This is a genomic window from Streptomyces sp. NPDC001904, assembly GCF_040297005.1.
GTDB lineage: Bacteria > Actinomycetota > Actinomycetes > Streptomycetales > Streptomycetaceae > Streptomyces.
This window is the reverse complement of sequence record NZ_JBEOYI010000014.1, coordinates 114,267-197,279: the sequence shown is the minus strand read 5'-3', so window position 1 is coordinate 197,279 and position 83,013 is coordinate 114,267. Positions and strand designations below refer to the sequence as shown.

General features: G+C 70.5%; 75 protein-coding genes, 2 tRNA genes and 1 pseudogene (1 of these 78 cut by a window edge). 40 read left to right on the top strand and 38 right to left on the bottom strand.

Features of this window, described 5'->3' with window-relative positions:
• Nucleotides 1-757 (bottom strand): hypothetical protein (locus ABT127_RS23210; RefSeq protein WP_351453176.1); only part of this gene is annotated, 757 nt, incomplete at its 3' end.
• Between the two features lie 527 nt (nucleotides 758-1,284).
• Here ABT127_RS23210 and ABT127_RS23205 point away from each other — a divergent pair.
• Both ABT127_RS23205 and ABT127_RS23200 read left to right on the top strand, forming a co-directional pair.
• Nucleotides 1,285-1,959, top strand: coding sequence for an HAD family hydrolase (locus ABT127_RS23205; protein ID WP_351453173.1), 675 nt, complete (start codon nucleotides 1,285-1,287; stop codon nucleotides 1,957-1,959).
• Nucleotides 1,956-2,813 carry an NAD(P)-dependent oxidoreductase gene (locus ABT127_RS23200; RefSeq protein ID WP_351453170.1) on the top strand — a complete coding sequence of 286 codons (858 nt, stop codon included), beginning with the start codon at nucleotides 1,956-1,958 and terminating at the stop codon, nucleotides 2,811-2,813. The genes ABT127_RS23205 and ABT127_RS23200 overlap by 4 nt, the downstream gene beginning before the upstream one ends.
• A 37-nt stretch (nucleotides 2,814-2,850) precedes the next feature.
• Here ABT127_RS23200 and ABT127_RS23195 read toward each other — a convergent pair whose 3' ends face one another.
• Both ABT127_RS23195 and ABT127_RS23190 read right to left on the bottom strand, forming a co-directional pair.
• Nucleotides 2,851-3,411 carry a phosphotransferase-like protein gene (locus ABT127_RS23195; RefSeq protein ID WP_351453168.1) on the bottom strand — a complete coding sequence of 187 codons (561 nt, stop codon included), beginning with the start codon at nucleotides 3,409-3,411 and terminating at the stop codon, nucleotides 2,851-2,853.
• Complete coding sequence (locus ABT127_RS23190) at nucleotides 3,408-4,448, bottom strand: AAA family ATPase (RefSeq protein ID WP_031037661.1); 1,041 nt, start codon at nucleotides 4,446-4,448, stop codon at nucleotides 3,408-3,410. The genes ABT127_RS23195 and ABT127_RS23190 overlap by 4 nt, the downstream gene beginning before the upstream one ends.
• A 212-nt stretch (nucleotides 4,449-4,660) precedes the next feature.
• Here ABT127_RS23190 and ABT127_RS23185 point away from each other — a divergent pair, with 212 nt between their 5' ends.
• The 10 genes from ABT127_RS23185 (at nucleotide 4,661) to tyrS (ending at nucleotide 14,267) form a co-directional block, all read left to right on the top strand.
• Nucleotides 4,661-4,858: a hypothetical protein gene (locus ABT127_RS23185; RefSeq protein ID WP_030588493.1), complete on the top strand. Its 198-nt coding sequence runs from the start codon at nucleotides 4,661-4,663 to the stop codon at nucleotides 4,856-4,858.
• A 174-nt stretch (nucleotides 4,859-5,032) separates the two neighbouring features.
• The gene (locus tag ABT127_RS23180) at nucleotides 5,033-5,842 is read left to right on the top strand and encodes an HAD family hydrolase (protein WP_351453165.1); all 810 of its coding nucleotides are present in this window, start codon (nucleotides 5,033-5,035) and stop codon (nucleotides 5,840-5,842) included.
• Entirely contained in the window at nucleotides 5,827-6,840 is a 1,014-nt protein-coding gene (locus ABT127_RS23175; protein WP_351453163.1) for a zinc-dependent alcohol dehydrogenase, read from the top strand. The genes ABT127_RS23180 and ABT127_RS23175 overlap by 16 nt, the downstream gene beginning before the upstream one ends.
• Nucleotides 6,841-6,857: 17 nt before the next feature.
• Entirely contained in the window at nucleotides 6,858-8,009 is a 1,152-nt protein-coding gene (locus tag ABT127_RS23170) for a hypothetical protein (protein ID WP_351453161.1), read from the top strand.
• Entirely contained in the window at nucleotides 8,003-8,899 is an 897-nt protein-coding gene (locus ABT127_RS23165) for a radical SAM protein (RefSeq protein ID WP_351453159.1), read from the top strand. The genes ABT127_RS23170 and ABT127_RS23165 overlap by 7 nt, the downstream gene beginning before the upstream one ends.
• Nucleotides 8,896-9,912: a hypothetical protein gene (locus ABT127_RS23160; protein ID WP_351453157.1), complete on the top strand. Its 1,017-nt coding sequence runs from the start codon at nucleotides 8,896-8,898 to the stop codon at nucleotides 9,910-9,912. The genes ABT127_RS23165 and ABT127_RS23160 overlap by 4 nt, the downstream gene beginning before the upstream one ends.
• A 93-nt stretch (nucleotides 9,913-10,005) precedes the next feature.
• Entirely contained in the window at nucleotides 10,006-10,770 is a 765-nt protein-coding gene (locus ABT127_RS23155) for a class I SAM-dependent methyltransferase (RefSeq protein ID WP_351453154.1), read from the top strand.
• Nucleotides 10,767-11,858, top strand: a complete 1,092-nt coding sequence (locus tag ABT127_RS23150; RefSeq protein WP_351453152.1) for a hypothetical protein — start codon at nucleotides 10,767-10,769, stop codon at nucleotides 11,856-11,858. Before ABT127_RS23155 ends, ABT127_RS23150 begins: the two co-directional genes overlap by 4 nt.
• A complete protein-coding gene (locus ABT127_RS23145) occupies nucleotides 11,855-12,766 on the top strand; it encodes a glycosyltransferase family 2 protein (protein ID WP_351453150.1) in 912 nt (303 codons plus the stop codon). Before ABT127_RS23150 ends, ABT127_RS23145 begins: the two co-directional genes overlap by 4 nt.
• 97 nt (nucleotides 12,767-12,863) lie before the next feature.
• Entirely contained in the window at nucleotides 12,864-14,267 is a 1,404-nt protein-coding gene (gene tyrS, locus ABT127_RS23140; RefSeq protein WP_351453147.1) for a tyrosine--tRNA ligase, read from the top strand.
• Between the two features lie 265 nt (nucleotides 14,268-14,532).
• On the opposite strand, the gene ABT127_RS23135 is transcribed toward tyrS, so the two are convergent.
• Nucleotides 14,533-14,874, bottom strand: a complete 342-nt coding sequence (locus ABT127_RS23135) for a hypothetical protein (RefSeq protein ID WP_351453144.1) — start codon at nucleotides 14,872-14,874, stop codon at nucleotides 14,533-14,535.
• A gap of 566 nt (nucleotides 14,875-15,440) precedes the next feature.
• Here ABT127_RS23135 and ABT127_RS23130 point away from each other — a divergent pair.
• From ABT127_RS23130 to ABT127_RS23120, 3 genes are all read left to right on the top strand, one after another.
• Nucleotides 15,441-16,127, top strand: coding sequence for an SPDY domain-containing protein (locus ABT127_RS23130; RefSeq protein ID WP_351453142.1), 687 nt, complete (start codon nucleotides 15,441-15,443; stop codon nucleotides 16,125-16,127).
• 116 nt (nucleotides 16,128-16,243) lie between these two features.
• Nucleotides 16,244-16,693, top strand: a complete 450-nt coding sequence (locus ABT127_RS23125) for a hypothetical protein (RefSeq protein ID WP_351453140.1) — start codon at nucleotides 16,244-16,246, stop codon at nucleotides 16,691-16,693.
• Nucleotides 16,694-16,794: 101 nt separating this feature from the next.
• The gene (locus ABT127_RS23120) at nucleotides 16,795-17,490 is read left to right on the top strand and encodes a hypothetical protein (RefSeq protein WP_351453138.1); all 696 of its coding nucleotides are present in this window, start codon (nucleotides 16,795-16,797) and stop codon (nucleotides 17,488-17,490) included.
• A gap of 254 nt (nucleotides 17,491-17,744) precedes the next feature.
• Here ABT127_RS23120 and ABT127_RS23115 read toward each other — a convergent pair whose 3' ends face one another.
• From ABT127_RS23115 to ABT127_RS23095, 5 genes are all read right to left on the bottom strand, one after another.
• Nucleotides 17,745-19,463, bottom strand: coding sequence for a relaxase/mobilization nuclease domain-containing protein (locus tag ABT127_RS23115; RefSeq protein ID WP_351453135.1), 1,719 nt, complete (start codon nucleotides 19,461-19,463; stop codon nucleotides 17,745-17,747).
• Entirely contained in the window at nucleotides 19,460-20,113 is a 654-nt protein-coding gene (locus ABT127_RS23110; RefSeq protein WP_351453199.1) for a MobC family plasmid mobilization relaxosome protein, read from the bottom strand. The genes ABT127_RS23115 and ABT127_RS23110 overlap by 4 nt, the downstream gene beginning before the upstream one ends.
• 187 nt (nucleotides 20,114-20,300) lie before the next feature.
• Entirely contained in the window at nucleotides 20,301-21,164 is an 864-nt protein-coding gene (locus ABT127_RS23105) for a DUF2637 domain-containing protein (protein WP_502971763.1), read from the bottom strand.
• A gap of 384 nt (nucleotides 21,165-21,548) precedes the next feature.
• Nucleotides 21,549-22,832: a DUF3631 domain-containing protein gene (locus tag ABT127_RS23100; protein WP_351453130.1), complete on the bottom strand. Its 1,284-nt coding sequence runs from the start codon at nucleotides 22,830-22,832 to the stop codon at nucleotides 21,549-21,551.
• Between the two features lie 227 nt (nucleotides 22,833-23,059).
• Nucleotides 23,060-23,290, bottom strand: coding sequence for a hypothetical protein (locus tag ABT127_RS23095; RefSeq protein ID WP_101399825.1), 231 nt, complete (start codon nucleotides 23,288-23,290; stop codon nucleotides 23,060-23,062).
• A gap of 94 nt (nucleotides 23,291-23,384) precedes the next feature.
• Between ABT127_RS23095 and ABT127_RS23090 the strand changes: the two genes are divergently transcribed.
• Both ABT127_RS23090 and ABT127_RS23085 read left to right on the top strand, forming a co-directional pair.
• Nucleotides 23,385-24,065 (top strand): helix-turn-helix domain-containing protein, encoded by a 681-nt coding sequence (locus ABT127_RS23090; RefSeq protein WP_351453127.1) that lies wholly within the window; start codon nucleotides 23,385-23,387, stop codon nucleotides 24,063-24,065.
• Nucleotides 24,062-25,671, top strand: a pseudogene (locus ABT127_RS23085) (tyrosine-type recombinase/integrase). Before ABT127_RS23090 ends, ABT127_RS23085 begins: the two are co-directional and overlap by 4 nt.
• 128 nt (nucleotides 25,672-25,799) lie before the next feature.
• On the opposite strand, the gene ABT127_RS23080 reads toward ABT127_RS23085, so the two are convergent.
• The 5 genes from ABT127_RS23080 to topA form a co-directional block, all read right to left on the bottom strand.
• Nucleotides 25,800-25,873: transfer RNA gene (locus tag ABT127_RS23080), tRNA-Thr, on the bottom strand.
• 105 nt (nucleotides 25,874-25,978) lie between these two features.
• Nucleotides 25,979-27,559 (bottom strand): alpha/beta hydrolase, encoded by a 1,581-nt coding sequence (locus tag ABT127_RS23075; protein ID WP_351453125.1) that lies wholly within the window; start codon nucleotides 27,557-27,559, stop codon nucleotides 25,979-25,981.
• A gap of 80 nt (nucleotides 27,560-27,639) precedes the next feature.
• The gene (locus ABT127_RS23070) at nucleotides 27,640-28,845 is read right to left on the bottom strand and encodes a DNA polymerase III subunit delta' (RefSeq protein WP_351453122.1); all 1,206 of its coding nucleotides are present in this window, start codon (nucleotides 28,843-28,845) and stop codon (nucleotides 27,640-27,642) included.
• Between the two features lie 85 nt (nucleotides 28,846-28,930).
• Nucleotides 28,931-32,104, bottom strand: coding sequence for a dTMP kinase (tmk, locus tag ABT127_RS23065; RefSeq protein ID WP_351453119.1), 3,174 nt, complete (start codon nucleotides 32,102-32,104; stop codon nucleotides 28,931-28,933).
• Between the two features lie 160 nt (nucleotides 32,105-32,264).
• Nucleotides 32,265-35,108: a type I DNA topoisomerase gene (gene topA / locus ABT127_RS23060; RefSeq protein ID WP_351453116.1), complete on the bottom strand. Its 2,844-nt coding sequence runs from the start codon at nucleotides 35,106-35,108 to the stop codon at nucleotides 32,265-32,267.
• A gap of 441 nt (nucleotides 35,109-35,549) precedes the next feature.
• Here topA and ABT127_RS23055 point away from each other — a divergent pair, with 441 nt between their 5' ends.
• From ABT127_RS23055 to ABT127_RS23045, 3 genes are all read left to right on the top strand, one after another.
• The gene (locus ABT127_RS23055; protein ID WP_351453114.1) at nucleotides 35,550-36,062 is read left to right on the top strand and encodes a TM2 domain-containing protein; all 513 of its coding nucleotides are present in this window, start codon (nucleotides 35,550-35,552) and stop codon (nucleotides 36,060-36,062) included.
• Entirely contained in the window at nucleotides 36,046-36,462 is a 417-nt protein-coding gene (locus tag ABT127_RS23050; protein WP_351453111.1) for a DUF2752 domain-containing protein, read from the top strand. The genes ABT127_RS23055 and ABT127_RS23050 overlap by 17 nt, the downstream gene beginning before the upstream one ends.
• Before the next feature lie 248 nt (nucleotides 36,463-36,710).
• On the top strand, nucleotides 36,711-37,001 hold the full coding sequence (locus ABT127_RS23045) for a TM2 domain-containing protein (RefSeq protein WP_351453108.1): 291 nt from the start codon (nucleotides 36,711-36,713) through the stop codon (nucleotides 36,999-37,001).
• 70 nt (nucleotides 37,002-37,071) lie between these two features.
• Here the strand turns inward: ABT127_RS23045 and ABT127_RS23040 are convergent, their stop codons facing one another.
• From ABT127_RS23040 to bldG, 6 genes are all read right to left on the bottom strand, one after another.
• Complete coding sequence (locus tag ABT127_RS23040; protein ID WP_351453105.1) at nucleotides 37,072-37,269, bottom strand: hypothetical protein; 198 nt, start codon at nucleotides 37,267-37,269, stop codon at nucleotides 37,072-37,074.
• 109 nt (nucleotides 37,270-37,378) lie between these two features.
• Nucleotides 37,379-38,935, bottom strand: a complete 1,557-nt coding sequence (locus tag ABT127_RS23035) for a DUF7059 domain-containing protein (RefSeq protein ID WP_351453102.1) — start codon at nucleotides 38,933-38,935, stop codon at nucleotides 37,379-37,381.
• 283 nt (nucleotides 38,936-39,218) lie between these two features.
• Nucleotides 39,219-39,800 carry a small secreted protein gene (locus ABT127_RS23030; RefSeq protein WP_351453099.1) on the bottom strand — a complete coding sequence of 194 codons (582 nt, stop codon included), beginning with the start codon at nucleotides 39,798-39,800 and terminating at the stop codon, nucleotides 39,219-39,221.
• A 216-nt stretch (nucleotides 39,801-40,016) separates the two neighbouring features.
• Nucleotides 40,017-42,422, bottom strand: a complete 2,406-nt coding sequence (locus tag ABT127_RS23025; RefSeq protein ID WP_351453096.1) for a sodium-translocating pyrophosphatase — start codon at nucleotides 42,420-42,422, stop codon at nucleotides 40,017-40,019.
• Between the two features lie 288 nt (nucleotides 42,423-42,710).
• Nucleotides 42,711-43,142 (bottom strand): ATP-binding protein, encoded by a 432-nt coding sequence (locus ABT127_RS23020; RefSeq protein WP_351453094.1) that lies wholly within the window; start codon nucleotides 43,140-43,142, stop codon nucleotides 42,711-42,713.
• Nucleotides 43,143-43,287: 145 nt separating this feature from the next.
• A complete protein-coding gene (bldG, locus tag ABT127_RS23015; RefSeq protein WP_003975386.1) occupies nucleotides 43,288-43,629 on the bottom strand; it encodes an anti-sigma factor antagonist BldG in 342 nt (113 codons plus the stop codon).
• Between the two features lie 109 nt (nucleotides 43,630-43,738).
• On the opposite strand from bldG, the gene ABT127_RS23010 reads away from it, so the two are divergent.
• Nucleotides 43,739-46,165 carry a DEAD/DEAH box helicase gene (locus ABT127_RS23010; RefSeq protein ID WP_351453091.1) on the top strand — a complete coding sequence of 809 codons (2,427 nt, stop codon included), beginning with the start codon at nucleotides 43,739-43,741 and terminating at the stop codon, nucleotides 46,163-46,165.
• Here ABT127_RS23010 and ABT127_RS23005 read toward each other — a convergent pair.
• The 7 genes from ABT127_RS23005 to ssd form a co-directional block, all read right to left on the bottom strand.
• Nucleotides 46,137-46,613, bottom strand: coding sequence for an Rv3654c family TadE-like protein (locus tag ABT127_RS23005; RefSeq protein ID WP_351453089.1), 477 nt, complete (start codon nucleotides 46,611-46,613; stop codon nucleotides 46,137-46,139). The genes ABT127_RS23010 and ABT127_RS23005 overlap by 29 nt on opposite strands.
• Nucleotides 46,610-47,011 (bottom strand): TadE family type IV pilus minor pilin, encoded by a 402-nt coding sequence (locus tag ABT127_RS23000; protein WP_351453087.1) that lies wholly within the window; start codon nucleotides 47,009-47,011, stop codon nucleotides 46,610-46,612. Before ABT127_RS23000 ends, ABT127_RS23005 begins: the two co-directional genes overlap by 4 nt.
• Complete coding sequence (locus ABT127_RS39360; RefSeq protein WP_502971762.1) at nucleotides 46,998-47,135, bottom strand: DUF4244 domain-containing protein; 138 nt, start codon at nucleotides 47,133-47,135, stop codon at nucleotides 46,998-47,000. The genes ABT127_RS23000 and ABT127_RS39360 overlap by 14 nt, the downstream gene beginning before the upstream one ends.
• A gap of 187 nt (nucleotides 47,136-47,322) precedes the next feature.
• Nucleotides 47,323-48,093, bottom strand: coding sequence for a type II secretion system F family protein (locus ABT127_RS22990; protein WP_351453084.1), 771 nt, complete (start codon nucleotides 48,091-48,093; stop codon nucleotides 47,323-47,325).
• 61 nt (nucleotides 48,094-48,154) lie between these two features.
• Entirely contained in the window at nucleotides 48,155-49,006 is an 852-nt protein-coding gene (locus tag ABT127_RS22985) for a type II secretion system F family protein (protein WP_351453082.1), read from the bottom strand.
• A 57-nt stretch (nucleotides 49,007-49,063) separates the two neighbouring features.
• Nucleotides 49,064-50,227, bottom strand: a complete 1,164-nt coding sequence (locus ABT127_RS22980) for a TadA family conjugal transfer-associated ATPase (protein ID WP_351453080.1) — start codon at nucleotides 50,225-50,227, stop codon at nucleotides 49,064-49,066.
• Nucleotides 50,224-51,324 carry a septum site-determining protein Ssd gene (gene ssd, locus ABT127_RS22975; protein WP_351453077.1) on the bottom strand — a complete coding sequence of 367 codons (1,101 nt, stop codon included), beginning with the start codon at nucleotides 51,322-51,324 and terminating at the stop codon, nucleotides 50,224-50,226. Before ssd ends, ABT127_RS22980 begins: the two co-directional genes overlap by 4 nt.
• Before the next feature lie 657 nt (nucleotides 51,325-51,981).
• On the opposite strand from ssd, the gene ABT127_RS22970 reads away from it, so the two are divergent.
• Nucleotides 51,982-52,830: an HAD family hydrolase gene (locus ABT127_RS22970; RefSeq protein WP_351453074.1), complete on the top strand. Its 849-nt coding sequence runs from the start codon at nucleotides 51,982-51,984 to the stop codon at nucleotides 52,828-52,830.
• A gap of 336 nt (nucleotides 52,831-53,166) precedes the next feature.
• On the opposite strand, the gene ABT127_RS22965 is transcribed toward ABT127_RS22970, so the two are convergent.
• The gene (locus tag ABT127_RS22965; protein ID WP_351453071.1) at nucleotides 53,167-53,991 is read right to left on the bottom strand and encodes a Fic family protein; all 825 of its coding nucleotides are present in this window, start codon (nucleotides 53,989-53,991) and stop codon (nucleotides 53,167-53,169) included.
• A 101-nt stretch (nucleotides 53,992-54,092) separates the two neighbouring features.
• Here ABT127_RS22965 and ABT127_RS22960 point away from each other — a divergent pair, with 101 nt between their 5' ends.
• The gene (locus tag ABT127_RS22960) at nucleotides 54,093-55,073 is read left to right on the top strand and encodes an ATP-binding protein (protein WP_351453069.1); all 981 of its coding nucleotides are present in this window, start codon (nucleotides 54,093-54,095) and stop codon (nucleotides 55,071-55,073) included.
• Between the two features lie 6 nt (nucleotides 55,074-55,079).
• Here the strand turns inward: ABT127_RS22960 and ABT127_RS22955 are convergent, their stop codons facing one another.
• Nucleotides 55,080-56,378 carry a polysaccharide deacetylase family protein gene (locus ABT127_RS22955; RefSeq protein ID WP_351453066.1) on the bottom strand — a complete coding sequence of 433 codons (1,299 nt, stop codon included), beginning with the start codon at nucleotides 56,376-56,378 and terminating at the stop codon, nucleotides 55,080-55,082.
• Nucleotides 56,379-56,724: 346 nt separating this feature from the next.
• Here ABT127_RS22955 and ABT127_RS22950 point away from each other — a divergent pair, with 346 nt between their 5' ends.
• The 6 genes from ABT127_RS22950 (at nucleotide 56,725) to ABT127_RS22925 (ending at nucleotide 64,713) form a co-directional block, all read left to right on the top strand.
• Nucleotides 56,725-59,085 (top strand): bifunctional SulP family inorganic anion transporter/carbonic anhydrase, encoded by a 2,361-nt coding sequence (locus ABT127_RS22950; RefSeq protein WP_351453063.1) that lies wholly within the window; start codon nucleotides 56,725-56,727, stop codon nucleotides 59,083-59,085.
• Between the two features lie 144 nt (nucleotides 59,086-59,229).
• Entirely contained in the window at nucleotides 59,230-61,227 is a 1,998-nt protein-coding gene (gene acs, locus ABT127_RS22945) for an acetate--CoA ligase (RefSeq protein ID WP_351453060.1), read from the top strand.
• 201 nt (nucleotides 61,228-61,428) lie between these two features.
• Entirely contained in the window at nucleotides 61,429-62,838 is a 1,410-nt protein-coding gene (gene nhaA / locus ABT127_RS22940; RefSeq protein ID WP_351453058.1) for a Na+/H+ antiporter NhaA, read from the top strand.
• 54 nt (nucleotides 62,839-62,892) lie between these two features.
• Nucleotides 62,893-63,402: a phage holin family protein gene (locus ABT127_RS22935; protein WP_351453055.1), complete on the top strand. Its 510-nt coding sequence runs from the start codon at nucleotides 62,893-62,895 to the stop codon at nucleotides 63,400-63,402.
• On the top strand, nucleotides 63,399-64,355 hold the full coding sequence (locus tag ABT127_RS22930) for an alpha/beta fold hydrolase (RefSeq protein ID WP_351453052.1): 957 nt from the start codon (nucleotides 63,399-63,401) through the stop codon (nucleotides 64,353-64,355). The genes ABT127_RS22935 and ABT127_RS22930 overlap by 4 nt, the downstream gene beginning before the upstream one ends.
• Nucleotides 64,356-64,527: 172 nt before the next feature.
• Entirely contained in the window at nucleotides 64,528-64,713 is a 186-nt protein-coding gene (locus tag ABT127_RS22925) for a hypothetical protein (RefSeq protein ID WP_111662807.1), read from the top strand.
• Between the two features lie 31 nt (nucleotides 64,714-64,744).
• Here the strand turns inward: ABT127_RS22925 and ABT127_RS22920 are convergent, their stop codons facing one another.
• The 3 genes from ABT127_RS22920 to nth all read right to left on the bottom strand — a co-directional run bounded on the left by ABT127_RS22920 (nucleotide 64,745) and on the right by nth (nucleotide 67,696).
• The gene (locus tag ABT127_RS22920) at nucleotides 64,745-65,944 is read right to left on the bottom strand and encodes a MarP family serine protease (RefSeq protein WP_351453048.1); all 1,200 of its coding nucleotides are present in this window, start codon (nucleotides 65,942-65,944) and stop codon (nucleotides 64,745-64,747) included.
• 91 nt (nucleotides 65,945-66,035) lie between these two features.
• Nucleotides 66,036-66,788, bottom strand: a complete 753-nt coding sequence (locus ABT127_RS22915) for an NUDIX hydrolase (RefSeq protein ID WP_351453044.1) — start codon at nucleotides 66,786-66,788, stop codon at nucleotides 66,036-66,038.
• A gap of 71 nt (nucleotides 66,789-66,859) precedes the next feature.
• Complete coding sequence (nth, locus tag ABT127_RS22910) at nucleotides 66,860-67,696, bottom strand: endonuclease III (RefSeq protein WP_351453041.1); 837 nt, start codon at nucleotides 67,694-67,696, stop codon at nucleotides 66,860-66,862.
• Between the two features lie 369 nt (nucleotides 67,697-68,065).
• Here nth and ABT127_RS22905 point away from each other — a divergent pair, with 369 nt between their 5' ends.
• The 3 genes from ABT127_RS22905 (at nucleotide 68,066) to ABT127_RS22895 (ending at nucleotide 70,632) form a co-directional block, all read left to right on the top strand.
• Nucleotides 68,066-68,740, top strand: coding sequence for a Crp/Fnr family transcriptional regulator (locus tag ABT127_RS22905; RefSeq protein ID WP_016642758.1), 675 nt, complete (start codon nucleotides 68,066-68,068; stop codon nucleotides 68,738-68,740).
• A gap of 121 nt (nucleotides 68,741-68,861) precedes the next feature.
• Complete coding sequence (locus ABT127_RS22900; RefSeq protein ID WP_351453039.1) at nucleotides 68,862-69,680, top strand: nucleotidyltransferase domain-containing protein; 819 nt, start codon at nucleotides 68,862-68,864, stop codon at nucleotides 69,678-69,680.
• A 64-nt stretch (nucleotides 69,681-69,744) separates the two neighbouring features.
• Nucleotides 69,745-70,632 (top strand): sigma-70 family RNA polymerase sigma factor, encoded by an 888-nt coding sequence (locus tag ABT127_RS22895; RefSeq protein WP_351453036.1) that lies wholly within the window; start codon nucleotides 69,745-69,747, stop codon nucleotides 70,630-70,632.
• A 13-nt stretch (nucleotides 70,633-70,645) separates the two neighbouring features.
• On the opposite strand, the gene ABT127_RS22890 is transcribed toward ABT127_RS22895, so the two are convergent.
• From ABT127_RS22890 to sp36, 4 genes are all read right to left on the bottom strand, one after another.
• Entirely contained in the window at nucleotides 70,646-71,476 is an 831-nt protein-coding gene (locus tag ABT127_RS22890) for an MBL fold metallo-hydrolase (RefSeq protein ID WP_351453033.1), read from the bottom strand.
• Nucleotides 71,477-71,479: 3 nt separating this feature from the next.
• Nucleotides 71,480-72,355, bottom strand: a complete 876-nt coding sequence (locus ABT127_RS22885; protein ID WP_351453030.1) for an NUDIX hydrolase — start codon at nucleotides 72,353-72,355, stop codon at nucleotides 71,480-71,482.
• 150 nt (nucleotides 72,356-72,505) lie between these two features.
• Entirely contained in the window at nucleotides 72,506-72,979 is a 474-nt protein-coding gene (locus tag ABT127_RS22880; RefSeq protein ID WP_351453028.1) for a RidA family protein, read from the bottom strand.
• A complete protein-coding gene (gene sp36, locus ABT127_RS22875) occupies nucleotides 72,976-73,140 on the bottom strand; it encodes a Sp36 family protein (RefSeq protein ID WP_111662815.1) in 165 nt (54 codons plus the stop codon). Before sp36 ends, ABT127_RS22880 begins: the two co-directional genes overlap by 4 nt.
• 274 nt (nucleotides 73,141-73,414) lie before the next feature.
• Between sp36 and bagA the strand changes: the two genes are divergently transcribed.
• Both bagA and bagB read left to right on the top strand, forming a co-directional pair.
• The gene (gene bagA, locus ABT127_RS22870) at nucleotides 73,415-74,374 is read left to right on the top strand and encodes an ATPase BagA (protein WP_351453025.1); all 960 of its coding nucleotides are present in this window, start codon (nucleotides 73,415-73,417) and stop codon (nucleotides 74,372-74,374) included.
• Between the two features lie 11 nt (nucleotides 74,375-74,385).
• Nucleotides 74,386-75,720, top strand: a complete 1,335-nt coding sequence (bagB, locus tag ABT127_RS22865; RefSeq protein WP_351453022.1) for an ATPase BagB — start codon at nucleotides 74,386-74,388, stop codon at nucleotides 75,718-75,720.
• A gap of 97 nt (nucleotides 75,721-75,817) precedes the next feature.
• Here bagB and ABT127_RS22860 read toward each other — a convergent pair whose 3' ends face one another.
• Nucleotides 75,818-76,162 (bottom strand): WhiB family transcriptional regulator, encoded by a 345-nt coding sequence (locus tag ABT127_RS22860; protein ID WP_181512524.1) that lies wholly within the window; start codon nucleotides 76,160-76,162, stop codon nucleotides 75,818-75,820.
• A gap of 461 nt (nucleotides 76,163-76,623) precedes the next feature.
• Between ABT127_RS22860 and ABT127_RS22855 the strand changes: the two genes are divergently transcribed.
• Nucleotides 76,624-78,879, top strand: coding sequence for a transglycosylase domain-containing protein (locus tag ABT127_RS22855; RefSeq protein ID WP_351453019.1), 2,256 nt, complete (start codon nucleotides 76,624-76,626; stop codon nucleotides 78,877-78,879).
• 127 nt (nucleotides 78,880-79,006) lie between these two features.
• On the opposite strand, the gene ABT127_RS22850 is transcribed toward ABT127_RS22855, so the two are convergent.
• The gene (locus ABT127_RS22850; protein WP_351453016.1) at nucleotides 79,007-79,471 is read right to left on the bottom strand and encodes a GatB/YqeY domain-containing protein; all 465 of its coding nucleotides are present in this window, start codon (nucleotides 79,469-79,471) and stop codon (nucleotides 79,007-79,009) included.
• 77 nt (nucleotides 79,472-79,548) lie between these two features.
• On the opposite strand from ABT127_RS22850, the gene ABT127_RS22845 reads away from it, so the two are divergent.
• From ABT127_RS22845 to ABT127_RS22825, 5 genes are all read left to right on the top strand, one after another.
• Nucleotides 79,549-80,496, top strand: coding sequence for a metallophosphoesterase (locus ABT127_RS22845; protein ID WP_351453013.1), 948 nt, complete (start codon nucleotides 79,549-79,551; stop codon nucleotides 80,494-80,496).
• A 30-nt stretch (nucleotides 80,497-80,526) separates the two neighbouring features.
• Nucleotides 80,527-81,270, top strand: coding sequence for a Pr6Pr family membrane protein (locus ABT127_RS22840; RefSeq protein WP_351453010.1), 744 nt, complete (start codon nucleotides 80,527-80,529; stop codon nucleotides 81,268-81,270).
• A gap of 48 nt (nucleotides 81,271-81,318) precedes the next feature.
• Nucleotides 81,319-81,392: transfer RNA gene (locus tag ABT127_RS22835), tRNA-Pro, on the top strand.
• Nucleotides 81,393-82,030: 638 nt separating this feature from the next.
• Nucleotides 82,031-82,234 carry a cold-shock protein gene (locus ABT127_RS22830; protein WP_055566644.1) on the top strand — a complete coding sequence of 68 codons (204 nt, stop codon included), beginning with the start codon at nucleotides 82,031-82,033 and terminating at the stop codon, nucleotides 82,232-82,234.
• Between the two features lie 311 nt (nucleotides 82,235-82,545).
• Nucleotides 82,546-83,013 carry the beginning of a DEAD/DEAH box helicase gene (locus ABT127_RS22825; protein ID WP_351453007.1) on the top strand. It continues 1,026 nt past the right edge of the window, so the window shows 468 of its 1,494 coding nt (coding positions 1-468); its start codon is at nucleotides 82,546-82,548; its stop codon lies beyond the right edge, outside the window.

Sequence of the window (83,013 nt, the reverse complement as noted above, 5' to 3'; positions counted from 1 at the left end):
GGAGCATGCGCGAGACCACTCCAAGCTCCCCGTCCGCCGTCTCCGCCTCACCAAGAACGTCACCGAGAGTAAGAATGCTCTCGTCGTTTTTATTTCCTAGCAGGAGGGCGGACAACACGTCGACGAGCTCGGACAGCCCGCCAGAGACGACAGTGGTCTCAGTCGGCTGGGGCTTGGAGCGAGTCAACGAGATCTGGTTGCCCTCAAAGTCAAGACCGCAGTGGATCAGCCACTGACGCAGGGTATCGAGATCGCTGGGGACAGGAACCTGGCGTGCGTCGAGAAGAGCGGAGGCTGTCGACAGGCTCATCAACTCGTCGACGTCAAGATCAAGGGCTCTCACCGTGGCGGCGCCGCACTCTTCCAGATCATCCATGAAGATCCACTGTCCGGTCGGGGACGCGGAGGTAGTCGCGTCCAGCCAGCGCATGCCGGTGAACAGGCGGAGGACGGTAAGCCTGTCCCCAATGTTCTCGCCAAGCCAGGCGTGGCGGTTCAGAAACGAACTGACGAGGCAAGGTTTCCCCAGGTCAAGCTCCGCGTGCTCTATCCAGGCACGAAGTATCGAATCCCCCTCGACACTGCGGTTGAACTCGTCCATGAGGAAGTTTCGGCACTGCCGCGCAGTCTCCCGAAGAAGGGCATGCTGAGAAGCAAGTTCGCCCAGCGGAACTGGAGCCTCTGCACAGAAGTGCTGCAGGACGAGGTCCCGGTTGAAGCTGCTGAGCCCCTTGTACCAACGGTCGAATGCGTTCATGGCCTTCAGAGGTAGGGGTGGACGATGGTCAGCGCGCTGGGAGCAGCGCCTCATCACACGCGGCGATCGGGTTGCCGGTCACCGCGCATTAAAGGCGTCATTGGATTGTTCGTTCCAGCACACCCCTGTGCCTCTTCCTCCCTCCTGGTACACCAGCGACGGAGCTGATGCTTCCAACGGTACGGGCGACGCCTTGAACTGATCCATGGTTCCCTGCACTGCAGCAGTCGGGGAACTGCGGCCGCGGTCTACAACCTCACGCCCGCCTCCATGTAGAAAATTCTGGGCGGTAAGAGCCTCGCCCGCCGAGACTCGCCAGCCACTCTGACTCGTGGTACCTCGTCGAGGCCGACAGGGTACTGACCGGGGAGGGTTTGCCTGATGGTCCTGGGCCAGCCTCGGGGTGACCGTATGGCTGGCAGCATGCAGGAACGGTGTGCGGCGCAGAGCGCAGCGGGAAGGAGGCTCGGCCCCCGCCTTCTCGGCCCCGAGCACACAGCTGACCGGCGCGCATTAGGGTGCGGGATGTGCCGCCGCCTCTGGTTCTCTTCGATCTCGACAACACCCTCGTTGACCGGTGGGAAGCGCTCGCTGTCTGGGCCGCCGAGTTCACGACCCGGCACGGCCTGGAGGACGAGGAGCAAACGTACGTTCTGGGCCTGGTAGCTCAGCGAGCCTATCCGTCCACCTTTGACGTGATCCGCACTCGGTACCGACTGCCCATGTCGACTGCGGAGTTGTGGCACACGTACTGCACCAACATCGCGGCCTTGGTGTCGTGCCAGGCCGACGTCCTCGACGGCTTGGAGGAGTTGCGTGCGGCTGGCTGGCGGGTGGGGGTGGCGACCAACGGTGCGGTGAACATCCAGCGCGCCAAGCTGCGGGCCACCGGTATCTCCGAGCGCGTGGACGGCGTCTTCGTCTCCGAAGAGGCTGACGCGCGCAAGCCGCAGACTCGGCACTTCGCCCTGGCGGCGGCCCGCTGCGGCACCGTACTGGGCGACGGTGGCTGGATGGTTGGGGACAACCCGGTCACCGACATCGGCGGAGGACGCTCCGCAGGACTGCGCACCATCTGGATCGGCAACGGCCGTTCCTGGCCGCCGGACGAGCCCGGGCCGGACCATGTTGTGCCGCATGCACGCGCCGCCATCGACCTGCTGGTTTTGCACTCCGTCGACCACACAAGGACCGCGGCATGACGAGCACCATTGGGCTGTTGCACCCCGGCAGAATGGGATCCGCCTTCGGCGCCCAGCTGCGCGCGAGCGGCCACTTCGTGCTGTGGTGCCCCGACGGACGCAGCGACACAACCCGCTGCCGGGCGGAGCGCGCGGGCCTCGAAGCCGCGGCGCTGCCCGAGCTTGTCTCCCGCTCCGATGTGCTGCTCTCCTTATGCCCTCCCGCCGCAGCGGAGGAGACCGCCGGTCAGGTAGCCGAGCTCGGCATGTCCGAAGCGGGCACGATCTATGTCGACGCGAACGCCGTCTCTCCGTCGCGCGTGGTGAGTATCGCCGACCGCCTGGCCCCGATGCCGGTCATCGATGCCGCGGTGGTCGGTTCGCCTCCGGTGGACGACAAGTCCCCGACGCTCTACCTTTCCGGCGCCGTCGAGCAGGCCGACCGGATCGCCGAACTTTTCGCCGGTACCGATGTGCGGACCCACGTCCTGGGCGACAGCATCGGCAAAGCCTCCGCACTCAAGCTCGCGTACTCCAGCTACCAGAAGGTCTCCCGAGTGCTGGCTGCCGTGGCCTACGGGGCGGCGGACACGTACGGGGTCGCGGACGAGCTGCTGGTGATCGCGGCCAAGCGCACCCGCAGCTACCTCGTGGAGACCGACTACATCCCCAAGACCGCTTCCCGAGCCTGGCGTTGGGGCCCAGAGCTTGAGGACGCGGCGGCCCTTGTCGCCGACGCCGGGCTGCCGGACTCCCTTATGCACGCGGCAGCCGCGACGCTTGCCCGGTGGGACGAGAACAGAGACGAGCGGCTGGATATCACTGAGGCCCTGGAAGCACTGCGTCTTGAGCGGGACGCGGACAACCCGAGTTGAGCAGGTTGCATCCGTTGGGGCGCTGACGTCCTGGCCGTCAGGAACGACGTGGCGTGGTGCGGACGATGTCGTCGATCCTCTGTGCGGTTTCACGGGGTGCCGTCGCGTCCGTCTCCACGCGCAGTTCCCACTGGGCTCGCGGGTGAGCCACAAGATCGGCCTGAGTGGCGTCCCACGCGGCCAGCCGGGCCGCTGTGTCGATGTCACCCCGCTGTGGTGAGCGTCGAGCGGTGGTCTCCTTGGAGCACCACAGCAGAACGCGCACCCAGCGCGCGGGGTAGAGGGCGGTCACCTGCTCCATCCCTGCCATCTGGCCGAGGTGGACGACGGGGGTCTTGCCGCCCTCCATGGCCTGGTCGAGGCCGGGGCGGTCGACGACGTAGATGTTGCCGTACCGGTCGTTGCGGTAGATGGCCTCACCGCGTGCCTCCAGGCCCGCCAGCTGCTCCGCTGTGCCCATCCGGTAGCCCTTGGTCTTCCCGGTCCCGATCTTCAGCCGGGTGAACGGCACGTACCGCGCGTCGAGTTCAGTGAGCGCCGCCGTGATCGTGTCCTTGCCCGCCGCCGGCGGCCCGTACAGCAGGATGCCCTGCCTCACTGGAACACCGTCCCGAAGACCTGGCGCACCTGGTCCGTGAGCGATATCGCGGAGCCGAGACGGTTGTCGACAACCAAGTGCGGCACGACGGGCCGCAGCTCAAGATCGATCCCGGCAGCGTACGTGTCCCAGTTCTGGAGTTTCCAGCTGTCGCGGGCGGCGGACCGGAAGCTGATGTACTCGTGCATCGTGTCGAGGTCGCACTGAATCCAGACGACAGCCACGGTGACGCCACGCGCTTCGCAGCGGTTGATCAGGCGCCGCATCCACCGAGGGTCTGTGGTCTCGGCGATGAAGGGCGCGGAGAGGACGGTGCTGATCGCGCAGTCGACGTTCGCGTACGCGGTCTCCAGCAGGCACTGGTACTCCAGCGGGCGGACCTTCTCCCGGTAGAGGTCGGTGTGCCGGTCGTTGGGCTCGCTGCCCATCTCGACGAGGAGGCGCTCGACGAGCGGGCGCGTGATCGGGTCCTTGTCGAGGACGGGCCATCCAGTGAGTTGCGATACGAAGCGGGCGAATTCCGACTTCCCGCTGCCCGCGTAGCCGCCGACCATCATCAGTGTCGGCCGGTTCGGATCACCGCCGGTGTGACGCCGCTTCCAGGCGTCGAGGATTCGCTGCTGGACGCCCAGGCCGTCGGCGTCCTCCGCGCTTGGTGCCAGCTGATGCAACGCCCGTTCCACGGCCAGGACGTGGGCGCCGTTCTGCGGTTCGCTCGACGCGGTGAACTTGAGCTTCGTGGCCTCGTCGGGCAGAGCGTTGCGAAAGCCGAGCTCGGGCTCGGTCGCCCGGTACAGAAGGCAGTACGCGCGACGGTAGTGCGGTCCGGGATAGACCTCTCCCTGCTCGTGCTGCCACAGCGTCTGAAAGTTGGCGGCCGGCACTGTGAGCCCAGCGGCCCGGGCCACCTCGCGCAGCTGCTCGCCCGCGCCTTCGAGCGTCAGGCCGTGAGCTTCGCGTTGCTGTCTCAACTTGTCCGGACGCCACCCCGGGCGACTCTTGCCCACCGCGCCTACCGCCTGCCCATCCCTGGTCATGATCCGGAGCCTAAGTCTGCCTGTCATGAACCCGTGTGTAAGCGGATGTTGAAAAGTCAGGTCGCCCGGCCATGAGCTGCTGATGAGCAGCTTCAGGAACGGCTTGTGATACTCCGCACAGCTTCGAGCCGCTGTCATGGTCACACCGACGCGGTCGTCCCAGTACCCGCCTCGGTCTCCAGTAGTCGTCCGAGATCGGAAGGGGCTCCGCAGTGGCTGTCGATGTTGCTGTCCTGCTGCTCCTCGGCATCGTGATCGTCTTCTTGTGCCGCGGAGGTGGGCTCAAGGCGGGTCACGCCGTCGTGTGCGCGGTTTTCGGTCTGTATCTCGCCGGGACCCACAGCGTCGGCCCGTTCGTGAAGGACGTCACGGCGTCGGTCGCCGGCTTGTTGTCGGGGCTGCGGCTATGAGCGCGCCGACGGCTTCACCGGGCCCTGGCGGCTCAGCGTGGCCTCGACCTGGTGGCAGTCAAGTCCTCCTTCCTCGTCTGTCGGACGCCCGAGAAGGCGTCATCTGGCCGCAGCCCAGCCAGCCGGAGAGTTCGGTTCTGCACGAGATCACCGATCTACCGATGGAGCCTCACCATGCGCTATCCGCCGACGAGCACCTCCATGTTGACGAGCCTGTCCGCGCCCGCCACACATCCAGTGGGCGACGTACTGCTTGGCCCTTCACCGCAGCGGAGTTCTGCTGCTCCGGCTCCACGCCCGACCGCAGTGATACTCGATCTATTCGGCACGCTCGTCGCAGCCCCGAGTGTGGTCGAGCGTAGGGCTGCCGCTGCCCAGTTCGCTGCGATCCTGCCCGTGTCCCCGGCGGTCGCCAAGTCGGTGCTGTCCGACAGTTGGCAGGCGAGGCACGACGGGCAGATGGCGTCCACCACCGAGGTGGCGGTTCACCTCGTCGCCCGCTGCGACGCCTCTGCGGCCTGTGTGAATGAGCTGGAAGTGCTCCTGACCCGGCTCGCCCACGTCCGTCTCCAGGCCGATGCCTCTCTCCTGCGGGCGCTGGAGCAGCTTCGGCGCGGTGGCACCAGGCTGGCCGTCCTCAGCGACGCGTCTCCGGACATCGCCGAAGCGTGGAGCGCAAGCGACCTCGCGCCGCACTTCGACGCTGTCGTGTTCAGCTGCCGGGCGGGTGCGGTGAAGCCCGACCGGCTGCTCTTCCGCGCGGTCCTCCGAGACCTTGGTGTTGCCCCGCAGCAGGCTCTCTACTGCGGCGATGGCGGGGGTGACGAGCTTGCTGGCGCAGAGCGGGCCGGCATGCGGGCCGTGCGCGTGGAGCGTCGGGGCGGGCCGAGTGGCCTCGCGTTCGGCGAGACCGCTTGGTCCGGCAGGGCGATACCCGACGTGGAAGCTCTCCCCACCTTGCTGGAGAGATGGGGGCAGCGATGACCGGCCCGTACACGTGGGCAGTTGAGAACGGAGTCCTCTGCCGACTCCCCGCTCCGGTCGCCATGCCCTCGGCACGCGACACGACGCTCGTCGAGACACGCTTCACGGGATTGTGCGGAAGCGACGTCGCGAAGCTCAATCACCCTTGGCAAGGACAGTTGCCGGAACCGTGGTACCCCGGGCACGAGATCGTCGGTGTCGACACGGAGACAGGTGACTGGGTCGCAATCGACCCGCTGGTCTCCTGCCGCTCGTGCCACTACTGCGACCGCGGCCATGTCCACCTCTGCCCACGACTCCAGCGCATCGGGTGGGATCTTCCCGGAGGTCTCGCCGGCTGCGTACGGGCGCCCCGCGACAGCATCGTCCCGCTTCGCCACCTGCCCGATCCCGCGCACGGAGTCCTCGCCGATCCGATGGCGGTCGCCCTGCACGGAGTCCGCTGCGGGCTAAGTGTGCCCATGGGGCGGCTCGGCATCATCGGGGGCGGCGTCCTTGCGGTGTGCACGGCCATCTGCGCGGCAGAGGCGATGTGGGACGTGCACATGCTGGTCAGGGAACCCTCGCGATCGCATCAACTGCGCTACGTCCTCGACCGGCACATCACTCTCCACTCTGCCGAGCTGCCGGCGTGCGACGCCGTCGTGGACGCCGCGTCTGGTCACAGCGACGCCCCCATACGCCAGGCGCTGAAGGCTGTTCGTGACGGCGGAACGGTTCTCGTCCAGAACGCCTACGCGCCCCGCGTCGTTCTCTCGGTCCCCCTGCGGGATGTCTTCCGTCGCTCGATCACCCTGCGCGGCTCCTTCTCGTACTGCCGCGCGGACGGCCACGACGACTTCCGAGACGCCATCGACGTCATCGCCAAGGGCGGCGACTGGGCCGCCCTCATGACCCGAGACCGATTTCCCCTCGGCGAACTGCCGCAGGCACTGGCGGCCCTGAACAACGAAGCCCGCCATCGCCCCTTCAAGGTCCTGCTCACATCCGACACGTGACGGAAGGAGCTCACGCCATGGCGGTCACAACGCCATTGCTGGCCCACAAGATCAACTCACCTGCCGACATTCCACCCCAGGACGTCCACGACGGGATCACGCGCATCCTCGCCTTACCGGAGGGCCACACGCGCGACGTGATGCTGGGAAGCGTCCTGACGGGACTGCTCCTGCGGGGGCCACGGTTGGAGGAGGTCGAGGCCGCTGTCCAGGCCGCGACATCCCTGGACCGAAGCAACTGGGACTTCCACCAGCCGCCGGAGGGCATGCGGTTCGTCGGCTACACGGGCAGCGGGAAGAAGACCTTCAAGACGATCAACCTCAGTACCGCCGCCGCGCTGGTGGCGGCCAGCGGGGGAGCACACGTCGCCAAGCTCGGATCGCGCAGTGCGTCGTCGAAGACCGGGTCCCGCGACTTCATCGACCTCGTGGGCGCGACGAGCGACACGGTGCCGCACCAGGAGATGGTCGACATCACGGCGGAGACCGGCTTCGGGTTCTTCTCCATCGAGAACCGCGTGCCCGAGTTCGACCGTCGCTACGGCGGCAGGTTCCAGGCCGTGCACGCCCTCAGCCTGGCGTTCCCCGCCCTCCTCAGCCCGGTCACCTGCACCGCCTACGTGTACGGCCTCTCGCACCCCGCGGTCGGCGCTTCCGCCCGGCTGCTCTCCAGACTCGGCCTGCCCGACGTGACGGTCATCAACTCCAGCCTCGGCAAGGCGGTCCAGGTCGACGAACTGATCCCCGGAAGCACCGTGCGAGCCTGCCGCATCAACGCCGGCGACGAGGACCTGACCTTCAACGACGAGGTACGCAAGGGCGCGTCCTCGATGCCACAGGACCTGATGTCCGTCACCCATCACGAGGACCCTCGGGAGAACGTCGCCGCCGCGATACGCGTACTGGCAGGCCATGACACCAGTCAGGCGCGGAACGCGGTCGCCCTCAACGCGGCATTGCTCATGGTGATGTCCGAGGCGGTGCCCACCGTCCAATCCGGCATCGACACGGCACTCACGATCATCGACGCCGGCGCGGGTCTGGACACGCTGCAGCAGTTCGTACGCCTCACCGGCGGTGCCCCGGACAAGCTCCGCTCGCTCCTGCGGCACGTCACCCCGACAGCCCTCCTGGTTAGCCCTGGCAACAAGGAGAAGGCCCCATGCTGACGCACGACGAACTCGCGATCGTTCACCTGGTCCTCAATACCGACTGCAACGCCTGGGACCTGGCACCGACCAGCGCCTCACCGGGTGTGTGCCGGTTCTGCTACCGGGAGCGCAACCGGGTCAAGACGGACCCGGACACCGTCCGGAGGGTCATCGACCAGGTCCGCATCGAGTCCGAAGCCCACCGGGTCGTGTTCACCGGCGGCGACCCCGTGATGCCCTACGACAACCACCTGGAGGTCGCCCTCCGGCACGCACGGGAAGCCGGCTTCGAAACCAATCTCCACACCAACGGGCTGCTCCTGAGCGACCGTTACGCGGGGGTGCGCGACCACGTGATCCTCTACTCCCTGGCCATCGATGGTCCGGAGGCGGACTCGGCCGACTGGTTCCGCGGGCAGGGGTACTTCGAACGGTTCCGGTCCAACGTCGAGTTCCTCGTCGCCGACCGGCGCCGACTCGCCTTCAACACGTTCACCACGGCCGCGTCCGTGCGGGAGCTGCCGCGGCTCGCGGAGTTCGTCACCGGCATCGCTGACCGCACGGAGGTCGAGTACTGGCTGATCTCCCAGTACAGGCCCATCGGCCGTGCCAGCGCGGGCAAGGCGGAGCTCTACGGCTTCGAGCGTGATGACTTCGTCCGGGCCGTGGACGGGGTGCGCGACGCCGTCGCCCCGGTGCAGATCTTCGCCCAGCCCACACGGGCGCCCGAGGACCCGTACCCGTTCCGCGTCTGGGTCCTCGCCGACGGAACGGTCACCGCGGACCTCGGCAGCGTCGCCGCACCTCGCAACGCCGTGATCGGGGACCTGCTGGCCGACGGCTTCGAGCCGCTGGTCCGCCGAGCCTTCGCCCTACGAGAGCAGCCTCAGTTGGAGGGAATCGCATGAAGTTCGACACCGCGTACTACGAGAGCGTCATCGACCAGCACCAGTACGAGCACCTTGGCCTCGGCACCATCGACTTCGCCCTCGCGGGGATGAGCCCCGGCGACCTGCACACGAAGTGGGTGTGCCACACCGGTGCGCGGGAGTTCGCGGACGCCGTCTCTGGGGGCCAGCCAGCGATCGTCACCACTGGCGTCGGACTCGGCGGCCCGCCGCACGCCGGCACCCTCTTCCAGTTGCTGCGCGCGGTCAAGCTCCAGCAGTGCGGGCTCGACGTGCAGATCGTGCTCGGTGACCTCGACTCCTACAACGCTCGTCGCACGCCGTTGGACGCGGTGCGCCGCCTGGCCGACCAGTACGAGGAGTTCGCGCTTGGGCTCGGCTTCGACCCGGGGCGCGGTGCACTGCGTCGGCAGGAGGGCGAGACCGATGTCATGGCCACCGCGTTCCTGCTCTCGCGCCATCTGGACGACGACGACTTCCAGTGGGCCGAGGAGGACCTCGCCGGGCTCTACCGCAACCACGGCGTCTTCGACCACCTCAACTACGGCATGAAGCAGGCCACGTTGCTGATGGCCGCTGACTTCGTGCACCTGCTGCGCGAAGGACGGCACGTGCTGGTGTCCCTGGGCGTCGACGAGCACAAGTACGTCGCCCTCGCCCGGCGCGGGGCGGAACGCTGGGGTCTGCCCGCAGACCGGCTGGCCGGCATCTACACCAAGATGATCCCGGGCCTCGGGGGCCTGCCGAAGATGAGTAAGAGCATCCCCGGCTCCGGAATCGACGGCTCCATGCCCGCCGAGGACATCAGGGCCCTGCTGGCGGCGGACACTGACTCGGCACCCTCCGACGACGGGTCGGCCCTGCTCCAGATGTACGCGTGTCTGCCCGAGGTCGGCCAGGCGGAGTACGACCGCGCCTCCGTCGCGCGACGCGCCGGAGACCGGGAGTGGCGTGTGATTCGCGAGGAGCTCGTCGAGCGGCTGATCACGCTGTTCTCCTGCTGGCCGAAGTAGCAGGCCCCCTCCGAGGGAGCGCCGAACCCGCGGCCGTAGCAGGCCGTGTGCCCTCTGCCGCACCACACACCCGAGCAAGCAAGGAGTCTGACTGTGCACGCGGACACCACGACCACATCACAGCCCCCGACCGGCCCCGATGCCCCGCAGCCCCCGGCCCTCTCCGAGTCCTCGCAGCCGATAGGCGGCCCCGAGACCTTCTTCATTCGCCGCGGCTACCGCAGCCGGAACGAGGTCGAGTACTTCCTTGACGAGACGGACGACACCGTCACCTGGCAGCCCGACGTGTACCCCTACGCCGCCGAACGGGCCAAGGAGCTCGGCCGTGACGTCGTGATCGACATCGGCTGCGGCCAGGCAGGCAAGCTGGCCTCGCTCGCCGCCGAGCACCCCGACTGGACCTTCGTCGGCGTGGACTTCGGAGACAACCTGCGCTGGTGCCACGATAACCACCCCTTCGGACAGTGGGTGGAGGCGGACCTCGAATCGGCAGAGCGGCTGCCGCTCGACCCGGACCTCGTTCGCCGGTCCGTGGTGATCTGCTCCGACGTGATCGAGCACCTGGTGGACCCGGCCCCGGCCCTGTCCCTCATCCTGGCCCTGCTGCAGGAGGGCAGCGCCGCTGCCGTCCTGTCCACACCGGCCCGTGAGTGCCGCAGCGGCTACGACACCCCTGGACCGCCGCGCAACCCCAGCCATGTGCGGGAGTGGGCAAGCGACGAGTTCCAGGCGCTGCTGCGGGCGTCCGGATTCGAGATTCACTACGCGGGCCTCACCCGAAGCGACGACGCCTCCAACGGTCTGTCCACCCAGCTGCTCCTCGTCGGCGTGGGAGGGACGGAGGTGGGAGAACAGTGACGGCGGTTCCCCGGTCCAGGGGCCTGCGTGTCGTTCACCTGCCGGCTCGTACCCCGTACGCGTGGAAGCTCCAGAGCCCTGACTTCCACATCCTGAACGGGACAGAGATTCCAACGGGCGAGACTGTGCCAGAGGCGGTCAGCGCCGCATGGCTCCTCGAACACGGCCCTCTCACGTGGCTCGACGTCCTGCACCTGCACCACATCGACTTCGAGGACATCGCCACCCTGGAGCGCCTGCTCGACGCGTGCCTGGGCTACGGGGTCAACGTGGTCTTCACCGCCCATGACACCCGGCCCATGGTCGGCAACGACGAAGGCTTCGTAAAGCGGCTGCGGCTGCTCCGGTCTGCCGAGGTCAGCTGGGTCTGTCTCACTGAGGGATCCGTCACGAAGCTGACGGAGGTCCTCGGCGAGCGGGTCACTGCAACGGTCATCCCCCACGGATACGTCGCTGCCCCGGAGTCGCTTGCTGACCTGGAGCGCGAGGCGAGGGGCCCGGGGGCCAGGTACCTCATGTTCGGTGCCTCCCGGGCCAGCCGGGACCAGTTGTCCACTACGGCCAACTGGAGCCTGGGGATCACGGATCCCCACAGCACGCTCCACGTCCTCCTGCGCGCGTTCAGCCCCGCAGACTTCGCTGAGGCCAGCCGTGCCCCGCTGCTCCTGGAGACGGCCCGGCACGATCCCCGCATCCGCCTCACCATGCGCCCGTATCCCACGGACGACGAAGTGGTCAGAGCCGGGCTGGCTTCGGACTCCCTGCTGCTGCCGTACCTCTGGGGGAGTCACTCCGGGCAGCTGGAACTGGCCTTCGACCTGAACCTGCTTCCGGTCTGCTCCCTCACAGGGCACTTGCCCGAGCAGTACGAGCGGCACAAGGGGCTCGTCGAGGAACCCGAATGGTTCGATTGGTCGCAGGGGCATCCCAACCTCTTCGGAGAGAAGTTCCTGACCGCGCTGGAGAAAGCGGCAGCACGGCTCGGCTCCAGGCCCCGCCGGCTCGACCGCGAGTTCCTCGACTACAGGACCCAGGAACACAGGACGATCCTGGGCGACTACGCCCGCGTGTACGGGGGTGACCGGTGAGCGCCCCTCCGCGTATTTCGTGCGTGATCCTGTGCCACAACTACGGCCGATATCTCGACCAGGCCATAACAAGCTGTCTGGAACAGGAGCCTGGAAACTTCGTCCTTCACGAAATCATCGTCATCGACGACGGATCCAACGACGAAACTGAGGAGGTATGCCGTCGCCACGAAAAGAACGTCAAGGTCATCCGGAGGAGCCAGCAAGGTTTCGGCCAAACCTTGACCGACGCTTTTCTCCTCAGCACAGGCGACTGGGTGGCTCCGCTCGACGCCGATGACTGGTTCCACCCATCGAAGCTCCGTACGTGCGCCGAGGCGATGACGGGTGAAACGCTGTTCCTCGAGCACTGGGAAAACGTCGTCGACTCAAACGGAAACCCCAAGCTGAAAGATCCGCACCCGGGCGGAAACACAAGCACGTTGGTGGTCCATCGCGAGGCTGCCCTCAGCCTCCTGCCGGTGACCAACGAGATCTTCTTCCACGCGCTGCGCGAGGCCGGCCGCGGTGCCGCCCTCCAGGACCCGTTGACCTTCTATCGGGTCCACTCGCACAGCATGACCGACCGAAGTACGCCCGGCCTGTCGCAGGATTATCGGGCCGAGGTGTGTCTGGGACTCTCGGATCGGCTCCGCATGATGGATGGGAACCCTCCCACCTGGGCGACCACTCGCCAGCTCAGGGGGATCTGCCAGCATTTCCGCGCACTCGCTTCTGGGCACAAGGTGGAATCCGCCCTGCAGCGAAAGAAGCACCTATTCGCCATGATCTTGCTTCCGGGGATGCTCATCGCCACGCTCCGAGCCCGAGACCCAATAGCCCCGTGGCTCCGCTCCCTCTCCAGTGCGATCGTGGGCCGGCCGCTGGTACAGCTCTCGACGGCCCAGGGAGAGCGGACTGAACCGTGATCATTTCGGTGATGCGACGGGGGTGGCGATGATAAAATCGCCGCTTCCAATCCCTACTGGTCAGGCCAGTTGTCCGACCCAGGAGCGTATAAGCGCCATGAGCCGTTTGAGCGAGTCTGTCACCCGTGTCATGCACATCCTCGATGGAGCGGACCTGGGCGCGGACTATACGGCCGCGCAGCTGCTCAGCGAGACAACGGCACGGCGCTCCCTGGACCTCTCCGACCTCTCCCCCGAGGAGCAGGCCGCACTGGTCGAGGGACGTGCGAACCACCTGATCCCTTCCGCCGCGGTGCTCGCCGGGAAGATCGAAGCCGCGCAGGCCGCCGGACGCCCGTTCGTCGTCAAGTACGGCATCGACCCGACCTCGCCCGACGTCCACCTGGGCCACGCGGTACCGATCATCATCGCCAGCCGGTTCCAGCGGATGGGTCACCACGTCGTCTTCATCATCGGTGACGTCACGGCCAAGATCGGTGACCCGTCGGGACGGTCCTCGGACCGACCGCCCCTCACCGACGAGGACATCGCCCGGAACCTGAGCGGCTACCAGCAGCAGGTCACGCCGTTCATCGACTTCGAGCGTGCCGACCTGCGCTTCAACGGCGAGTGGCTGAACAAGGTCACCCTGCCGGAGCTCGTCGGGGTTCTTGCCCGGGTGCCGGTCTCCATGTCGCTCCAGCGCGAGGACTTCCGCACCCGGCTGGCCGATGGCCATGGGCTGTCCGTCGCCGAGTTCGTCTACTCCGTCGTCATGGCCTGGGACTCCGTGGCCATCGACGCCGATGTCGAACTCGGCGGTGTGGACCAGCTGTTGAACCTCCAGATGTGCCGCAAGGTCATGGAGATCTCGGAGCAGGACCCCGAGGTCGTCATCACCACCCCGCTCATCGAGGGCACCGACGGCACGGGCACCAAGATGAGCAAGAGCAAGGGCAACTACGTGGGCCTGACGGCGTCGCCTGATGACGTCTACGGCCGGCTGATGTCCATCCCCGACCACCTGACCGGGCCGTACCTCCAGTTGCTCACCGAGTGGACGGACGACGAGATCCGCGTGGTCACCAAGCGCCTGGAGGAGGGGACCGCTCACCCGATGGCGATCAAGCGCATCCTCGCCGGCGAGGTGGTGGCCGCCCTCCACGGCCTGGACGCTGCTGCCGCCGCTCGCGCGGAGTTCACGGCGCGCTTCTCGAAGCGCTCTTTCGCGGACACCCAGAACCTCCCCGTCATCTCTCTGAAGGACCACGCCGAGGACACCCTCGGGGCGCTGATCAGCCGCACGCTGGACTTCGCTCCCAGCATCTCCGCGGTGCGCCGCGTGGCTCAGCAGAAGGGCCTCCGTCTGATCCTTGAGGCGGACGGAGAGCAGGCACCTACGCCGCTCACCGAGGCGTCCGTGCAGCAGACGCTCGGTGAGGTCGTGAGCGAGGTTGGGGCACTCGAAGGTGCCGAGCTGTACCTCAAGGTCGGCCGTAAGGTCGCCCGCATCGACGTCTGAGATCAGGCGCGGCGCCGACTCACCATCGTGAGTCGGCGCCGTTCTGCTTGCGCTCGATGCGACCCGCCAGCCGCGCGATCAGGCCACGGGGCAGGGGTTTTGACTCACCTTCTGCTTCTGCACTTCGCGACGCCAGCAATAAGAACGGGTTCGCCGCAGGCCCACGCCGTGGCTTTTCGGTGGCAAATAGTAGGTTCCCGGGCGGGTAGGACTGCGGGCCAGGAGAGGCGCTGATGGCGGGCGATGCCGTGGAGGAGTTGACCGCTTAGGTGCGGTCTCTAAACCAGTTCAGGATCCCTCGGGCGTCCGTGATCACATTCGTGGACGACCCGCTCTGCCCGTCGTCGTCCTGGTACTCGTAGTCCTGGCGGACGCCGACGTCGTCGGTGAACGTATCGGTGAACGTCTCGCGACGTGTGTATTTCCCGTCGGAGCTCCAGCCGTCACGGCTCGTGGTGCGGGTCTCCGTGCGGCCCTTGTAGGTCTCGTCGTACTCGTCGAGGAAGTCGCTCAGGAACGTCGCCTCGTCGTCCGTCAGACGCGTGCTGGAGACGTCCAGATGCTCACCGATGTAGTCGCGAAGCCGCTTCTTCTCGTGTCGATCCACGTGCCCACCCCTGATCCCGTCCGGTGGCCCGGAAGGTCATCCAGACCGATGTTGCTCATGCCGGGCCCCAGGTCAGGCAGAGCTTGAGCTGGGTGACATTCTCCAAGATCTCGGGGACGCCGTCAGCAATCCGCGGAAGCTGAGGATCTTCCAGACGAGCACCAGGTCTGCCGCTTCACCGCGTGATTGCGCTGAGTCACCTCGCCCACCCTTCCTCGCAGTCGTCCGTGCCGACGAGCACACGCGCCGTCCCGCCCCGGTCGGGCTGATCCCACACATGCAGCGAGATCCAGCGCTGTTCATGCACCCGTCGTCCGACCCATGCGTGATGCGGCCCTTCGGCCCGACTGTCTGCTTGGCAACACCGTCACCAAGCCCGAGTTAACTGCGCTGTCAACCGGAAGTTCGCCGGGGGCAGACGGGAAAGATCCCGCAAGGGCTGGTGTGCTGCTGCAAATCATGCCAACGTACAACCCCCTGACGGACATCCTTCCCCCGATCCCACGGAGGCGCCCCTGCACCCGCACCACCCCAGCGAACCCTCCGATCCCGACTCGCCGGACCCGGTGTACTGGGTCACCCCACGCCATCTGGCGGGTGACGACGGGGCCCTCGCCGAACGGATCGGTGACACCCTGGCTGGCCTCGGCTGGCGCATGTGGCCTACCTCCCGTTACACCCTGCTGTACGTCGGCCCAGACGCGCTGCGCGGCGCCGAATGGATCCACTCGGCCTACCCGTTCGAACTGGGCGGTCTCCCGGTTGCCTGGCAGCTGAGCGCCCGTCCGGATGCCACCTCCGTGGTGCCGGCGTGGAACGCGTACTTCACGGCCGGCGTCCCGTACGAGGTGATCACCGATCTCCTCGTGGCGATCGACGCCCGCGAGGCGCCCGACCTCGGCTCCGAGGGGTCGGAGACGGTCCTCAACGCCCTGAGTGCCCGGGGCTGGATCCGCGATGTGGACCGCCCCCGCACCACCGCCACGGATCCCGGCTTCTCCTGCAGCGTCTCCTTGGAGATGCTGCCGCCGCTCATCCAGGACGCCGACCCGCGCCCCGACCTGGTGGGCTGGCAGGCATGGGCGGAACCCATTGTCAGCGCCCCCTATTTGTGGTGTGCCAGCTTCAGCACCAGCGTCCCCCATGAGCTGGTGGCGGCGTTCGTCGCCTCGCTCGCCTCACCGGCTCCGGTGCCCCGCCGAACCGTCCCCGCGAGCGCCGAAGGGCGGCTCACCGTGGTCCGCCGCAGCTAACAGCGCCCGCCCAGAGAAGCCGCTCTCGTAAGCGGCTCGTCGCCAATCTCCCGAGTGGTAGCAGGTCAGACGAGGCGTGCCCCCACGCCCGCCAGATGACAGAGAAGGAGAGAGCCTTGTTCTGGTTCCGACGTGCTCGCGAGGACCGCGCGTTCCGTGAAGCCCAACAGGCGGGCCAAGCACTGCTCCTGCGGCTGCAGGCCACGCAGCCGTGGCCCAGCTTCCCCGAGCCGACCCCGCAGGCCCCCGCCGCAGGGGAAGCGGTTGTGCCCGACTTCCTGCCGCCGGAGCTGCGGGTGCCGGCGCGCCAGGAGGTGGCCGGAGTGATGATGCGCTGGCTGCAGCCGCTCGTCGTCAACGGCGAGGTCCGTACATGCCCCGAGTGCGGCATGTACCGGGACTGGATCGTCTTCTGCATGCGCGACGACTCCATATGGCTGCGCTGCCGGGCCGGCCACGAGACGAAGGAGCCCGGCCTGGATGCGGTCTGGTTCAACCGCAACTCCGGTCCCGTCGACCGGTTCCACCCCACTCTCGAAGAGGGCCTGCGCCACCTCGGCCATTGACCTCCCGAAACCCCTGCCCCTTCGTACTGCCGGCGCCCGGAGGGCCGGCCTGGTCAGACCGTCCATTTCGCAGGCCACAACAGGCCACAAAGGGGTTTCCTATGCGCCTTCACGCCACGACCGTCCGCGGCCTCAGCGCCCTCGCCATCTTCGCCCTGGCGGGCTGTTCCCATGGCAGCGCCGCCTCCTCCGGCCCGATGTCCTCCCCGACCGTCCCGGTGCACCCGGACGGCGAGAGTGTATTGGCGCTCGCTCCGTTGTCTTCGACTGCGCTGGCGAAGCTGCTCTTGGACGAGAGCGACCTCGGCGGGGACTACACCCGCATTCCGCAGCGCGCGGCGGCCCACGACGACGTGACCGTGAGCTGCCCGGCGCTGGAGAAGCTCGGCGGCGACGCCGCGACCGGCACAAGCCTCGCCTTCCCCCGCAAGGCGAAGGCGTCCTTCGCCTACGCTGGTGGCAGCAACTCCGAGCTGGCCGAGGAGTTGTACAGCGACACTGCGGCGAAGTTGTCCAAGGGCATTGGGGAGATCTTCGATGCGATGGTCTCCTGCCCCACGTACCAGGTGGTGTCGGGCAGCACCGTCGTCACCGTGGGCACGCAGGTGACGCCCGCCCCTGACCTGGGCGACGAGCAGTGGAGCCAGCTGCTCACCTACTCGATCGGTGGGCAGCGCAGCGTCGTCAAGCAGACGGCGATCCGGATCGGCAACGTCCTTGTGCTCGTCTCGGGGGCGCCGGGACTTGTGGATGCCAACCTGGAGAGGGCGCTCGACAAGGCGCAGGCAGCCTTGTGACCTCCCTGTCGGCGTCGTTAGGCGCCGGCGCGCATGACTTTGTCGCCGTGTTCGCCGATTCCCTCAGTTCCAGTGCACTGGTGCTGCGCCGGGTGCTGTCGGAGAGCATATTCGACCGGTTCCTGGACGCTCCAGCAGTTCCAGGGCCTCCCACGCGGTGAAGCCGGGCCTCCCAGTTGGGGAGCCCGGCTTCGTGCTGCGGTGCCTTGTCCTGGTGTCTGCCAGTGCGTCAGCGTCCGCAGCTGAGATCGTGATCAGCGCCGCCGTGCCTGTGACGGTTGCGGGGCCGGGGCGGCTGCTGCCGTGTGCTGTGAAGCGTCGGGGCGCTGTACTGCGCTGTCGGCCCAGGCTGGGCTGTGGGCCTGTGCTGCACGGGCCTGTGCGCTGAGTGCCGGCCTTTCGCTGAGGCGTTGGATGCGCCAGGCCAGGACTCGTGCGGGGCGGCGGGCGTCGTTCAGGGCGCGCTGGTCGGCGGCCTGCTGGAGGAGCTGTTCCGGGTCGTGTCCGGCTGCTTCTGCCTCGACGAGGGCGGTGGTGAGAGCCGCGAAAGCGGGGTCTTCGATGATCTGCTCCGCGTGCTCGGGCACGGCCTGGCGTAGGCGGCGGATCTGCCGTTCCACGGCCTGCTGGGGTGGCTGGCGCTGCGCGAGGGCGGCCAGGGGTGCGACTGCGGCTTGGTCGTAGGCGGCCTGGAGGTGGAGCAGTGTCTGTTGGGCGGCGGCGACCTGCTGGTCGTGGTGACGGAGCTGGTGCCAGCGGACAGCGGCAACGACTACGAGGATTGCGGCGTCGAGGAACACGGCCAGGGCGGCGCCGTCCTTGGGGGCGGGCTCGCGGAGCATGGCGCGTACGGCGCCGCGCAGGGCGCGGGCGTGGTGGTGTTCGGCCCGGATGCGAGAGCGGGTGGCACGCTCGAACGCGGTCGCCGCCTCTCGGAGTTGGGGACGCAGGGGCTGGGGGGCGAGGAGGGGGAGGGCGTCGAGGGCTTCGCCGAAGACGGCGAGGTGGGCCTGGGAGGCTTCGTCGTCCGTCTGGTCGAGGTGGTGGGGGATGCGTTCGGCAGCAGCGGTGGCCTGGTGGAAGGGGTTGGGCCTGCGCCGGCCTGGCTTGTCAGCGGGCTGTGGGTCGATGCTCTCCAGGCGTTTTTGGATCTTGGGGAAGGAGAGGTCCGGGGCGAGTTCGGAGCCGGAGAACCAGATGGGCTCGTGGTCGGCGGTGGTGGTGTCTTCGCTGGCGACCTTGTAGCCGCGCACGTCACCCGAGGGGAAGTGGACGACCTCGACGAGCACGCCGTCGAGGTGGTTGAGCAGGTGGACGAACTCCTCGACACTGGTGGCGGCGGCCACGTCGGTGCGCACGGTGGTGCGCAGCCGTTCGCGGGCGGGCTTCTCCTGGCCGGCGCGGCGGGCCTTCTCCTGCTCGGCACGGGTGGTCCGCTTCGCGGCGGTGCGGTCACCGCGTACGACTTGGAGCAGACCGTATTCCTTCTCGATGGCGGCAAGTTCGCGGTCGGCGGTGTGGTAGTCGTTCCAGTGGCGTGCGGTGCGTAGATCCGCCCGGACCTTGGTGGCGGCGATGTGGATGTGGTCGGGGGCGTGACGGACGGCGACCCAGCGGCAGCCGTCCGAATCGCCTTGCGGTGCTATGCCGGTGGCCGTCACGACGCGGCGGGCGCTGTCGGCCCACTCCTCGTCGCTGAGGATGCGGTCACTTTCGGCAGCGCGGATCGAGCAATGCCACACGTGCTGCTCGGGAGCGCGGCCCAGCCGCCGGGCCTGCTTGACGTGCAGGTCCAGGTCAGCCACGAGGAGGCTCCTGGTGGCATCGAAGTCGTCGGCGCGGCCGGGGTCGGGGGCGAAGCCGTCCCAGGAGGCGACCAGATGGGGGTCGGTGTGGTCCTTGGCCTTCTTCGGGTCGAACAGATACCGGATCAGTCCGGCGGTCTCCTTGCCGCTGCGGATCTTCGCGATCATCGGGCCGCCTTCTTGGAGACAGCCTCGTTCGCGGCTGTGGCGATGTGGCGGACGGTGGCGCCGACCGCGGTCAGGGTGCGTTCGCCCTGGGCCAGGACGGCGGTATCCCCAGGCTGTGGATGGCCGCCGGAGTTCAGCTTCTTGGCGATCTGGTTGATGTTGTGGCCGATCTTGGCGACCTCGCCCCGCAGGGCCGTCAGTTCGTCGATGTAGTCGTCGAGCGGGGTCCGCTGGCCGGGCAGGCCGAGGTCGCCCTGGACGTGAGCCATGACGACAGCGCCGACATAGTGGGCGCCGGCGATGTTCAGCGACCGCGCCATGGCGCGGATCTCGTTCTTCTCGTCGACGCTGTAGCGGGCGTCGACACGCTCCTTGCGCTGGCCGTTCGGGTCAGGCTTGCGACGTCGGGCGACACGGTGCAGCGCGGCGGCTTCGGCGGCGCGCGGCAGCTGGGCGGCGGCGGTGTCGGGGGACTGTTCCTCCTCGGGTGCCCCCTGGCGCCCGAGGTCCTCCGCCACCCCCGGGGCGGAGACTTCCCCGTTGCGGCCGCCCTTGGACGGTCCAGCGGGATACCTTGCTGGCGCACTGGTGGCTGGGGTGGTCGTCATCTCCTGCTGGTGCGAAGGGGGTTCGTGGTACTGGTTGTGCATGAGCTGGCTCTCCATTGGGTGTTGATGGCCAGTCAGTGACCGGTCGTCCTCGTCCCATACCTGTCAGGGCGAGGACGGGTGGAGCGGCGGTGTCGGGTTGACTCGTTGCGGTGCGGTCGCTCGTCCCCGCGGATTTGCGCGGGGACGAGCGATGCGCGTTGCGCCGGAGCGATGGGAGGGCCGGGGCTCAGGGAGCGCCAGCGGGGGCCTTGCCGAGGTCGTCCTGCCGCTGAGAGGTGGCCTCATCGAGTTCGGCTTGCAGGACGTCCTTGAGCTTTTCCGCGTCGGCCCTGCCGATCGGAAGGCCCTTGCCACGGATCGTCGCTTCGATGTGGCGGCGCGAGGCACGGTCTCCGCGTCCCAGTGGCGCGGTACGGGCAATCGCGAGGTACTCGTCGGACACAGCGCTGGGCTTCTGGTCTTCCGGCTCGGCGGAAGACTGCGGGGTTTCCGTCATAGTGGCGCCCTGCGCCACCTCGGCAGAACCCCGAGCCACGTCGGCCTGACCGTCCGCCACGTCGAGACCGGCTGGCTGCGGGAGACCGTTGTGGCGTTCGGTGGCGTCGGGTGGGTCGGCGACGAGCTGATGGATCTGCCGCATCAGGACGCCGAAGGCCAGCAGCGCGGCTGTCGGGGGAACCGCGGCGACCACGTAGTCGAGGAGAGGCACGGCGCCGGCGTTGCCTGTGCCGTTGACCCCGGCCACGTTGAGGGCGATGGATCCGATCGATCCGGTGGCGGTGAGGGCGATAGCCCAGCCGTCGGCAACGCGGCGCAGACCCGCGCGGAGCATGAGGAGTTCACCCGCGACGATGAAGGCGTCCAGGGTCGCGGGCCAGGCCCACTGACGGACTGGGGAGTTCTTGAGGCCGTGCTGTCCGGCGACCTCTGCGAGATGCGCGTACGACAGCCAGAATCCGCCGGCGGTGAGCGCCACGATGACGACTCCGGCCGCGATGAGCGCGTACCGCTCGGCAGCCTGCTTGGTCGTCATCGGCCGTCCTTCGTCAGGGCGATGGTCCCGGCGGGTGGGTGTGGAGAGGGTGGTCAAGCGGGGTTCTCCTGGGGTTGTGGCGTGGTCCGTCTTTGCCGTCCCGGCCGTTGCAAGCGCAGGTCAGGGCCGGTACGGCAGAAGGGTCGATGTTCCGTCCTGGCGGCGTCGGAGCGCCCCGGGGCACGCACGGGCGGCGGGTGCTGAGGTTCGGTGGCCACGGACGGATCGCATCCGTCTTGCCGTCCCGGCCGCATGTTCTGTGACCTGCGGTGATACGGCGGGGACGTCGGGGACGGCACAAGACGGATGTGGGCGGCGTCCCGGCGCGCAGCAACGTCGGTCATGATCATGTTGCCGTCCTGGCCCCGGTTGCCGTCTTACCTGCATGCCGTTTGACCTGCGGGATTACGGCAAGGACGGCAACCGGGGACTGGGTGGGTCTCAGCCCTCGCTGCGCGCGGGGCCGGTGTCGACTGGGTGGACGGTCGGGCAGTAGCGCCGCCATGCGTCGAGGAACTTGTTGCGCGTGTAGCCCTTGCGCTGGGTGCCGTCGGCGAGGCGGACGTTGCCGGGCCTGATGTCGAAGGCGCGCAGCAGCGAGCCGAGCTCACGCGGGCCCAGCCCCTTGCGACCCCACTCCGCCCACGGGCCTTCCAGGTCCTGGCGCAGGTGGTGCAGGAGTTCGTCGGTGGAGAGGCTGTCGACCTCGCGCTGGGCTACGAAGACCCGGCGGATGTCCGCCAAGATCCGCGCTGAGCTGGGGTGGTCCTCCTCGGCCTCCACTTCGGCCGCCACCATCTGCGCGCACGCCGCGCGGGCGAGGCGTGGCCAGGGCCCGGCGGCGAGATCGGCGACGATCACCAGGGGCTCCCAGGTATCGGCGGCTCGGTCCTCCACCGGCATTACCGGTTCCATGTCGGCGGCCTCGTCCAGCAGCGGCCGCGTCCATGCGGCGATGCGGTCGCGCAGGTCGTGCAGGGCCGGCGTGTCGCGGCGGGAGCGGAAGGGCTTGACGCTCTCACCCTCGGCCCGCCGACGCATCCGGATCACCACCGACCGGTCCATGATCGTGTCCGGGAGGTCGCCGATGCCCGCGAGCGCGGCCATGGCGAAGGTGGCGAACCGGTGCGGGGTGTGGTCGTTGCCGACGACCCGGGTGACGTACCGGTTGCGCTGGTGACCGGCGTTGAGCAGGCCACGCATCTCCTCGTTCTTCTCCGCCTGCTTCGGCGTGCCGAAGATGGTGTCCGCCTCATCCACCAGCAAGGTGGGCGGTTCGTCGGTGATGGAGCGGAAGATGGCCGCGGGCGTGGTGTTGATGGTGAGCATCGGCTCGTGGACCGTCTCGGTGAGCACGTCCAGGAGCCGTGACTTGCCGCACCGCTTCGCCGGCCCGACCACCGCCAGGCGCGGTGCGTGCTGCCACGCGGGCTGCAGGTGCGTCGCCGCCACCCACAGCGTGACCGCGTCCAGCGCATGCCGGGAGGGCAGGATCACGAACTGGGCTACCTGGAAACGCAGTTCGCTCAGCAGCTCGGAGCCGTGCGTCGGCTCGGGTTCCGGCACCGCCTCCTCGGCGGGCTGATCCACCGGAACCGTATCCGGTGCCCCGCCGTCGGCCGCCGGGGCGGCTTCGGGCGCGTGCCCGGGCCGGCCTGGCACCGCGACCGTCGGCCATACCGCTTTGCCGGGTGCGGAATAGGGCTCGGGTGTCGTAGGTTGCACAGGGCAGCTCCTTATCCGGTGACGTCGGGCATGCAGGCCCGACTCACGCAGGTCGTTCGTTGGAATGCGGGCAATGGAGTGTGCGGAGCCTCCGGCGTTGGCGCGCCGGGGGCTTTCTCGCTTCCCTGAGCGGGGCGAGGGAACAAGGACAGTACGTCCACGCCCCGACACAGTCCAGCGTTTCTGTGTCAGCTCAGCGCAGAAGCGTCTGCTACGGGCTCGGGTAGTCATGCGGCCAGGCCGAGCAGGTTCAACAAGTCGGCGGTCACGACGCGGTACGCCTTGCCCAGCCGCAGGACCTTGCACGGGTACTGACCGCGCTTGGCCAGCTCGTAGCCCTTGCTCCGCCCCAGACCCAGCGCCCGGTTACCGGTGTCCAGGTCAACGGCGGCAGGCAGGGCCAGCAGCTCCGCCCGCGTCATGCCCTTGGGCTGCTCCGCAGTCTCGTTGTCGCGCATACATGCTCCGTCCATGAGTGAGCCCTCGGCGAACGCGGCATCACGTCCGGCTCCAGGCGATCACCAACCATCATCGGGGAGCTAATGTGTCTCCATGACACAACGCGGTTTTGATCCTGGAGATGACGAGGACGACGTCCCCGAGTGGGTGGATCAGGTGATGGCCACGGTGGCCGCCGAGGTCCGCAGACGAAGGAAGGAATTGCGCATGAGCGCCCAGGACCTGGCCGACCGCTGCGCGGAGATCGGCCATCCGATCCCGCGCAACGTGATCGCCAACATGGAATCCGGCCGCCGTGCCAACCTGCCCCTGGTCGACGTCCTCGTCCTCGCCGAAGCCCTGCGGACCTACCCCATCTGCCTGCTCTACCCCGTCGGCTACGTCGACCGAGTCCAGCGCCTCCCCCTGCAGCACTCCGACCCGACATGGGACGCCATGCGCTGGTTCACCGGCGACATCGAGGACTTCGGCATGGAAGACGACATGCTCCGCTCCTTCCGCGCCCACATCCGCCACCAGCGCGCCGCCCTGGCCGCCCTGAAAGGCGAGAAACACGAGCGCTGGAAGGCCGAGACAGCGCCCAACCAGGCCGAACGCGAGGAAGCGGTACTCGCCCAAGCCGACTACGCCGAAAGGGCGTTGGAAGCCAAGTACCGGCTCCGCAGCGCCCGCGCCTTCATCCGCGAAGACGGCGGCACACCACCGCACCTGCCACCAGAACTCGCCGACGTCGACCCACCCGTCGGCAACACCGATGAGGAGAATGATCTTTGAAGGGTTCCACCCACCGCCGCTGCTACTGCCGCGACGCCTACACCGGGAAGCCGCTCGGCAAGCAGTGCCCGAAGCTCTCCAGCCGCAAGCACGGCTCGTACTCCATACGCCAGGAACTCCCGCCCCGCGAAGACGGCACCCGCCGCTCCTTCAGCCGCGCCCGCTACGACTCCCTCAAGGCCGCCCAGGCCGACCTCGACCACATACGCGCCCTGCTCGGCCTCGCCGACACCGACGACCCCGAGGGCATGGCGCTGATCGCCGCCATGCTGGAGGGGGTCGGCGACGAGAAGTCGCCACTGCCGGATGTCGAGGAGACCCGCCGGCGCCTGAAGTCCGGTCAGGACCTGATCGGTCGCCTGACCGTCGGCGAGTGGCTCGATCGGTGGCTCGACGGCAAGCGCATCCGCAAGTCGGGACTCAGCCGCTACGAGACCGATATCCGGTTCCACTTGAAGCCTCGGATCGGCCACCACCGTCTCGATCGGCTGCGCGTGAGCCATCTCAGCGACATGTTCACGGCCATCTCCGACGCCAATGCCGAGATCCTGGAGCAGAACGCCCAGCGCCGTGCCGCGGTCGAGGAGTTGGCCACCGTTCCGTGGAAGGGCGTGGACAACCGCGCCCGCCGCAAGGTGATGAAGACGGCGATCGATGCCATGCCGCCGTTCCGGCGTGTGACCGGCCCGGCTACCCGGCTGCGTATCAAGGCCACGCTGCGGTCTGCGTTGAACGACGCAATCGGCCAGCAGATCCTCACCTTCAACCCGGCCGCCCACGTCGAGCTCGACCCCGCGCGCAAGCCGAAGGCCCTGGTGTGGACCGACGCGCGGGTCGCCAGGTAGGAGCAGACGGGCGAGAAACCCTCCCCCGTCATGGTCTGGACGCCCGAACAGACCGGCGCGTTCCTCGACTTCCTCGCGGAGGACCGGCTGTACGCGATGTGGCACCTGATCGCCTTCCGCGGCCTGCGGCGAGGCGAGGCATGGCATGCGCGCAGCCCTGGTCAGAGACCAACCTCGACGACCACTCCCTGACCGTCTCCGCCCAGCTCGTCCAGGACGGGTGGGAAGTCGAGACCTCCGAGCCCAAGACGGACAGCGGCTTCCGCGTGGTCGCCCTCGACGACGACACCGTCAACGTCCTGAAGCGGCACCGCGAACAACAGGACGCGGACCGCGAGGAGTGGGGAACGGCCTGGGTCGAGACCGGCATGGTCTTCACCCAGGAAGACGGCTCCTGGCTCCACCCCGGGAAGGTGACCGACCTCTTCGAGCGCCTCGTCGCCGCCTCCGGACTCCCGCCGATCCGGCTGCACGACCTCCGGCACGGGGCGGCCACACTCATGCTCGCCGCCGGCATCGACGTGAAGATCGTGTCGGACACCCTCGGACACAGCGACACCCGCATCACGCGGGACATCTACCAGAGCGTCCTGCCGCAGGTCGGCAAGAACGCGGCCGAGGCCACCGCCAAGCTGGTCCCGCTTCAGCGGAAGACCGAGGCGGAGGAGGCCGCCCGTAAGGCCGCCAAGAAGGCCAAGGACAAGGCGAAAGCCGAGGCCAGGGCCAAGAAGAAGGCCAAGCGGAAGAAGCCCAAGAAGTAGGGCACCGGACCGCCCGGCTCACGCATCGCTCACGCAAGCCATCTCGCGGCATTCCGGCCGTGTGACGCGTCATGCCCCGAGCAACACAAAAGGCCAGGTCACGGGCTATGTGACCTGGCCTTTGCCGGAGCCGCCTTCGGGATTCGAACCCGAGACCTACGCATTACGAGTGCGTTGCTCTGGCCATCTGAGCTAAGGCGGCGCCGCCGAGCGCACCGGAGTGCGTTGGCAACGTCGTCAATCCTACACGCTCCCAGGGGGTGCTCCGCCCACCCTTTTTGACCAGGCAACGATCACATCGCACCGGCTATGAGCAGCGCTTTCCGTCCGTCGGCGGGGTGCCGGTCAGGAGGTAGGTGTCGATCGCCCCGTCGATGCAGGTGCTGCCGCGGCCGTACGCCGTGTGGCCGTCGCCCTCGTAGGTCAGCAGGCGGCCCGAGGAGAGCTGGGAGGCGAGGGACTTGGCCCAGCCGTAGGGGGTCGCCGGGTCGCGGGTGGTGCCGACCACGACGATGGGGGCGGCGCCGTCGGCGGTGATGCGGTGGGCCTCGCCCGTCGCCGGGACCGGCCAGCTCGCGCAGTTCAGGGAGGCCCAGGCGAGGCCGGGGCCGAAGACCGGGGAGGCCTTCTCGAAGTCGGGGAGGGCCGCCTCGACCTCCTTCGCGGAGGTGAAGGCCGGGGCTTGGTCGAGGCAGTTCACGGCGGCGTTGGCGAACATGAGGTTGGCGTAGGAGCCGTCGGGGTCACGCTCGTAGTAGCTGTCCGACAGGGCCAGCAGGCCCGCGCCGTCCTTCTTCTTCAGCGCGGCGGTCAGCGCGTCCCGCAACTGCGGCCAGGCCGCCTCGTCGTACATCGCCGCGATCACACCGGTGGTGCCGAGCGCCTCGCCCAAGGTGCGGCCGTCGGGGTCGCCGGTGGCCAGCGGGGTGCGGTCGAGGGCGGTGAAGAAGTCCTTCAGGCGCTGTCCCGCCTGCTCCGGCGTGCCGGTGCCGAGCGGGCAGTCGGCGCGGGCCGTGCAGTCCTTCGCGAAGGAGGTGAACGCCGTCTCGAATCCGGCCGTCTGCTCCAGGTTCAGCTCGCGGGCCGGCAGCGACGGGTCCATCGCGCCGTCCAGGACGAGCCGGCCCACCCGCTCCGGGTACAGGCCCGCGTAGGTCGCGCCGAGGAAGGTGCCGTACGAGGCGCCGACATAGGTCAGCTTGTCGTCGCCGAGCGCCGCCCGGGCGAGGTCCATGTCGCGGGCCGCCTCGACGGTGGAGACGTGCGGCAGCACGCGCTTCGACGTGGCGTCGTGCGTCTCGCAGCCGGACGCGAACTTCTCGTAGGAATCGTTCAGTTCAGTCTTCTCGCGCGCGTCGTCCGGGGTCATGTCGGTCTGCGTGTACGCGTCCATCTGCTTGCCGTCGAGGCAGGTGACGGGCGCGCTGCGGGCGACACCGCGCGGGTCGGCGGCGACCATGTCGTAGCGGGCCCGGACCCCGGCGGGATAACCGATGCCCGCGTACGCCTGGAGGTAGCCGATCGCCGAGCCGCCGGGGCCGCCCGGATTGACCAGGAGCGAGCCGAGGCGCTTGCCGGGGCCGGTGGCCTTCTTGCGGGAGATCGCGAGGTCGATGTCGCCCGCGGACGGATCGTCGTAGTCGAGCGGCGCCTTGAGGGTCGCGCACTGGAAGCCGGCGACTCCGCACGCCCGCCACTTGAGCGACTGGTGGTAGTACGAGGTCAGTTCGGCCGGGGTCGCGCCGGGCAGTGCCGCCAGGGAGGCGGCGTCGGCGGTGCCCGACCCTCCCGGGGAGCAGCCCGCCATGCCGGTCAGCAGGAGGGCCGAGGCGGCGAGCAGGGCGGCCGTGCGGCGGGGCGAGGTCGGAGAGGGACGCCTGAGGTGCATCGAGTGAGCGTAACGCTCCGCAGGGGTGACGTGACTCTGCGCTGTCGGATGATCTCACCCGCCGTGCCCGCCCGGCGGGGCTATCCCGCCCGCAGCGCCACCGTCATCGCCTCCACCGCGAGCAGCGGCGCGACATTGCGGTCCAGGGCCACCCGGCACGCCCCGATCGCCTCGATCCGGCGCAGCGTCGCCTCGGGCGAGCTGCCCCGGGCGACCCGCTCCAGCGTGTCCTGGATCTCGACGTTGGCCAGGGCCACCGCCGAACCGAGCTGCATCGCGAGCACGTCCCGGTACACGCCGGTGAGGTCGGTGAGGGCCAGGTCGAGGCTGTCGCGCTGCGATCTGGTGCGGCGGCGCTTCTGCTTGTCCTCCAGGTCCTTCATCACGCCGGCCGTGCCGCGCGGCATCCGTCCGCCGCTCTGCGCGCCGAGCGCCGCCTTCAGCTCCTCGGTCTCCTTGGTGTCGACCTCTTCGGCGAGCTGCTTGGAGTCCTCGGCCGCCGCGTCCACCAGCTCCTGCGCCGCCTTGAGGCAGCCGCCGATGTCCTCCACGCGCAGCGGGATCTTCAGCACCGCCGCCCTGCGCTCCCGCGCGCGCGGGTCGGTGGCCAGGCGGCGGGCCCGGTCGATGTGCCCCTGGGTGGCGCGGGCGACGGACGCGGCGACGGCCGGCTCGATCCCGTCACGTCGTACGAGCATGTCGGCGACGGCGTCGACGCCCGGGGTGGACAGGGTGAGCAGGCGGCAGCGGGACCGGATGGTCGGCAGCACGTCCTCCACCGAGGGCGCGCACAGCAGCCAGACCGTGCGGGGAGCGGGCTCCTCGACCGCCTTCAGGACGGCGTTCGCCGATTTCTCGTTCAGCCGCTCCGCGTCCTCGACGAGGATCACCTGCCAGCGGCCGTTCGCCGGAGCCGTGTACGACTTGCGGACGGTGTCGCGCATGTCGGCGACGAGGATCTGGGCACCGTCGGCGGCGATCGTCGACACGTCCGCGTGCGTACCGAGCAGGGCGGTGTGGCAGCCGTCGCAGAACCCGCAGCCGGGGGCGCCGCCGAGCGCCCGGTCGGGGGACACGCACTGCAGGGCGGCGGCGAAGGCGCGGGCCGCGGTGACCCGGCCCGCGCCGGGCGGTCCGGTGAACAGCCAGGCGTGCGTCATCTTCGACGCGGGGGGCGGCGGGGTGTCCGAGGCGGCCGCCGTCACCAGGGCGTCCGCGTCCCGCGCGGCCGCGTCCAGCGACGTGATCACGCGCTCCTGACCGACCAGGTCGTCCCACACGGCCATGGGGATACCGCCCTTCCTCGAGCTTCAGCCCCATTGTGCCGGGCGGCACCGACAGTCCGGGCATCCCGGACCCGCGGGCGGCTCCCTACCGCCTGCGGCCGCCCCGGCGGCCCCGTCCGTCCTCGTCGTCGTCCCGCCCGCCGAGCAGTTCGTCGGCCAGCGACGGCAGATCGTCGAGCGGGGTCTCCTCCGCCCAGTCGGAGCGGGGGCGGCGGCGCGGCCGGCCCTCCTCGTCGATCTGCGGCAGCTCGGCCGTGCGCTCCGCGGAGCTCTCCGGCGCCGGCCGCTCGTCACGGAAGTAACCCGGCGGCACCCGGTCCGCAGGGTTCCGCGCGTCCCCGGAGGGGTCCGGCACCTGCGGCAGTACGGCCGTCTCGTCCGAGGCGCCGACGGGCGGCTGCGGCAGCACCGCGGTCTCCTCGGCGTCCGAGGACGAGGGCGACGGCGACGGCGACGGCGACGGCGAAGTCGGCTTCGACGTCGGCGTGGACGGTTCGGACGGAACCGCGGGCAGCACCGCCGTCTCCTGGGCGGCCGACAGGTCCTCGATCCGCACCACCGGCGTCGGCACGGTCACCTCGTTGTCCGGGACGTCGTGGACGTCCGGGGCGGCCGCGGCCGGCTTGGTCTCCTCGACCTTGCGGAACTGCACCGTCCGGCCGGTCTCCGCGGCGGCGGCACTGGCCCGGGCGGCGAGCCGCCGGGCCTCCTCGGCCCGCAGCAACGCCTCCTCGGCCTTGCGCTGCTTCTCCAGGCGCCGCTCCTCGGCCTCGGCGCGCAGCCGCGCCTCCTCCTCGGCCTGCCGCTGGCGGCGCTCGTCCTCCGCCTTGCGGGCCGCTTCCTCGGCGAGCAGCCTGACGCGCTCCTCCTCGGCCTTGCGGCGCGACTCCTCGGCGCGCTTGCGGGCCTCCTCGGCCTGGCGCTCGGCCTCGATGCGCTGCGCCTCCTCCAGCTCGCGGCGCTTGCGCTCCTCCTCCTCGGCGCGCAGCTTGGCGAGCTGCTCCTGCCGCTCGCGCTCGACGCGCTCCTCCTCGGCCTTGCGGGCGGCCTCTTCCTCGGCCTTGCGGCGGGCCTCCTCCTCGGCGGCCTTGCGGGCCTCCTCGCGGGCCTGGATCTCGGCCTCGGAGAGCGGGAGCAGCGTGTCGAGGCGGTGGCGGATGACGGTGGTGACCGCCTCCGGCTCCTGCCCGGCGTCGACGACGAGGTAGCGGCCGGGGTCACCGGCGGCCAGGGTGAGGAAACCGGAGCGCACGCGCGCGTGGAACTCCACCGGCTCCGACTCCAGCCGGTCGGGCGCCTCGGTGAACCGCTCGCGGGCGGCCTCCGGGTCGACGTCGAGCAGCACGGTCAGGTGCGGTACGAGACCGCTGGTGGCCCACCGGTTGATCCGGGCGACCTCGACCGGCGACAGATCGCGGCCCGCGCCCTGGTAGGCGACGGACGAGTCGATGTACCGGTCGGAGATGACGATGGCGCCGCGCTCCAGGGCGGGGCGGACGACGGTGTCGACGTGCTCGGCGCGGTCGGCGGCGTAGAGCAGCGCCTCCGCGCGGTGGGACAGGCCCGCCGAGGAGACGTCGAGCAGGATCGAGCGGAGCCGCTTGCCGACCGGGGTGGCTCCCGGCTCGCGCGTGACGACGACCTCGTGGCCCTTGTCCCTGATCCACTCGGCGAGCGCGGCCGCCTGGGTGGACTTGCCGGCGCCGTCGCCGCCCTCCAGGGCGATGAAGTAACCGGTGGTGGCGGGGGCCTGCGCCGGGTCGTGCCCGCCGAGCAGCGCGTCGCGCAGGTCGTGGCGGAGCGGTACGCCGCTGCGGTCGTCGGCCTTGGCGAGGACCAGGGCGGCGACGGGCAGCAGCAGCGCGCCGACCAGCATCAGCGTGAACGCGGCGCCGCCGTGCGCGAAGACGAACTTGCCGTTCTCCAGGCGGTGCGGGCCGATCAGCGCGGCGAGGAGCGGGGCGAGCAGGGCGCCGAGTGCGAGGGAGACCCGTACGACGGCCTGCAGGTGCTCGGTGGTGCGGGACCTGCGGTACTCCTCGGACTCCTGGTCGAGGAGGGTGTGCCCGGTGTTGGCGGCGATGCCCGCGGTGACACCGGAGAGCGCGAGGATGAGGATCACGGTGGTGACGTCGGGCACGAGCCCGGCGACGAGCAGGCCGATGCCGGTGAGCGCGATGGCGAGGGCCAGCAGGCGGCGCCGCGAGAGCGACGGCAGCACGGCCGGCGCGGACCTGATGCCGACGACGGTGCCGCCGGTGAGCGCGAGCACCAGCAGCCCGAAGGTCACCGGGCCGCCGTCCAGGTCCTTGGCCTGGAGCACGGACACGGCGACGGCGGCCGAGACGGCCCCGGCGACGGCGGCGCAGGCCAGGACGAGCAGCGGGATCGCGCCCGTACGTCCCTTGTCCGGGCCGGTGGCGGTCCGAGGCCGGCGCAGCCCCTCAAGGGGCGACCGCGCGCGCGGGGTCTGCGTGTCCGGCAGTTCGAGGAAGAAGACGACGGACAGCGAGGCGGCGAAGAGCCCCGCGGCCACGTACGACGAGAGGGCCGCCTGGTGCAGGTCGAACCAGTCGAGGCCCGCGCCGATCAGGTTCTGCACGAGGGAGACGACCAGCAGGACCGCGGCCGCCAGCGGTACGGCGACGAACGCGGTCCGCAGCGACAGGCGCCTCAGGGCGTCCATGTGGTCCGGCAGCGGGCGCACGGCCGCGCCCTCCGGGGGCGGCGCGGGCAGCAGGGCGGGCGCCGCGCTCTCCTTGGCGACGGTCCAGAACCGCTCGGCGACCCCGACGACGAAGGCCGTCACGAGGATCAGCGCCAGCGCGTTGTCCGGGGTCCAGTCGATCCACAGGGGCGCGACGATCAGCAGCGCGGCCCGCAGCCCGTCGGCGCAGACCATGGTCCAGCGCCGGTCGAGCGGGCCGCCGGGGGTGGTCAGTGAGGTCAGCGGTCCGAGCAGCACGGCTCCGAAGAGCAGGGTGGACAGGACGCGCGCCCCGAACACCGCGGAGACGGCGAGGGCCACCCCGCGGTATCCACCGCCGAACGACCCTTCGGAAATGGCCGCCTGAAGCGTGAGCACCACCAGCACAAGCAGCCCGAGGACATCACCGACTCCACCGACGAGCTGCGCCGACCACAGTCGTTTCAACTGGGGTACGCGCAGGAGGGCGCGCACGGCGCGCTCTCGGGAGTCCGCTACCAGGGCGTCGTCTGGGGCCGTGTGGGGGGCCGTTGGCTGCTCGGCACGGGTCATTCGTCCAGCCTATCGGGACCGACCGACACTCCGTGGGCCCGGTCCGAACAAATGGACGCCCCCGGTACAACTCCCGGGGGCGTCCGTGTGTCTACGTACGAAGGCCGCTTCGGCAAACCGTGCCCTACCTGGCAAACCGGTCCGCCGCGGCCACGGCGTCCTACTCGTCGACCGCCTGGGAAGCAGCCGTCTTCTTGGCTGCGGCCGTCGTCTTCTTCGCCGTGGTCGTCTTCTTCGCGGTGGTCTTCTTGGCCGCCGTCTTCTTCGCGGTGGTCGTCTTCTTGGCGGCGGTCTTCTTGGCCGGCGCCTTCTTGGCGGCCTTCTTCGCCGTCTTCTTGGCGGGCCCCTTGGCCCGCTTCTCCGCGAGCAGCTCGTAGCCGCGCTCGGGCGTGATGTCCTCCACGGAGTCGGCCGCCCGCAGGGTCGCGTTGGTCTCGCCGTCGGTGACGTACGCGCCGAAGCGGCCGTCCTTCACGACCACGGGCTTGCCGCTGACCGGGTCCTCGCCCAGCTCCTTCAGCGGCGGCTTGGCGGCCGCGCGCCCGCGCTGCTTGGGCTGGGAGTAGATCTCCAGCGCCTCTTCCAGCGTGATGGTGAAGAGCTGCTCCTCGGCCGTCAGCGAGCGCGAGTCGGTGCCCTTCTTCAGGTACGGCCCGTAGCGGCCGTTCTGCGCGGTGATCTCGACGCCCTCGGCGTCGGCGCCCACGACGCGCGGCAGCGACATCAGCTTCAGGGCGTCGTCGAGGGTGACGGTGTCGAGCGACATCGACTTGAACAGCGACGCCGTCCGCGGCTTGACCGCGTTCTTGCCGGTCTTCGGGGTGCCCTCGGGGAGCACCTCGGTGACGTAGGGGCCGTAGCGGCCGTCCTTGGCGATGATCTGGTGGCCGGACGCCGGGTCGGTGCCGAGCTCGAAGTCGCCGCTCGGCTTGGCGAGCAGCTCCTCCGCGTACTCGACCGACAGCTCGTCGGGGGCGAGGTCCTCGGGGACGTCCGCGCGCTGGTGGTTCTCGGAGTCCCGCTCGCCGCGCTCCACGTAGGGGCCGTAGCGCCCGACGCGCAGCACGATGTCGTTGCCGACGGGGAAGGACGAGACCTCGCGGGCGTCGATCGCGCCCAGGTCGGTCACGAGCTCCTTCAGGCCGCCGAGGTGGTCCCCGTCGCCGTTGCCCGCGTCGGCCGCGCTCGCGTCGCCCGAGCCCTCGCCGAAGTAGAACCGCCGCAGCCACGGCACGGCCTGCGCCTCACCGCGCGCGATGCGGTCGAGGTCGTCCTCCATTTTGGCGGTGAAGTCGTAGTCGACGAGCCGGCCGAAGTGCTTCTCCAGCAGGTTGACGACGGCGAACGACAAGAAGGAGGGCACGAGGGCCGTCCCCTTCTTGAAGACGTAGCCGCGGTCGAGGATCGTGCCGATGATCGACGCGTACGTCGACGGGCGGCCGATCTCGCGCTCTTCCAGCTCCTTGACGAGCGAGGCCTCGGTGTAGCGGGCCGGGGGCTTCGTCGCGTGGCCGTCGACCGAGATCTCCTCGGCGGACAGCGCGTCGCCCTCGGTGACCTGCGGCAGGCGCCGCTCACGGTCGTCCAGCTCCGCGTTCGGGTCGTCGGCGCCCTCGACGTAGGCCTTCAGGAAGCCGTGGAAGGTGATCGTCTTGCCGGACGCGCTGAACTCGGCGTCGCGGCCGTCGGAGGACGTGCCGCCGATCTTGACCGTGACGCTGTTGCCGACCGCGTCCTTCATCTGGGAGGCGACGGTGCGCTTCCAGATCAGCTCGTAGAGCCGGAACTGGTCGCCGGTCAGGCCGGTCTCGGCGGGCGTGCGGAAGCGGTCGCCGGACGGGCGGATCGCCTCGTGCGCCTCCTGCGCGTTCTTGACCTTGCCGGCGTACGTGCGCGGCTTGTCCGGCAGGTAGTCCGACCCGTACAGCTGCGTGACCTGGGCACGAGCGGCCGAGACCGCCGTGTCCGACAGGGTCGTGGAGTCGGTACGCATATAGGTGATGAAGCCGTTCTCGTACAGCTTCTGGGCCACCTGCATGGTCGCCTTGGCGCCGAAGCCCAGCTTGCGCGAGGCCTCCTGCTGCATCGTCGTCGTACGGAACGGGGCGTACGGCGAGCGGCGGTACGGCTTGGACTCGACCGAGCGGACCGCGAACGACGTGTTCTCCAGGGCGGCGGCGAGCGCCCGCGCGTTCGCCTCGTCCAGGTGGAGCGTGTTCGCCGAGTTGCCGCCCTTGATCTGGCCGAGCGAGTCGAAGTCGCGGCCCTGCGCGATGCGCTTGCCGTCGACCGCGGACAGCCGGGCGACCAGGGAGGACGGGTCGGACGGGTCACCGGCCCGGCCGGTCGCGAAGGTGCCGGTCAGGTCCCAGTACTCGGCGGAGCGGAAGGCGATGCGCTCGCGCTCCCGCTCGACGACGAGGCGGGTGGCCACCGACTGGACGCGGCCCGCCGACAGCCGCGGCATGACCTTCTTCCACAGGACCGGCGAGACCTCGTAACCGTACAGACGGTCGAGGATGCGGCGGGTCTCCTGGGCGTCGACCATGCGCTTGTTCAGCTCGCGCGGGTTGGCCACGGCGGAGCGGATCGCGTCCTTGGTGATCTCGTGGAAGACCATCCGGTGGACGGGAACCTTGGGCTTCAGGACCTCGAGGAGGTGCCACGCGATGGCTTCGCCCTCGCGGTCCTCATCGGTGGCGAGGAAGAGTTCGTCGGAGTCCTTCAGCAGGTCCTTGAGCTTCTTGACCTGGGACTTCTTGTCGGCGTTGACGACATAGATCGGCTCGAAGTCGTTCTCGACGTCGACGCCGAGGCGGCGCACCTCACCCGTGTACTTGTCGGGCACCTCCGCGGCGCCGTTGGGGAGGTCGCGGATGTGCCCGACGCTCGCTTCGACGACGTATCCAGGGCCGAGGTAGCCCTTGATCGTCTTCGCCTTGGCGGGCGACTCGACGATGACGAGTCGGCGGCCGCCCTGTGCGGTCTCGCTGGTCGGGGACAACTTCGCTCTTCTCTCCGGTCGGCGGTCTGGGCCGTTCTCTGGCCGCGGCTGGCGCCGCTGATTGGCACTGCTGCGGAGTGTGACGGTACCTCCCGCCGGTGTGTCAAACGGGAAAAGCACGCAGCAGCCACTCGGAACGGTAACCCGACTCCTCGTGATCCTGCCCCCGGACCGGGGAGCGGAGCCACACGCTCCGGGTACCCGCGTCCTCACTGTGTGTGCCACACATCTGCGCCGGGCGGCCCGATTCCGGTCACGGGTCCCGCCCCGCGCCCCGTCCCGGATCCTGCCCCGAGCATCCCGGCCGGGCGCCGGTCGAGGAGGTCGCTGCCCGCCCTCACTCCCCGTCCCGGAGCGGTCCTGACAAGATGGCGGGTGGCTGGGGGAGCCCGCGGGAGCCTCCGGCGCGTCCCCAGGCTTCCCGATCGCAGGAGCACCCCGATGTCCGACAGCAATCCCTACGGCCAGCCGCCGAAGGACCAGAATCCTTACGGCCAGCAGCCCCCGCAGCCGCCGCAGGCCCCGCCCGGCCAGGGACCGTACGGCTATCCGCAGCAGGGCTCGCCGCAGCCCGGCTACGGCTACCCCCAGGCGGGCTCCCAGCCCGGTGCCGGGTACGGGTATCCGGGCGGTGCTCCCGGTGGCGCGCCGGGCGGCTACCCGCCCCCGCCGGGCCCCGGCATGGGCATGGGCATGGGTTACGACCCGAACGCGCCCTACGGCTACGACCCGTACGGTCGGCCGTACTCCGACAAGTCCAAGGTCGTCGCAGGCGTGCTGCAGCTCTTCCTCGGCGGCTTCGGCGTCGGCCGCTTCTACATCGGCAACGTCGGCATCGGCCTGGCCCAGCTGTTCACCTGCGGCGGCCTCGGCATCTGGGCGCTGATCGACGGCATCATCCTGCTGACCAGCAACAACACCACGGACTCGAACGGCCGTGTCCTGCGCGGCTGACGGCCCGAACCGGGTCAGGTCCCTGTGGCGGCACCCTGCGACGGCCCCCGTGGGGGTGCTCGCCGCGGGCGCCGTCGGCGCGCTCTATCTGTACGGCACCAACCCGCACGAGGCGGGCCACTGGCTGCCCCGCTGCCCGTTCCGGTGGGCCACCGGGCTGCTCTGCCCGGCGTGCGGCGGCACCCGCATGGTGTACGACCTGATGCACGGCCAGTTCTCGGCAGCCTGGCACGACAACCGGGCGCTGCTCATCGCCGCCCCGTTCGCCCTCGCGCTGCTGGGACGCTGGGCCTGGGAAGGGCTGCGCGGACGCCGCTGGCAGCCCCGGATCCCGGTCCGCGGCCAGGCGGCGATCCTGGCGACCGCGCTCGTCTGGACCGTGCTGCGCAACGCCTTCTGACGCGCCCTCAGCGACTGCGCCGCGCGGCGGCATCGGGCGGTACCGCGACTCACCCGCACCGCGATCCCCTCAGGTCACAAACCTGCCACGAAAGCTTGTGATTGCGTCAAGCGCAGCCCAAGTACCTCTAAATTTGTGCATTCCGAGGCGCGCAACGTCCCCACACGGCGCATCTGCCTCACCACCACCATCCGCTCAGCAGCACGGCCGTGTGCCGTGCCTTGTGTTGTCCCCGAGGAGCATTGCGCATGTCCTACACCGAGCAGCCCGGCCAGCCCGGCCAGTCCGACCCCAACGCCCCGTACGGCTACGACCCGCAGGGCCGTCCGTACTCCGACAAGTCCAAGATCGTCGCGGGCGTTCTCCAGTTCTTCTTCGGCTGCTTCGGTGTCGGCCGCTTCTACGTCGGCAGCACCGGCGTCGCCCTCGGCCAGCTGTTCACCTGCGGTGGCCTCGGCGTCTGGGCCCTGATCGACTCGATCCTGTTCTTCACGAGCAACGACCGCACCGACAAGCAGGGCCGCGTCCTGCGCGGCTGATGCCCGGTACCCGAAAGGGCCCGCCCCGCGATTGCGGGGCGGGCCCTTTCGTACGTACGGCGCCGGGCGGTCACACCCGCCCGAAGCACCACACCGCGAGTCCCAGGGACACCGCCCCGACCACGCCGGTGAGCACCGCCGCGGCCACCGGGTGCGCGGCGTCCGTCACCGGCTCCCGGTGCAGGGTGCGCGCCCCCGTCCATGCCACGAGACCCGCTCCGAACAGCGCGAACACCGTGCCCGCGAAGAGCGCGGGGGTACTCTCCATCGCCTTGCCTCCCGGATCGCGGGTACCGGTCGCGGTACCCAGGCAGGCGACGGTGACACGGGCAGGCCAACCCCGGGTGAACTCTCGTACAGCGCCGGGCGAAGAGCGGTTAGCCGACCGTGTCGGCGGCCGGGCCCGCGGGCTCCAGGAAGCCCTGCTCGACCAGGGTGCGGATCTGTGCGGGCACCTGGTCGCGCAGCAGCACCGGCTCCTCGCCGACGAGTTGGGCGATGGCGTCCAGGATCGTGCCGGCGCTCAGCGACCCGTCGCACACCCCGGCGAACCCGGCGGCGACCGTGTCCACCTTGGTGGCCCGGCGCATCCCGCGGCCCTGCCGCAGCACGACGTGCTCCGGGTCCTCGGCGCCCGGCAGCCCGACCTGCTCCTGCACGACCTCACCGGCCAGCACGAAGGACGACTGGAGCAGCGCCGCGTCGTCGTGGGTGCGCAGCCAGTCGACCCGCTCGAAGTGCGCCCGCACGACGTCGCCGAGCGGCTGCTCGACGGGGTGCGGCCACTCCTCGACCACGATCGACGGCTCGTCATGGGCGGTGCGGCGCAGGGAGATCCAGCCGAAGCCGACGGCCTTCACCTTGCGTGCCTCGAACTCGTCCAGCCAGGCGTCGTACCGGGCCGCGTACTCCGCCGGGTCGGTGCGGTGGTCACCGGCGTCGCGCAGCCACAGCTCGGCGTACTGCGTGATGTCCTGCACCTCGCGCTGCACGATCCAGGCGTCGCAGCCGCGCGGCACCCACGAGCGCAGCCGCTCGGTCCACTCCTCCCCCTCGACGTGCTGCCAGTTGGCCAGGAACTGGGCGTATCCGCCTTCGTTCAGGTGCTCCCCCGCTCCCTGAACGATCGAGCGGCACAGATCGTCCCCGCTCATCCCGCCGTCGCGGTAGGTGAGCCGGGCGCCGGGCGAGATCACGAAGGGCGGGTTGGACACGATCAGGTCGTACCGGGCGTCGTCGCCGTCGCCGACGGGCTCGTACAGCGAGCCCTCGCGCAGGTCGGCCGCCGGGGCGCCGGACAGCGCGAGGGTCAGCGCGGTGATGTGCAGGGCACGGGAGTTGAGGTCGGTCGCGGTGACCCGGGTGGCGTGCCGGCCGGCGTGCAGCGCCTGGATGCCGGAGCCGGTGCCGATGTCGAGGGCGGCGCCGACGGGCGTGCGGACGGTGATCGCGGCGAGCGTGGTGGACGCGCCGCCGACGCCGAGGACGACTCCCTCGTCGCGCGAGCCGATGCCGCCCGCGCCGCCGACGGCGCAGCCGAGGTCGGACACGATGAACCAGTCCTCGCCGTCCGGGCCGCCGTACGGGCGTACGTCGACGGTCGCGGCCAGCTCGTCGCCGCCCGCCTCCCGCAGCCAGCCGCTCTCCAGGCACAGGGCGACGTCGAGGACGGCGGCCAGCCGGTCGCGGGCGACGGGCTGCTGCAGCAGGAAGAGCCGGACGAGCGTCTCCAGGGGGCGATCGCCCCGGGTGGCGCGCAGCGCGGGCACGGTCTCGCTGCGGGCGAGCGCGGCGTAGGCGGGGGCTCCGAGCAGGTCGAGCAGCCCGTCGGCGGTGAACTCGGCTTCGAGGAGTGCCGCGCGCAGGGCACGGGTGCCCTCCGGGCGGTCGGTGGTGGGCAGGGGGGCGGCAACGGGAGAACTCACGCCGCCCATTGTGACGCGTCCGCCGGGGTGGAGGTGGTTCGCACGGCTGCGGGCCGGTGGGGCTTCTCGCGCGGTTCCCCGCGCCCCTGAAGCATGCGCTTCGCGCAGCTTCCCCTGAGCGAGCGAAGCTCGCTTCCAGGGTCGCGGGGAACCGCGCGAGCAACCACGACGCGACCGGCAGACGCGAGACGACAGGCGACCCGACAGACGCAGAGGCGGCGGCCCGGACAGACGACACCCCCGGCGCGGCGCACGGCGGCGCAGCCCCGGGGGCGGGTGAAACAGGGCCGGACTACGAGGCCGACGGCGTAGCGGATGCGCTCTTGCAGCTCTCCTGCTTCGCCATCGCCTTGCCGACGTCCCCCTCCTCCAGGTTCTTGAGCGCGTCGCTGCCGCTCTGGCTGAGCTTGTCCAGCTCGCCCGCGATGCCCTTGAGCCCCTCGGCGAACTTGGCCTGGTCGTCGGTGTCCAGCTTGTCGACCTGCCCCTTCAGGTCCGCGTAGGACTTGGAGATCTTGTCCAGTTCCTCGACCGCGTCCTGCTGCTTGGTCTTGCCGTCGTCGACCGGCGGGGCGCCCGCCTTGTCGACCGCGTCGCCGATCGCCTTGTAGGCGTCGGACATGTCCTGGAACGCCTGGGCGTCCGTCTTCTTCACGTCGGCCGGCGCGCTGTTGTCCGACGTCTGCTTCTGGATCGCCGCGTTCGCGGACTCGATCTTCTTCGCCTGCGGCTGGACCTTGTCGCAGACCTGCTTGGCCCAGGAGTCCAGCTTCTCGTTGCTGTCGTCGCTGCAGCCCGACAACGCCAGTACCAGTACCGCACCGCCGGACAGTGCGGCTGCAAGCTTCTTGTTCACCGGGTTGGTCCCTTCCATGGCTTACGGCCCCGGAACTTACACGCCGAGCACACGACAAGTGCACCTCGGGCGTTCGATACGACCGCTTTCTTGACCTTTAGCAGCCATTTGCACCAAGGGAGAGAAGGCTCACGGGTCGCGCGGCGGAAAGTTCACCGCGGCCCCCGAACACGCAGGTGGGCGGGGAGCGCGCCAAAGCGCGCTCCCCGCCCCTGGGTTGATGCCGGGTCAGGTCTACCGGTGCTGCGACACCACCTCCGGGTCCGCCTGCTCGGGCACCCGTCCGGGTTTCCCGTCGTCGTCCGGGTCGTCGCCGACCACGATGCCGCGTCGCTTGGAGACGTACACCGCGCCGATGATGACGCCCAGCGAGACGACGGCGATCACGACCCGCACGGGCACGCTGGCGTCGTCGCCGTAGCTGAATTTGACGACCGCGGGCGCGATCAGCAGCGCGACGAGGTTCATCACCTTCAGGAGCGGGTTGATGGCCGGGCCCGCGGTGTCCTTGAAGGGGTCGCCGACCGTGTCGCCGATGACGGTGGCCGCGTGCGCCTCGCTGCCCTTGCCGCCGTGGTGGCCGTCCTCGACGAGCTTCTTGGCGTTGTCCCACGCGCCACCGGAGTTGGCCAGGAACACCGCCATGAGCGTGCCGGTACCGATGGCTCCGGCGAGATACGCGCCGAGTGCGCCGACCCCGAGGGTGAAGCCGATCGCGATCGGCGCCATGACGGCGAGCAGGCCGGGCGTGGCGAGCTCCCTGAGCGCGTCCTTCGTGCAGATGTCGACGACGCGCCCGTACTCCGGCTTCTCGGTGTAGTCCATGATCCCGGGGTGCTCGCGGAACTGCCGCCGCACCTCGTAGACCACCGAACCCGCCGACCGCGAGACGGCGTTGATGGCGAGCCCGGAGAAGAGGAACACCACCGCGGCTCCGGCGATGAGCCCCACCAGGTTGTTGGGCTGGGAGATGTCCATGACCAGGTTCATCGGCCCGCCCTCGCCGACCTTCTCGCCGACGTCGCTCGCGGCCGTGAGGATCGCGTCGCGGTACGAGCCGAAGAGCGCGGCCGCCGCGAGGACGGCCGTGGCGATGGCGATGCCCTTGGTGATGGCCTTCGTGGTGTTGCCGACGGCGTCGAGGTCGGTGAGCACCTGCGCGCCCGCGCCCTGGACGTCGCCGGACATCTCGGCGATGCCCTGGGCGTTGTCGGAGACGGGCCCGAAGGTGTCCATGGCGACGATTACCCCGACGGTGGTCAGCAGCCCGGTGCCGGCCAGCGCGACCGCGAACAGCGCGAGCATGATCGACGTACCGCCGAGCAGGAACGCGCCGTAGACGCCGAGTCCGATCAACACCGCGGTGTACACGGCCGATTCGAGCCCCACCGAGATGCCCGCGAGGACCACGGTCGCCGGGCCCGTCAGGGAGGTCTTGCCGATGTCCCTGACGGGGCGCCGGGTGGTCTCGGTGAAGTAGCCGGTGAGCTGCTGGATGAGGGCCGCGAGCACGATGCCGATGGCGACCGCGATGACCGCGAGGATCCGCGGGTCGCCGTCCTTGGCCCGGATGGCGGCGTCGGTGACCCCGTCCAGGTCGGCGTACTTGCCCGGCAGGTACAGGAAGACGGCCGCGGTCACCAGGGCGAGCGAGATCACCGCGGAGATGAAGAACCCGCGGTTGATGGCACTCATGCCCGAGCGGTCGGTCCGGCGTGGCGCGACGGCGAAGATGCCGATCATCGCCGTGACGACCCCGATCGCGGGCACGATCAGCGGGAACGCGAGCCCGGAATCGCCGAAGGCCGCCTTGCCGAGGATCAGCGCGGCGACCAGCGTGACGGCGTACGACTCGAAGAGGTCGGCGGCCATTCCGGCGCAGTCGCCGACGTTGTCGCCCACGTTGTCGGCGATGGTCGCGGCATTGCGCGGATCATCCTCCGGAATGCCCTGCTCGACCTTGCCGACCAGGTCGGCGCCGACGTCGGCGGCCTTGGTGAAGATGCCGCCGCCGACCCTCATGAACATGGCGATCAGCGCGGCGCCGAGCCCGAATCCCTCCAGCACCTTAGGCGCGTCGGCGGCGTAGACGAGCACGACGCAGGAGGCGCCGAGCAGTCCGAGCCCCACGGTGAACATGCCGACGACGCCACCCGTGCGAAAAGCGATCTTCATTGCGTGGTGCGAGACCGCGGTGAGATCTTTTTCCGGCTCACCCTCCGCCGGTGTCGCTTCCCTGGCCGCCGCGGCCACACGCACATTACTGCGCACCGCCAGCCACATTCCGATATAGCCGGTGACCGCCGAGAAGACCGCGCCGATCAAGAAAAAGATCGAACGCCCGGCGCGCTGATTCCAGTCGTCGGCCGGCAGCAGCAGGAGCAGGAAGAACACCACGACGGCGAATACACCGAGGGTGCGCAACTGTCGCCCCAGATACGCTTTCGCGCCTTCCTGCACCGCGGCCGCGATCTCTTGCATGGATGGAGTGCCCTCGCCGGCCGCGAGCACCTGACGCACCAGGACCCCTGCGACGGCGAGCGCCGCGAGCGCGACGAGCGCGATGACGATCACGATCAGTCGGTTGTCGTCCGTCAGAACTGCGGCTGCGAGGCTTGCGAACTGAGAAGGCTCCGCCATTCGTCCTCCTTGACGCTTGGGCTGAGCTCAAGATGTGGACGGATTGTAGGGAGCGGAACCTGATCTCAACAGGGCGCCGCAAACGGAATTGTTCTCCACCAGAAGAATGATCTATAAACCCCGCTAATTCACTGAGGGCATTAGCGTAGGCGAACGATCTAGAAACGTGATCGAGGAAAATCAAGAAAGCCCCTGATCGCCTTTACGGTGATCAGAGGCTTGAGAAAAAACACACAAGCGGAGAGCTGTGGCCCTGGGCTATGCGGCCCAGGGATGTGTGGCCAAGGGCTACGGGAGCAGGGTCGTGGGCAGCGTCGGCCAGCTCATCCGGATCAGGCCGCCGTCCGCGTCCGCAGTGACCTCGACATCGTCGACGAGGCCGCTGATGACCGCGAGGCCCATCTCGTCCTCGCCCTCCGCGTCCGGATCACCGGCCGCGCCGGGGGCTCCTGGAGCCGCGACGGTCGCGTGCGGTGCCTCATCCCCGACCTCGATGGAGAACTGCTTCTCCTCCTCGATCAGCGCCACCCGCACCGGCGCCGTGATGCCGCCCGCCTGGTGCAGGCCGACGGCACGGGAGCAGGCCTCGCCCACGGCGAGCCTGACCTCGTCGAGCACGGCCTCGTCCACGCCTGTCCTGCGCGCCATCGCGGCCGCCACCAGGCGGGCCGTGCGGACGTGCTCGGGCAGAGGGCTGAAGCGGAGTTCGACGGTGGCCATGCATCCCCCTCGGACGTACGGGCGTGCTCTCGGGGACCGGGCACGGTTCTTGGCCGCCCGATCCCCGTCTCTCTATCGATCTTCCCGCGACGAGCCGACCCATTCACCCGGCTGGTGCGCCGGACGGCCCGGTCGGGTCGCCGGCTCAGTCGGTCGCCGCGACGGCTTCCTCGACCGAGGTGTGGATCGGGAACACCTTGGTCAGACCGGTGATCCGGAAGATCTTGAGAATGCGCTCCTGGTTGCAGACCAGGCGCAGCGAGCCCTCGTGGGCACGCACCCGCTTGAGACCGCCGACCAGCACGCCGAGCCCGGTGGAGTCGAGGAAGTCGACGCCCTCCATGTCGACGACAAGGTGGAAACTGCCGTCATTCACCAGCTCGACCAGCTGCTCGCGCAGCTTGGGCGCGGTATACACATCGATTTCTCCACCGACCTCGACGACCGTACGATCGCCGACGGTACGGGTCGACAGGGACAGGTCCACGGATCCTCCAGCACCTTGCTATCGAGCGGTCGCCCCTCGGGGACACCTCGGCTTGATCCCCCGGGACGGTTCGCCAGCCGCGAAGGCATTCAATCACTTACCAGCAGGCATGCACGACGCCTTGGAAGCATTGTCCGTCACGCCAGTGACAGACTCGGAGCCGATGGCCAAGAATCACCGATCCGAACGACCCGCGGCCTCCGACGCCTCCCGCCCTGCTCCCGGGGCGATTCTGGACAGGCTCACCACGGGTCCGAGCAGGGCTGCGCGCATCACCCATACGGAGCACTTGCCCCCTCGTCCGGGACGTCATGCCGTCTGGCCGGATCGGATCCGTGCCGAGGTCGTCGCAACCGTCCAGGAAGCCGGTATCGAGCACCCCTGGGCCCACCAGGCACTGGCCGCGGAGCACGCGCTCGACGGCGATTCGGTGGTCGTGGCCACCGGAACGGCCTCCGGGAAGTCCCTGGCGTACCTCGTCCCGGCCCTCTCGGCGCTCCTGGACGGCTCCGAGGCGCCGAACGGCCGCGGGGCGACCACCCTCTACCTCGCCCCGACGAAGGCGCTCGCCGCGGACCAGTGCCGATCGGTGAAGGAACTTTCACAACCGCTGGGCACGGCGATCCGGCCGGCGGTGTACGACGGCGACACCCCGTTCGAGGAACGGGAGTGGGTGCGCCAGTACGCCAACTACGTCCTCACCAATCCCGACATGCTGCACCGCGGCATATTGCCCTCGCATCCGCGCTGGTCCTCCTTCCTCAAGGCCCTCAAGTACGTCGTCATCGACGAGTGCCACACCTACCGCGGCGTCTTCGGCAGCCATGTCGCCCAGATCCTGCGCCGCCTGCGCCGCCTCTGCGCCCGCTACGGCTCCGATCCGGTCTTCCTGCTGGCCTCCGCCACGGCGGCCGATCCCGCCGTCGCCGGACAGCGCCTGACGGGCCTGCCGGTCGTCGAGGTCGCCGACGACGCCTCTCCCCGCGGCGAGCTGGTCTTCGCCCTCTGGGAGCCGCCGCTCACCGAGATGCAGGGCGAGAAGGGCGCCCCGGTGCGCCGCACGGCGACCGCCGAGACGGCCGATCTGCTCACCGACCTCACCGTGCAGGGCATCCGCTCGGTCGCCTTCGTACGGTCCCGGCGCGGCGCCGAGCTGATCGCGGTGATCGCCCAGGAACGCTTGGCCGAGATCGACCGCTCGCTGCCGCGCCGGGTGGCCGCCTACCGCGGCGGCTACCTCGCCGAGGAGCGCCGCGCCCTCGAAGCCGCCCTGCACTCCGGCGAACTCCTCGGCCTCGCCGCCACCACCGCCCTCGAACTCGGCATCGACGTCTCCGGCCTCGACGCCGTGCTGATCGCCGGCTATCCAGGCACCCGGGCCTCCCTGTGGCAGCAGGCGGGCCGGGCGGGCCGCTCGGGCCAGGGGGCGCTCGCGGTCCTCGTGGCCCGTGACGATCCGCTGGACACCTACCTGGTCCACCACCCGGAGGCCCTCTTCGAGCAGCCGGTGGAGTCGACGGTCCTCGACCCCGACAACCCCTACGTCCTGGCCCCGCACCTGTGCGCGGCCGCCTCGGAACTCCCGCTCACCGAAACGGACTTCGCCCTGTTCGGCCCAGCGGTCGACGACCTCCTGCCGCAGCTGGAAGCGGCGAAGCTGCTGCGCCGCCGCTCCGGCACCAAGGCCTGGCACTGGACGCGCCGCGAGTCCGCCGCCGACCTGGCCGACATCCGCGGCGAGGGCGGCAACCCCGTCCAGATCGTCGAGGCGAGCACCGGCCGGCTCCTCGGCACGGTCGACGCGGGCTCGTCCCACACCACCGTCCACGACGGAGCCGTCCACCTCCACCAGGGCCGCACCTACGTCGTCAAGCACCTGGACCTCGACGACAACGTCGCCCTGGTCGAACCTGCGAACCCCACCTACTCCACGACGGCCCGCGACACCACGGCGATCTCCATCCTGGAGACGGACGTCCAAGTCCCCTGGGGCGACGGCTCGTTGTGCTACGGATCGGTGGAGGTCACCAACCAGGTCGTCGGCTATCTGCGCCGCCGCCTGATCACCGGCGAAGTCCTCGGCGAGACCAGACTCGACCTCCCTCCTCGCACGCTGCGCACCCGGGCGGTGTGGTGGACGGTCACCGAGGACCAACTGGACGCCGCCCGCGTGAACCCCGAGATCCTCGGCGGCGCGCTGCACGCCGCCGAACACGCCTCCATCGGCCTGCTCCCCCTCTTCGCCACCTGCGACCGCTGGGACATCGGCGGCGTCTCGATCCCGCTGCACCCCGACACCCTGCTGCCGACGGTCTTCGTCTACGACGGCCACCCGGGAGGGGCGGGCTTCGCCGAGCGCGCCTTCCACACCGCCAAGGAGTGGCTGACCGCGACCCGTGAGGCCATCGCCTCCTGCGAATGCGAGGCCGGCTGCCCGTCCTGCATCCAGTCCCCCAAGTGCGGCAACGGCAACGATCCGCTGCACAAGCGGGGGGCCGTCCGGCTTCTCACGACGCTGCTGGAACAGGCGCCGTAGGGCGTTCCGCGCTCTCTCGGGTCGGGGTCTGCCCCGGGCCGGCCGGTACCGCCCCACCGGGTTCCCCCGGTACCACCGGTACCGCCCCGGCGGGTCCCGCCCGCGCCCGTACCTCGGCCGCCAGTACTCCGCTGCCCGCTCCCGCCGTCACCTCGGCCACCTCCCCGCGGACGGCGCACCGCACGACTCTCGCCCCCTGTGCCCGGGCCACCCGGTCGGCGAGCGCGCAGGCCCGCGCCGGGCCTTTCGTCCACTGGTCGGCCGCCGCCAGTGCGGCCAGGTCGGCCGCGCCGCCCGCGCGGTGCCGCAGCTGCACCGCCTGTCCCAGAGCGAGGACCCCGCCGAAGACGGCGCCCACCGCGGCCATCGCCATGACCACCCAGACGGTCGCGGACCCTCGGTCTCCTCTCAGCCGTGAACGCCGTCCCGTGCTGTCCCGACCCGTCATGTCGTCCCCTCCCAGCCCTGCCCGGGGGCGGCGTCCGGGGCGGTCGTCTCCTCGGCCGCGGCGACGGCCTCCGCGCTCAACTCCACGCCGAGCGGCCCCGGCCCGGCCGCCCGCGCCAGCACCGTCACCCGGACCAGCTCTCCCTCCCGCCTCACCTCGACCCGCGCGCCCCGTGGGGCGGCCTCCCGGGCGGCAGCCACGGCGGCGCTCTCCGGCTCCTGCCGGGCCACCGCCCTGGCCCCGGTCCGCGCGGCGTCCACGCAGCGGATCTGCTCGGACGCCGCCACCACCGCCCAGACCAGCGCCATCGTGAACGCCACGAGCACGGGCAGCACCACCGCCGCCTCCGCCGTCACGAACCCACGGTCCCGGTCCCGGCCCGTTTCAGAACGAGCCATGGAGTGCCTTCGCCACCAGCGACTCCAGCGTCGACTGGACCACATCGCTCGTCACCACCTGGTAGAGCACCCCGGCGAAGCCGACCGCCGCGATCAGCCCCACCGCGTACTCCGACGTGACCATTCCGGCGTCCCTGCGCGCCGCCGACCGCACGTCCCGCGCCCACGTGCGCAGACCTCGCCGCAGCCGCCGGCACATGCTCGTCGCCCTCGTCCCACGCGTTCCGTTCATCTCAACCCCCGTACGAATCAGTGAACTTACGAATCAGTGAGCTTCGGAGATCCGGCCGTTCCGGATCTCCCTCTGCTTCTCAGCGGCCGCCCAACATCCCGTCGCCGAGGCCGATCACCACCGGCAGCACCCCGATCACGAGGAATGCGGGCAGAAAGCACAGGCCCACCGGAGCAGTGACGGCCACCGCCGCCCGGCGCGCCACCGCCGTCGCTCTGCGCCCGCGCTCCGCTCTGCACTCGGCGGCGATCCGGGCGGCCGGTGCCGCCGCCGGCGCACCGGAATCACCGGCCCGCTCCAGCAGCCGGACCAGCACACCGGCGCCGGGCACGACGGCCAACTCCCGCCATGCCAGATGCGGTTCACCACCGAGCCGCACCTGCGCCGCGCCCCGCGCGAGCCCTCTCCCGACAGGCCCGCCCAACGACTCCCCGACGACCCGCGCCGCCTCCACCGGATCCGCTCCGGCCGCGACGCAGGCGGCCAGCAGATCGGCCGCCAGCGGCAGTTGGCGCACCGCCTCGGCTCCGTCGCCCGCCCGGGACGTCGCCGCCCGGTCCCGCAGCCACCGCCACACCACGGCACCCGCGACGGCCCCGACGAGCAGTCCCGCCGCCCCGCCGACCACCACGTACCCGGCGCTCACGGCACCGGCCACCGGAGCCCACCGGCGCACCTCGCCCGGCACCCGGAAGCCCCGCCGGGCCGCGTCCACGGCGGCGACGTCCAGCACCAGCCGCACCCGCCGCCGCAACTCCCGCTCCCGCCACCGCGTCCCGGCCGCCCGCGCCAGCCATGCCACCGCCAGCGCGGCGCACAGCACCACCCCCAGCCTGTGGACAACGTCCATGCCCCTCACCGCTCCCACTCATCGATCCCGATCCACTCGTCCAGCCGCGTCACGGCACCCCTCACGCCTCCGCCCCTCGCACGATCCGCAACGCCCACCACAACCCCGCCCCCTCCAGCACCCCGCCCACCACCAGGCACCCCACACCGGCCCCGGTGTGCAGCAGCACCCGCAACGGCCGCGCCCCCAGAACCGATCCGAGCAGCAGCCCGAGCACCGGCAGTCCGGCGAGCATCACCGCCGTGGACCAAGGACCCGCCAACTGAGCGCGCAGCTCGGCCCGCTGATCCCGCTCCGCCCGCAGCGCATCCGCGAGCCGCTCCAGCCCGGCCGCGAGTCCGGCGCCCCGGTCCACCGCCACGTGCCAGCACGCCGCAAGCCCGTGCAGCCCCTCGGCGCCCGGCTCCCCGGCCGCCACCCGCAGCGCGCCGGGCACGTCCCCGCCGAACCGTGCCGCGGCCGTCACCGCCGCGCCCGCGGCCCCGGACAGTGCGCCCGACTCCCGTACGGCGACGGTCAGCGCCGCGCCCGGCTGCCGTCCCGCCCTGACCTCTCCGGCCAGGACCTCGCACAGCCGGATCACCGCGTCCCCGCGCCGTTCCCGCGCCCGCAGCGCCGCTCTTCCCCGCCTGGCCCGGGCCGCCGCAGGCACCGCGCAGACGCCCAGGACCAGTGGCAGCGGCGAGGCCCCCGCGACCCCGACGACCGCACCGATCACCGCGCATCCCCACTCCGGCCGCCCGCGCAACCACCTCCACCACCGCTCGCCCGTACTCCGCCAGGCCGGCACCGCACCCGCACCCGCCGTCTCGCCGAACACCGCACGCACCCGCCGTGCTTCGGCCTCCCGCACACGCAGGGCCCACGCCACGACCGCCGCCCCGATCAGCCCCACCGCCACGACACCGGACATCTCCACTCCCGCTCCCGCCCGTCACGTCCCTCACCGTCCTCAGCAGCACCGCGCCCCTCACTCCAACCGCACCCCCAACAGACCGCCCAGCCGCTCCCACCCCTCGCCCGGTGCGAACCCCCGCTCGCGCCACTCCAGCGCGGGCACGGCCCTCACCCACCCCTGCGCGTCCCGCTCCAGGACCCGCACCTGCGCCACCCGGCGCCGGCCGCCCCGGTCCCGTACGAGATGCAGCACCACCGACACCGCGGCCGCCAGCTGGCTGTGCAGCGCCGCCCGGTCGAGCCCCGCCGCCGTCCCCAGCGCCTCGAGACGGACCGGCACGTCGCCCGCCGCGTTGGCGTGCACGGTGCCGCAGCCGCCCTCGTGGCCGGTGTTGAGCGCGGCCAGGAGCGAGACGACCTCGGCGCCGCGTACCTCGCCGACGACGAGCCGGTCCGGCCGCATCCGCAGCGCCTGCCGCACCAGGTCGTCGAGGCCGACGGCGCCCGCCCCCTCCTGGTTGGCGGGCCGGGCCTCCAGGCGCACCACGTGCGGGTGGTCGGGGCGCAGCTCGGCGGAGTCCTCGGCGAGGACGATGCGCTCGTACGGGCCGACCAGGCCGAGGAGCGCGCTGAGCAGCGTCGTCTTGCCGGTGCCCGTGCCACCGCTGATCAGGAACGACAGCCGGGCGTCGAGCAGCGCCCGCAGCACCCGGTCACCGCCCGGTGGCACCGTCCCCGCCGCCGCCAGCTCCTTCAGGGTGAACGCCCGGGGGCGTACGACCCGGAGCGACAGGCATGTGCACCCGACCGCGACCGGCGGCAGGACGGCGTGCAGCCGGGTCCCGTCGGGCAGCCGCGCGTCCACCCAGGGCCGGGCGTCGTCGAGGCGGCGCCCCACCACGGCGGCCAGCCGCTGGGCCAGTCGCCGGACGGCGGCGGCGCTCTCGAAGGCCACGTCGGCCCGCTCCAGGCCGCCGCCCCGGTCGACCCAGACCCGGTCGGGCGCCGAGACCAGCACGTCCGTCACCGCGGGGTCGGCGAGGAGCGGCTCCAGAGGGCCCGCTCCGACCAGCTCGGACCTCAGCCGGCCCGCGACGCCCAGCACCTCGGCGTCGCCGAGGACCCGGCCCTGGGCTCTGAGTGCCTCGGCCACGCGTGCGGGCGTCGCCTCCGACCCGGTCTCCGCGAGCCACTGCCGGACCCCGTCGAGCATCCGCGCCCCGACCACCGCGCTCATGGCGTCTCCCCCTGCTCCACGGCCACCGGCACTCGCTCCCAGAAGCCCGTGCAGAACCGCCGCAGCGGCCCGCCGGACGCCGCCTGGGGTGTCCGTCCCGCCAGCACGCCCGCGTCCAGCGGAAGCTCTCCGGCCAGGGGCAGTCCGAGCAGCCGGGCCACCTCGTCCGCGTCCAGCGCGCCGGAGCGCCGCGCCCCGCGCGCGGGCGCCGTCACCACCCGCAGGTCCCGCACCACCATGCCCACGCTGTCGGCCACCCGCCGGGCGGCGGCGACGGCTCGCAGCTCCGGCGGCACCACGAGCAACGCCAGATCGAGCTGGGCCAGTGCCTCCACCGTGCTCGCGTCGATCCTGCGGGGCAGGTCCACCACGACGGCCCCGCCCCTGCGCCGCCCCGCCGCGAGCACCACGCGCATCGCCTCGGGCGGCAGCGCCGTCAGGTCGCCGCGGTCCCAGCTGAGCACCCGCAGGCCGTGCAGGCACGGCAGCGACTCCTCCAGCGCGGTGGCGCCGACCCGGCCGCGGGAGTGGACGAACGCGGGCCAGCGGAGCCCGTCGGCGGCCTCGCCGCCGAGCAGGACGTCGAGGCCGCCGCCGATCGGATCCGCGTCGACCAGCAGGGTGCGCCGCCCCGCCGCGGCGGACGCCGTCGCGAGCCCACAGGCCAGCGTCGAGGCACCGGCCCCGCCCCGGCCACCGAGGACGCCGACGGTCAGCGCGGGCCGCCCCACGCCCTCCGCGACGTCGGCGATCCGGTCCATCAGCCACTGCTCGGCGTCCGGCAGCATCAGGACCTGCTCGGCGCCGATCTCCACGGCCCGCCGCCACACCCCGGGGTCGTCCTGGTCCCGCCCGACGAGCATCACCCCGTCCCGCCGGGCCGCGCCGCGCAACCGCTCCGCCGCGTCGCCCCCGACCAGCACCAGGGGTGCCGCCTCCCACCGGCCTCTGCCCTCCGGCGCCCCGTGCCCCACCTCGGGCCGCACCCCCGCCGCCGCGCACAGCCGCAGCAGGTCGTCGAGGAGCCCCACGTCCTCCGTCACGATCAGCGGCACCCGCCGCCCGCCCCGCGGGTCCACCGCGCTGACCTCCACCACGATCCGATCCCCCGTCTCTCGCCCTGCCGCCCGCCCCACGGGCGGACCGGTCCGCGGCGAAGCCACCGGCGCCGCGGCACCGAATACCGGGCACCGGCGCGGCTCGTCATAACGAACGGGTCAGGAACAGCGACCCGGACTTCGCCTGCGGAATCACCGTGCAGCGATCCCGGAAATCATGTGGATCTTGGTCAAAAACTGTGGACTCGAGAAGGGTTGTGAATATCCCACTCACCCATACCGGTGACATCGCGGAGCCGACCCGAGAACGGGCCCAGGAACCTCGTGGGGAACGGCCCCCGGAACCACCCCTGCCCCCTTCCGGAAGCCCCGCCCGGACCGCCGGGGAACCCGCTCGCCCCTCCGCAGCGCACCCTTTTCGTCACTGACCGTGACCATCGAGCCACGGGTCGACGTCGGGCCGCGGGGGCGGAAATCATGGCGAACGGGCAAGAAAAAAGGACCCGAAAACGGGTCCGGACATGCGACGACCCCCGCCGGGGGGGAGAGCGGGGGTCGTCCCCACGGTCCGACTCGGGGGGGGAGGAGCCAGACCGGGTTAGCACGGTCGCGAACGATCCGTGACTTCCATGGTGTACCCGAGAGCCTTCTCAGGCAAACCCACGCGCCACAGCTTACGCCGAATGGTGGGCGCCTATGCTCGGGCTTGTGGAAAACCACTCCTTGCACCACTCCATGCCCCGCACAGCGGCGTTCTTCGACCTGGACAAGACCGTCATCGCCAAGTCGAGCACGCTGACGTTCAGCAAATCGTTCTACCAAGGCGGACTGATCAACCGCAGGGCCGTGCTGCGCACGGCCTACGCGCAGTTCGTCTTCCTGGCCGGGGGCGCCGATCACGACCAGATGGAGCGGATGCGCCAGTACCTGTCGGCGCTGTGCCGCGGCTGGAACGTGCGGCAGGTGCAGGAGATCGTGGCCGAGACGCTGCACGACCTGATCGACCCGATCATCTACGACGAGGCGGCGTCCCTCATCGAGGAGCACCACACCGCAGGCCGGGACGTGGTCATCGTCTCCACCTCGGGCGCCGAGGTCGTCGAGCCGATCGGTGAACTGCTGGGCGCGGACCGGGTGGTGGCCACGCGCATGGTCGTCGGGGACGACGGCTGCTTCACCGGCGAGGTGGAGTACTACGCGTACGGGCCCACCAAGGCGGAGGCCGTCAAGGAACTCGCCGCCTCCGAGGGATACGACCTCGCGCGCTGCTACGCGTACAGCGACTCGGCGACCGACCTGCCGATGCTGAGCTCCGTCGGACATCCGTACGCGGTCAATCCGGACCGGGCGCTGCGGCGCGAGGCGCTCGCGCGCGAGTGGCCGATTCTCGACTTCCACAAGCCGGTCCGCCTCAAGAAGCGGCTGCCGCACCTCTCCGCCCCGTCGCGTCCGGCGCTGGTCGCCGCGGCCGCGCTCGGTGCGGCTGCCGCGACGGCGGGCCTGGTCTGGTACGCCAGTCGACGCCGGGCGCTCCCGAACACGTAGGGGAAAGCGCTCGACCCCCGCCCGATTCGCACCTTTTTGAACCTAAAAGTAAAGAAGTGCGGCCAGGGGTATCGCATCCCTCGGGCGAGGAGTACAAAGGAGTCAACGGCCCGCGAGACCAGGGACATCCGAGAGGATCACCTACACACGCAGAGAAGGCCCCACGGACCGAGCATGAACACCGGGCACCCACGCGACGTCGACCCGTCGATTACGGGCCAGCCGCACCAGGCGACGGGCAAAGAACCCGACCTGATGGGCAACACTTCGAGGACGCTTGGTAACCCAGTGGCCATGCCAGCGGCGGTACGAGGACTCGTACCGCCGCAACCCTGTTCAGGCCGCGCCGCGCTGCAGCGCCTCGCACACCGCGGTCGACTCCCGGACCCCCAGCTCGACCGCCCTGCCGCAGTGCGCGATCCAGGCGGCCATTCCGTCCGGCGTTCCGGAGACATAGCCTTCGAGCGCGGCCGTGTACGCCGCGCGCCCCAGCTCCGCGTGGCCCACCTCGGCGGGACAGATCGACTTCGGGTCGAGGCCGCTGCCCACCAGGACGATGCGCTCGGCGGCACGCGCGACCAGGCCGTTGTGCGAGGCGAAGGGGCGCAGCGCGAGCAGTTCGCCGTGCACGACGGCGGCGCTCACCAGGGCGGGCGCCGCGCTGCCCGCGATGATCAGCTGAGCGAGCCCTTCGAGGCGGCCGGCCACCTCGTCCGCGTCCGGCACCGGCAGCTCGACGAGCGGCTCGTGCACGGGCTCGCCGGGCGTGCGCGGCCGGCCCACCGTCTCGTCCTGGTCGGCCGCCGCGACCAGGTGCAGGCGCGCGAGCACCCGCAGCGGTGACTGCCGCCAGATGGACAGGAGTTGACCCGCCTCGGCGGTCAGCCGCAGGGCCGCACCCACCGTGGGCCCCTCCGGGTCACCGTCGGCGCCGCTGAAGTCGGTACGCCGGCGGACCTCTTCGAGGTTCCAGTCGGCGCCGGACAGCGCCGCGCTGCCGCGCGCGCCGCGCAGCGCCGCCTCGGAGGTGACCTCGGTGCTGCGGCGCCGCATGACCCGGTGCCCGTAGACCCGGTCCACGGCTTTGCGCACGGAGTCCACGGAGTCGGCCACGCCCGGCAGGGTCGCGAGCGCGGCGAGGGGGTCGGCTGTCGTACTCATGAGTACGACCCTACGGTCCCGGGGCCCGCACCCCACGAAGGAGTGGTCTTCTTCACGCGCGAGCACCACGAAAGGTGACAGCGGCGCTACGCTTCGTGAACATGAAGATCGCTTTCGTCGGGAAGGGCGGCAGCGGCAAGACCACGCTGTCCTCGCTCTTCATCCGCCACCTCGCCAGCACCGGGTCGCCGGTCATCGCCGTCGACGCCGACATCAACCAGCACCTGGGCCCGGCCCTCGGCCTCGACGACGACGTCGCCGCCGACCTGCCCGCGCTCGGCGCGCGGCTGCCGCTCATCAAGGACTACCTGCGCGGCTCGAACCCGCGCATCGCCTCCGCCGACACCATGATCAAGACGACGCCGCCCGGCGAGGGCTCGCGGCTGCTGCGGGTGCGCGAGAACAACCCGGTGTACGACGCCTGCGCCCGGGAGGTGGAACTCGACGGTGACGCCGTGCGTTTGATGGTCACCGGGCCGTTCACCGAAGCCGACCTCGGTGTCGCCTGCTACCACTCCAAGACCGGAGCGGTGGAGCTGTGCCTGAATCACCTGGTCGACGGCCGCGGCGAGTACGTGGTGGTCGACATGACCGCCGGCTCGGACTCCTTCGCCTCGGGCATGTTCACCCGCTTCGACATGACGTTCCTCGTCGCCGAACCGACACGCAAGGGGGTCTCCGTCTATCGCCAGTACAAGGAGTACGCCCGGGACTTCGGCATCGCCCTGAAGGTCGTGGGGAACAAGGTGCAGGGTCAGGACGACCTCGACTTCCTCCGCGCCGAGGTCGGCGACGACCTGCTCGTCACCGTCGGGCACTCGGACTGGGTACGCGCCATGGAGAAGGGCCGCCCGCCGCGCTTCGACCTCCTGGAGGAGCCCAACAGGGCTTCCCTGCGGGCGCTTCAGGACGCGGCCGACGCGACGTACGAGGCCCGGGACTGGGAGCGCTACACGCGCCAGATGGTCCACTTCCACGTGAAGAACGCCCAGAGCTGGGGCAACGAGAAGACCGGGGCGGACCTGGTGTCACAGGTCGACCCCGGCTTCACGCTTCAGGAGAGCTTCACGGCGACTGCCTGACCTCGGCTACGACGTGGCGGCCGGTGCGCCCGGCACCCCCTTGGGGGCCGGGGCCGGGCTGCCGCCGTTGAGGAAGGCCGGCCAGCCCTGCCCGGGGGCCTTGCCGACCGGCAGTTCGGCCAGCTTGCCCAGGGTCTTGGTGTCCTGGGCGTCGAGCCAGTCGGCGAGCTGGTGGAAGGACACGCAGCGGACGTCCGGCTTGTTGCAGACCCTCTCCACGGTCTGCTCGACGGCGCGCATGTAGGTGCCGCCGTTCCAGGACTCGAAGTGGTTGCCGATGATCAGCGGGGCGCGGTTGCCGTTGTAGGCGCGGTTGAAGCCCGCCAGCAGGCTGTCGCGCATCTGGTTGCCCCAGTAGGCGTGCTTGGCGGGGTCGCCGTGCATGGTGCCGGACTGGTTCACGGCGAAGTTGTAGTCCATGGTCAGCTGCTCGTAGGAGTGGCCGAGGAACGGCACGAGCTGCATGGACAGGTCCCACAGGCCGTCCTTCTTCTTCGGCCAGACCTGGTTGTTGACGCCGCTGGTGTCATAGCGGAAGCCCAGTTCGTGGGCCGCGCGCATGAAGTTCTTCTGCCCTTCCAGGCAGGGCGTGCGGGCGCCGATGAGTTCCTTGTCGTAGTCGAAGGGCAGGGGCGCCGCCTTCTTGAGACCCGTGTTGGTCTTCCACGACTTAACGAACGACTTGGCCTGGGCGATCTCGCTCTTCCACTCGGCCACCGACCACTGGCCGACGCCGCCGTCCTTGCCGCAGAAGTGGCCGTTGAAGTGGGTGCCGATCTCGTTGCCCTCGAGCCAGGCGCCGCGCACCTGCTCCGCGGTGTCCTTGATTCCCTTGAGGTCGTTGAAACCGATGTCGGAGCGGCCCGGCGAGTGCTGCGGCGCGTGGTACTCGCCCGCCTTGTCCTCGGGGAGCATGTACACCCCGCTGAGGAAGTACGTCATGGTCGCGTTGTTCCTCTGGGCGACCTTGCGGAAGTGCGAGAAGAGCTTCTGGCTGTCCTCGCCCGCGCCGTCCCAGGAGAAGACGACGAACTGGGGTGGCTTCTGCCCCGCCTTGAGGCGGTCGGCTCTCGGCAGATGCGGCTGGCGACCGGTGTACGCGGTCGAGCCGTCGCCGATGAGGCGGAGCACGCTGCCCGGGGTGCCCTTGTGGGGCGCGGCGGCCTTCTTCGGGCCCGGGGCGCCCTGGTGCGGCGGGGCGTCCGTGCCGCAGCCGGCGAGGGCTGCGGCACAGGCCGCGGCGGCGGTGATGCCCGCGGCGAGCCGCAGGGCCGGGCGGGGAGCGATCCTTCGGGTGGCGGCCATCTTCCGCCCACCTACTTCCTGGAGTCGGCTGACAGGAGGTGAATGCGAGAAATGCCCGCTTCCGGCGGGCGGCGCCGTCACCGTCACACGAAGGCCGCACACGTTTTGTACGACAAGCCGACCAAAGTTTTAGTTCACTACTCAGAGTGAAGCCTTGCCCCATTTGCCCTTTTAATCACGCCAGGATCTTTACTCTGCATTACTATTCGTTTACCGAGCGTTGATACCCAACGTTGATTTTCATCCCGCCGCTGCACGCCGTGAACCACGGCCGCGACCGACCCCGCACACCACCGGGGTCCCCCACGTTCCGCGACCGCGCTGCACCCCGGAGGAGACGGGAAACATGTCAGCCTGCGTACCCACCCGCGCCAGTGACTCCGAACGACCGGGCGAGCCGACAGACGCCGCCCACCCGGCCCACAGCCCCCCGCCGGCGCCCCGCCGCCGCTTCCGCATCGCGGGCGCCGACCTCTCGGCGTCCATCGCGGTCTTCCTGATCGCCCTCCCGCTGTCCCTCGGCATCGCCCTGGCGACCGGCGCGCCCCTGGAATCGGGGCTGGTCGCCGCCGCCGTCGGCGGCATCGTCGCCGGTGTCCTGGGCGGCGCCCCGCTCCAGGTCAGCGGCCCCGCCGCGGGCCTGACCGTGGTCACCGCCGAGCTGATCCAGCGCTACGGCTGGCGGACCACCTGCGCCATCACCGTGATGGCGGGCGTCGCCCAGCTCGGGCTCGGCTGCCTGCGCGTGGCGCGCACGGCGCTCGCCGTCAGCCCCGCCGTGGTGCACGGCATGCTCGCCGGCATCGGCATCACCATCGCCGTCGCCCAGGTCCACATCGTCCTCGGCGGCACCCCCCAGAGCTCCGTGCTCGCCAATCTGGGCGCCCTGCCCGCCCAGCTGGCCCACCTGCAGCCCGCGGCACTCGGCATCAGCGTCCTCACCATCGCCGTGCTGCTCGGCTGGCCGAAGATCCCGGGGCGCGTGGGACGCGTCACCCGCAAGATCCCGGGCGCGCTCGTCGCCGTGACCGCCGCGAGCGTCACCGCCGCGCTGTTCGGACTGCGCCTGCCCGAGGTCGACCTGCCGTCCTGGAGCAGCCACGCGCTGGCCGGTCTGCCGGACGGGCCGGTGCTCGGCATCGCCGCGGCCGTGCTGACCACCACCCTGGTGTGCAGCGTGCAGTCGCTGCTCGGCGCCGTCGCCGTGGACAAGATGGCCGCCGCGCGGCCCGATCTGCCGCCCGCGATGCGCCGCTCGAACCTGGACCGGGAACTGCTCTCCCAGGGCGCATCGAACATCGTCTCCGGCTCGCTCGGCGGGCTGCCCGTCGCGGGCGTCGCGGTGCGCTCGACCGCGAACATCAACGCGGGCGCCGTGAGCGGGAACTCCGCGGTGCTGCACGGCGTTTGGGTAGTAGCGGCCACCCTCCTCCTGGTCCCCGTCCTGGAGCTGATCCCGCTCGCCTCGCTCGCCGCGCTGGTGATGATGGTCGGGATCCAGATGGTCTCCCTGCACCACATCCGCACGGTCACCCGCCACCGTGAGGTGCTCGTCTACGTCGTGACCACCCTCGGCGTCGTCGTCTTCGGCGTACTCGAAGGCGTCGGTCTCGGTGTCGCGGTCGCCGTCGGCGTCGCGATGCAGCGTCTCGCGCGCACCCGGATCACGCGCGAGGAGGACGCCCGCGGCGTCCACCATGTGCGCGTCCGCGGCCAGTTGACGTTCCTGGCCGTGCCGCGGCTGAGCCGCACCCTTCATCAGGTGCCCCACGGGGCCGACTGCGTAGTGGAGTTGGACGGATCATTCATGGACCATGCCGCGTACGACGCCCTGCAGGGCTGGCAGAAGGCCCACACCGCCCAGGGCGGCCAGGTCGAGGTGGCCGGGCGCGGCGGCGCGCGGATCGCCGAGCCCGCGAGCGCCTCCCACGCCTGCTGCCGCCCCTGGACGCCCTGGCGCAACCACCACTGCGACGACCGGCCCCACACGCACACCCCCAAGGAAGCGGCACCGCCGCGCGGTGGACACCATCTGGCGAGCGGCATCAGCGCGTTCCAGCGGAACACGGCGCCGCTGGTCCGCGGTGAGCTGGCCCGGCTCGCGCGGGAGGGGCAGAAGCCCACGCAGCTCTTCCTGACCTGCGCCGACTCCCGGGTCGTCACCTCGATGATCACGTCGAGCGGCCCCGGTGACCTCTTCGTCGTGCGGAACGTGGGAAATCTGGTGCCGTTGCCGGGCGCCGAGAGCGGGGACGACTCGGTCGCCGCCGCCATCGAGTACGCCGTCGACGTCCTGAAGGTGCAGTCGATCACCGTGTGCGGGCACTCCGGATGCGGGGCCATGCAGGCGCTGTTGAGCAGTCCGCCGTCCGCCCCCGGGGCGCTCACCCCGCTCAAGCGGTGGCTGCGGCACGGGAATCCGAGCCTGGAGCGGATGGGCGACAAGGGACTGCCCTGGGCGCGGCTCGCCGGCCGGGCCCCGGCCGACGCGGTCGAGCAGCTCTGTCTGACCAATGTCGTCCAGCAGTTGGAGCATCTGCGGGCGCACGAGTCGGTCGCGCGCGCCCTGGAGGAGGGTGCGCTCGAACTGCACGGGATGTACTTCCACGTCGGCGAGGCCCAGGCCTACCTGCTGGAAGAGCGTGATCCCGTCTTCGGCCAGGTCGAGGCGGCCGCCTACGAGGACAGCGGAGCGGCCCGGGCCTGAACCGGCGCTTTCCCGGATCCGTGGGATAAGTGAGAGCGTGTGGCTCCCGGCACCGCCGGGAGCCACACGCACGAACCCCTCGCTTACAGGTCTAAACCAATTCTCGGACACCCCTTGTCACCAGGGGGCGACGTCTGATGAGCTGTGGCCTGGGACACAACGGACACCTTGGGAAAGGCAGAAGCCGTGAGCAACGAGAGCCTGGCCAATCTTCTGAAGGAAGAGCGACGCTTCGCGCCGCCCGCTGACCTGGCAGCGAACGCCAATGTCACGGCCGAGGCGTATGAGCAGGCCAAGGCTGACCGGCTCGGTTTCTGGGCCGAGCAGGCCCGCCGCCTGACCTGGGCCACCGAGCCGACCGAGACCCTTGACTGGTCGAACCCGCCGTTCGCGAAGTGGTTCGCCGACGGCAAGCTGAACGTCGCGTACAACTGCGTCGACCGCCACGTCGAGGCGGGCAACGGCGACCGGGTCGCCATCCACTTCGAGGGCGAGCCCGGCGACAGCCGCGCGATCACCTACGCGGAGCTGAAGGACGAGGTCAGCCGCGCGGCGAACGCGCTGACCGAGCTGGGCGTGCAGAAGGGCGACCGGGTCGCCGTCTACCTGCCGATGATCCCCGAGGCCGTCGTCTCTATGCTCGCCTGCGCGCGCATCGGCGCCGCGCACTCCGTCGTCTTCGGCGGCTTCTCCGCCGACGCCATCGCCAAGCGCATCGAGGACGCCGACGCCAAGCTCGTCATCACCTCCGACGGCGGCTACCGCCGGGGCAAGCCCTCCGCGCTCAAGCCGGCCGTCGACGAGGCGCTGACGCGCGTATCGGTCGACAAGGTCCTCGTCGTGCAGCGCACCCAGCAGGACGTGGCCTGGACCGAGGGCCGCGACGTGTGGTGGCACGATGTCGTCGGCAGGCAGTCCGCGGAGCACACCCCCGAGGCGTTCGACGCCGAGCACCCGCTGTTCATCCTCTACACGTCCGGCACCACGGGTAAGCCGAAGGGCATCCTGCACACCTCCGGCGGCTACCTCACCCAGGCCAGCTACACCCACCACGCCGTCTTCGACCTCAAGCCCGAGTCGGACGTCTACTGGTGCACGGCCGACATCGGCTGGGTCACCGGCCACTCGTACATCACCTACGGCCCGCTCTCCAACGGTGCGACGCAGGTCATCTACGAGGGCACCCCGGACACCCCGCACCAGGGCCGGTTCTGGGAGATCGTGCAGAAGTACGGCGTCACGATCCTCTACACGGCGCCCACCGCGATCCGTACGTTCATGAAGTGGGGCGACGACATCCCCGCGAAGTTCGACCTGTCCAGCCTGCGCGTGCTGGGTTCCGTGGGTGAGCCGATCAACCCCGAGGCGTGGGTCTGGTACCGCAAGAACATCGGCGCCGACACGTGCCCCATCGTGGACACCTGGTGGCAGACCGAGACCGGCGCCATGATGATCTCGCCGCTGCCCGGCGTGACCGAGACCAAGCCCGGCTCCGCCCAGCGCCCGCTGCCCGGCATCTCCGCGACCGTCGTCGACGACGAGGCCAACGAAGTACCCAACGGCGGCGGTGGCTACCTGGTCCTCACCGAGCCGTGGCCGTCGATGCTGCGCACCATCTGGGGCGACGACCAGCGGTTCATCGACACCTACTGGTCGCGCTTCGAGGGCCAGTACTTCGCCGGTGACGGCGCGAAGAAGGACGAGGACGGCGACATCTGGCTGCTGGGCCGCGTCGACGACGTCATGCTCGTCTCCGGGCACAACATCTCGACCACCGAGGTCGAGTCCGCGCTCGTCTCCCACCCGGCCGTCGCCGAGGCCGCCGTGGTCGGCGCCGCCGACGAGACCACCGGACAGGCCATCGTCGCCTTCGTGATCCTGCGCGGCACCGCCAACGCCGAGGACGAGTCCCTCGTCGCCGACCTGCGCAACCACGTCGGCTCCGTACTCGGCCCGATCGCCAAGCCCAAGCGGGTCCTCCCCGTCGCCGAGCTGCCCAAGACCCGCTCCGGCAAGATCATGCGCCGTCTCCTGCGCGACGTCGCGGAGAACCGCGCGGTCGGTGACGTCACCACCCTCGCCGACTCCTCGGTGATGGATCTGATCCAGAACAAGCTGCCGGCGGCCTCCAGCGAGGACTGAGCCCCAACGGCCACGTGAGGAACGGGCACTCGGCGAACGCGCCGGGTGCCCGTTTCGTGCGTATGGTGATGATCACCAGGTCCGTCTCGCTTGCACCCGTTAGGGTGAAGACCGCGTCACGAACGCGCCATGAAACTCACAGGGTGTGCCGGGAAGTCTGGTCGGCGATGTCATCAGCCGTACCCGACCGGAGGTCCCCTCGTGGCAGCGCCCCAGAAGCAGAGCAAGAACGACCGCACCGTACTCGGCCGGATCTCCCTGCCCGAGCGGAACGCCGTCGCCGAGGCGCTGCGCACCGAGACCGTCGGCGGCGTCCTGCTCCTCGCCGCCGCGGTCGCCGCCCTGATCTGGGCGAACGTACCGGCGCTCAGCCACAGCTACGAGACCCTCAGCGATCTCCACTTCGGCCCGTCCGCGCTCGGCCTGCACCTCTCCGTCGAGCACTGGGCGGCCGACGGACTCCTCGCGGTCTTCTTCTTCGTCGCCGGCATCGAACTCAAGCGCGAGCTGGTCGCGGGCGATCTGCGCGACCCGAAGGCGGCCGCGCTGCCGGTCGTCGCCGCCCTCTGCGGCATGGCGATGCCCGCGATCGTCTACACCGTCGTCGCCTCGGCCGGCGGCGGCTCCCTGTCCGGCTGGGCCGTGCCCACGGCCACCGACATCGCCTTCGCGCTCGCCGTGCTCGCCGTCATCGGAACGTCGCTGCCGAGCGCCCTGCGCGCCTTCCTGCTCACCCTCGCCGTCGTCGACGACCTCTTCGCGATCCTGATCATCGCGGTCTTCTTCACGAGCGACATCAACGTCGCCGCCCTCGCGGGCGCCTTCATCGGTCTCGCGGTCTTCTGGCTGCTCCTGCGCAAGCGGGTGCGCGGCTGGTACGTCTACGTGCCGCTCGCCCTGGTCATCTGGGGCCTGATGTACAACAGCGGCATCCACGCCACCATCGCCGGTGTCGCGATGGGCCTGATGCTCCGCTGCCACCGCGAGGAGGGCGAGACCCACTCCCCCGGCGAGCGCATCGGACACCTCGTCCGGCCCCTCTCGGCAGGTCTCGCGGTGCCGTTGTTCGCCCTGTTCAGCGCCGGTGTCGCGGTGTCGGGCGGCGCCCTGGGCGAGGTGTTCACCCGGCCGGAGACGCTCGGTGTGGTGCTCGGTCTCGTCGTCGGCAAGGCCGTCGGCATCTTCGGCGGTACGTGGCTGACGGCCCGGTTCACCAAGGCCTCGCTGCCCGACGAACTGGCCTGGGCGGACGTGTTCGCCGTCGCCTCGCTCGCCGGGATCGGCTTCACCGTCTCACTGCTCATCGGCGAACTCGCCTTCACCGACGACCCGCTGCTGACCGACGAGGTCAAGGCGGCCGTCCTGATGGGGTCGCTGATCGCGGCCGTGCTCAGCAGCGTGCTGCTGAAGATGCGGAACGCCAAGTACCGCGCCCTGTGGGAGACCGAGGAGCGCGACGAGGACCAGGACGGCATCCCCGACATCTACGAGCAGGACAACCCGGAGTACCACCTCCGGATGGCCGAGATCTACGAGAAGAAGGCCGCGGAACACCGAAGGCGTGCCGAAGTGGTGGCCGGGGCAGGCGACGAGGACGAGCGTCCGGCATGATCTGACAACGAGTCCGCACATACGGAGCACCGACAGAACAACAGGGAGTACGCGATGAGCGCACCCGACGGCAGCCCGGTCGGCGCCGAACGCAGTGTCGGCCAGCTGTTCGCCTCGGCGACGACCGAGATGTCCGCGCTGGTGCACGACGAGATCGCCCTGGCGAAAGCACACCTCAAGCAGGACGTGAAGCGCGGAGTGACCAGCGGTGGCCTCTTCATCGTGGCCGTGGCCGTGCTGGTCTTCTCCCTGCCCATGCTGAGCTTCGCCCTGGCGTACGCCATCAACGCCTGGACCGGAGGCTTCAACGGGCAGGGCGGCTGGAACCTGGCCTGGTGCTTCCTGCTGTCCTTCAGCGCCAGCCTGGCCCTCGCGATCCTGCTCGGCGTGATCGGCGTCGCCTTCGCCAAGAAGGCCAAGAAGGGCAAGGGCCCGCAGAAGGTCGCCGCCTCGGTCAAGGAGACGGCCGGCGTCCTGCAGCACGCCAAGCCGCACCCGCGCGAGGTGCCGCCCGCCGACCGTGTCCCCGAGGCCATCGAGGCTGTGGCACGCTCGTCTTCATGACGGACCCCGCCACTCCTTCGGCCGCACCGCCGCCCGCTTCTGTCGTACGCCTGGACGTCCCCGGCGGGAGAGAGGTGCTCCACCGGGACGTCGCCGCCAACGGCGCGCGGTTCCACATCGCCGAAATGGGTGACGGGCCGCTGGTCCTGCTGCTGCACGGCTTCCCGCAGTTCTGGTGGACGTGGCGGCATCAGCTCGGGGCACTGGCCGACGCGGGGTTCCGGGCCGTCGCCATGGACCTGCGGGGCGTGGGCGGCAGCGACCGGACGCCGCGCGGCTACGACCCGGCGAACCTGGCGCTCGACATCACGGGCGTGATCCGCTCGCTGGGCGAGCCGGACGCGGCGCTGGTGGGGCACGACCTCGGCGGCTATCTGGCCTGGACGGCGGCCGTGATGCGGCCCAAGCTGGTGCGCCGGCTCGTGGTGTCCTCGATGCCGCACCCGCGCCGCTGGCGCTCGGCGATGCTCGCCGACTACCGCCAGTCGCGCTCGGGCGGTTACGTCTGGGGCTTCCAGCGGCCGTGGCTGCCGGAGCGTCAGCTCGTCGCCGACGACGGGGCGCTGGTCGGCAAGCTCGTACGGGACTGGTCGGGGCCGCACCAGCCCGACGACGAGACCGTCCTGACGTATCAGCGGGCGATGCTCATCCCGTCGACGGCGCACTGTTCGATCGAGCCGTACCGGTGGATGGTGCGCTCCCTCGCCCGGCCCGACGGCATCCAGTTCAACCGGCGCATGAAGCGGCCGGTGCGGGTCCCCACGCTCCATCTGCACGGATCGCTCGATCCCGTGATGCGCACCAGGAGCGCGGCCGGATCCGGAGAGTACGTCGAAGCGCCGTACCGCTGGCGGCTGTTCGACGGTCTCGGCCACTTCCCGCACGAGGAGGACCCCGGGGCCTTCTCCAAGGAACTCGTGAACTGGCTGAAGGATCCCGAGCCCGACCGGTAGGGCCCCGAGCCCGGTCGGCAGGCCACTGGGTGACCGGTCGTGAGCGGTGGGTGAGTGCCCGGTATGCGGGCAGGAACACCTGTCCTACGAACAGCCAATTGCCTGCCGCATACCCAGATTTGGGGACCGTGGGGGAGATTACCGACCATGGGGCACGGGCAGACGTCGAGGTATGGGCTGGACGCACGATTACAGTGACGCAGCACGCAACCGCCGCCCAGCGATGACGCTGGGCACACCCCAGAGGGGAGCGCCGCAGGACGATCCGGCGCACGATCCCCGGCTGGGCATTCCGCGCATCCTGCGGCGTCGAGCCCGCTGGATGTCGGCGCGACTGCGGCACACCAGCCGCAGCTGAACTCCCCCGACCCGCACCGGAGTCCGGGACATCAGAGCGCGCAGGCGTCCGTGTCCACCTGCTGGGTCGCGGTGCGGCCCCGGGTGATGTCGGCGCCGATCTCGTCGGCGGTCAGGGCGTAGCCCGTCTCGTCGTTGTCGAGGGACTTCGCGAAGACCACGCCGTAGACCTTGCCGTCGGGGGTCAGCAGCGGGCCGCCCGAGTTGCCCTGACGCACCGTCGCGTACAGCGAGTACACGTCGCGCTCGACCGTGCCCCGGTGGTAGATGTCCGGGCCGCTGGCGTCGATCCGGCCGCGCACGCGCGCGGGACGCACGTCGTACGAGCCGTTCTCCGGGAAGCCCGCGACGATCGCGCCGCCGCCGCGCTGTGCGTCGGTGCGCGCGAAGCTCAGCGCGGGCGCCTTCAGTGACGGCACGTCCAGGACCGCGATGTCGCGCTTCCAGTCGTAGAGGACGACCCTCGCGTCGTACTTCACGCCCTCACCGCCTATCTGGACGGTGGGCTCGTCGACACCGCCCACCACGTGCGCGTTCGTCATCACGCGGCGGGAGCCGAAGACGAAGCCGGTGCCCTCCACGACCTTGCCGCAGCTGGGCGCCTGGCCGACGACCTTGACGATGGAGCGCTGGGCGCGCGCGGCGACCGGGCTGTTCGCCAGCGCCGGGTCGGGCGGACGGACCTCGGTGATCGGCTCGCTCGCGAACGGGCTGAATACCTGGGGGAATCCGTTCTGCGCGAGGGTGGAGGAGAAGTTCGCGAACCAGGAGTCCGCCTGCGCCGGCAGCGCGCGGGAGACGCCGAGCAGCACCTTGGAGCCGCGCACCTCCTTGCCGAGCGTCGGCAGCGTCGTCCCGGCGAGCGCGGAGCCTATGAGCCACGCCACCAGGAGCATCGCCGCCACATTGACCAGAACGCCGCCCGTCGCGTCCAGTGCCCGCGCCGGTGACCAGGTGATGTACCGGCGCAGCTTGTTGCCCAGGTGGGTGGTGAAGGCCTGGCCGACCGAGGCGCAGACGATGACGACGACCACGGCGACGACCGCGGCGGTGGTCGAGACGGCCGCGTCGTCGGTGAGCGCGCCCCACAGCAGGGGCAGCGCGTAGATCGCGACGAGGCCGCCGCCCAGGAAGCCGATCACCGACAGGACGCCGACGACGAAGCCCTGGCGGTAGCCGACGACCGCGAACCACACGGCTGCGGCGAGCAGCAGGATGTCCAGCACGTTCACCGTCTACAGCCCCGCCCTCGTCACGCCCCGCCTCGTCACGCCTCGCCTCACATCGCAGTCACCGGCATTGCACAGTACGGCGACCACCCTGTCATGAGCGCCAGTCGAGTGACACCGTGTTCTCCCGGTCCCACGGCCGCTCCCAGCCCGCGAAGTGCAGCAGTCTGTCGATCACGCCCGCCGTGAACCCCCACACCAGCGCCGACTCCACGAGGAAGGCCGGGCCGCGGTGGCCGCTCGGGTGGACCGTCGTCGCCCGGTTGGCCGGGTCGGTGAGGTCGGCCACCGGGACCGTGAAGACCCGGGCCGTCTCCGCCGGATCGACCGCCGCGACGGGGGTGGGCGTCCGCCACCATCCCAGTACGGGCGTGACGACGAATCCGCTCACCGGGATGTAGAGCTTGGGCAGGACGCCGAAGAGCTGCACGCCGTGCGGATCGAGGCCGGTCTCCTCCCAGGCCTCGCGCAGGGCGGCACGCAGCGGGCCCTCGGTGCGCGGGTCGCCGTCCTCCGGGTCGAGGGCCCCGCCGGGGAACGAGGGCTGGCCCGCATGGGATCTGAGCGAGCCCGAGCGCTCCATGAGCAGCAGCTCGGGGCCGCGGTCGCCCTCGCCGAACAGGATCAGCACCGCGGACTGCCGGCCCGCGCCGTCCTCGGGCGGCAGGAACCGGCTGAGCTGCTCGCCGCGGAGCGTGGCGGCGGCGTCGGCGACCGGGGCGAGCCAGGCGGGCAGGCCGTCCGTGTGCACGGTGACGTCCGGACCGCCGCTCCCGTCCGGGGTGTCGTCCACCCCGCCGATCCCGCCGACTCCGCCGATCCCGCTGATCTCGCTCACGTGCTTCATCGCAGCCCCCGTACCTGTCGTGATGGACCCAACGCCCGACCGCCCCCTCTTCGTTCCGCCTGCGCCGTCCGTCACCCGGACGTGGCACCGCCCAGCGGCGGGGCCGCGATGCCGCCCGCGTCCAGGTACCCCTGCGGCGGCTTGAGGCGCTGGCCCGGGAAACCGCCCTTCTCGTACTTGAGCAGCTTCTTCGCCTTCTCCGGGTCCGTCTCGCCCTCGCCGTACGCCGGGCAGAGCGGCGCGATCGGGCAGGCGCCGCAGGCCGGTTTGCGCGCGTGGCAGATGCGGCGGCCGTGGAAGATCACGTTGTGACTGAGCTGGGTCCACTCGCTCTTCGGGAACAGCTCGCCGACCGCCTTCTCGACCTTGTCCGGGTCGGTCTCCTCCGTCCACTTCCAGCGGCGCACGAGCCGGCCGAAGTGGGTGTCGACCGTGATGCCGGGCCTCCCGAACGCGTTGCCCAGCACGACGAAGGCGGTCTTGCGGCCCACTCCGGGCAGCTTGACCAGGTCCTCGAGGCGGCCCGGGACCTCACCGCCGAAGTCCTCGGACAGGGCCTTGGCGAGGCCCATGATCGACCGGGTCTTCGCCCGGAAGAACCCGGTCGGCCGGATCAGCTCCTCGACCTCCTGCGGGTCGGCCGCCGCGAGGTCCTCCGGGGTCGGGTACTTCGCGAACAGCCCCGGGGTCGTCTGATTGACCCTCAGGTCGGTCGTCTGGGCCGACATCACCGTGGCGACCAGCAGCTGGAAGGGGTTCTCGAAGTCCAGCTCGGGGTGGGCGTAGGGGTACGTCTCGGCGAGCTCGCGGTTGATCCTGCGGGCGCGGCGGACCAGAGCGGTACGGGACTCGGGCTTGGCGACGGCCTTCTTGGGCGCCTTGGGCGCCGCATTCTTCTTCGCGGGCATCTACTGGGCGGCCTTCCCCTGTACGGAACCGGGCTCCACGGCGACCGGAACGGCGCAGGCCACGGCCTCCGTACGGACATGTTCGCCCACAGCGGAAACGTGGTCGGCCGATCTCGTCTCGGCCCCCGCCGCCTGCGCTCTCACCGGGTTTTTGGACACCCGGCCAGCCTAAAGCCAGGCACCGACATCCGCCCCGGAGCCACTGGATCGGCCCCCGTTTGGCCCCCTCCCCCTCGGGTTGTGACGCAGGTGCGGCAGACTTGTAGCTGAGTGACTGATCACACTGTTTGGACCGTCCGGCAAAATGGGCAGTCGGGAGAGGCTTTCCCGACCGTTTCCCACAGTGCAGGCGACATAGGAGAGAAACTCGTGGACGACGTTCTGCGGCGCGCCCCGCTCTTCGCGGCGCTCGATGACGAGCAGGCCGCGGAGCTCCGCGCCTCCATGAGTGAGGTGACCCTCGCGCGCGGTGACGCCCTGTTCCACGAGGGCGACCCCGGCGACCGCCTGTACGTGGTCACCGAGGGCAAGGTGAAGCTCCACCGCACCTCCCCCGACGGCCGGGAGAACATGCTGGCCGTGCTCGGCCCCGGTGAGCTGATCGGCGAGCTGTCGCTGTTCGACCCCGGACCGCGCACCGCGACCGCCAGCGCGCTGACCGAGGTGAAGCTGCTCGGCCTCGGCCACGGCGACCTCCAGCCCTGGCTCAACGCACGCCCCGAGGTGGCCGCCGCCCTGCTGCGCGCCGTCGCCCGGCGCCTGCGCAAGACGAACGACCAGATGTCCGACCTGGTCTTCTCCGACGTGCCGGGCCGTGTGGCCCGTGCGCTCCTGGACCTGTCGCGCCGCTTCGGCGTGCAGTCCGAGGAGGGCATCCACGTGGTGCACGACCTCACGCAGGAAGAGCTGGCCCAGCTGGTCGGCGCCTCCCGCGAGACGGTGAACAAGGCGCTGGCCGACTTCGCGGGCCGCGGCTGGCTGCGCCTGGAGGCGCGCGCCGTGATCCTGCTGGACGTGGAGCGCCTCGCGAAGCGTTCCCGCTGACCCCGGCTCTGCCCGACGGGCCCCCGCCACACCTCGTGGCCGGGGCCCGTCGGCGTAGAACCAGGGCGCGGAACCACGGAAATACCGTGCCCCGGGCGTCTCTTCCCTGCAAAGTTGCCCCATGGCCGATCCGCACCGTGGGCTCGACGCCCAGGGATACATCGCGCGCGAAGGCTCCCTGGGCCGTGTCCAGGAGCCCTTCCGCCCCGTCGTGGCCGCCGCCCGGGACCGGCTGCTCGACGTCTTCGGCGCACGCCTGACGGGCGCGTACCTGTACGGCTCCGTGCCGCGCGGCACCGCGCGGCCGGGCCGCTCCGACCTCGACCTGCTGCTCGTGCTGCGCGCCGGGCCCACCGAGGCCGACCGCACCGACGCGCGGAGCCTCGACGCCGCGCTGGACAAGGAGTTCCCGCAGGTCGACGGCGTGAGCACGCTCGTGTACGGGCGGGCGCGGCTGCTGAGCGAGGCCGAGACGTACGACATGGGGTGGTTCGTGGCCTGTCTGTGCACGCCCCTGCTCGGGGAGGACCTCGCCGAGTACCTCCCGCGCTACCGCCCCACCTCGCGGCTGGCCCGGGAGACCAACGGGGACCTGGCCGCACGCCTGCCCCGCTGGCGCGAGCGGATCGCGCGGGCCGCCACCGCGGACGAGCGGCGCGCGCTCGACAGGACCGTCGCCCGCGGCCTCGTACGCACCGCGTTCACGCTCGTGATGCCCCGCTGGAACGGCTGGACGGGCGAGCTGGACCGGATGGCCGAGGTGTTCGCGGAGTACTACCCGCGGTGGGCGCCGCAGGTCCGGGCCGCGGCGGCGGCCGGGTACGCGCCCACCGGGGACACGGACGTCCTGCGCGGGTACACCGAGGAGCTCGGGCCCTGGCTCGCGGACGAGTACGCGCGCGTGCACGGCACGAAGGACGGCGGTCCGGAAGACGCCTGAGCGCGGAGTCGGCGCTCGGGGATCGCAGGGGACCACAGCAGGGGATCAGGGGAGGAAGCGCACCATGACCACACAGGCCGAGCTGGCCACCCGCTTCGAGGCCGAGCGCGGACGGCTGCGTTCCGTGGCGTACCGGATGCTCGGGTCGCTGACCGAGGCGGAGGACGCGGTCCAGGAGGGATGGCTGCGGCTGCAGCGGGCCGACGACGGCGAGGTGCGCAACCTCGGCGGCTGGCTGACGACCGTCGTCGGGCGGATCTGCCTCGACATGCTGCGGGCCAGGACGACGCGCCGCGAGGAGCCGCTGGAGGACGGGGACGGCGACGGGTTCCGGCTGCCGGATCCGGTGGTCAGGCCCGCCGATCCGGTCCACGAGGCCGAACTGGCCGACAGCGTGGGGCTCGCGCTGCTGGTCGTGCTCGACACGCTGGCGCCCGCCGAGCGGCTGGCGTTCGTGCTGCACGACATGTTCGCCGTGCCGTTCGAGGATCTCGCGCCGATCGTGGAGCGCACGCCCGCGGCGACCCGGCAGCTGGCCAGCCGGGCGCGCCGCCGTGTGCAGGGTGCCACCGCGCCGGCCGACACCGATCTGGCCCGCCAGCGCGAGGTCATCGGCGCCTGGGTCTCCGCGACCCGCGCCGGCGACTTCGAGGCGCTGCTCGAACTCCTCGACCCGGACGTGCTGCTGCGGGTCGACCAGGGGCCGGGCACGGCCGCGCTGCTGGTGCGCGGCGCCCTGGAGGTGGCCGGCCAGGCGGCCCTGTACGGGCGGATGGCCCCGGACACCTTCCCGGCGTTCGTCGGCGACGGCATGGGCATGGTGACGGCGCCCGGCGGCAAGGTCGCCACCGTCGGCTGGTTCACCTTCCGCGCGGGCAGGGTCGTCGGCGTCGACATCATCGTCGACCCGGACCGGATCGCCGCGCTCGGCATCGACTGGCCCGCGGCCTGATCCGGCGGGAGTCTCAGATCAGTCCGTGTTCGCGCAGGTAGTCGAGCTGGGCCAGGACGGACAGCTCGGCCGCCGGCCACAGGGAGCGGTCCACGTCCGCGTACACGTGGGCGACGACCGCGGCGGACGTCGTGTGCCCGTCCTCGACGGCGGTCTCCACCTGGGCGAGCCGGTGGGCGCGGTGCGCGAGGTAGAACTCGACGGCGCCCTGGGCGTCCTCCAGGACCGGGCCGTGTCCGGGCAGCACCGTGTGCACCCCGTCGTCGACCGTGAGCGAGCGCAGCCGGCGCAGGGTGTCGAGGTAGTCGCCGAGGCGGCCGTCGGGGTGCGCGACGACCGTCGTGCCCCGGCCGAGGATGGTGTCCCCGGTCAGCACGGCCCGGTCGGCGGGAAGGTGGAAGCTCAGCGAGTCGGCGGTGTGGCCGGGGGTGGGGACGACGCGCAGTTCCAGGCCGCCGGTCGTGACGACGTCCCCGGCCGCGAGGCCCTCGTCGCCGAGGCGCAGCGCCGGGTCGAGCGCGCGCACCTTCGTGCCGGTCAGCTCGGCGAACCGGCCCGCGCCCTCGGCATGGTCGGGGTGGCCGTGCGTGAGGAGGGTGAGCGCGATCCGGCGGCCCGCCTTCTCAGCGGCGGCGATCACGTTCTTCAGGTGGCCGTCGTCGAGCGGGCCCGGGTCGATCACGACGGCGAGGTCGCTGTCCGGTTCGGCGACGATCCACGTGTTGGTGCCGTCGAGGGTCATCGCGGACGCGTTCGGCGCCAGCACGTTGAACGCGCGGGCGGTGGCGGGGCCGGACTGCACCCCGCCGCGCGGCTGCCCGGGCAGGGCGGCGGCTTCGGTCATCGGTCAGTTGCTCCCGCCGGTCGGAATGTGCTTGGTGAACTCGTCGTGCCCGGGCCAGGACAGCACCACCTCACCCGCTTCGAGCCGGGCCTGTGCCAGTACGGGTGTCAGGTCGCGCCCCGCGGCGCCGGTCAGGGCGTCGCGGGCGGTCCCGTACGCGGTGAGGGTGCGCAGGGTCGCGATGGTGGGCGGCATCATCGTCAACTCGCCCTGGTCGTACGCCGCGGCGGCCCGGTCCGGGCGGATCCACACCGTGCGGTCGGCCTCGGAGGAGTCGTCGCTGGTGCGCTGGCCCGCCGGGAGCACGGCCGCGAAGAACCAGGTGTCGTAGCGGCGCGGCTCGAACTCGGGGGTGATCCAGCGGGCCCACGCGCCCAGCAGGTCGGAGCGCAGGACCAGGCCGCGCCGCTCCAGGAACTCGGCGAAGGACAGATCGCGGGCGATCAGCGCCTGCCGGTCCGCCTGCCACCGGTCGCCGGTGGTGTCGTCGACGACGCTGTCCGGGGCCGGGCCGGCGAGCAGCACGCCCGCCTCCTCGAACGTCTCGCGCACGGCGGCGCAGACGATCGCCTGGGCGTCCTTCTCCGGCACGCCGAGCCGGTCGGCCCACGTCTGCCGGGAGGGACCCGCCCAGCGCACCTGCCGGTCGTCGTCGCGCGGGTCGACGCCGCCGCCGGGATACGCGTACGCACCGGCCGCGAACGCCATCGACGTCCGTCTGCGCAACATGTGCACCTCGAGGCCGCCGGAGGCGTCCGGGGCGTCCCTGAGCAGCATCACGGTGGCGGCGCGGCGCGGGGTCGCGGCCGTCAGTGTGCCGGCGGCGAGGGCGCGGATGCGGTCCGGCCACTCCGGGGGGTACCACTGGCCGTTGGACATGGCCGGAGGCTATCCCGAGTCGACGGGATGTTCGAGGGGCCGCCGGTGTCCGGGGCTGGTCGCGCAGTTCCCCGCGCCCCTGAAAGGCCTCCGGCCTTGAGGGGCGCGGGCAACCACGACGAGAGCCGCGGCCGGGCACGACAGAAGGGGCTAGGCCTCCGGGACCAGCTCCACCTGGATCTCCACCTCGACCGGCGCGTCCAGCGGCAGCACCGCGACGCCCACGGCGCTGCGGGCGTGCACACCCTTGTCGCCGAGGACCTCGCCGAGCAGCTCGCTGGCGCCGTTGATGACACCGGGCTGCCCGGTGAAGTCGGCGGCGGAGGCGACGAAGCCGACGACCTTCACGACACGCGCGATGCGGTCCAGGTCACCGGCGACGGACTTCACGGCGGCCAGCGCGTTCAGCGCGCAGACCCGGGACAGCTCCTTGGCCTCGTCGGCGGTGACCTCGGCGCCGACCTTGCCGGTCAGCGTCAGCTTGCCGTCGACCATCGGGAGCTGGCCCGCCGTGTACACGTACACACCGGACCGCACGGCCGGCTGGTACGCGGCGACCGGAGGCACCACGGGCGGCAGGGTCAGGCCCAGCTCGGCGAGCCGCGCCTCCACCGCGCCGCTCACGCGCTCTTCTCCCGCTTCAGGTACGCCACCAGCTGCTCGGGGTTGTTCGGTCCGGGCACGACCTGGACGAGCTCCCAGCCGTCCTCGCCCCAGGTGTCCAGGATCTGCTTCGTCGCGTGCACCAGCAGCGGCACAGTCGCGTACTCCCACTTCTTAGCCATGGAGCCGACTGTAGCCGCCGAAGTCAGGCCAGGGCCTCCCGGGCGGATCCTGCTGGAGTCGCGGGGCCTGGCACGCACATCTGCGGCGTTGTCGTCGGTTGCCAACGCTCCGCGTTGTCGCCCTCCTCCGCCTTGCAGCTGCACGCACCAGCCCCCGCTTGCCTGCGTCGACCAGTCATTGGCCACCAATTGTCCAGCCGGATCCGCCCGGCAGGCCCTAGTCGTTCCTGAGGCTGCTGCGTGATCCGCCCGCGTTCTGGTTACGCTCGAATACGTGAGCAGGCTCCAGGTCGTCAGCGGCAAGGGCGGTACCGGAAAGACCACGGTCGCCGCCGCACTCGCGCTCGCCCTCGCGACAAAGGGCAAGCGCACTCTCCTCGTGGAGGTGGAGGGCAGGCAGGGCATCGCACAGCTCTTTGAGACGGAGGCACTCCCCTACGAGGAGCGGAAGATCGCCGTCGCACCCGGCGGCGGGGAGGTGTACGCGCTCGCCATCGATCCGGAACTGGCGCTGCTCGACTACCTCCAGATGTTCTACAAGCTGGGCGGCGCCGGCCGCGCCCTGAAGAAGCTGGGCGCGATCGACTTCGCCACGACCGTCGCGCCGGGCCTCAGGGACGTACTCCTGACCGGCAAGGCATGCGAGGCCGTACGGCGCAAGGACAAGCAGGGGCGGTACGCGTACGACTACGTCGTCATGGACGCCCCGCCCACCGGGCGCATCACCCGCTTCCTGAACGTGAACGACGAGGTCGCCGGGCTCGCCAGGATGGGCCCGATACACAATCAGGCCCAGGCCGTCATGCGGGTCATCAAGTCCCCGCAGACCGCGGTGCACCTGGTGACCCTCCTGGAGGAGATGCCGGTGCAGGAGACCCTCGACGGGGTCGCCGAACTGCACGCCGCGCAGCTGCCCGTCGGACGGATCATGGTGAACATGGTGCGACCCGCGATCCTGGGGGAACCCGCCCTGGCGCTGACCCGTTCGCCGTCCGTCGCACCGGACGTCACCGGGGCCCTGACGGCGGCCGGGCTCAGCGGCGCGAAGCGGCTCGTGGGGCCGCTGCTCGCGCAGGCGGAGGAGTACGCGGAGCGGTACGTCCTGGAGCGCGCCCAGCGCGAGCTGCTCACCGGGGCGGAGCTGCCGCTGCACGAACTTCCGCTGCTCACCGAGGGGTTGGACCTCGCGGGCCTGTACACGCTCGCCGAGGAACTGCGACGGCAAGGGATCTGAGGACCGCTTCGATGACGCTGAACCCGGCAACAGGCGCGCTCGAGATCGACCCGCTGCTCGACGACCCGGCCACCCGCATCGTGGTCTGCTGCGGCTCCGGCGGGGTCGGCAAGACCACGACCGCCGCGGCGCTCGGCCTGCGCGCCGCCGAGCGCGGCCGCAAGGTCGTGGTGCTGACCATCGACCCGGCCCGGCGGCTCGCCCAGTCGATGGGCATCGACTCCCTGGACAACGTCCCGCGCCGGGTGAAGGGCGTCGAGGCCACCGGCGACGCGGCGGGCGGCGAGCTGCACGCCATGATGCTCGACATGAAGCGCACCTTCGACGAGATCGTCGAGGCGCACGCGGACGGCGAGCGGGCCGAGGCGATCCTGAACAACCCCTTCTACCAGTCGCTCTCGGCGGGCTTCGCGGGCACGCAGGAGTACATGGCGATGGAGAAGCTGGGCCAGCTCCGGGCCCGGGACACCTGGGACCTGATCGTCGTCGACACCCCGCCGTCGCGCTCGGCGCTCGACTTCCTGGACGCGCCGAAGCGGCTCGGCTCGTTCCTCGACGGCAAGCTGATCCGCGTCCTGATGGCCCCCGCGAAGGTCGGCGGCCGGGCCGGGATGAAGTTCCTGAACGTCGGGATGTCGATGATGACGGGCGCGCTCGGCAAGCTCCTCGGCGGGCAGCTGCTGCGTGACGTACAGACCTTCGTGGCCGCGATGGACACCATGTTCGGCGGATTCCGTACCCGCGCGGACGCCACGTACAAGCTCCTCCAGGCGCCCGGCACGGCCTTCCTCGTCGTCGCCGCACCCGAGCGGGACGCGCTGCGGGAGGCCGCTTACTTCGTGGAACGCCTGGCAGCGGAGCGGATGCCGCTCGCCGGCCTGGTGCTGAACCGGGTGCACGGCAGCGGCGCCGACCGGCTGTCGGCCGAGCGGGCGCTCGCCGCCGCGGAAAATCTTGACGAGCGCCGCATTGTGGATCAGACGCCCGGGAAGGAAGAGGTTCGTACTCCCCCCGAGCCCGACCCCGAGTCAGCCTCTGAGCCAGTCTCCGAGTCAGATCAGCCGTCAGAACCCGTGTCAGATCCCGCGTCCGGCTCCCCCGCCGCAGCGGAGAATCCCGCACACCTGAGCACCGAACAACTGACCGCAGGGCTGCTGCGGTTGCACGCCGAGCGGATGCGGCTCGTCGCGCGTGAACAGCGCACGCGTGACCGCTTCACCGCGCTCCACCCCGAGGTCGCCGTGGCCGAGATCGCGGCGCTGCCCGGCGATGTGCACGACCTGGCAGGTCTCAGGGACATCGGAGACCGGCTCGCGGCCGGTGGCACTCCGGCCGGAGCTGAATGAGCCGTACGCGCCCGCACGTCGGCCGTGCGGCCGCGGCCCGGAGCCGGTCACGGCTCCGGTACTCCGGCACTCCGGTACGAAAGGGTGCGGCGCCGTCCTACCCGACGGCGGCGAACCTCTCGTACGTCTCGTCGTTGTCGAGCTCCGCGGGCAGCAGGCCCGCACTGCGCTCGTACTCCGTCCGCGCCGTCTCAAGCAGCCGGCGCCATGAGGTGACGGTCGGACGCCTGCGCAGCAGTGCGCGGCGCTCCCGCTCCGTCATGCCACCCCACACGCCGAACTCGACGCGATTGTCGAGCGCGTCCGCCAGGCACTCGGTCCGCACGGGACATCCCGTGCACACCGCTTTCGCCCGGTTCTGCGCTGCTCCTTGAACGAACAGTTCATCCGGATCGGTAGTGCGGCAGGCCGCCTGCGCACTCCAGTCGACTACCCAGCCCATACCGGCGCCGTCCTCTCCCGAATCGAGGCTCCCCCACGGCGGCAGCGGCATATTCACCGCCGCCAGTTGAGGACGTTACGGAAGGTGGGCACAGCGCAACACCCCCTTCGGGCCCAATCTTGAATGGCCCGAACGGACTATGCGTAAGCGGCAGATCACCCGACGGAGTGACCGGGAGACATGCGTAACAACCCCGGCAAATAGGGACACTTCCCTTGCGCCACAACGGGCGTCGGATGACACACAAGGCGGTTTCGGACAGCTTCCGGGCCTCGCGCCGGGGGTCGCGGCAGGCACAGGAATGACTACAAGAGGCACGTCAGAGGTAGGGAAAGAAATGCCGGGAACGTTTCGGGGCCGTCCCACGTCTTGATACGAGACCGCACTGCTGTGACAGTTGAGTGCAGCTTAGGCCAAGGCATATACGCCTGTCCGGAGAATCAGAACGTAGGCTGCCCTGCATGGGAAAGAAGCGCTCGGCCGGTGACGGCGGCGGTATGTCGCCGGCTCAACAGGCCGCCAAGTTCCTCGGTGTCAGCGTGCTCGCGGGAGCCGTGCTCGCCGGAATCGCGCTGCCCGCCGCGGGCGCGCTCGGCCTGGCCGCCAAGGGTTCGGTCGAGGAGTTCGACGAGACGCCGGCGGCGCTGAAGCAGCCGCCGCTCAGCCAGCGCAGCACGATCCTGGACGCCCGGGGCGGAAAGATCGCGACGGTCTACGACCGCGACCGCACCGTGGTGAAGCTCGACGAGATCTCCCCGTACATGCAGAAGGCGATCGTCGCGATCGAGGACTCGCGCTTCTTCGAGCACGGGGCCATCGACGCGAAGGGCATCCTGCGCGCCATCAACGCGAACGCGCGGGGCGGCGGCGTCTCCCAGGGCGCGTCCACCCTCACCCAGCAGTACGTGAAGAACGTCTTCATGGAGGAGGCGGGCGACGACCCGACGAAGCTGGCGCAGGCCACCCAGCAGACGATCGGGCGCAAGGTCCGCGAGCTGAAGTACGCGATCCAGATCGAGAAGGATCTCGGCAAGAAGAAGATCCTCACCAACTACCTGAACATCACGTACTTCGGTCAGCAGGCGTACGGCGTCGAGGCAGCCTCCCAGCGCTACTTCTCCAAGCCGGCCAAGGAGCTGAACGTCCAGGAGTCCGCGCTCCTCGCGGGCATCGTGCAGTCGCCGAGCCGCTACGACCCGGTCAACGACGAGGCCGAGGCGAAGAAGCGGCGCAACATCGTGCTGCAGCGCATGGCCGACGTCCACGACATCTCGCAGGCCGAGGCCGACAAGGCCAAGCAGGCGGTCCTCGGACTGAAGGTCAGCAAGCCGCAGAACGGCTGCATCACCGCGGTCAAGGGCGCGGCCTTCTTCTGCGACTACGTCGAGCAGGTCGTGAAGAACGACCCGGCCTTCGGCAAGACCAAGGAGGCCCGCGCCAAGCTCTGGAGCCGCGGCGGTCTGACCGTCAGGACGACGCTGGACCCGCAGGCCCAGGAGTCGGTCCAGGCCTCCATCAAGAGCAACGTGTACCAGACGGACTCGGTCGCCACGGCGGTCACGCTCGTCGAGCCGGGCACCGGCAAGATCCTCGGCATGGGCCAGTCGAAGCCGTACGGCTACGGCAAGAACGAGACGTCGATCAACTACTCGGTGAACTCGGCCTACCACGGCTCCAACTACGGCTTCCCGACCGGTTCGACGTTCAAGCCGTTCCTGGCGGCGGCCGCGCTGGAGAACGGCACGCCGATCACGCAGCAGTTCCCGGCGCCGTACCAGATGCCGTACCCGGACACCGTGCAGACGTGCAGCGGCAAGCCGTGGAAGAACGACGGCGGCTACAAGCTGGAGAACGAGAACGAGTCGGAGTCCGGCCCCTATCGCCTCAAGGAGGCGATGGAGAAGTCCATCAACACGTACTTCGTGGAGATGCTGGCCGACACCGGCATGTGCCCGGTCGTCCAGATGACCGACAAGCTCGGCGTGGTGCAGGGCAACGGCACGAAGGTGCCCGAGGTGCCCTCTTCGATGACCCTCGGTTCGACGGGTCTGTCGCCGCTGACGATGGCCTCCGCGTACGCCGCGTTCGCCAACGAGGGCACGTACTGCACCCCGATCGCCCTCGAGTCCATCACGGACGCCAACGGCAAGTCGCTGGCCGTGCCGAAGTCGAAGTGCTCGCGCGCCATGTCGACGCAGACCGCGGACAAGATCAATACGCTGCTCAGCGGTGTGACCGACTCCGGTACGGGTCAGCAGGCCGGCCTCTCCGACCGGGACAACGCCGGTAAGACGGGTACGACGGACGCCCGTAAGAACGCCTGGTTCGTGGGCTACACGCCGAACCTGTCGGGCGCCGTCTGGGTCGGCAGCGCCTCGCAGGGCGTCGAGATGGAGAACATCACGATCGGCGGCCGCTACCACGCCAAGGTCTACGGCGCCGACACGCCCGGCCCGATCTGGCGGGCGGCCATGACCGGCGCCCTGTCCGGCAAGGAGGCGCCGGGCTTCACCATGGTCGACATCCCCGACCCCGACAAGGGCAAGGACAAGGGCCGGGACAAGGGCGGCGACCAGGGTGGCGACCAGGGCCAGGGCGACGCCAAGCCCGGCGGCACCAACCCGGATCCGACCTTCCCCGACGGTCTGTTCCAGGGCCAGGGGAACGGCGGGAACGACAACGGCGGGAACGGGAACGGCGGCGGCTGGGGCCGGTAGCCGGGCCCAGGACCACAGCTGAAAGGGGCGCCCCCGCGGGGGCGCCCCTTTTCGTTCTCCGTGCGGCTGCGTTCTCCACGCGGCTTCGATCGCCGTGCGGCTCCGGCTCGGCCGGTGAGCCGTCGGGTCAGCCGACGAGCAGCTTCTTGACCGCGGCGGCGACCCGGCCGCCCTCGGCGCGGTCCCCGACCTTCGGCTTCACGATCTTCATGACCTGGCCCATGGCGCGGGGGCCCTCGGCGCCGGCCGCCTTCGCCTCCTCGACCGCCTGCCCGACGATCTGCTCCAGCTCGGCGTCGGACAGCTGCTGCGGCAGGTACTCGGCGAGCACCTCGCCCTCCGCGAGCTCACGGGCGGCGGACTCGGCACGCCCGCCCTTCTCGAAGGCCTCGGCCGCCTCGCGGCGCTTCTTCGCCTCCTTGACGATCACCGCCTGCACCTCGTCATCGGCGAGCTCGCGCTTCTCCTTGCCGGCGACCTCCTGGGTCGTGATGGCGGCGAGGGTCATCCGGAGCGTCGAGGAGCGCAGCTCGTCACGCCCCTTGATCGCGGCGTTGAGGTCTTCCTGCAGCTTCGACTTGAGCGTGGTCATGACGTGATTGTCGCAGGTGTACGGGGCGTCACGCCCGCCGATTTCCGGGGCCCCGCCCGTCTGACACGATGGGGCACATGCGCGCGCGATACGGGATTCCCCTGAAGGTCTCTGCTGGCATCGTGGCGGCGGGCGCCGCCACCGTCGCCTACTCCGCGGGTTTCGAGGCCCGCTCCTTCCGCCTGCGACGCGTCACGGTCCCGGTCCTGCCCCCCGGTATGCAGCCGCTGCGCGTCCTCCAGGTCTCCGACATCCACATGGTCGGCGGGCAGCGCAAGAAGCAGCGCTGGCTGCGTTCGCTGGCCGGGCTGCGCCCCGACTTCGTCATCAACACGGGTGACAACCTCTCCGACCCGGAGGGCGTGCCCGAGGTGCTCGACGCACTCGGGCCGCTGATGGAGTTCCCGGGCGCGTACGTGTTCGGCTCCAACGACTACTACGGTCCCCGGCCCCGCAACCCCGCCCGGTACCTGCTGGAGAAGGTGCAGGGCCGCCACGGTCTGAACGGCAACCCGCCGGTCGTCGGCGCCATCCACAACCCGTGGGAGGACCTGCGCGACGGCTTCGACGAGGCCGGCTGGCTGAACCTCACCAACACGCGCGGCACGCTCAAGGTGTCCGGCGTCGAGATCGGCTTCACCGGCCTGGACGACCCGCACATCAAGCGCGACCGGTACGCGGAGGTGGCGGGCGGCCCCACGGACGGCCCGGACTTCACGATGGCCGTGGTGCACGCCCCGTACCTGCGGGTCCTGGACGCCTTCGCCGCGGACGGCTACCCGCTGATCCTGGCCGGGCACACGCACGGCGGCCAGGTCTGCATCCCCTTCTACGGCGCCCTGGTCACCAACTGCGACCTGGACACCGACCGCGTGAAGGGCCTGTCGCGGCACACGGCGGAGGGCAACACCTCCTACCTCCACGTCTCGGCCGGCTGCGGCGCGAACCGCTACACCCCGTTCCGCATCGCCTGCCCGCCGGAGGCGACGCTGCTGACGCTGGCCCCGAGGACGCCCGCCCGGTAACCGTGCCGCCCCGGACGTACGGTGGATCGCATGATCACGCCGAACTCCGCCGCCTCCGTTCCGGCGGAGGCGGTCGTCCCGGTCCGCCGCCGCCCCGGCGCGGCGGCGTTCCGGTTCCTGACCGCCCTCGCGGCCCTGACCGGCATCGTCATCGACCTGACGATCAGCGACAGCGCGCTGCGCGTCCTGAGCTACTTCACGATCCAGTCGAACATCCTGGTCGCGGTCGTCCTCGCCCTCTCGGCATGGCGCGCCTGGTCGGCCCGCCCACCTCTCCCGCCCCTGGTGACGGGTGGCACCCTGCTCTTCATCTGCATCACGGGCCTCGTCTACCACTTCGTCCTGGCCAATTCCTCGTCCGGCTTCTCCATGACGGACGACCCGGACCACGTCATGACGGGCTGGCGCACGGTCTCGAACCAGCTCCTGCACACCGTGACCCCCGTCGCCGTGTTCCTGGACTGGCTCGCGCTCACCCGCCCCGGCCTCCTGCGTCTGCGCCACGCGGCCCTGTGGCTGCTCTACCCGCTGGCCTACTTCGGCTTCGCCCTGGTCCGGGGCGCGATCATGACCCCGGGCACGCCGGCCCGCTACCCGTACCCGTTCCTGGACGTCGACGCCCACGGCTACCCCGGCGTCCTCACCAACGCCGTCGTCTTCGGCCTGGCCTTCTACCTGCTGGCCCTGGCCCTGGTCGCCCTGGACCACATCAGGCCCGAGATCCGCTCCCCCCAAAACCGGATTTCGTCTCCGGGCCCCGGTGGGCTAAAGTAAACGACGTCGCCAGGACCTGCAGCACTGCGGGAAGCGGAGCAACGACATCGGGGTGTGGCGCAGCTTGGCAGCGCGCTTCGTTCGGGACGAAGAGGTCGTGGGTTCAAATCCCGCCACCCCGACAGCTGAAACACCAGGTCAGGCCCGGTACTGAGAAATCAGTGCCGGGCCTGATGTGCGTTGGGGGGCCAGTTTGGGGGCCCGACTTCGAGATCCGCTCGATGTGGACGATCCCGCTCCGGCCGTCGGACAGCCACTGTTCACGAGGACGCGCAGAGCCGCAGGCCTCGCATCGCCTGGGGCCCCGAGAGCTCTTCCCGTGAAGATCATGATCCGTCCCGCACTGGACGAGAGCGCCACGGCCGCGTGACGGTCCCGGCGGGCAGCGGCGGAGAGCCGGCAGCAGATCGCTTCATCGCACCTCCCCTGAGGCGCCGACCGCCGCGGCGTCGGCTCAGAAAAAACGTTGAGATCCCGGAGAATCAATTTCTGCTTTCGCGAAGGGAGAGTTTGGCGAGCCGCGTAGTAAGAGTTTTTCGCGCGCCGAGCGGAGTGGAAAAATCCGCCACTCGCCGACCGCCGAGACGTGCTACTGTCACTTCAGTTGCAGTTGTGGTTCCTAAAACTTAAAGCGCTCCGATCGAAATTTCCGAACGGAAGCGTTTTCGTGTTGGCCGGTAATTTCCGGCGGGGTGATCATTGCGGCGACACGGAATCCGCAGAGCGTGGATTTCGATGCACTGCCCCGAAGGAGACAGACATGGCCAATGGCACTGTGAAGTGGTTCAACGCGGAAAAGGGATTCGGCTTCATCGAGCAGGACGGTGGCGGCGCCGACGTGTTCGCCCACTACTCGAACATCGCCGCCCAGGGTTTCCGTGAGCTCCTCGAAGGACAGAAGGTGACCTTCGACATCGCTCAGGGCCAGAAGGGCCCGACGGCCGAGAACATCGTTCCCGCCTGACGCTGACGCGCAGTTTGCAGCTGGGGCCCGCATCCCTCGGGGTGCGGGCCCCAGCTGCATGGTTTTTCCGCAGCGGCTTCAGCGTCAACGGACGGTTCCGCGGGGACAGGGATCCGTCCCTGCACGCCGAAGAAAAATCGCCACCCCAGATCTCGCACCCCGGCACGCCAATCATTCGGTGCCCGCACCCGCGCGTTCTATTTGCCGGTCAGCTCCACTGCCGGATTTCACCGGTACATTCTTGCGATTCTCTGCGTCGCTCGCTCTGACGAGAATTCCTTGAAATGCGCCGCATCGAGGAAGGTTCCCGTATGAACCGCACACGCACGAACGACCGTTCCAGCCGCACCGGTGGAGGCAGTACCGATACCGGAAAGGGCGGGCGAAGCCTCGGTTCACCGGCCCCGCGCTGTTCCGGCAGGCCCGCCCCGTCCGGCGGTCGCGGCCGTCGGACCGCCGCGCCGCAAAGGGAGTTCGCGCTCCCCACGACGATCACTCCCGCGATGGACGCCGTGGAGGACTTCGCCGATCTCGACATGTCCGCGCAGTTGCTGGCCGAGCTCGGCAGGCAGGGCGTCACCGTACCGTTTCCGATCCAGGGTGCGACGCTGCCGAACTCCCTCGCGGGCCGCGACATCCTGGGCCGCGGGCGCACCGGCTCGGGCAAGACCCTCGCCTTCGGGCTCGCCCTGCTCTCCCGCACCGCCGGACAGCGCGCCGAGCCCCGCCAACCGCTGGGACTGATCCTCGTACCCACCCGTGAGCTCGCCCAGCAGGTG

Coding starts and splice junctions, on each gene's coding strand:
- ABT127_RS22845 (WP_351453013.1), top strand. CDS start 79,549: ATGCGCGCGCGATACGGGATTCCCCTGAAGGTCTCTGCTGGCATCGTG.
- ABT127_RS23005 (WP_351453089.1), bottom strand. CDS start 46,613: ATGACGGGTCGGGACAGCACGGGACGGCGTTCACGGCTGAGAGGAGAC.
- ABT127_RS23075 (WP_351453125.1), bottom strand. CDS start 27,559: ATGCACCTCAGGCGTCCCTCTCCGACCTCGCCCCGCCGCACGGCCGCC.
- tmk (WP_351453119.1), bottom strand. CDS start 32,104: ATGACCCGTGCCGAGCAGCCAACGGCCCCCCACACGGCCCCAGACGAC.
- ABT127_RS23000 (WP_351453087.1), bottom strand. CDS start 47,011: ATGGCTCGTTCTGAAACGGGCCGGGACCGGGACCGTGGGTTCGTGACG.
- ABT127_RS23095 (WP_101399825.1), bottom strand. CDS start 23,290: ATGCGCGACAACGAGACTGCGGAGCAGCCCAAGGGCATGACGCGGGCG.
- ABT127_RS23055 (WP_351453114.1), top strand. CDS start 35,550: ATGTCCGACAGCAATCCCTACGGCCAGCCGCCGAAGGACCAGAATCCT.
- ABT127_RS23025 (WP_351453096.1), bottom strand. CDS start 42,422: ATGGCGGAGCCTTCTCAGTTCGCAAGCCTCGCAGCCGCAGTTCTGACG.
- ABT127_RS22980 (WP_351453080.1), bottom strand. CDS start 50,227: ATGAGCGCGGTGGTCGGGGCGCGGATGCTCGACGGGGTCCGGCAGTGG.
- ABT127_RS23180 (WP_351453165.1), top strand. CDS start 5,033: ATGCGCTATCCGCCGACGAGCACCTCCATGTTGACGAGCCTGTCCGCG.
- ABT127_RS23110 (WP_351453199.1), bottom strand. CDS start 20,113: ATGCACAACCAGTACCACGAACCCCCTTCGCACCAGCAGGAGATGACG.
- ABT127_RS22970 (WP_351453074.1), top strand. CDS start 51,982: ATGCTCGGGCTTGTGGAAAACCACTCCTTGCACCACTCCATGCCCCGC.
- ABT127_RS22935 (WP_351453055.1), top strand. CDS start 62,893: ATGAGCGCACCCGACGGCAGCCCGGTCGGCGCCGAACGCAGTGTCGGC.
- ABT127_RS22885 (WP_351453030.1), bottom strand. CDS start 72,355: ATGTCCAACGGCCAGTGGTACCCCCCGGAGTGGCCGGACCGCATCCGC.
- tyrS (WP_351453147.1), top strand. CDS start 12,864: ATGAGCCGTTTGAGCGAGTCTGTCACCCGTGTCATGCACATCCTCGAT.
- ABT127_RS22985 (WP_351453082.1), bottom strand. CDS start 49,006: ATGTCCGGTGTCGTGGCGGTGGGGCTGATCGGGGCGGCGGTCGTGGCG.
- ABT127_RS22965 (WP_351453071.1), bottom strand. CDS start 53,991: ATGAGTACGACAGCCGACCCCCTCGCCGCGCTCGCGACCCTGCCGGGC.
- ABT127_RS22960 (WP_351453069.1), top strand. CDS start 54,093: ATGAAGATCGCTTTCGTCGGGAAGGGCGGCAGCGGCAAGACCACGCTG.
- bagB (WP_351453022.1), top strand. CDS start 74,386: ATGACGCTGAACCCGGCAACAGGCGCGCTCGAGATCGACCCGCTGCTC.
- ABT127_RS23070 (WP_351453122.1), bottom strand. CDS start 28,845: ATGGCCGTGTGGGACGACCTGGTCGGTCAGGAGCGCGTGATCACGTCG.
- ABT127_RS22990 (WP_351453084.1), bottom strand. CDS start 48,093: ATGGACGTTGTCCACAGGCTGGGGGTGGTGCTGTGCGCCGCGCTGGCG.
- ABT127_RS23045 (WP_351453108.1), top strand. CDS start 36,711: ATGTCCTACACCGAGCAGCCCGGCCAGCCCGGCCAGTCCGACCCCAAC.
- ABT127_RS23010 (WP_351453091.1), top strand. CDS start 43,739: ATGCACGACGCCTTGGAAGCATTGTCCGTCACGCCAGTGACAGACTCG.
- ABT127_RS23120 (WP_351453138.1), top strand. CDS start 16,795: ATGCGCCTTCACGCCACGACCGTCCGCGGCCTCAGCGCCCTCGCCATC.
- ABT127_RS23190 (WP_031037661.1), bottom strand. CDS start 4,448: ATGACCAGGGATGGGCAGGCGGTAGGCGCGGTGGGCAAGAGTCGCCCG.
- ABT127_RS22915 (WP_351453044.1), bottom strand. CDS start 66,788: ATGAAGCACGTGAGCGAGATCAGCGGGATCGGCGGAGTCGGCGGGATC.
- nth (WP_351453041.1), bottom strand. CDS start 67,696: ATGCCCGCGAAGAAGAATGCGGCGCCCAAGGCGCCCAAGAAGGCCGTC.
- ABT127_RS22855 (WP_351453019.1), top strand. CDS start 76,624: ATGGGAAAGAAGCGCTCGGCCGGTGACGGCGGCGGTATGTCGCCGGCT.
- ABT127_RS39360 (WP_502971762.1), bottom strand. CDS start 47,135: ATGGTCACGTCGGAGTACGCGGTGGGGCTGATCGCGGCGGTCGGCTTC.
- ABT127_RS22860 (WP_181512524.1), bottom strand. CDS start 76,162: ATGGGCTGGGTAGTCGACTGGAGTGCGCAGGCGGCCTGCCGCACTACC.
- ABT127_RS23200 (WP_351453170.1), top strand. CDS start 1,956: ATGACGAGCACCATTGGGCTGTTGCACCCCGGCAGAATGGGATCCGCC.
- ABT127_RS23040 (WP_351453105.1), bottom strand. CDS start 37,269: ATGGAGAGTACCCCCGCGCTCTTCGCGGGCACGGTGTTCGCGCTGTTC.
- ABT127_RS22950 (WP_351453063.1), top strand. CDS start 56,725: ATGTCAGCCTGCGTACCCACCCGCGCCAGTGACTCCGAACGACCGGGC.
- ABT127_RS22900 (WP_351453039.1), top strand. CDS start 68,862: ATGGCCGATCCGCACCGTGGGCTCGACGCCCAGGGATACATCGCGCGC.
- ABT127_RS23090 (WP_351453127.1), top strand. CDS start 23,385: ATGACACAACGCGGTTTTGATCCTGGAGATGACGAGGACGACGTCCCC.
- ABT127_RS22930 (WP_351453052.1), top strand. CDS start 63,399: ATGACGGACCCCGCCACTCCTTCGGCCGCACCGCCGCCCGCTTCTGTC.
- ABT127_RS23115 (WP_351453135.1), bottom strand. CDS start 19,463: ATGATCGCGAAGATCCGCAGCGGCAAGGAGACCGCCGGACTGATCCGG.
- ABT127_RS22850 (WP_351453016.1), bottom strand. CDS start 79,471: ATGACCACGCTCAAGTCGAAGCTGCAGGAAGACCTCAACGCCGCGATC.
- ABT127_RS23030 (WP_351453099.1), bottom strand. CDS start 39,800: ATGGAAGGGACCAACCCGGTGAACAAGAAGCTTGCAGCCGCACTGTCC.
- sp36 (WP_111662815.1), bottom strand. CDS start 73,140: ATGGCTAAGAAGTGGGAGTACGCGACTGTGCCGCTGCTGGTGCACGCG.
- ABT127_RS22840 (WP_351453010.1), top strand. CDS start 80,527: ATGATCACGCCGAACTCCGCCGCCTCCGTTCCGGCGGAGGCGGTCGTC.
- ABT127_RS22830 (WP_055566644.1), top strand. CDS start 82,031: ATGGCCAATGGCACTGTGAAGTGGTTCAACGCGGAAAAGGGATTCGGC.
- ABT127_RS23160 (WP_351453157.1), top strand. CDS start 8,896: ATGAAGTTCGACACCGCGTACTACGAGAGCGTCATCGACCAGCACCAG.
- ABT127_RS23020 (WP_351453094.1), bottom strand. CDS start 43,142: ATGGCCACCGTCGAACTCCGCTTCAGCCCTCTGCCCGAGCACGTCCGC.
- ABT127_RS22955 (WP_351453066.1), bottom strand. CDS start 56,378: ATGGCCGCCACCCGAAGGATCGCTCCCCGCCCGGCCCTGCGGCTCGCC.
- ABT127_RS23170 (WP_351453161.1), top strand. CDS start 6,858: ATGGCGGTCACAACGCCATTGCTGGCCCACAAGATCAACTCACCTGCC.
- ABT127_RS22890 (WP_351453033.1), bottom strand. CDS start 71,476: ATGACCGAAGCCGCCGCCCTGCCCGGGCAGCCGCGCGGCGGGGTGCAG.
- ABT127_RS23035 (WP_351453102.1), bottom strand. CDS start 38,935: ATGGGCGGCGTGAGTTCTCCCGTTGCCGCCCCCCTGCCCACCACCGAC.
- ABT127_RS22925 (WP_111662807.1), top strand. CDS start 64,528: ATGGGCTGGACGCACGATTACAGTGACGCAGCACGCAACCGCCGCCCA.
- ABT127_RS22895 (WP_351453036.1), top strand. CDS start 69,745: ATGACCACACAGGCCGAGCTGGCCACCCGCTTCGAGGCCGAGCGCGGA.
- ABT127_RS23175 (WP_351453163.1), top strand. CDS start 5,827: ATGGGGGCAGCGATGACCGGCCCGTACACGTGGGCAGTTGAGAACGGA.
- ABT127_RS23165 (WP_351453159.1), top strand. CDS start 8,003: ATGCTGACGCACGACGAACTCGCGATCGTTCACCTGGTCCTCAATACC.